At 47.1% G+C, this 89,057-nt stretch carries 87 protein-coding genes, 4 tRNA genes and 1 rRNA gene; 54 read left to right on the top strand and 38 right to left on the bottom strand.

What is annotated here, in order from left to right; all coding sequences use genetic code 11:
- A partial coding sequence (locus T488_RS19975; protein WP_028520041.1) for a hypothetical protein occupies positions 1 to 298 on the top strand: 298 nt, incomplete at its 5' end.
- Positions 299 to 555: 257 nt separating this feature from the next.
- Here the strand turns inward: T488_RS19975 and T488_RS0106165 are convergent.
- From T488_RS0106165 to T488_RS0106140, 6 genes are all read right to left on the bottom strand, one after another.
- A complete protein-coding gene (locus T488_RS0106165; protein ID WP_028520040.1) occupies positions 556 to 906 on the bottom strand; it encodes a thioredoxin family protein in 351 nt (116 codons plus the stop codon).
- A gap of 12 nt (positions 907 to 918) precedes the next feature.
- Positions 919 to 1,881, bottom strand: a complete 963-nt coding sequence (locus tag T488_RS0106160; RefSeq protein WP_051536368.1) for a permease — start codon at positions 1,879 to 1,881, stop codon at positions 919 to 921.
- Between the two features lie 32 nt (positions 1,882 to 1,913).
- Entirely contained in the window at positions 1,914 to 2,360 is a 447-nt protein-coding gene (locus T488_RS0106155) for a C-GCAxxG-C-C family protein (protein ID WP_028520038.1), read from the bottom strand.
- A 74-nt stretch (positions 2,361 to 2,434) separates the two neighbouring features.
- Entirely contained in the window at positions 2,435 to 2,743 is a 309-nt protein-coding gene (locus T488_RS0106150; protein ID WP_028520037.1) for an ArsR/SmtB family transcription factor, read from the bottom strand.
- A gap of 77 nt (positions 2,744 to 2,820) precedes the next feature.
- Positions 2,821 to 3,387, bottom strand: coding sequence for a chromate transporter (locus T488_RS0106145; RefSeq protein ID WP_028520036.1), 567 nt, complete (start codon positions 3,385 to 3,387; stop codon positions 2,821 to 2,823).
- Complete coding sequence (locus tag T488_RS0106140; RefSeq protein WP_037297269.1) at positions 3,374 to 3,937, bottom strand: chromate transporter; 564 nt, start codon at positions 3,935 to 3,937, stop codon at positions 3,374 to 3,376. Before T488_RS0106140 ends, T488_RS0106145 begins: the two co-directional genes overlap by 14 nt.
- A 129-nt stretch (positions 3,938 to 4,066) precedes the next feature.
- Here T488_RS0106140 and T488_RS0106135 point away from each other — a divergent pair, with 129 nt between their 5' ends.
- Both T488_RS0106135 and T488_RS0106130 read left to right on the top strand, forming a co-directional pair.
- Complete coding sequence (locus T488_RS0106135) at positions 4,067 to 4,798, top strand: DUF134 domain-containing protein (protein ID WP_028520034.1); 732 nt, start codon at positions 4,067 to 4,069, stop codon at positions 4,796 to 4,798.
- The gene (locus T488_RS0106130; protein ID WP_028520033.1) at positions 4,798 to 5,607 is read left to right on the top strand and encodes an MBL fold metallo-hydrolase; all 810 of its coding nucleotides are present in this window, start codon (positions 4,798 to 4,800) and stop codon (positions 5,605 to 5,607) included. Before T488_RS0106135 ends, T488_RS0106130 begins: the two co-directional genes overlap by 1 nt.
- A 195-nt stretch (positions 5,608 to 5,802) precedes the next feature.
- On the opposite strand, the gene T488_RS17120 is transcribed toward T488_RS0106130, so the two are convergent.
- The 3 genes from T488_RS17120 to T488_RS0106115 form a co-directional block, all read right to left on the bottom strand.
- Positions 5,803 to 7,611, bottom strand: coding sequence for a recombinase family protein (locus T488_RS17120; RefSeq protein WP_051536366.1), 1,809 nt, complete (start codon positions 7,609 to 7,611; stop codon positions 5,803 to 5,805).
- Positions 7,611 to 7,760 (bottom strand): hypothetical protein, encoded by a 150-nt coding sequence (locus T488_RS19550; RefSeq protein ID WP_155267021.1) that lies wholly within the window; start codon positions 7,758 to 7,760, stop codon positions 7,611 to 7,613. Before T488_RS19550 ends, T488_RS17120 begins: the two co-directional genes overlap by 1 nt.
- 707 nt (positions 7,761 to 8,467) lie before the next feature.
- Positions 8,468 to 8,833, bottom strand: a complete 366-nt coding sequence (locus T488_RS0106115) for a hypothetical protein (protein WP_028520032.1) — start codon at positions 8,831 to 8,833, stop codon at positions 8,468 to 8,470.
- 263 nt (positions 8,834 to 9,096) lie between these two features.
- On the opposite strand from T488_RS0106115, the gene T488_RS0106110 reads away from it, so the two are divergent.
- The 4 genes from T488_RS0106110 to T488_RS19815 all read left to right on the top strand — a co-directional run bounded on the left by T488_RS0106110 (position 9,097) and on the right by T488_RS19815 (position 13,159).
- Positions 9,097 to 10,266, top strand: coding sequence for a DUF6076 domain-containing protein (locus T488_RS0106110; RefSeq protein ID WP_028520031.1), 1,170 nt, complete (start codon positions 9,097 to 9,099; stop codon positions 10,264 to 10,266).
- Between the two features lie 70 nt (positions 10,267 to 10,336).
- Complete coding sequence (locus T488_RS0106105; RefSeq protein ID WP_028520030.1) at positions 10,337 to 11,470, top strand: protein kinase; 1,134 nt, start codon at positions 10,337 to 10,339, stop codon at positions 11,468 to 11,470.
- A gap of 209 nt (positions 11,471 to 11,679) precedes the next feature.
- Positions 11,680 to 13,008, top strand: a complete 1,329-nt coding sequence (locus tag T488_RS0106100; RefSeq protein WP_028520029.1) for a helix-turn-helix domain-containing protein — start codon at positions 11,680 to 11,682, stop codon at positions 13,006 to 13,008.
- Positions 12,989 to 13,159: a hypothetical protein gene (locus T488_RS19815; RefSeq protein ID WP_196243276.1), complete on the top strand. Its 171-nt coding sequence runs from the start codon at positions 12,989 to 12,991 to the stop codon at positions 13,157 to 13,159. The genes T488_RS0106100 and T488_RS19815 overlap by 20 nt, the downstream gene beginning before the upstream one ends.
- Positions 13,160 to 13,282: 123 nt before the next feature.
- Here T488_RS19815 and T488_RS0106090 read toward each other — a convergent pair whose 3' ends face one another.
- The 8 genes from T488_RS0106090 to T488_RS0106055 form a co-directional block, all read right to left on the bottom strand.
- On the bottom strand, positions 13,283 to 13,741 hold the full coding sequence (locus tag T488_RS0106090; RefSeq protein ID WP_028520028.1) for a hypothetical protein: 459 nt from the start codon (positions 13,739 to 13,741) through the stop codon (positions 13,283 to 13,285).
- Positions 13,738 to 14,193: a DUF3990 domain-containing protein gene (locus T488_RS0106085; RefSeq protein WP_028520027.1), complete on the bottom strand. Its 456-nt coding sequence runs from the start codon at positions 14,191 to 14,193 to the stop codon at positions 13,738 to 13,740. The genes T488_RS0106090 and T488_RS0106085 overlap by 4 nt, the downstream gene beginning before the upstream one ends.
- Before the next feature lie 58 nt (positions 14,194 to 14,251).
- Positions 14,252 to 15,256 (bottom strand): serine hydrolase domain-containing protein, encoded by a 1,005-nt coding sequence (locus T488_RS0106080; protein ID WP_028520026.1) that lies wholly within the window; start codon positions 15,254 to 15,256, stop codon positions 14,252 to 14,254.
- A gap of 126 nt (positions 15,257 to 15,382) precedes the next feature.
- Positions 15,383 to 16,084 carry an SDR family oxidoreductase gene (locus tag T488_RS0106075; RefSeq protein WP_028520025.1) on the bottom strand — a complete coding sequence of 234 codons (702 nt, stop codon included), beginning with the start codon at positions 16,082 to 16,084 and terminating at the stop codon, positions 15,383 to 15,385.
- Positions 16,085 to 16,097: 13 nt separating this feature from the next.
- Positions 16,098 to 16,502: a hypothetical protein gene (locus T488_RS0106070; RefSeq protein WP_028520024.1), complete on the bottom strand. Its 405-nt coding sequence runs from the start codon at positions 16,500 to 16,502 to the stop codon at positions 16,098 to 16,100.
- Positions 16,503 to 16,584: 82 nt separating this feature from the next.
- Positions 16,585 to 17,040 carry a rhodanese-like domain-containing protein gene (locus T488_RS0106065; RefSeq protein WP_028520023.1) on the bottom strand — a complete coding sequence of 152 codons (456 nt, stop codon included), beginning with the start codon at positions 17,038 to 17,040 and terminating at the stop codon, positions 16,585 to 16,587.
- A gap of 17 nt (positions 17,041 to 17,057) precedes the next feature.
- Complete coding sequence (locus T488_RS0106060) at positions 17,058 to 17,747, bottom strand: M24 family metallopeptidase (protein ID WP_028520022.1); 690 nt, start codon at positions 17,745 to 17,747, stop codon at positions 17,058 to 17,060.
- A 161-nt stretch (positions 17,748 to 17,908) separates the two neighbouring features.
- Positions 17,909 to 18,154, bottom strand: coding sequence for a helix-turn-helix domain-containing protein (locus tag T488_RS0106055; RefSeq protein WP_037297264.1), 246 nt, complete (start codon positions 18,152 to 18,154; stop codon positions 17,909 to 17,911).
- 122 nt (positions 18,155 to 18,276) lie between these two features.
- On the opposite strand from T488_RS0106055, the gene T488_RS0106050 reads away from it, so the two are divergent.
- Positions 18,277 to 18,762, top strand: a complete 486-nt coding sequence (locus T488_RS0106050) for an SLOG family protein (RefSeq protein ID WP_028520020.1) — start codon at positions 18,277 to 18,279, stop codon at positions 18,760 to 18,762.
- 461 nt (positions 18,763 to 19,223) lie between these two features.
- Positions 19,224 to 20,555, top strand: coding sequence for an ATP-binding protein (locus T488_RS0106045; RefSeq protein ID WP_028520019.1), 1,332 nt, complete (start codon positions 19,224 to 19,226; stop codon positions 20,553 to 20,555).
- A 64-nt stretch (positions 20,556 to 20,619) separates the two neighbouring features.
- On the opposite strand, the gene T488_RS17115 is transcribed toward T488_RS0106045, so the two are convergent.
- The 9 genes from T488_RS17115 to ppdK form a co-directional block, all read right to left on the bottom strand.
- Complete coding sequence (locus tag T488_RS17115; RefSeq protein ID WP_051536352.1) at positions 20,620 to 21,348, bottom strand: M48 family metallopeptidase; 729 nt, start codon at positions 21,346 to 21,348, stop codon at positions 20,620 to 20,622.
- Positions 21,348 to 24,443, bottom strand: a complete 3,096-nt coding sequence (locus T488_RS0106035; RefSeq protein WP_037297260.1) for a type I restriction endonuclease subunit R — start codon at positions 24,441 to 24,443, stop codon at positions 21,348 to 21,350. Before T488_RS0106035 ends, T488_RS17115 begins: the two co-directional genes overlap by 1 nt.
- 20 nt (positions 24,444 to 24,463) lie before the next feature.
- Positions 24,464 to 25,588: a hypothetical protein gene (locus T488_RS0106030; RefSeq protein ID WP_028520017.1), complete on the bottom strand. Its 1,125-nt coding sequence runs from the start codon at positions 25,586 to 25,588 to the stop codon at positions 24,464 to 24,466.
- Positions 25,585 to 26,898, bottom strand: a complete 1,314-nt coding sequence (locus T488_RS19255; RefSeq protein ID WP_082320446.1) for a restriction endonuclease subunit S — start codon at positions 26,896 to 26,898, stop codon at positions 25,585 to 25,587. The genes T488_RS0106030 and T488_RS19255 overlap by 4 nt, the downstream gene beginning before the upstream one ends.
- Positions 26,895 to 27,491, bottom strand: coding sequence for a DUF4145 domain-containing protein (locus T488_RS18645; protein WP_051536350.1), 597 nt, complete (start codon positions 27,489 to 27,491; stop codon positions 26,895 to 26,897). The genes T488_RS19255 and T488_RS18645 overlap by 4 nt, the downstream gene beginning before the upstream one ends.
- A complete protein-coding gene (locus T488_RS0106015; RefSeq protein WP_028520016.1) occupies positions 27,488 to 29,017 on the bottom strand; it encodes a type I restriction-modification system subunit M in 1,530 nt (509 codons plus the stop codon). Before T488_RS0106015 ends, T488_RS18645 begins: the two co-directional genes overlap by 4 nt.
- A gap of 74 nt (positions 29,018 to 29,091) precedes the next feature.
- Positions 29,092 to 30,009, bottom strand: a complete 918-nt coding sequence (locus tag T488_RS0106010) for a dCTP deaminase domain-containing protein (RefSeq protein ID WP_028520015.1) — start codon at positions 30,007 to 30,009, stop codon at positions 29,092 to 29,094.
- Positions 30,010 to 30,032: 23 nt separating this feature from the next.
- Complete coding sequence (locus tag T488_RS0106005) at positions 30,033 to 30,602, bottom strand: restriction endonuclease subunit S (RefSeq protein ID WP_028520014.1); 570 nt, start codon at positions 30,600 to 30,602, stop codon at positions 30,033 to 30,035.
- A gap of 321 nt (positions 30,603 to 30,923) precedes the next feature.
- Positions 30,924 to 33,551 (bottom strand): pyruvate, phosphate dikinase, encoded by a 2,628-nt coding sequence (gene ppdK, locus T488_RS0106000; protein ID WP_028520013.1) that lies wholly within the window; start codon positions 33,549 to 33,551, stop codon positions 30,924 to 30,926.
- Positions 33,552 to 33,819: 268 nt separating this feature from the next.
- Here ppdK and T488_RS0105995 point away from each other — a divergent pair, with 268 nt between their 5' ends.
- The 4 genes from T488_RS0105995 to glmU are packed head-to-tail and all read left to right on the top strand — an operon-like array spanning position 33,820 to position 38,169.
- Positions 33,820 to 34,383, top strand: a complete 564-nt coding sequence (locus T488_RS0105995) for a hypothetical protein (RefSeq protein WP_028520012.1) — start codon at positions 33,820 to 33,822, stop codon at positions 34,381 to 34,383.
- 57 nt (positions 34,384 to 34,440) lie between these two features.
- A complete protein-coding gene (locus tag T488_RS18640) occupies positions 34,441 to 35,580 on the top strand; it encodes an alpha/beta hydrolase (RefSeq protein WP_051536347.1) in 1,140 nt (379 codons plus the stop codon).
- 24 nt (positions 35,581 to 35,604) lie between these two features.
- Positions 35,605 to 36,774 carry an alpha/beta hydrolase gene (locus T488_RS17095; protein ID WP_051536345.1) on the top strand — a complete coding sequence of 390 codons (1,170 nt, stop codon included), beginning with the start codon at positions 35,605 to 35,607 and terminating at the stop codon, positions 36,772 to 36,774.
- A gap of 18 nt (positions 36,775 to 36,792) precedes the next feature.
- Complete coding sequence (gene glmU, locus T488_RS0105980) at positions 36,793 to 38,169, top strand: bifunctional UDP-N-acetylglucosamine diphosphorylase/glucosamine-1-phosphate N-acetyltransferase GlmU (RefSeq protein WP_028520011.1); 1,377 nt, start codon at positions 36,793 to 36,795, stop codon at positions 38,167 to 38,169.
- Positions 38,170 to 39,069: 900 nt separating this feature from the next.
- On the opposite strand, the gene T488_RS0105975 is transcribed toward glmU, so the two are convergent.
- Positions 39,070 to 39,771, bottom strand: a complete 702-nt coding sequence (locus T488_RS0105975; RefSeq protein ID WP_028520010.1) for a hypothetical protein — start codon at positions 39,769 to 39,771, stop codon at positions 39,070 to 39,072.
- Between the two features lie 313 nt (positions 39,772 to 40,084).
- Here T488_RS0105975 and T488_RS0105970 point away from each other — a divergent pair, with 313 nt between their 5' ends.
- From T488_RS0105970 to T488_RS0105940, 7 genes are all read left to right on the top strand, one after another.
- Entirely contained in the window at positions 40,085 to 40,753 is a 669-nt protein-coding gene (locus T488_RS0105970; protein WP_028520009.1) for a response regulator transcription factor, read from the top strand.
- 14 nt (positions 40,754 to 40,767) lie between these two features.
- On the top strand, positions 40,768 to 42,855 hold the full coding sequence (locus tag T488_RS18635; protein WP_051536343.1) for a sensor histidine kinase: 2,088 nt from the start codon (positions 40,768 to 40,770) through the stop codon (positions 42,853 to 42,855).
- A 294-nt stretch (positions 42,856 to 43,149) separates the two neighbouring features.
- Positions 43,150 to 43,827: a 2-C-methyl-D-erythritol 4-phosphate cytidylyltransferase gene (gene ispD, locus T488_RS0105960; RefSeq protein WP_028520008.1), complete on the top strand. Its 678-nt coding sequence runs from the start codon at positions 43,150 to 43,152 to the stop codon at positions 43,825 to 43,827.
- A 24-nt stretch (positions 43,828 to 43,851) separates the two neighbouring features.
- A complete protein-coding gene (locus T488_RS0105955; protein ID WP_028520007.1) occupies positions 43,852 to 44,634 on the top strand; it encodes a histidinol-phosphatase in 783 nt (260 codons plus the stop codon).
- Between the two features lie 27 nt (positions 44,635 to 44,661).
- On the top strand, positions 44,662 to 45,288 hold the full coding sequence (pth, locus tag T488_RS0105950) for an aminoacyl-tRNA hydrolase (protein WP_028520006.1): 627 nt from the start codon (positions 44,662 to 44,664) through the stop codon (positions 45,286 to 45,288).
- 15 nt (positions 45,289 to 45,303) lie between these two features.
- Positions 45,304 to 48,765 (top strand): transcription-repair coupling factor, encoded by a 3,462-nt coding sequence (gene mfd, locus T488_RS0105945; RefSeq protein ID WP_028520005.1) that lies wholly within the window; start codon positions 45,304 to 45,306, stop codon positions 48,763 to 48,765.
- 174 nt (positions 48,766 to 48,939) lie between these two features.
- Positions 48,940 to 50,025 (top strand): hypothetical protein, encoded by a 1,086-nt coding sequence (locus T488_RS0105940; RefSeq protein WP_028520004.1) that lies wholly within the window; start codon positions 48,940 to 48,942, stop codon positions 50,023 to 50,025.
- A gap of 180 nt (positions 50,026 to 50,205) precedes the next feature.
- Here T488_RS0105940 and T488_RS0105935 read toward each other — a convergent pair whose 3' ends face one another.
- The 5 genes from T488_RS0105935 to T488_RS0105915 form a co-directional block, all read right to left on the bottom strand.
- Positions 50,206 to 50,415, bottom strand: coding sequence for a helix-turn-helix transcriptional regulator (locus tag T488_RS0105935; protein WP_028514108.1), 210 nt, complete (start codon positions 50,413 to 50,415; stop codon positions 50,206 to 50,208).
- A gap of 15 nt (positions 50,416 to 50,430) precedes the next feature.
- Positions 50,431 to 50,760 (bottom strand): DUF6442 family protein, encoded by a 330-nt coding sequence (locus T488_RS0105930; RefSeq protein ID WP_028520003.1) that lies wholly within the window; start codon positions 50,758 to 50,760, stop codon positions 50,431 to 50,433.
- A 14-nt stretch (positions 50,761 to 50,774) separates the two neighbouring features.
- A complete protein-coding gene (locus T488_RS0105925; protein ID WP_028520002.1) occupies positions 50,775 to 51,098 on the bottom strand; it encodes a DUF6442 family protein in 324 nt (107 codons plus the stop codon).
- 7 nt (positions 51,099 to 51,105) lie between these two features.
- Positions 51,106 to 51,444 (bottom strand): DUF6442 family protein, encoded by a 339-nt coding sequence (locus T488_RS0105920; protein ID WP_028520001.1) that lies wholly within the window; start codon positions 51,442 to 51,444, stop codon positions 51,106 to 51,108.
- Positions 51,445 to 51,669: 225 nt separating this feature from the next.
- Positions 51,670 to 54,087, bottom strand: a complete 2,418-nt coding sequence (locus T488_RS0105915; RefSeq protein WP_028520000.1) for a GH36-type glycosyl hydrolase domain-containing protein — start codon at positions 54,085 to 54,087, stop codon at positions 51,670 to 51,672.
- A 603-nt stretch (positions 54,088 to 54,690) separates the two neighbouring features.
- Here T488_RS0105915 and T488_RS0105910 point away from each other — a divergent pair.
- The 3 genes from T488_RS0105910 (at position 54,691) to T488_RS0105900 (ending at position 58,056) form a co-directional block, all read left to right on the top strand.
- Entirely contained in the window at positions 54,691 to 55,062 is a 372-nt protein-coding gene (locus T488_RS0105910) for a hypothetical protein (RefSeq protein WP_028519999.1), read from the top strand.
- A 29-nt stretch (positions 55,063 to 55,091) separates the two neighbouring features.
- Complete coding sequence (locus T488_RS0105905) at positions 55,092 to 55,526, top strand: hypothetical protein (RefSeq protein ID WP_028519998.1); 435 nt, start codon at positions 55,092 to 55,094, stop codon at positions 55,524 to 55,526.
- Between the two features lie 223 nt (positions 55,527 to 55,749).
- Complete coding sequence (locus tag T488_RS0105900; protein WP_028519997.1) at positions 55,750 to 58,056, top strand: AMP-binding protein; 2,307 nt, start codon at positions 55,750 to 55,752, stop codon at positions 58,054 to 58,056.
- 112 nt (positions 58,057 to 58,168) lie between these two features.
- Here the strand turns inward: T488_RS0105900 and T488_RS0105895 are convergent, their stop codons facing one another.
- Entirely contained in the window at positions 58,169 to 59,239 is a 1,071-nt protein-coding gene (locus T488_RS0105895; protein WP_028519996.1) for a linear amide C-N hydrolase, read from the bottom strand.
- Positions 59,240 to 59,570: 331 nt separating this feature from the next.
- Between T488_RS0105895 and rimP the strand changes: the two genes are divergently transcribed.
- The 15 genes from rimP to T488_RS0105820 all read left to right on the top strand — a co-directional run bounded on the left by rimP (position 59,571) and on the right by T488_RS0105820 (position 73,847).
- Positions 59,571 to 60,044: a ribosome maturation factor RimP gene (gene rimP, locus T488_RS0105890; protein ID WP_028519995.1), complete on the top strand. Its 474-nt coding sequence runs from the start codon at positions 59,571 to 59,573 to the stop codon at positions 60,042 to 60,044.
- A 50-nt stretch (positions 60,045 to 60,094) separates the two neighbouring features.
- Positions 60,095 to 61,333 carry a transcription termination factor NusA gene (gene nusA, locus T488_RS0105885; protein ID WP_242838304.1) on the top strand — a complete coding sequence of 413 codons (1,239 nt, stop codon included), beginning with the start codon at positions 60,095 to 60,097 and terminating at the stop codon, positions 61,331 to 61,333.
- 2 nt (positions 61,334 to 61,335) lie between these two features.
- A complete protein-coding gene (gene rnpM / locus T488_RS0105880) occupies positions 61,336 to 61,614 on the top strand; it encodes an RNase P modulator RnpM (protein WP_028519993.1) in 279 nt (92 codons plus the stop codon).
- Positions 61,583 to 61,906 (top strand): L7Ae/L30e/S12e/Gadd45 family ribosomal protein, encoded by a 324-nt coding sequence (locus T488_RS0105875; protein WP_028519992.1) that lies wholly within the window; start codon positions 61,583 to 61,585, stop codon positions 61,904 to 61,906. Before rnpM ends, T488_RS0105875 begins: the two co-directional genes overlap by 32 nt.
- A gap of 84 nt (positions 61,907 to 61,990) precedes the next feature.
- Positions 61,991 to 64,726: a translation initiation factor IF-2 gene (gene infB, locus T488_RS19250; protein ID WP_028519991.1), complete on the top strand. Its 2,736-nt coding sequence runs from the start codon at positions 61,991 to 61,993 to the stop codon at positions 64,724 to 64,726.
- A 41-nt stretch (positions 64,727 to 64,767) separates the two neighbouring features.
- The gene (locus tag T488_RS0105865) at positions 64,768 to 65,313 is read left to right on the top strand and encodes a hypothetical protein (protein WP_028519990.1); all 546 of its coding nucleotides are present in this window, start codon (positions 64,768 to 64,770) and stop codon (positions 65,311 to 65,313) included.
- Positions 65,314 to 65,330: 17 nt separating this feature from the next.
- A complete protein-coding gene (rbfA, locus tag T488_RS0105860; protein WP_028519989.1) occupies positions 65,331 to 65,669 on the top strand; it encodes a 30S ribosome-binding factor RbfA in 339 nt (112 codons plus the stop codon).
- Positions 65,670 to 65,681: 12 nt separating this feature from the next.
- Positions 65,682 to 66,632: a DHH family phosphoesterase gene (locus T488_RS0105855; protein WP_028519988.1), complete on the top strand. Its 951-nt coding sequence runs from the start codon at positions 65,682 to 65,684 to the stop codon at positions 66,630 to 66,632.
- Positions 66,632 to 67,525 (top strand): tRNA pseudouridine(55) synthase TruB, encoded by an 894-nt coding sequence (gene truB / locus T488_RS0105850; protein ID WP_028519987.1) that lies wholly within the window; start codon positions 66,632 to 66,634, stop codon positions 67,523 to 67,525. The genes T488_RS0105855 and truB overlap by 1 nt, the downstream gene beginning before the upstream one ends.
- 4 nt (positions 67,526 to 67,529) lie before the next feature.
- Positions 67,530 to 68,408, top strand: coding sequence for a riboflavin biosynthesis protein RibF (gene ribF / locus T488_RS0105845; protein ID WP_028519986.1), 879 nt, complete (start codon positions 67,530 to 67,532; stop codon positions 68,406 to 68,408).
- A gap of 110 nt (positions 68,409 to 68,518) precedes the next feature.
- On the top strand, positions 68,519 to 69,646 hold the full coding sequence (locus T488_RS0105840; protein WP_028519985.1) for an ABC transporter ATP-binding protein: 1,128 nt from the start codon (positions 68,519 to 68,521) through the stop codon (positions 69,644 to 69,646).
- Complete coding sequence (locus T488_RS0105835; RefSeq protein ID WP_028519984.1) at positions 69,646 to 70,365, top strand: ABC transporter permease subunit; 720 nt, start codon at positions 69,646 to 69,648, stop codon at positions 70,363 to 70,365. The genes T488_RS0105840 and T488_RS0105835 overlap by 1 nt, the downstream gene beginning before the upstream one ends.
- A 29-nt stretch (positions 70,366 to 70,394) precedes the next feature.
- Positions 70,395 to 72,035, top strand: coding sequence for a GldG family protein (locus tag T488_RS0105830; protein WP_028519983.1), 1,641 nt, complete (start codon positions 70,395 to 70,397; stop codon positions 72,033 to 72,035).
- Positions 72,032 to 73,546: a DUF4340 domain-containing protein gene (locus T488_RS0105825; protein ID WP_028519982.1), complete on the top strand. Its 1,515-nt coding sequence runs from the start codon at positions 72,032 to 72,034 to the stop codon at positions 73,544 to 73,546. Before T488_RS0105830 ends, T488_RS0105825 begins: the two co-directional genes overlap by 4 nt.
- A 19-nt stretch (positions 73,547 to 73,565) precedes the next feature.
- Complete coding sequence (locus T488_RS0105820; RefSeq protein WP_028519981.1) at positions 73,566 to 73,847, top strand: hypothetical protein; 282 nt, start codon at positions 73,566 to 73,568, stop codon at positions 73,845 to 73,847.
- Positions 73,848 to 74,051: 204 nt separating this feature from the next.
- Here the strand turns inward: T488_RS0105820 and T488_RS0105815 are convergent, their stop codons facing one another.
- Both T488_RS0105815 and T488_RS0105810 read right to left on the bottom strand, forming a co-directional pair.
- Positions 74,052 to 75,707, bottom strand: coding sequence for a DAK2 domain-containing protein (locus T488_RS0105815; protein WP_028519980.1), 1,656 nt, complete (start codon positions 75,705 to 75,707; stop codon positions 74,052 to 74,054).
- A 34-nt stretch (positions 75,708 to 75,741) separates the two neighbouring features.
- On the bottom strand, positions 75,742 to 76,101 hold the full coding sequence (locus T488_RS0105810) for an Asp23/Gls24 family envelope stress response protein (RefSeq protein WP_028519979.1): 360 nt from the start codon (positions 76,099 to 76,101) through the stop codon (positions 75,742 to 75,744).
- Positions 76,102 to 76,454: 353 nt separating this feature from the next.
- On the opposite strand from T488_RS0105810, the gene T488_RS0105805 reads away from it, so the two are divergent.
- The 4 genes from T488_RS0105805 to recG all read left to right on the top strand — a co-directional run bounded on the left by T488_RS0105805 (position 76,455) and on the right by recG (position 79,959).
- Complete coding sequence (locus tag T488_RS0105805) at positions 76,455 to 76,673, top strand: DUF4236 domain-containing protein (RefSeq protein ID WP_028519978.1); 219 nt, start codon at positions 76,455 to 76,457, stop codon at positions 76,671 to 76,673.
- Positions 76,674 to 76,682: 9 nt separating this feature from the next.
- On the top strand, positions 76,683 to 77,453 hold the full coding sequence (locus T488_RS0105800) for a TIGR00282 family metallophosphoesterase (protein WP_028519977.1): 771 nt from the start codon (positions 76,683 to 76,685) through the stop codon (positions 77,451 to 77,453).
- A 122-nt stretch (positions 77,454 to 77,575) separates the two neighbouring features.
- Positions 77,576 to 77,836 (top strand): stage V sporulation protein S, encoded by a 261-nt coding sequence (locus T488_RS0105795; RefSeq protein WP_028519976.1) that lies wholly within the window; start codon positions 77,576 to 77,578, stop codon positions 77,834 to 77,836.
- 86 nt (positions 77,837 to 77,922) lie between these two features.
- Positions 77,923 to 79,959 (top strand): ATP-dependent DNA helicase RecG, encoded by a 2,037-nt coding sequence (recG, locus tag T488_RS0105790; protein ID WP_028519975.1) that lies wholly within the window; start codon positions 77,923 to 77,925, stop codon positions 79,957 to 79,959.
- 242 nt (positions 79,960 to 80,201) lie between these two features.
- Here recG and T488_RS0105785 read toward each other — a convergent pair whose 3' ends face one another.
- The 3 genes from T488_RS0105785 to rsmD are packed head-to-tail and all read right to left on the bottom strand — an operon-like array spanning position 80,202 to position 81,738.
- Positions 80,202 to 80,687: a hypothetical protein gene (locus T488_RS0105785; protein WP_028519974.1), complete on the bottom strand. Its 486-nt coding sequence runs from the start codon at positions 80,685 to 80,687 to the stop codon at positions 80,202 to 80,204.
- Positions 80,688 to 80,692: 5 nt separating this feature from the next.
- Positions 80,693 to 81,184 carry a pantetheine-phosphate adenylyltransferase gene (gene coaD / locus T488_RS0105780; protein WP_028519973.1) on the bottom strand — a complete coding sequence of 164 codons (492 nt, stop codon included), beginning with the start codon at positions 81,182 to 81,184 and terminating at the stop codon, positions 80,693 to 80,695.
- On the bottom strand, positions 81,181 to 81,738 hold the full coding sequence (gene rsmD, locus T488_RS0105775) for a 16S rRNA (guanine(966)-N(2))-methyltransferase RsmD (protein ID WP_028519972.1): 558 nt from the start codon (positions 81,736 to 81,738) through the stop codon (positions 81,181 to 81,183). The genes coaD and rsmD overlap by 4 nt, the downstream gene beginning before the upstream one ends.
- Before the next feature lie 356 nt (positions 81,739 to 82,094).
- Between rsmD and T488_RS0105770 the strand changes: the two genes are divergently transcribed.
- The 12 genes from T488_RS0105770 to T488_RS0105710 form a co-directional block, all read left to right on the top strand.
- Positions 82,095 to 82,478: a GntR family transcriptional regulator gene (locus T488_RS0105770; RefSeq protein ID WP_028519971.1), complete on the top strand. Its 384-nt coding sequence runs from the start codon at positions 82,095 to 82,097 to the stop codon at positions 82,476 to 82,478.
- Positions 82,471 to 83,349 carry an ABC transporter ATP-binding protein gene (locus tag T488_RS0105765; protein WP_028519970.1) on the top strand — a complete coding sequence of 293 codons (879 nt, stop codon included), beginning with the start codon at positions 82,471 to 82,473 and terminating at the stop codon, positions 83,347 to 83,349. The genes T488_RS0105770 and T488_RS0105765 overlap by 8 nt, the downstream gene beginning before the upstream one ends.
- Entirely contained in the window at positions 83,350 to 84,120 is a 771-nt protein-coding gene (locus T488_RS0105760) for an ABC transporter permease (RefSeq protein ID WP_028519969.1), read from the top strand.
- Positions 84,120 to 84,854: an ABC-2 transporter permease gene (locus tag T488_RS0105755; RefSeq protein WP_028519968.1), complete on the top strand. Its 735-nt coding sequence runs from the start codon at positions 84,120 to 84,122 to the stop codon at positions 84,852 to 84,854. The genes T488_RS0105760 and T488_RS0105755 overlap by 1 nt, the downstream gene beginning before the upstream one ends.
- Positions 84,844 to 85,704 (top strand): CPBP family intramembrane glutamic endopeptidase, encoded by an 861-nt coding sequence (locus T488_RS17085; RefSeq protein ID WP_051536341.1) that lies wholly within the window; start codon positions 84,844 to 84,846, stop codon positions 85,702 to 85,704. Before T488_RS0105755 ends, T488_RS17085 begins: the two co-directional genes overlap by 11 nt.
- Positions 85,705 to 85,891: 187 nt before the next feature.
- Positions 85,892 to 85,967: transfer RNA gene (locus T488_RS0105745), tRNA-Val, on the top strand.
- 3 nt (positions 85,968 to 85,970) lie between these two features.
- Positions 85,971 to 86,047: transfer RNA gene (locus tag T488_RS0105740), tRNA-Asp, on the top strand.
- Positions 86,048 to 86,051: 4 nt separating this feature from the next.
- A tRNA-Phe gene (locus tag T488_RS0105735) sits at positions 86,052 to 86,127 on the top strand.
- 30 nt (positions 86,128 to 86,157) lie between these two features.
- A tRNA-Gly gene (locus T488_RS0105730) sits at positions 86,158 to 86,233 on the top strand.
- Between the two features lie 231 nt (positions 86,234 to 86,464).
- Positions 86,465 to 87,376, top strand: coding sequence for an NYN domain-containing protein (locus T488_RS0105725; RefSeq protein ID WP_028519967.1), 912 nt, complete (start codon positions 86,465 to 86,467; stop codon positions 87,374 to 87,376).
- Between the two features lie 91 nt (positions 87,377 to 87,467).
- The gene (locus T488_RS0105720) at positions 87,468 to 88,487 is read left to right on the top strand and encodes a transglutaminase domain-containing protein (RefSeq protein ID WP_028519966.1); all 1,020 of its coding nucleotides are present in this window, start codon (positions 87,468 to 87,470) and stop codon (positions 88,485 to 88,487) included.
- Positions 88,488 to 88,918: 431 nt separating this feature from the next.
- Positions 88,919 to 89,057 (top strand): 16S ribosomal RNA (locus T488_RS0105710); the annotation flags it as partial.

Raw genomic sequence — 89,057 nt, 5'->3', positions numbered from 1 at the left:
AATCCCCCTGAACCATAAGGGCGACACTCGTACAGAAGTTTTACGGGTGATATTGAGGGAAACCCTTTTGAAAAAGGGTTCTCCCTCAAACTCCCTTCCTAAAACTTTTAGCATTAAATTTAGCCCCAGAAGGGCGCTCCTGGTAATATTACCGATTATCACATTTATATGGAACGCCCTTCTGGGGCTAAATTCAGTTATAAAGTCTTTGGAAAAGGGGTTCGGGGAAAGAACCTTTCCTCAGAAAGGTTTGTCCCCGATAATTACCTATAAACTTCTATATAAGCACCGCCCTTAAGGTTCAGGGGGATCGTTATTAACATCAGTTATCCGTATACACGGGTGAAAATGCTAATCGTATGTGCAGATCAACTCTGATGAGTTATAATTACTTCTTGTCAGCGATAGCAGTCTGACAGGAAATAAATACACCTATCTGGTATAAAAGCGCGTAATATGAGCGCGTGTCCTCTCTGGACTGGCAGTGCTTTTACATACTGCCGTTAGCGCAGGAATATACAAGAAAAACAGGCTTAACGGCTATCTTAAATATTGTCATTTGCCTATAATCTTTAATATCTCAGCAGGATCCAGAGTTTTACCAGAGGAAACGAGCTTCTCATTAACCACAAGCGCAGGCATTGACATTGCTCCGTACTCCATTATCTTCTGCAAGTCTGTGACATACTCGACCTCGATGCCCATTCCCTCAACTGCCTTGACTGTGTTATCGTAGAGCTGATGACAGGCTTTACAGCCAGAACCGAGCACTTTGATACAGCAGATACCGTCAACAGGTTCACCGCAGCAAGTAGATGCTGTTTTGCTTATAGTCTGCTCTCCACCGCAGCAGCAACAGGAAGCCCCCTCTTTCTTCTCTTCCTTTTTCTTACCAAATAATGCCATAATATGTTCCTCCTAAATAATGTAATCCTGAATGAGATTAAAGAAATATCCGACGAGGATAATCCCGACCGTACAGATAGCGATAAAAATGCCGAGCAGCTTTGGCTTGATAGCTTTTTTCAGCATTATCATTGACGGCAGTGACAGCGTGATAACGCCCATCAAAAAAGCGATAACTACGCCGAGATTTGCTCCTTTTGCGACAAGCGCTTCTGCAATGGGGATACAGCCGAAAATGTCAGCATACATCGGTATACCGCAGATAGTAGCTATGATAACTCCGAACGGGTTGCCGGTTCCGAGAACTTTGACTACCCATTCCTCCGGTATCCAGTTGTGAATAATGGCTCCGATTCCAACTCCAACTATGATATAGGGCAAAACTTTCTTTGCCGTTTCAGCTACTTGCTTCCAGGCGTATTTCATTCTATCACGCTTTGTCAGCTCGTTCTGCGGAGTATCAATGCTCCTGCCGTTTCGGATAAACTCCTCCACCTGATCTTCAAGGTGCAATTTTTCGATAAGCGTACCGCCTGCGACTGCAATTACAAGTCCCGCTATCACATATATAACAGCGACCTTCCAGCCGAATATACTCATCAGCAGAACGAGCGAGCCTAAGTCAACCATTGGCGATGAAATAAGGAATGAAAACGTCACTCCCAGAGGAAGCCCTGCACTTGTAAAGCCCATAAACAGTGGTATGGACGAGCATGAGCAGAAAGGCGTGACAGTTCCGAGCAGAGCGGCAATGCAGTTGGCACCAATACCGTGAAACCTGCCGAGTATCTTCTTCGTTTTTTCAGGCGGGAAATAACTCTGTATATAGGTTATCACGAAAATCAGAAAACCAAGCAGCACCATGATTTTTATCGTATCATAGATGAAGAATTGCAGACTACCGCCCAGCTTGCTTTCAGTATCAAGCCCGCAGGCGTTCAGCAAAGAGCCGATAAGCCTGTTCAGCCATTTCATGCCGAATACTTCGTCCTGTATGAAGTCCCACACTATTCTTCATCACCTCCGAGTATTTCAGTCAGTATCTCTGCTGCCGTCCTTACCATTTCGGGGCAGTACTTGCTGTACAGACCGTTTGACCGTGCGTAGTTTCTGCCTTCATCGGTAGAAATATCGCATCCGAGTATCTCACGGCATATATATGAACCTTTGCGATTTTTGAACTTATCAAGGAACTCAGATGCTTTTGCACTCTGAGCAGCACGGCTTTCAAGATCGTTTTCATCAAACTGACCGTATTTCATACCGAGCACCATAAGTGCACCCGTACACGCACCGCATACCTCAGCCTTTCTCATACCACCACCGAAACAAGCACCTATTTGAAGTGCCTGCTTTTCCGTTATACCGAACTGTTCTGCAAACGACGCAAATACTGCCTGTGAACACATAAACCCTTTCTCAAAATACTGTACCGCTTTTGAAACATGATCCATTTTTATTTCCTCCAATAGTCATATTTAGATATATCTATTTGTTGATATTGTTTTAAGCCGTATGGTCATACGGCTTATTTATTGCAGCATTCACAATCATTTTCAGTTACTGCTGTTATCTCTTTCAGGCAGTCCATAGCTATCTTAGCACCTTTCTGCGAAATAGAGTAGTGCATCCACTTGCCCTCTTTTCTACCGACCACAAGACCGCTGTCGCAGAGTACCTTCATATGGTGAGAGAGTGTCGGTTGACTCAGGTGAAGCTCCTCAAGGAGATGACAGGCGCATAGTTCGCCGTTTTGCAGAAGTCTGAATATCTGCACTCTGTTTTCATCGCACAGGGCTTTGAATATCACAGTGATCTGCTTGTTTGATAATTCCACGTTCTCACCTCACATTGAAGATTTTCTATATTATATCATACATATAGAAAAATGTCAATATGTTTTTCTAAATTCTATTATAATCCAAGTCCATATCCTACGCCTATTCCTATCACCGCAGACAGAATAATGATCTTGATCGGGTGTACCTTTTTGAACGCAAGCACGGTGGTAACGGCGAATAATCCGAGGAATATCCAAAAGCCCGCTGAAGAAAAAGCAGATATACTGATACCAGACGGAAAGAACACTGTCCTCGTAACAGATATAAAGGCTGTACCTATCATTCCGACAACAGCAGGTTTCAAGCCCGACATGATACCGCCTACAGCTTTGCTTTTCTCATACTTCTCAAAACACTTTGCGATGATAAGTATAATGATAAAGGAAGGCAGAATAATACCAAGTGTTGCGATGATAGCTCCGAGAACACCGCCAGTTCTCATTCCTGCAAATGTAGCCATATTTACTGCAAGAGGTCCCGGCGTGCTCTCACTCAGAGCGACGAAATCCACAAGCTCTTCCTGTGTCAGCCAGCCCTGACTTTCAGCTTCCGCCTGTATCATAGCGATCATTGCATATCCGCCGCCGAAGGTGAACGCACCTATTTTCAGAAAGGCAAGAAACAATTTAATCAGTGCCATTGCTTTGCTCCTTTCTGTTAAAAATCGACCAGATCAAACCAAACAAGCCGCAGCCGATGATGACAAAGACAGCATCAATTTTCAGAAAAGCAGTCAGCACAAGTGAAAGTCCCATGATCACATAGGAAAAGGGTTTCTTTTTCTTCTTCACCGATTTGAACATCATCCACAGTGCTTTTAATATTAGTGCAAGGACGGCTGCTCTTATACCCATAAAAGCATAACGGACTGCTCTGATGCTCTGAAACTGCGTCAATATCATGGAGATAAGCGAAATTATAAGGAAAGACGGCAGAACAACTCCCAGCGTAGCCATACACGCTCCGAGAAATCCCGATGTCTTATATCCTACAAACGTTGCGGCATTGATTGCGATCGGGCCCGGTGTTGATTCTGAAATTGCAACAATATCAGATATTTCTTTTTCATTCAGCCATTTTTTGTTTTCGCATACTTCCTTCTGGATCAGCGGTATCATCGCATAACCGCCGCCAAATGTAAATGCTCCGATCTTCATAAAGGTCAGGAACAATTCAAGATTCTTATTCACAATATCACTCCTACAGAAGAATTATACCAAATGAATTAATATCCGTCAATATCCGGAAATGCAGAATTATACTTGACATAAGTCAATAAATGTGTTATAATCGACATAAGTCAGAAATGAGATGCTGATATGCCAAGATCTCAGAAATCACGCCGTATATGTTGTTACCCCGATTACTGGAGCTTTGCGCCCGATCAGGATACAGCAAACGATACGGTCGTTATGTCGCTTGACGAGTTTGAAACGATACGTCTGATAGATTATCAGTCAAAGACGCAGGAACAGTGTGCTCAGGAGATGAACGTGGCGAGAACGACTGTCACGGCAATATATGATACTGCAAGAAAAAAGCTCGCTCAGGCACTGGTGGAGGGCAGACGCATCATCATTTCAGGCGGAAATTATACTCTTGACAACACGATCCCGGAGGGGATAACTCAGAAAGGAAGCACTATTATGAGAATCGCAGTAACCTATGAAAACGGACAGATCTTTCAGCATTTCGGCAGAACAGAGCAGTTCAAGCTGTACGATGTTGCCGACGGCAAGATCATCAACGAGCAGGTAGTTGGAACAATGGGTGCAGGACATGGCGCTCTTGCAGGGTTCCTGAAAAACGCACAGACTGACGTTCTTATCTGCGGAGGTATCGGCGGCGGAGCTCAGATGGCTATGCAGGAGGCAGGTATCGCTCTTTACGGCGGAAATATAGGCAGCGCCGATGAAGCTGTGGCAGCTTTCCTTGCACAGACGCTTGTACAGAACTCTAATCCCACCTGCGACCACCATGCTCACGAGCACGGTGAGGAACATTCTTGCGGAGATCACGGTTGTGGCAGTCACAGCTGCGGTAACCACTGATGAAAATCGTCACACTTGTAGAAAACTCCTGCGGTACTGAAAACTGTATCGCAGAGCATGGGCTTTCGTTATATATTGAGACTGAAAAGCACAAACTGCTGCTTGATACAGGGCAGACCGACGCAGTTGTAAAAAATGCTGAAACTCTCGGCATAGACCTGTCCACAGTAGATACTGTGATACTCAGTCACGGACACTATGACCACTCGGGAGGTATTCTGCCATTCTCGCAGATAAACCATACCACACAGATAATCATGCAGAAGTCGGCTGCCGAGCCCCACTTCAACGGCAATCGCTACATCGGCATTGATACAGATATCCTTAAACTGCCGAATATTCAGCTCATAGACGGCGATATGGAACTTGATGACGAGCTGTTTCTGTTCAGCGGCATCACAGGTAGGAGATGCTATCCGCAGGGAAACAAAAAACTGTCCTGCATAAAAAACGGCGAAAAGGTCTGTGACGATTTCTGCCACGAGCAATGTCTTGTTATCATTCAAAATGGAAAACGCTGGCTTCTGTCCGGCTGTTCCCATAACGGCATACTCAATATCCTTGACCGATACAAGGAACTGTTTGACAGCTATCCCGACTATGTTATCACAGGATTCCACATGATGAAGCGTGAGGGCGAGCACACCGAGGAAGAAAAAGCAGTCATCATTCAGACATCGCAGGAGCTTTCACAGCTTGATACCGTATTTTACAGCGGACATTGCACGGGCATTCCTGAATTCGAGATGATGAAAGATATAATGGGCGACAAGCTCATAGCTCTGCACAGCGGAGAAGAAATACTATAATAAAAAAGCCCTTACAGTTCAAAAATGTAAGGGCTTTTTGTTGATGTACAGGTTACATTTCTCTGTACTGATTACACCTATACTGCTATCAGACCAGTGATCCGGCCAATTCCAGACACAAAAAATCCCCCTGAACCGAAATGATTCAGGGGGATCGTTATTAACATCAGTTATCCGTATACACGGGCGCAAATGTTAATCGTATGTGCAGATCAACTCTGATGAGTTATAATTACTTCTTGTCAGCGATAGCAGCCTGTATGGCTGATCATCCGGGCAGGCATTTCTCCTTTTACGCGAAGCGGACTCCCCGTCAGGGGAGTCCGTTATCTCGTCGATATTTACGACAGCTCTGTTTCGTCTGCCGCTTGCAGTGCACATCATTGCACCTGTATAGTTCTCATTATATCTGATGTTGAAGATATAGCTGTTGGAGTTGACCACCTGTACGCTGCTGATGAGCTTGTCCATAAAGGCTGCGGAAGCTCCGCCCTTGAAGTCAGACATTGCGTGAAGTGTCTGTTCAATATTGCGTATGCTTGCCTTGAAGCTTTCTGCATTATCCTTCGGCACTTCCTCAGTTGAAACATTGAGCAGTCTCTTCTTTTCATCTATCTCCGCTTGAATTTTGCTGTGCTTTTTGGTGAATGCCTCCTTTGTAAGCACTCCTTCAGCTCTCATATCTATGAGGTTGTCGATCTTGCTTTCGAGTGCTTTTATCTCTGCAAGTATCTCACTGTCGCTCTTGTGTGTCTCGGGTGATGTATCGTCAGGGCGATAATATTTCTTAACAAGCTCAAGTACTTTTGCGAATACTTCTCGCTTGTTTACGAATGTATCCTCGAAGATATGCTCAGCAATGAGATCAAGCCGCCACTGCGGAAGCATTTTCATTTCGCAGAAGTCAGTGGTGTCAAGTCCTGCTTCTCTGCGCACCTTTGCACTGCCGTGATTGAGCTTGTTGTAGCAGCGGTATCCCCAGCTCGGAACTCCTGCCTTGTTCTTGCCCCACAGGTCACGTCTGAAACCCGAACCGCAGGAGCATATCAGCTTGTTGGTCCACATATTTGTTGAGGGATTACACCTCGACCTCAGCACTGTTCCGCCGACTACCAGCGTCGGCTTTTTCTTTGATCTGCGCATTGCATTTGCCTTGTACCATTTGTCCTCATCGATGATAGCTTCAAACTTTTTCTCACCGATGATGTATGTGTCCTCGTCCTGATTTACTATACGCCGCTGGTCGAGATAATTATTGTTGTGGGACTTATTGTATACCACTCGTCCCATATAGGTCGCATTGCGGATGATGCGCAGGATATTTCCGGAGTCCCACTTCACAGCTCCAGAAGCGTTTTTGTAATGGAGCCGTGTCAACTCATCGCCTATCTTCTTGCCGCCAAGCCCTTGCAGGTACAGGTCGAATATCATTCGGACCGTCTCTGCCTGTTCGGGATCAACGACATAGGTCTCGCCAACTTTATTGTAGCCGAGAATATTTCCGTTGCCGTACAGTATTCCTTTTTCACGGCTTACCATCTGACCTGCACGAACTCTCTCCGAGACCTTGCGGCTCTCGTCCTGCGCCAGCGTAGCCATAAGCGAGAGCCGGAGCTCTCCGTCGCCGTCCATCGTCCAGATGTTGTCCTCGACGAAGAATACTTCAACTCCTATGTTTCGGAGCTCTCTTGTGAAGGAGAGAGTGTCCACCGTGTTTCTTGCAAATCGGCATACCTCACGGGTAACTATCAGGTCGAACTTTCCGTTCTTAGCGTCCGCTATCATTCTCAGAAACGATGGACGCTTCTTCGCCTGCGTACCTGTGATGCCTTCGTCTATGTAGCGGTCAACTACGTTCCAGTTCGGATGATATTTTTTCTGATCCTCATACCACTGGATCTGGTTTTCGAGTGCAGACAACTGCGCCTCGTGATCTGTTGATACTCTTCCATAGAAAACCACCTTTCTCGGACGATTTCTATCGAGCATTATGTTATTGTACATCAAGCCACCATTCCTTTCGTATCATTTTCAGCCTTGTTCTTGAATTCATTTTTGATGATGTTGAAGTATGTGGCGCTGTTAATAACTCCTTTCTCGAACAGCGCTTCGATGAGACATTTTACTGCAAAGTCCGTATCGATTTTTGTCATACTCTGCCCTCCGTACGCAACATTGTACCACTATTCAATTCAAAATGTAATCACCAATACCACCAGATTTTTTCTCACGTCTGTGTGCAGTATTGACATCTGTTGCAGTCACTCAGGAGACTGCATTTTTTACCATAAAACAGCCCTTTTACGGCTTTCACTATGAAGATATGAGACCTGTTTTCATGGATGTTTGCTTTTATGCGACTATCTGTCACTGCTTTGGTTTCCCGAATTCTCGGCGGGCACTGCCCGTCCGAGATGAATATTCGGTCGCTCATGCGACCGAAATTTAACCTGCGACTCGAAAGGGGCACGGGTTCTCCCGTTTCAGCGGCAAACGGAACGCCGTTTGCTATGCTTGCCGGTCTTGCGGACCGACTTCCGCACCGCAGGTTTGTCCGTTTTTTCTCCCTCTGATATATCCCCCAACTCGCTCCACGTTGCGCGACAACCGCGTTCAACGGGAGCGGTGTGGTAACTATACCATTTTGGTTTTGAAGGCGGTAAACTCGGGGCTTTTTGCGCGTGTTTCGGACAATCACTCCTTACACGTTTCCTGTCATAGTTATTATTGCAAAGAAAAGAAGACACATAGTTTATATAACTATCAAGTAATATATATCTTCCTTCTCTGTATTAAGTATATATTCTCTTGTATACTTAATATATAAGCCTATGACATCATGACACAGCCCCTATGACAATCAGCTTTTAAATTTCAATGCCAACTCTGCGTCGCGGAGCTTGTCCTCGTCCATGTCGTAATTCAGGAATGCGACTTCGTATGAGTTCTCGACCTGACGACCGTTGTCAGCATAGTTGTTGTGGATACGAATGATGTCCTTCTGCGCAAGAGTTTTCAGTGCGCGCTCAACATTGCTCACCGACATCGCAGTATCTCTTGCGATACCTGTGCGGCTTATGGTCGAGGTTTTCTTTTCGCTGTCGTAGTAGCAGAGTAGATCCATCACCACCTTGAACTCGGCAGGCGTAGTGATGTTGAGATACTCAAGCGGAGAGTTGACGCCATTAGAATAGCTTGTGCAGTTAGTCACGTTCATGTTTTTCATCTACATCTTCCTTTCGCGTTTCGAGTTTTTACTTGTGATGTCAAGAGTTGTCCGGACGTCTTAACTGTGTTCAGTATACACCAGACCTTGACAGAAGTCAATAGATGTTGTATAATAACTCTATCAGTTTCGATTTATTATCTATTATTTGTAAACTTTTTGTGAACAATCAAATTTAAAAGCGTTATGCAGATGATTATTGATCGCAAGTGTTCTGATAGTTGTATCAACTACTGCGAACACAAATTCTGAAAGGAGAAGCTATGTTTGAGATAGAAGTGCATTACCACGACCGCAAGATATATTTATCAGACGGGAGAGAGTACCCGCTCGGAGAAATACTTCTTCGCTATTTTTCAGCAAATATAAAGGATCTGGAATATGTTTATGATGTTTGTAAACGTGCAAAATCGCAGCTGAACATCAGTTCTGAGTATCAACCGTATGCAATCGGTGAGCGAGCACAAAAGGTTGAAGACGCTTATGAGCGTATCTTTGATATCGCAAAGAAGCTTCCGCCGTATGACAAACAGCACTTCCGCAGAGGTGTTCTGCAAAACTTGTTTGCTTATTATGATGACTTGTTTGTGAATTATTATAGAGGACAGAAAAACAATGAAGAGGATGACGATTATTATTTTATAGACAGGTCAGAAGGAGTAGACAACGGATATATCAGCGAAAACCTCAACGAGCTCAAACGGCTTCCTGACTATCATCTTGATGATGAAAAAGCGTTGAATGATTCCGAGAAAAAACAGTACGCGATAGAATTCATTTCACATATCAGAAGGATAGCTGATGAGTTTGAAACATTTGTTGCAGACCTGCTGCGATTAAAAAATGTTTTTATGCCATTTGCAGACGAACTCTGTGACCACAATAACTATCCGGCAAGCGAAAAGGTCATCGAAGTATTTCAGAAGTTTACCGCAACACATAATCTCAGCAATTCGTATATGAATCTGGAGTCCAGCGGCAGTATGTGCATGGGACATACAATAATTGAAACGAAAAAAGGTCCCATACTTTGTAAGACCTATCGTTTCACATCGCTGGGAGCCTTTCTGTATTTTGAATTGTTCAAGTGCATCGAGGAGAAGTTCATGCCTGTCAAGTGCCGCAACTGTGGTCGGTGGTTCATCATGAAGCATACCACCTTCTCCCACTACTGCAAGCGACTCATAAGCAGCAATCCGCCCAAGTCCTGCCGTGACATCTCAATGCGTCACACCTTCAAGGACAAGCTCAAGAATGATCCTGTGTGGGAGATATACAACCGCGCCTACAAGCAGCACTACGCTCGTTTTATGAAAAAGAAGATGAGCAAGTCTGAGTTTGCTGAGTGGGGTGAGTACGCTATTGAGCTGCGGCAGAAGGCTGCCAATGGTGAGCTTGAGATTGAGGAGTATCAGAGGCTAATGAGAATATAGCATAAATGTCACTTGATTAAATCGCTCTGTTGTGGTATAATAACTACATTAAACGAAAGGAGGCGGTAACATGGCATATGAACTGCGGCACTTTGATACTCCGCTAATGAGGTTCACAGCGACAGAGGATACAAGCACGCCCGAGATAGAAATACTCTGGGTGAACGAAGAAAAGAAGGCGTTACTGCCTCTTGATATGGATATTGACGGCGACAGCGTTTCGCGTTGGCTGAGGCACAGGACTATTCCGAAGAATCGAGCATACGTCCACAGCTTCCTCAGCAAGTGCGGACTCAATCTCAACCGTCCTATGAGTATACTAAGCGTATCAAAGGGACTGTCGCTGAACGACTGCTACTGGGTGGTTGAGGAAGGTTTTGAGGGTGGCTTCTCGCAGTACAATCTGTACGAAAACAGGTTCAGCAGAGTGCTGGGACTTATCGCTTTCACAGGCTACGGCAGCTCTGTGAGAACTTCTCTGGCGTCCTGTCCTGAGTTCACAACGAATGGTATGCTGCCAAAGTGCTGGCGCAGAGAGAACGGAGTTATCAGACTTTACAAAGGCGGAACAAGCGGAGCTTCAAATACAGGCAATGAGCCATATTCGGAATTTTACGCTGCTCAGATAGCAGACGCTCTGGGTATCAACGCTATCTCCTATGGGCTGTCAAAATGGCAGGGTGAACTGTGCTCCACCTGCGAACTGTTCACAAGCAAGGACTACTCCTTTATGCCGATAGGCAGACTTGTCAGCAAGGGCGGTATGAAAGCTGTCCGTGAGTATTACAAGTTGCTGGGCGAGGAGTTCATAAATGCGCTTGATGATATGCTTGTGCTTGATGCAATAATCTGCAACGTAGACAGACATTTCGGGAACTTCGGATTTCTGGTGGATAACCGTACAAACAAGATAGCTGCTCCTGCACCGCTGTTCGACCACGGCAACTCCCTGTTCAATCTTGCAGGCAGGGACGATCTTGTCTCCGATAAGGCACTCAGCGATTATGCGGATACACTCGTACCGTGCGTGTATGATGACTTCATCGATACTGCTAAAAAGGTACTCAGCAACAGGCACAGAGAAGGACTTCGCAGGCTGCTCGACTTCCGCTTCAAGCGCCATTCAAGGTATAATCTCGATAGTAAGCGACTGAAGCTCATCGAGGAGCAGATACACAAACGAGCACAGGAATTGCTGAAATAAACAAGCTGTTCAAATTACGCAATATGCAAAAAAGCCGCAGGGATCACCCTGCGGCTTAGTTATTATCAAATATTCAAGAATTATCATACCTTGTACACTGAAAGTGTACAAGCTTGTTACTGTACATTTTTAGTGTACACATTTTTGTGATTGCAATTTCCGAGTCAGCGTTGTATAATGATGTTAGAAATTCACAGGAGGTTGAAACTATGTTTTTATTGGAAAGCAAAGAAAATATAGGCAAATATCTGAAAAAACTGATAAAAGAAAGAGGATTTGAAAAAGATGCTGATTTCAGCAGAGCTTACCTAAAAGAAAAATACAGAAATATTGATTATACAGGAGATGATTTGAATGAAGATTTAAAAACGACAAAAAGCACTTTTTCACAAATATTCAGCGGAAATAAAGGTATCACAATAGAGCATCTGGCAATAATATCAAAGCTTCTCTGCGTTTCCTGTGAGGAGATACTTTCGGCTGGTAAGCAATATGCTTCTACAAGAAATCACGTCACGAATTATGAAATTGCTCAGTCACACGACAGAAAAGTCTGGGACGAATATATGAAGCGTGAAGACACCATTTTCCTCAATTGTGATGAATACTGTAAAACTGTTATTGACTACGCTCTCGAATTCAAGAACTATGCTTTTATGAAGTATCTTCTTGATGAAGGTTTTATCTGGTTTGTTGACCCAAATACAGACGATTGTGATATGTATGGTTATAGAGCAGGAACATCTATAAAACCTAAAGAGCTTGCCAAGAACTATCCAGAGAACCGCCTCCCTACAGAAATACGATTTCAAGACAGACTCAGAACTCAAACTATTGCACTGGCAATAGAAAACGAAGATTACGATATTTTAGAATCACTGCGGGCAAGAGAAATACCCGAAATGCATCAACTGACATGGAATGGAATTAATCCTGCTTTTATTTACAAAAATGAAGATTTGATCGAAGCGATTGCAAATTCCGAAAACGAAAAAGTCATTGATTATTTCTCAGATGAATTTACTATCGGAATTTACAATAATAAAAATATCACTGTTGTTTTTCCATTCCTTAGTAATGTGATTGAAAAAATGCTTGAAATAGGAAATGAAAAAGCAGCTGCTGTTGCTTTAAAGAAAGCTATAACTCATAATAAAGATACATTCAATAAAATCGATGATATGATAAAAATGGCTTGTAAACTGCATCATGATTCTCAGACTGAACAAATGGAGAGGCTCATAAAAGTATGCAATGAAACAGGCTGCAGCGTTAATGATGCAAATATGATAAAGCGTTTTAAAGAAAATGCCGATAATTATGCGTATATATATTCAACGTTCAATGTTGACGAATGCAATTATGTATCCTTTCATTATCGTAATAATGGACAGTATCACGATATCATCACCAATATCTGCAAAGTAACAAGTAAAAAAGGCTCAGCTGAAATTAAATCACTTGTAAAAGAACTCAACGAGTGGTATAACAAGATCATTTCACTGGGAGGTGAAAAGTATGCCAAAATACTGCTATAATTACGATTCAGGCGAATACGAATACATAGACGAAAACGGCTACAGTTGGGACAGAGGCGAATACGTTTACAACTGGGACGACAGCGAATACCGCCGTGAAGAAGAGGAAGAAGAACGCCGCCGCTGGGATGATAATGAAGATGATTGGTAAAACATAAGCCGCAGGGATTACCCTGCGGCTTATTTCATAGTGTAGCTCATTTATCATCAAATTGAAAAATGTGATAAAACAAGAATTATTCGCTATGTTTTGGTGCAAATCGGTTTGAAGTGATCATTCGGGTATGCAGTTATTCTGATAAGTTGCAAAAATCGTTCCGGGATTATCATAGTAAAAGCTACTGTTATAATCCTCGATAAGATCCACGATCTTCGAGCTGTAAGCATTCATAAGCGAAGAAATTATGTCATCACCGCTGTTCTCCGAAACAGCAAGTATCAGCCTTTTGTAGACCTTGCCTATATCCCAGTGAGTAGGTATTGAGTATTCACATTCAGCAACGTTATCAAAGCTTCCGTTAGTAATGTTATGATCGGTTATAAGATCATCGGCAACTCTGTCGATATTGTCGCTATGATAAACATCTGCAAGCTCATATATTTTGGAAATGGCTTCTTTCCCGAGCAAGCTTACGATGTACGATGGCTTGTTACTGGTTTTTCCTGCAATATAGCCTATCAGACTACAAGTATAAAACAGGTCGTTGCTCTTTTTATCTTCTCTTCCGCTCATTTTTTGACCGCCTCCGATCTCTGAAATGCAAGACATTCAAGAGCCTTATCGGAACAAAACACAATTTGATGTGTCGGATACTTGAATTTGGCAAGAGCCCAGAATTGTTCACGGGTTATGATACCATCAATGTAATCTGAAACGAAATTATAAATCTGATCATTTGCCGTTGCTCCTATCACAATATCGTGATTATGAGGCTTACCGCTTCGGCAGTCGATTATGAAATCCAGCCATTCGTCTGTCATTTCCTTGAATTCGAGAATATCCAGTTTTTCATTGATAAGCAGTGAATACACATTTATAACAGGCGTATCGAACCTTCTCGCCCATCTTTCAGCTTGCTCCTTTATAACGGTACAATAAAAGCCGACACCAAAGTCCTTGGTATTTCTCGCTGTTCTGATCTCAGGCTTCTGAACTTCTTCATAACTGCTGTGGTATACAAGCATTTCCCCATTAGGCTATCCTTTCTGCTTGGTCAAACTGTTTTATTTCAGCTCCCAGCCATTATCGCCGTGGTATATCACACACAAATGGTTCGATGTATTTTCTTATGAAATCAGACCTGTCCATTACAGTGGGCTTGAAATAGGACGCTACAGCTATAACGATATTCTTTTCAAGGTTAACGTAAATGACATTGCCGCTGTTTCCGAGAGCGGCGTATATATTCTTTTCACGGTCAAGTATCCACCACAGATAGCCGTATTCCATGCCCTGCCAGTTCTGATTTTCAATAGCTCTGGGACAAGTCATTTCTTCTATCCAACTTGCTGAGATTATTTGCTTTCCGTTATAAACGCCTTTGTTCAGGCAAAGCTGCCCTATCTTAGCCATATCCTCAGCCGACATACAAAGTCCGTATCCCGGAGTTCCCAGGTCTTCTGTATCGCAGAACCATACATTGCCTTTGGGAGTTTTCTCTATGGTAAACTGCTTGTGTTCCTCTGCTGTTTTTGCTATGTAGATCGAGTACGGTCTTATACCCAGCGGTCCGAAAAGATATTTGTTTGCATAGTCCACAGTTTTCATATTTGTTGCCTTGTACAGTATTCCCGTCAGAATATGCAGACATACCGTCTTATAGTTGAATTCGTCTGTCAGACCGTTCCTGCCTCCAAGAAAATCAAGGGAAGCGTATGTCCAGTTATCGCTTGAACACACCTTTGACCAGGGATCGCCCTTGCCTTTATAAGGCGCTCTCATTGTCAGCAGATGCTTGATAGTAACATCGTATATGGTCTTTTCGCCGCGTTTGACTTTATAATCAGGAAAATAGTCAAGAACTTTATCGTCGATACTGCCTATCTGCCCTTTATCAAGAGCAATACCGATAAGCAGCGACATAACGCTTTTTGTAGCGGACATTATATGTACGCAGTCATCTTTCTTGTAATCATGCCATGTGTCACTGTATACCATTTTACCGTCTTTGTAAGCACATATCTGACAAATGTTACTTTCATTGCCCTTGCTTTCCTCAATATACCTATGAAGTTCTTCTTTGGTCATAATATACCTCCGCATAATTAGAGTCTGTACATTCGATCGAAGTTTCATACAGTATCTTTATTGTAGCAATATCATTTTTAATTGTCAATACTTTTTTCAAAAACTTTATAACGCATGTAATAGTGTTTATTTCAGCTCCCAGCCATTGTCGCCGTGATATATCATCAGCTTTGTCATACCGCCGTCAATGCAGATATTCTCGCCTGTGATGAAGCCTGCCTTGTCGGAGCAGAGAAACAGAACCATATTGGCAATATCCATGGGGTTCCCCACACGACCGCAGGGCTGCTGATAAGCGTCAGAACCTTCGTAGACCTTGTAGGACGTATCTATCCAGCCTGGAGAAATAGAGTTCACACGCACCTTCCCTGCAAGGCTCACCGCAAGTGCGTGAGTGAGGGCAGCTATACCGCCCTTTGCCGCTGCATAGCTCTCGGTCTGCGGCTGACTCATACGGTCACGGGAGGACGAAATATTGATGATACTGCCGCCATTGCCAAAGTGCGGTGCGAACAGCTTCGACAGGTAAAACGGCGCAGTCACTCCCACTGACAGTGCGTACTGGAACTCCTCATAGCTGCACTCGTCAATGCCTTTCATCAGCGGCAGAGCGTTGTTGACGAGGAAGTCGATGTGTCCGTGCTTTGCAATGACTTCCGCCGCAAACCTTTCAAGCACGGACTTGTCGGAAATATCGCCGATGAAGTGGTCTCCCTCCGCCTTGTCGATAACGCACACAGCCGCACCATTCTTGCAGAATTCATCGGCTATACACTTACCGATACCATTTGCACCGCCTGTTACTACTGCTACTTTGTTTTTGAACATATTATCGCCTCATTTAATAATCTATAGCTATACTTTTCGGTATCAGCGAATTATCCTGATATATACTAAATATCTTCCATATCAATTTCAGTGCCATTATATCAAACCCAGAAATAGTTTTCCAACAGTAAGTACTATTCTTGACCGTTATTTGTCCAGTATCAAAAAGAGTTTCATAATCAACTTCTCTTTTAACTCTTTTAATTATGAGTTCCTTTTTCCCGTTAGGAAATCGTTTGATTTTTTCGTGTATCTCGGGTTCAACAAAAGCATTTTTCTTGATTGTAATCAGACCACAGAATGATTCTTTAGCAAGCTCGTAATCATCGTTATTAAGATTATAACAAGCATATTCATACACAACTTCAGCTTCATTTTCGTTTTTGATTCTACACCGTGCCGCATAACCCATACTCATTTCAAAATCACTCTTTCCTATAAGTTCAGTAACTCCATCTGCTCCAATTAAATGGCTTTATATAAAACAATAATACTCTTTTTTATTGATCTGTGACTACATCTCCGGTCCAGTCGATAATTCCGCCGAACTCGTAAATGTTGGTATATCCCATATCAGCCAGCTTCTGCGAAGCTTCCTTGCTGCGTCGACCGCTTCGGCAGTATATGAGAATTACCTGGTCGAGGTCGGGCAATTCCTTTGGCTGTTCCGTACCGATAGACTCGTTCGGAATAAGAATCGCACCGGGGATATGACCGCTGTCATACTCGTCCTGATGCCGCACATCGACGATAATGTGTCCGTCGTCAGCCTGCATCATTTCCTTAGCCTTTTCCTGTGTTATCTGCTGATAGGCCGCCGCTGCAGAAGCCGTTGTTGTCCTGACTTCCGACTGAGTACCTTCCGCTGAACTTGCCCCATTGCCGCAGGCTGTCAGCAGCATACATAATACGACAAAAACAGCAAGAACTGCTCCCCGTGATTTTGAGTTTCCCATAACAGGTGCCTTCTTTCTTATAGTTCTTTAAGCTTCCCGTCCACAAAATAATAAATATTCTCTTTCTTATACCCATATTTTGAGCCCTTGACGCTGATATGCGGCTCAAAAGTGAAATAATCCACTGACGAAAGCAGTGCAGTGTTGCCATTTTCGATGTAAATACGGTCGTTTTTGTCCTTTACGATCGAGTGACCGAGATTGCCGAGAAAGTCAAGGTTGATAAATCCGCGATTAGTTATTAGCTGATTAATATGGAAATACAGTTCCTCAAATGTGGTCTGCGGAGTCGCAAAGCTGAGCATTTCAGCGTGAAGTTCCTCCTCCATAAGCAGACCGTTCCGCCATTCATCGCTGCGGATACTGCTTATATCATCAACTACTTTGCCGTCCTCGAGAATTATCGTTCTTGCGTAGTCGCCCCATATATTGTCGTTCTGCGGACTGAGGTCAATAGTTATGATGTCATCAGCAGCGATAAGTCGGTCGGAGGTCACATACTCCCTGCCGGAGGCTGATACTGTGGTCTCGTCACCTGAGAAAACAAATGCACCAATGTCCCAGTACCAGAACGAATCTGCTCCCAACGCAAGCATTTTATCCTCGCAGAGGCGACGTACCTCGGTCAGCTTCATACCTGTATGTATCTCATTTTTTATGTATTCTATCGTGTCTTTCGCTATTTTCTGCACTTCGGAGTATTTCATATGATTGCCCTCTTTCTGTTCCAGATAATCCCTGATAATTACATTCTATCATTTTATCTGCAATAAAGCAATGGTAAGTGCAGAAATAATTGCTGATTCGGTGTTATAAATGAAAGGGCCCTGTAATCAGGTACAAAATCGCTCTGGTCACAGGGATATTGTTATTTTATTTCCTGTTCAAGGTCATCAAACTCGGGCGAACTAAAAAACTCGCCTAAAGTCATATCTAATCCGTCACATAGAATTTTTATCGTAGTTATAGAAGCATTTTTACGTTCAGGATTAAGGAGACTGTAAACCGTTGACGGTGTCACACCTGAGAGATTTGCCAGTTCATTAGCAGCTATCCCTCTGTCTTTACATATGCTCTTTAGTCTCTGTACAACAGCTTCCTTTACAACTGACATATTCCTCACCACCATCTATTATTTCTTTTATTATACAAATTAATACGCTTCTGCGTGTACGCACTTGCGTATATAATAAGATAATGGTATAATAAGAAAAATAGAATTGGAAGGTGAATAAATTGACTTGTACGATCATATCAACAGGCGAGGAACTGAAACTCGTCTGCAAAAATGAAAATGAACCTCCATATCCCGAGATAAAAGCAAAGCTCTGTGAGAAGATATGGGAGCTTTACTGCAAGGGATATGACAGGTTCTGGATAAACTGTGAGTATGGAGTGCCGCTGTGGTGCGGAGAGATAATAACAGCACTGGCTATGTACAACGACATCGAGCTGAACATCGCCATGCCATATGAGGAGCAATCTACAAACTGGGTTGAGGAGCACCGTGACCGTTTTTTCAGACTTCACGCCGATTCGGATAATGTTGCGATCGTTTCACATCACTACACCAATAAATGCTATGACCTCGCAGATGAGCATATGATAGATGATTCCGACCTGCTGCTTGTAGTCGGAACACACACTGATTGTTACGGAGCTTCCTACTCGAAAAAGAATGGCATAAAAGTCGAGCAGTTGTTATTTGCACTGCCATATTGAAAACCGCATATATCTGTGATATAATATATAGGCTAAGGACGCTCCTGAGAACAATGAATCTCCAACAGACACTATTGCCGCTGCCGTTATAACAACTGTCCCCAAACAGGAGTTTGTTACCGCACACTACGGCATACCTACTCCTGACAATAACCCTTAGAAGCCGTCTGTTTCTGCAAAAACTGAATCCGAATCTTTTGATGTTTCAAAATTTAAAGTCGGTATCAAGGTGACACATAAGATGTTCAGTGTCAGAACAGTTGTCAAATAGTATAAGTCCAATAAGTATGTTATAGTTCATGCACTGCTCTACCAACTGTAATACAAATATGTGTCGATACGGCAATTATTCACTATAATTTTGTGCAAATAGGTTTGTTAATGGCTATAAAAATGTGTGAAACCGCTTGACTTTTGGCTCTGTTTATTGTATCATAGAGAGGACAGGAGGTGCAGTGTATATGTATATGCCGCGTAAAATAGACAAGTTTCTCACTGATTGGAAATCCGAACAGGACAGAAAGCCACTTATAGTAAAAGGCTCACGTCAGGTCGGCAAGACGGAATCCATAAGGCACTTTGCCGCTGACAATTATGACAGCTTTATTGAAATAAATTTTGTTGAAGAACCAAAATACACGATGATCACTTCCGACGGATACAAAACTGACGATATTATAAAAAACATCTCGCTCATTGATCCGTCCAAGAAGTTCATTGACGGCAAAACACTTATATTTTTTGACGAAATACAGAGCTTTCCCGATATTGCCACAAGTCTCAAATTCTTCAAGCAGGATGGCCGTTTCGATGTGATATGCAGCGGCTCCATGCTCGGTATCAATTACCGAAAAATCGAGAGCAATAGCGTCGGCTATAAGAAAGACTTTACTATGCGTTCGCTTGATTTTGAGGAATTTCTCTGGGCGAAAGGTTATGACGATTCATTCCGTGAGAAACTGTTCAGCCACATGATAGAGCAGAAGCCGTTCAGTGAGCTGGAGCTCTCGGTTTGCCGCTCGCTATTCCTCGACTTCTGTGTGCTTGGCGGTATGCCTGCGGTGGTTTCGCAGTATATCGAAAACGGCACATTTGAAGGCTCCCTTGATACGCAAAGACAGCTTCTCGCGGACTACAAGGAGGATATTCGTAAATACGCAGAAGGCGTTGACCAGACTCGTATTCTTAACGTGTTCAATCGGATCGCTCCGCAGCTTGCAAAGGAGAACAAGAAGTTTCAGATCTCAAAGGTAGCCTCTGGAGCTCGTTTCCGCGATTACCGTGGCTGTATAGACTGGCTCGTTGATGCTGGCATCGTCAATCCCTGTTACTGTCTAAACTTTCCTGAGTTGCCACTAAAGGGTAACTATGATGAGGATAAGTTCAAGCTATATTTTGCAGACAGCGGTCTGCTAGTGGCAATGCTGGACGATGAAGCACAGGACGACCTCCGTGCAAACAAAAACCTTGGTGTATATAAAGGCGCTCTCTATGAAAACATCGTTGGAGAAGCTCTTGTTAAAAGCGGCTGCGACCTCTATTACTATCGTCGTGAGGACTCCACGCTTGAACAGGATTTCTTCATGCGTACTAAGGATTCGCTTGTGCCTGTTGAAGTCAAGGCTGAGAACGGCAGGGCGAAGTCCCTTAAAACGCTGATAAACTCCGATAAATACGCGGATATTAAATTCGGTGTTAAGCTGTTCAACGGTAATGTCGGTTATTCGGACAATGTGTATTCATTTCCGTATTTCTGTGCATTCCTGCTTAAAGAGTTCCTGCAAACTAAATAAAAGAAATGATCCCGAAAGCGGTCTTTAGCTGACTGCTTTCGGGATTGTTGTATTAGAGGTTTATTCATAAAACAATACTGTTCTCAAGAAAACGTTTACTCTCTCTCCAATCAGGCAGCATTACCTGTAAAAGAGAGTAGAACTGCTTTGAATGATTAGGATGAATAAAATGACAGAACTCATGATACACCACATATTCAATGCAGTTCTTAGGAGCCTCGATCAATCGTTTATTAAGTGTTATTATACCTTTATTCGGCAGACAGCTGCCCCAACGGGACATCATATTGCGAAGTTTCAACTGCGGATAATCAACTCCATACGGAATGAATTTCTGATGAACTTCGTGCATTATTTCATTGAAGATGATACCGCACTGTTCATTCAGCCAGTTGTTGAGAAGGTTCTTTTTTCTGTTATAATAGTCGGGACGTTTTACATGAATGTAAACATATATACCGTCGGTATTTACATATTCCTCTGCATCTTTGATAATGCTTATCCGCATATTCTTTCCGAGAAGTGTAACATTTTCTCCGCTGACATACTTCATTTCAGTTTTAGGTATCTCATTGCTTTCAAAAGTATCAACAGCATTTCTGATATACCTGCACTTGCTGATAACAAAAGAATCTGCTATACTCTCGGCAACATTCTCAGGCACTGAAACAAAAATACTTCCATTATGACGTATTCTGAGATTTATGTTTTTGATATTCTTGCGCTCAAAAATGTATTCAATATCTCCGCACTCGGTTTTTACTTTTCTTGTTTCTGTTGACAATATTTTCATTAAAACCTCCTGAGTGCAATGGTTTTAACGTTATCAATGATCTTATCCATAATCTCAAAGCTAAGATCCCAGTTATTATTGTCGCTGTAATCGTATAGAAGATCGTCTAGTGCATGAGATATTTTCTTGTGAATGTCAATGTTTGAGGTCCAGTCTACTTTGCTGTATTCCTTTATTATGTCTGTTATATCCGCCGACAGATCAGCTACTATATCTCTGTTTTCTGAAAGTGGTATTACTTCATCAAGTATCGCTGAAACAACTCCATAGAACGCCTGAGCATGAACATTGTCTTTAATTCTTTCAGGATATTTGAGTTCAGTTTTTCCGCTGCGGTATTCCTCCATGATCTTAGTCATCTTTTCAAGATACTCTGCTTCGCTTATTACCTGCTTTTTGTACAGTTCGAGAGCTTCTTTTATTTTCTTTGAGAAATTATCATAATAAGCAGGGTTTTCATCATATTTTTCGGATATGCTTTTAGTCATTCTTGAACGAATGGCATCTGCCTTTGATCTTGCAGAGCCAAGTTCGTTCAGTTCCTTTTCAAGTCCGTCTGAATCCAGAATATCAACGGGAGCCGTAACGATTTTCAAGCCTGTTACAGAAAGGTTCTGATCAAGTAAATTCTGCATTATAGGCTCATATTCCTTATTATCGATAGCATCAGCATAGCGGAGTTTTACAGACTTTCTGATCTTAGAGAACATGATGAATTCAGATTTGTACTTATTTATCTCATCACGTGGTACAGCTTCGTAAGCCTTCTCGGAATTGACTACAATAGCAAGAGCTTTTCCGAATTTACAGAGAAGATTGTAGAAGTCATTTCGTAAATCTTCATCTTCCAGCTTATCCTCATATTCATTTACATCATTTTTGTTTCTGATGCTTATGAAGAGTTCACAGAGCTGAGAATATGCTTCACGAAGTTCTCCTACAACTGTCATAACGTCAACGATAGCTCCTGAAAGATCAGTGCCTTCATAGTTTTCAAGACCTGCGCCGCTGTACATATTCATAGCAGTATCGAGTTTCTGAATAAGTCCTCGATAGTCAACAATGAGACCATAATCCTTGCCGTCATACAGTCTGTTTGTACGGGCAATAGCCTGAAGCAAGCCGTGTTCTTTCAGTTCTTTATCAATGTATAAAACCTGACACACCGGTGCATCAAAACCCGTAAGCAGCTTACTGCATACTATGAGGATATCGATGTCGCCGTCACAGAATTTATTCTTGATAGTTTCTTCGTATGTATCTGCATCGCCATACTGTTTCATCATCTTGTTCCAGAACGCTATGACTTTGTTATCTGTCTCGGACAGTATATCGTCTTCACCCTCACGCATATCGGGAGCTGATATAACAACAGCGCAGTTAAGACTTCCAAGCTGCTCAAATACTTCAAGATAACGTACAGCGTCACGCTTGAAATTGGTTGCAAGCATTGCTTTCATACCTGTATTCTTTACGCTGTCTGTAAAGTGCTCTTCAATGTCAAGAGCTATCCTGCGAATTCTCGCATCGGTAGAAGTCAGGCGCTTGATGCTGCTCCATTTCTGCTTCAGATCCTCACGCTCACGCTCGTTAAGACGGCGAGTAGTTTTCTCAAACCACAGGTCTATATTATCTTCATCAACTTTCTGATCCACAAAACGTCCCTCATAAATAAGCGGAACTATCGCTTTATCATCAACTGCATCCTTGATAGTATACTTGTGAATATAGTCACCGCCGCCGAACCGTCCGACAGTGGATTTCTCCTTTTTCATCAGCGGAGTACCTGTAAAGCCTATGTAGCATCCACAAGGGAAAACTATTCGCATTTTAGTCGCAAGTGTTCCATAGTTACTGCGGTGACTTTCATCTACAAGCACAAATATATTGCGGTCATTTATCTTAACTTTCTGATTTTCAGCAGTATTGAATTTATTGATTATCGTTGTTACAACATCAGCTTTATCGCTCTGTATCAGCTCGACAAGATGCTTTCCGGATGTGGCTTTTGCCGGTGAAAGTCTGGTGTGTGCAAATGTCTTGGCAATCTGGTTATCAAGGTCTTTACGGTCGGTAACTATGATAACTTTCGGGTGACAGCTTGTAAGTTCCATGAGGATATATTTTGCAAGCATTACCATTGTAAGGGACTTTCCGCTTCCCTGAGTGTGCCATATAACACCACTCTGACGATTGCCGTTCTCATCATCGGTGTTGATAGTCTTTATTATTTTTCGGATAGCAAAAAACTGCTGGTGTCGGCATATTTTCTTTATGTTCGCATCAAAGACAATGAAATACTTTGTAAGCTCCATAAGTCTATGCCTGTCAAAGAGCGACACGATATCCCTGTCCTGTTGAGTGATACTGCGGTCAGTGATATGCTGTGAAAGCAGTTCGTCAAGCCACTCGGTATCTTCTTCACGCCATACGTTCCAGAACTTCTTCGCAGTTCCTGTGGTCGCATATTTGAAGAAGTTTTTATTTGTTGCGGCGACTATCTGAGCAAACTTGAAAAGCTGCGGAGTGTATTCCTGTTTCTGATTGCGGATAGTCTGCTCAACCGCCTGTTCTACGGAGATTGTCGGTGCTTTGCACTCTATAACGGCAAAAGGGATTCCATTAACGAAAAGAACAATATCGGGGCGTGTGTCATGCTGGCGGTCTGCGCTGTGAACCGTGAACTCCTCAGTAACATGAAAGACGTTATTGGAAATATTGTCCCAATCTATGTATTTCAGATTAAAGTTAATGGCTCTGCCATCGGGGAGAGTTTCGGGATAGCTGCGACCAAGCATAATATCGTTGTAGACCTTCTCACTTGACACAACAAGGTTGTCAGCAAGAGGTTCATCTATCTCGTCAACTGCTCGCTCGATATTTTCGGCTGAAAACTTATATTCAGTATCACCGAAAGTATAGCTATTCAGACGGCTGAGCTGTGAACGCAGAACATCTTTGAGGATAACATTATAAAGCCCATCACGCTGAGCTTCGCACTCCTCGGGAGAGAGATAGGTATAGCCGAGCTTTTTCAGTAATTCAATGGCAGGGTATTTGCTTATGTTATCTTCGAGGTATGCGTCTTTTTCCATTAAATCACCACCTTTTAGATTTATGCTCTTGAAATACTATCAAAAGATCTGACAGTTATTTCAATATTGTCTTTAGGTACTATTATTTGCTCATTTACATAAACAATAGCATCTTTGTCGTTTATTTCGATTCTTTCAGCTATGAAACTGTCGGTATCATGTATTATAACAGAATAATTGTTATTATTAATTTTTGTAATTGAAATGCGATTTTTTAGATTTTCAGCATCTTGTCTGCCTTGATTATATTCCATAATAAAGAAACCAATAAAAATAATAATCATCATTGCGAACCCTCGAACAATATATCTATTCGATAGGAAGTATCTTATACCAAGTTTATCCAATTTTCTAATTGGAAACATTGGTAATTCATAATTACTTTCATCAGCTTTTTCCAATTCTTCTATACATTCTTTTTTGATTTTTTCTTTGTTTATGCTTGAAAAAAAGTAACCAGTAATTGCAATGAATAATCCTGAAATAAAAATTGCTGCTAAAAATAGTATTAACGATTTACTATGTATATTCCCTTGCTGTAAATATGCAATGTAAATAACTACTCCCCATATTATTTCCAATAATACAAAGTAACCGATAACTTGTCTCCAGGCATTAATATTTGCTTGCTTGCACCATTTCTTTAATTCTTCGTATTCATTCTTATTTAATTTGATATCAAGATTATCCATTAAATCTTTGTGCTTTTTGGTGATTGGCTTTTTTCCCTTTGTTGTTTTTTTAGATTTATTGAATCTAAAATCATTATTACTTAATATTTTTTTCGCGGTTTTTATATAAATCATATGCTTTCTAAATGTACTCATTGTTTCATTCATTAAGCTCATATAAATAATACCTGTTACTAATAAAGCAAAAGAAAGTGCTATGTCTTGCAACCAATATGTTTCCGGTGTAGAAACAAGTTTAGGATCAATATTCCAATAGTTCAAATATGCAATATGATAAAGGTAAGAGCCAAATTTCAAAATCATGGTAACAACTGCAATTAATGCTGAAACAACAGCTATCAAAATGGAAGTATTCTTTTTTAGGTATTCATATATAGAGTATCCATTTTCTTTAGGCTTTGATGTTTCTTTATCAGATTCTGTAATAATAGTATTATTGTTTTCGTCGCTCATATACACCTAACCTTTCCTGTAAGCAATAATTGCATAAGGGCTTTTTTCTTTTGTTTTTCCTGTTCTGACTTACGCTGATGAAGGGTAATAAGATTATCCAAAGCACTAAAGCATCTCGAAATTCTCTCTTGCTCATCAGTAGAATCTGGAGCTTTCAATGAGGTCCCTTGTAATGCTGATTTAGATACTGAAGTCACTTTTGTTCCTTGCATTAACGGAAGTAGTTGATCGTGATATGCCCCTGAGTTCATGTAGTATCCGAGGTATCCAGAGGCAAACTTGCATTGAGGTCTGCAAGGAATTGTATGTAGCCCTGAGACAATAGATTTGCCCTGAATCTCGCATATTTCCGTACATTTTCCAACAGTTTCGTCCTCGGCAGTATCAGCGATTATAATATCTCCGTCCTGCAAAAATGAAGCCTTGAATTTGGATAGTACGCTCTCCGAGGATATACAAGGTAATTGTTCTGATGTAGCGTTAAGAGTCTCTCCGTACTTAATAAGAACATCGCCATAATGGACTGTATATCCGCAGCCTGAATCGCTTAATTCAGCTCTCGATAGAGTATTATTTTGCAGTATTGTGAACACTTCAGAAAACTTATACTGTTCCCAAGGATCAGTAAATCCTTTAAATCTGAGTTCGGGGTATTTACTGCCTTTTTGCGGAAACATCTTTTGCAGATAGGCTTTTTTCAGTTCTTTCAACTGCTCTATCTTCTTTTCCTGCAATTCTATCAGCTTGTCCTGCGTGGAGAGTATCTCGGCTATCTTTTGCTGTTCGGGGAATGGGGGAATTGCGTAGATTAGATTTCCAAGTTTTTTCAGTGATAAAACTTGCTGAGCCGTTCCTTCCACAAAAGGCATAAAACGATGATATATAGAAAAATTGAGCAATTCCAACATAAATGTTGTATTAACTTTCTTTTTAAAAGAAAAGACAGGATAAAAGTAACTGATTATTCCTTTATCTATAATCGTATTCTTGTTAAACACAAATCTTCCGTCATCTGTTCGACTTCTAAACGTTAAATATCCGTAAGGAATAATATTGTAGCCTGTATTATTCTCTGTTGTTACTTGTCTATCTTTAAAATAATCTGTTTGTAGCATTAAACCTTTTCTTGAAGATGTTAAGACAGGATATTGATTGTTTTCTGTGCTTTTTTCTTTATATTCAACTAAATATTTGCCTATTTGCTCAACTTCCCACTCCACAGGCACAATACCGACTTTTGTTTTCTTGTAGCCTTCGGGGATGATACCTTTATTTATGTCGGCTATGCGTTCTTTTGTTTCTGAGGTCATGTTTTATCACCTTCGCTCATTTCATTAGGCAGCTCATAAATAAACAACAGCAACGATGACAGAAAGGTAATAACCTTTTCTGTTTCTTCCTTTTCTTTAATAACTATCTGATGATTGGCAACATTTCCTGATTTGCGAATGAAGTCTACCCATTTTTTACCGTTAGGCGGTATAAACCCATTGTTCTCAAGATAATCAATATACTTTGCAAATGTTTCTCCTTCTTTTGCGCCTTGCTCAACAGCAATATGCATAAGAAGTGTTCTTGCAATCATCTGAGATGATGTATAACACTTGTTAGAATAGTTAGTTCTGCATTCATCATAGAGCGTCTGAATATTTTCAGGAAGTCCTTTTATATCACGACCATACATAGATCCGGGAAATGATTCATCAGTATAACTGTTATATATTATTGGATTTGTACATAAGGGGCATTTATACACAAAAATATCTTCATATTGACTTTTTATGTAAAAACCTGTATTAGGAGCAATTGTATTTCCACAGTATGCACATTCTATAGAATGACTTGGCAATTCTACTTCCTTTATATAATCCAATTCACCATATGCCTTATATATTTTCTTCATAATCCCAACTCCTTCAAAAACTCGTCCATCTTCGCCTGCACCTCAGCGATTTCCTTTTCTGTTGCGGCAATGTCAGCCTTGACAACATCAATATCAATGGGGGCTTCCTCCTCGAAAGTATCGACATAACGGGGAATATTGAGGTTGTAGTCGTTCTCGATGATCTCGCTCTTTTCGGCAACATAGCTGTACTTGTCCACGGCTTCACGCTTGCGGTAAGTATCAATGATACGCTCTATATCGCTGTCACGGAGAATGTTCTGGTTCTTGCCTTTTTCAAAATTACCGTCACCGCTTGCATCAATGAACAGCACATCAGATTTACTGCGGTTCTTCTTGAAAACAAGAACGCAGGCAGGAATACCCGTACCGTAGAACAGGTTTGCAGGCAGACCGATAACAGCGTCAAGCAGGTTGAAGTCGATTATCTGCTGACGAATTTTGCCCTCGCTTGCACCTCTGAAAAGTACACCATGAGGAAGAACAACCGCCATGCGTCCGCCGTTTTCGTCAAGGCTGTGGAGCATATGCAGAACAAAGGCATAGTCGCCCTTTGAAGTCGGAGGAACTCCCCATGCAAAGCGTCCGAAGGGATCAAGTGAAGCGTTCATCTTCTCTTTTTTCTTGTCCTCGCCGCTGAGTCCCGAGAGGAAACCGCTGTCCCATTTATCAAGGGAGAAAGGCGGATTTGCCACAACGCACTGAAACTTCATCAGCTTGTCTTCCTTGATATTCTGAGGATTTGCAAGGGTATCGCCCTGCCAGATAACAGCATCATCAACACCGTGGAGGAACATATTCATCTTACACAGCGCCCATGTCTGGTTATTGACTTCCTGACCGTAAACGGCTGCTTTGTGGGACTGCACTTTATTGTACGCTTTAAGGAGCAAACCGCCGCTTCCGCAGGTAGGATCGTAAATTCTCTCATTTTCCTGCGGCGAAACAAGCTCAGCAACGAGCTTTGAGACCTGACTTGGGGTAAAGAATTCTCCGCCCTTTTTGCCTGCATCGGAAGCAAAGTTAGCTATCATGTACTCATAAGCGTCACCGATAATATCTGCGCTGTCCAATTGCGTAGGACGGAGGTCAAGCTCATGGAAATCCTCAAGCAGATTACGGAGGATAGCGTTCTTGTCCTTAGTCTCGCCGAAGTCAACAGTGGAGTTGAAGTCGATAGCACGGAACACGTTGCGGAGTTTCTCGCTGTTGTTATTTTCGATCTCGGCAAGGGCAACATTTATCTTCTGACCGATCTCGTTATCGGTGCGGTTGTCGTAGAGATAATCGAAAGTAGAAGTCTCGGTCAGTGTGAAACGCTCATTACGCATAGCACGTTCAACACGTCTTTCGTCGCCCTTGTATTCCTCGATATACTTAGCTTTTGTCTCGTTGTAAACGTCATTCAGATACTTGACGAAGAGCATGGCGAGTATGTAGTCCTTGTAACGGGAGCTGTCTATCTTGTTTCTGAAGCTGTCGCAGGCGCTCCAGAGTACCTTTTCTATATCGTTTTTAGTAGTCATTATTATTTACCTCACTATTCTATCGTACTTTTTTCTACTTTGAAAGTATGAGATTTCACATTTTTAAATACATGTTACTCATTGCTTCTTTTAAATAGCTTGTATAAGTTTAATAATATCGGAACAATTACTGCGGTAATAACAATTTCCCAATATCTTTCCGACCATACAGTTGTTCCATTTTTGTTATCATACCAATGAACTCCAAACCATGATAGAATAAATACTGAAATAATAAGAAGAATAATAATTATGTTTCTAATATTAAGATATCTCTTCAAGTATTCGATATTTTCTCTTGATTTGGTTTTTTTAAACTGAATATAAGCATCGCTGGTGAGCATTTTATTTCTAATACCAGTAAAACTGCTTTTCCAATCCTCAGTTAAATATTCTCTTGTTTTTTGACTAACATTAAATTTTAATTCGGAAAACTTATCCACGTGACCATTATAATTAGAATTGACATTTTCTTGAATCGGTGTTTCTAAGAGATAGAAGATTAACGAAACAAATGTTTCACCAACTTCTAAAGTAATAATATTATCTGTAATATTGTGTAACGATATTAATAAATGTCCACAATAGCAAGGTCCCAGCATTGTACCTATGTGTCCAACACCTTTAGCTGCTATTCCAACCTTTGAATGAAAAGTGCCACCAATATTTTGACTCACAGCTATTACTTCGCTAGTTTCAACACTTGTGGTTGTATGAGGAAGAAGAATCAAAAATTTCTTTTTACTATCCATGCTTGGAATAATTGCAGGATTGCCTCCAATTATGGATAATTCCTTTGAATTTTGTTCTTTTTTTAAGGAAAATGTATCATTTGGTAATTGATAGATTTTTTTGACTTTACAGTTTTTATCAATCCATGCATTTTGTCCTATAGTAAGATTTATAGAGTTTTCTTTAATATTCTTTATATGCAACGGATAGATACATATGTTTTTTCCTAACTCCTTAAAAATATCTCTTTTGCTTAACATTTTATAACTCCTTAACAACTTTTTTATATCCTATTGACTTTGTTTATCAGTGCCTTGTAAAAGGCTTCTTTCTGCCTTATCTGCCTTTCCAGTAGTTCGATTTCTCGTCTGGAAATATCATAAAGCTCAACCACCTGCCGCTGCCGTTCAAGCGTCGGCAGTTTTATCTCCGTCTCGCCGACCATAGTGGGCTTTATCTGTTTCAGCATACCCGTACAGCTCATGCGGAAAGCCTTTTTTATGCGGTCTTTGTTCAGATACCACGCGATATACTGCGGCAGAGCCTTCGTTATATCAACTCTCACCACAACAAAGTGCGAGGGTATTACAAGTCCCACGTATTCCTCCGTGATATATGCAGCCGTGTACGGCTCGGAAGTCTTGACGACTATGTCCCCAACCTGAGTGAGATAGTTCGGGGAGAGCTCCTCCGCGGCGTAAAACGTTATCGTTTCATCTATATTTATAGTGCCGTCTTCGTTGACAGCTTTCAGATTCAGCTGACGGTATTCCCAGCTTTTATCGGTAGTTTTGGCTTCTTTTCGTGACAGAACAAGACCTGTTTTCACGGCAGCCAGTTTGGTAAGTTTCATAAGTCCTCCTAAAATTTATCGTCATGAGCGTTATGTAACCTCTTGCGGATAGTATAGCATATGAGGAAAGAAATGTCAAGGGTTTTGAAGAAAATATTTTTGTTATGTGCAAAATGTTACTCGCTATGAGACTGAAAAAATCCCCCTGAACCGAAATGATTCAGGGGGACTGTTATTAACATCAGTTATCCGCATATGCGAACTTCAACATTGATATCTTCCCATATTTTGGATTTTATCGTCTGTCCGTTCGCGGCTCTGAAAGCCTTTGCTTCTTCCAATGTTATATCGAATTTGCACATTAACTCTAACGAGTCGAACTTACCTCTTATCTGCGATAGCAGCCTGAGCAGCAGCCAGACGAGCGATCGGAACACGGAAAGGTGAGCAAGATACATAGTCGAGGCCGATCTTGTGGCAGAACTCAACTGATGTAGGATCGCCGCCGTGCTCGCCGCAGATACCGCAGTGGAGCTTAGGATTCTGGGGCTTACCGAGCTTGATAGCCATTTCCATGAGCTTACCAACGCCTGCCTGATCGAGCTTAGCGAAAGGATCGTTCTCGAAGATCTTCTTGTCGTAGTAAGCGCCGAGGAACTTACCGGCGTCGTCTCTTGAGAAGCCGTATGTCATCTGAGTAAGGTCGTTTGTACCGAAGCAGAAGAAGTCAGCGTTCTTAGCGATCTCGTCAGCTGTAAGAGCAGCTCTGGGGATCTCGATCATTGTACCAACTTCGTACTCAAGGTTTGCGCCAGCCTCAGCGATAACAGCGTCAGCAGTCTCAACAACGACCTTCTTAACGAACTTGAGCTCCTTAACGTCGCCTACGAGAGGAATCATGATCTCGGGCTTAACGTTCCAGTCGGGGTGGTTCTTCTTAACATTGATAGCAGCCTTGATAACAGCCTTTGTCTGCATCTTAGCGATCTCAGGATATGTTACAGCAAGACGGCATCCTCTGTGACCCATCATGGGGTTGAACTCGTGGAGTGAAGCGATGATGTTCTTGATGTCCTGAACTGACTTGCCCTGTGCCTTAGCGAGAGCCTCGATGTCAGCTTCCTCTGTGGGAACGAACTCGTGGAGAGGAGGATCCAGGAATCTGATTGTTACAGGGTTGCCCTCGAGAGCCTCATAGAGAGCCTCGAAATCGCCCTGCTGCATAGGCTCGATCTTAGCGAGAGCAGCTTCTCTTCCTTCAACTGTATCTGAGCAGATCATCTCACGGAAAGCAGCGATTCTGTCAGCCTCGAAGAACATGTGCTCTGTACGGCAGAGACCGATACCCTCAGCGCCGAGCTCTCTTGCCTTCTTAGCGTCAGCAGGAGTATCAGCGTTTGTACGAACCTTGAGAGTTCTGTACTTGTCAGCCCAAGCCATGATCCTTCCGAACTCGCCTGCGATCTGAGCGTCTACTGTAGGAATGATACCGTCGTAGATGTTACCTGTTGTACCATCGATGGAGATGTAGTCTCCCTCGTTGAATGTCTTTCCGCCGAGCTCAAACTTCTTGTTAGCTTCATCCATCTTGATGTCGCCGCAGCCTGATACGCAGCACTCACCCATACCACGGGCAACAACAGCAGCGTGTGAAGTCATACCGCCGCGAACTGTCAGGATACCCTGAGCAGCCTTCATACCTGTGATGTCCTCAGGTGATGTCTCGAGACGAACGAGAACTACCTTCTCGCCCTTTGCAGCCCACTCAACAGCGTCGTCAGCTGTGAATACGATCTTACCGCAAGCAGCTCCGGGTGAAGCACCGAGACCCTTGCCGATAGGAGTAGCAGCCTTGAGAGCCTTTGTATCGAACTGGGGGTGGAGAAGTGTATCGAGGTTTCTGGGGTCGATCATTGCAACAGCTTCCTGCTCTGTCTTCATGCCCTCATCAACGAGGTCGCAAGCGATCTTGAGAGCAGCCTGTGCAGTTCTCTTACCGTTTCTTGTCTGGAGCATATAGAGCTTCTTGTTCTCAACAGTGAACTCCATATCCTGCATATCGTGATAGTGATTTTCGAGAGTCTGGCAAACTTCCTGGAACTGCTTGAAAGCCTCAGGGAATGTCTCAGCCATCTGCTGGATAGGCATAGGAGTACGAACGCCTGCAACAACGTCCTCGCCCTGAGCGTTTGTAAGGAACTCGCCCATGAGCTTCTTCTCACCTGTAGCAGGATCTCTTGTGAAGGCAACACCTGTACCGCAGTCGTCGCCCATGTTACCGAATGCCATTGACTGTACGTTAACAGCAGTACCCCATGAGAAAGGAATATCGTTATCACGTCTGTAAACGTTAGCTCTGGGGTTGTCCCATGAACGGAATACAGCCTTGATAGCTCCCATGAGCTGCTCCTTAGGATCGTCAGGGAAGTCTACACCGATCTTAGCCTTGTACTCAGCCTTGAACTGACCAGCGAGAGTCTTGAGGTCCTCAGCTGTAAGCTCAACGTCCTGTGTAACGCCCTTTTCTTCCTTCATCTTGTCGATAAGCTCTTCAAAGTACTTCTTACCAACTTCCATAACTACGTCAGAATACATCTGGATGAATCTTCTGTAGCAGTCCCAAGCCCATCTGGGGTTGTTGGACTTTTCAGCGATTGTGTTAACAACTGTCTCATTGAGACCGAGGTTAAGGATTGTATCCATCATACCGGGCATTGAAGCTCTTGCACCAGAACGTACAGAAACGAGGAGAGGATTCTCCTTGTCGCCGAACTTCTTGCCGGTGATTCCTTCCATCTTTGTGATGTACTCATTGATCTCAGCCTGGATCTCATCAGAGATACCGCCGTCCTCATAATACTGAGTACAAGCCTCTGTTGTGATCGTGAAGCCCTGGGGAACAGGGAGACCGATGTTTGTCATCTCAGCCAGGTTTGCGCCCTTACCGCCGAGAAGCTCTCTCATGTTGGCATTACCCTCTGAGAAAAGGTAACAATACTTATTTGCCATTGGTGTATACCTCCATTTTTAACATTACCGGACAAGAACCCTGAGGGCATTATCCGAGTTATACCTATTATAACACATCTGAGAAAAAATTACCATATATGTGATGACAAAAATTACCCCTTTATTTTATTGCAGTTTGTACAAAATTTAACAAACCACTTTGTTTTCTGCGAAAAAAGCTTGCATTTATTGTTAAAGTATGTAAAAATAAATACATGGCAGCTCTTATGAAAAGCTGCAAAATCGGTTGAATAACAAGGAGTTTATTATGAAAAGAATTATAGCGACTGTGCTTTCACTGGCACTTATGGGCTGTGCAGCAGTTTCATGCAGCAGCAAGAAGGACAGCGATAAGGCTGCAAGCAGGCTTCTGCCCGCAGCTGCCGATACCTGCGTAAGCGATTTCTCCGAAAACGTTTTCGGCGGCAAGAGCAATGAGATGCTCACCTGTATGTATCCCGATGAACTGGTTTCGGGACTCAAGGACAGCGGTCTCATGGATCAGCTTGAATCCGCTATGAAAACAGGCTCGACAGGCTCATACAAGAGCTGTACCACCTCGGGAGAGGTAAAGCTCAGCGACAAGGCTATACAGGGTGCAGGAGCTTATTTTGACACCTATGCACAGATGCTCAAAGTAAGCGCAGGTCCCTATAAGGTATCTGACGGATATAAGCTGAAAATGACGGTGGTTACAACGGAGAACGGCAAGGACGAGTCCTTTGACGAGGACATTATCGTCGTTAATGTTGACGGCGAGGGCTGGAAGCTGATCCCCATGGACGAGGCAACCCTTGAGGCTGCAGCTGATAATCAGGCGTCACAGGGCTGATAAGCGGAAATAACATAAAGAGACACAGAATACAATGCAATAAGGAGAAAAGGATAAATGAAGAACAAAGCACTGACACTTATGCTGTGCGGACTTGTGGCGGTTTCTGCTGTTTCCTGCACGGGAAAAGGCGAGACCTCGTCTGCTACGGTGGAAACTACAGCTGCCGCGACAACTGCGGAAGCTGCAACAGAGACGGAAACAGAGCCTGCAACGGAACCGACAACAAAAGTGACCGTTGAATACTACGACGGGCTTATCTGCTCGGATAATATGACCGAAAAGGAAAAGGAGAGATCAAGTTTCCGCGAATTTACGCTGCTTGATGTTGACAAATGCTTCGAGATAGGCGAAAACGGACGCAATTCCTACTATTTCTATCCCGCTGATATAACGAAGATAACCAAGATCAAGGATTATTTCCGCGAGCTGACCATATACGACGAACAGCTTGACCAGCAGTTCCTTGTGCACATAACACTTCCGCCGAATTATGACAAAGACAAGGAATACCCGGTGGTATTCATCACTGATTCGGCGTATCATCTGAAAAAAGTTCCCGATCTATGGAAGCTCATCGACGATGGCGAGGCTTCTCCCGTGATATTTGTAATACTCGGTTATGACTATGATACCCGTGAGGAAGAGGAGCGCTTCAATAAATTTGTTTTGCAGGAGAAAGAGTTCCTCGATTTCATAACCGATGACCTTATGAAAACCATTTCTCTCAATTACAAGGTGGACGCTTCACGTTCCGTATTTTTCGGGCATTCATTTGGCGGGGTGTTTTCACATTATGCCCTTTGCAATTCGGATAAGTATGATTATCAGCCCTTCGGGAGCTATATAATAGGAAGTCCCTCATTCTACGCATATTTCTATCCCGATATGGAGTATTTTGACAACAGTTCCATTAAGGATCCGTATGCTTTTCAGCGGGAGTTCGATTATTTTGACCGCAATGAGACTATGGACAAGAATGTGCTGATATGTGCAGGCGGCAGAGAGAATTACTATGATTTCAAGGCACCTGATGACCTCCCCACTATCCCCGAGGAGGCGAAAATGCTTCAGGAAAGGCTTGCCGCATACGATGTGCCCTCAGAACTGAAGATATATGAAGAATGCTATCATAACAATTATCTTGCAGATATGCTCAAGGATTACCTGAAACAGAATTTCCCGCCTGAGAACTGACACTATTACGCTATGGAGAATACAATGAAGAACAAAGCACTGACACTTATGTTGTGCGGACTTATGGCGGCTTCGGCTGCTTCCTGCGCGGGAAAAGGCGAGACCTCGTCTGCTACGGTGGAAACTACAGCTGCCGCGACAACTGCGACAACTGCGGAAGCTGCAACAGAGGCAGAAACAGAGCCTGCAACGGAACCGACAACAAAAGTGACCGTTGAATACTACGATGGGCTTATCTGCTCGGAGAATATGACCGACAAGGAAAAGGAAAGATCAAGCTTCCGTGAGTATACAATGCTTGATTCTGCCAAGTGTTTCAGCCTGAGCAAAAACGGTCGTAATTTCTACCCCCTGCCTGATTCTACGGAACTTAAAGTGAAGAAATTCACTGATGATATCCGAGAGATAAAAATATACGATGAACAGCTTGACACAGACTTTCTCGTCCATGTCATACTTCCACCTGACTATGATGAAAACAAGAAATATCCTGTATTTCTGATGACCGATCCTGCGTATTGGTTCAAATTAATACCCGATCTTCGCCAACTTATCAGCGACGGTGAAGCAGCTCCTCTGATATTCGTTACACTCGGCTATGATTATGACAGGAATGGCGGCGGTGATGAAGAGCGGCTTGATAAATTTATAATTCGCCAGAATAAATTCCTCGATTTTATTACTGACGACCTCATGCGGACTGTTGCTCTGAACTATAAGATCGACGAGTCACGCTCCGTATTTTTCGGACATTCCTGCGGAGGAACGTTCTCTCACTACGCTCTCTGCAATTCGGACAAATATGAATATCAGCCATTTGCAAGATACATAATGGGAAGCATGGCATTCTGGAATTATTATCATTCCTTTGATGAGAAGCTTTACGATCCGAGTGTTATTACAGATCCTTATGCGTATACACGTGAATTTGACTATTTTGATCGCAATGAGGCTATGGATAAGAACGTGTTCATATGTGCAGGCGGCAGAGAAAATCCTTCTTTCGAGGATAACTATAACGGCAATAAAAATATGACTGAGGAAGCAACGGCTCTCTATGAAAGACTTATTTCACATGGTACAGATGCAGAACTGAAAATATATGAAGATTGCTATCATAACAATTATGTGGAAGATATGCTGAAGGACTATCTGAAGCAGAATTTTCCGCCAGAGGATAAAACTCAAAATTGACATATAGGAGGAACGAATATGAATAAAGCAGTAATTCTTGCAGGCGGACAGGGCAAGCGCATGAAAGCGGAAATGCCCAAGCCTCTTTTCAAGGTGCTGGGCGAGCCTATGCTCCGCTGGGTAATATCAGCCTGTGAAGCGGCTGACCTTACGGATATATGCGTGGTCAAGGGCTTCAAGGGCGAGATGATAGACGAGTATCTGGGCGGTCAGTACAAGACAGTGCTCCAGGCAGAGAGACTTGGTACAGGCCATGCGGTGAAGCAGGCTGTGCCCTTCCTTGAGGAGGATACGGACGGCAATACCCTCGTTCTCTGCGGAGACGCTCCCTTCATCGACGCCGAGACCATAAAGGAGTCTCTGATCATACACAAGCAGCAGAAAAACGCTGTAACAGTCATCACTGCGGAGCTGGAAGATCCCTTCGGCTACGGCAGGATAATCCGCTCGGCAGGCGGTATCAGCGGTATAGTTGAGCAGAAGGACGCCACCGAGGAGCAGCGTCAGATAAAGGAAGTAAACTCAGGCACATACTGGTTCAGGACAGCTGACCTCATCGAGCTCCTGGGCAAGCTCAGCAATAATAATGTACAGAATGAGTATTACCTCACCGATACTATCGCTATCGCTCTCTCCGAGGGCAAGAACGCTGGCGCCTATAAGTCCGAGAACGCTGACATCATCAGAGGTGCCAACGACAGAAAGGACCTCCTTGAGCTGAATACCTATGCGAGAATGGCTGTTATCGAAAAGCACCTGGCAAACGGCGTTGAGTTCACCTGCACAGACGGCGTTGTCATCGAGCGCGGCGTTGAGATAGGCGTGGGTACGGAGATACTTCCCAATACTATAATAAGAAAAAATACCACCATCGGCAGGAACTGTAAGATAGGTCCCAATACCGTGGTGGAGAACTGTAAGATAGGCGACGATGTAAACCTCCACACCGTTCAGGCTTACGAGTCGGAGATAGAGGCAGGCGTAAAGATAGGTCCTTACGTTCATATCCGTCCCGACAGCGTTGTGAAGTCGGGAGCCAAGATAGGCGACTTCGTGGAGATAAAGAACTCCACCATCGGTGAAAAGACCGCAATCGCACATCTTGCCTACGTGGGCGACAGCGACATCGGAAAGCGCGTGAACATCGGCTGCGGAACAGTTACCGTAAACTATGACGGTATCGCCAAGAGCCGCTGTGTTATCGGCGATAATTGCTTCATCGGCTGCAACACCAATCTCATTGCTCCCGTAAAGCTGGGCAAGGCTGTTTACACTGCCGCAGGAACCACCGTAACAAGGGACGTTCCCGACTATGCGCTGGCTATCGACAGAGGCGTCATGAAGATAAACGAGGGCTACACTCTCAGAAAGCTGAAGAGCAAGCTCGGAAAGTGAAAATAAAAGTAAAAAAGGCTGTCCTGAGACAGCCTTTTTTATATAGGTATAGAACCGGAACTGGCAAAATAATAACGACCTTCATTGACACCCTCTCAAAAGCCAATCAAGGTCGCTATCGAGTTGGCGGCTGCGCACCCTCTATACGCAGATGCCGTACGGCAGGCACAAATTCCGTAGTGCCATATATCCTTTTGCTGTGTTATCACTACTGCTGTAACGTTTCAAGCGATCAAGAAACTGCCTTAGGCGATTAAACATATTATAGGCATTAATGTTTAATAACAGTTGTGAATAAGTAAGATGTCTTTTGGAACTGGTTGACGTGACATGGACACGGCGGAGTTAAAACCGTATCAAGCAAAAACAGGATATAATTGCCGATTTTGTTACAGGACACATAATATATCTTGATGTAATTATGTGGTGGATGGAGACCGATTTTTCGGTCTCTGTTCTTCCAACAATTGTATTATAGCCCATGAGAGAAGAAAGTTCAATTGATTATATTGCCCTAAATTAGCACTATATTGCTAAATAAAATTCAATTATTTATATTAAGTAATTATGAACAAAAACATAAATATTATCTGTTAATATATCGTTAATATATGCGCTTTTTGCTGTATCAGGAACTTTTCAGGGGCGTTGCACAGGCTCGGAAATCAACGCAGATACGTTGATTCGGGCGTTTATACAATTCGTGCTTTAAAAACCACGGTTTTTAACAATTTGTAATATCGGGAACGGATTATACAGCTCAAAGTTGTTGGTTAAATTATGTGAAAAATTCTCTTTTCAAAAAATTCATAATTCATACGGAAATTTTTCATATATTTTTTTGTTTTAACGATTTTTGTGCTACAAAAAAGCTCCGAAGTGTGTCTCCGGAGCCCTCTGTTATAATATTCCGTTGGCTGCCTCCTCGATACGTCTGCGGTAGTAGGAGCCCTGCCATGCAAAGTCGAACTGCTTGAACAGCCTGAGACAGCTCTCTGCGTTCTGAAGGGCGCCGTCAAGCCCCTCCTCGTCGCCTGCCTTTGCGAAAATGTAGACCACCGTGATGAAGATCTCAAGGAGAGTCAGATCCTTGCTGCCCTGGGGCTTATAGCCGAATTTCAGGAGCTTCAGTGCCTGCTGGTAGTTCTTTGAAGCACAGTCCGCCAGCGCAAGGGCGATGTAGAGCTTTGCCTCCTGCTGGGGAGTTGCCTTGGTGGTATACTTCTGTAAGAAGCTTATATTCTTAGTGCGGAAGTCCACAGCGTCACGCCAGTTGCCGATCTTGCTGATGGTCTTGAGCATTTCCGTGCAGAAGCCGAATTTCTCGTCGCCGCTGAGCTTTTTGTCTTCCAGCTTTTCAAGATAGAAATAAGAGGTCTTGTAATCGTGGATCCTGTCGTACAGCGATGCCAGCTGCACTATATCGAAAGGCGAGGGCTTCTTCGCATTGTCGATGAAGGCGTCTGCGTAGGCTTCGCACAGATCCTTGGTATAACCCTTTTCAATGTATAAAGCGTACACATCAACGTACTTTTTCATCTCTGTGCTGTGGGATGACAGCAGAGAAAAACCGATCTTTTTACGTTCTGCCGGTGATATCATATATCAGCCCCCCTGTCCTGCGGGTTTTAATAATGAGTAAAAACAGTAAATTATTCTCGCCTGTTTGCATATTCAATTCTAACACAAATTTAATACTTAGTCAACATTTGTTAGCAGCTAAAATATAAAACTGTTGATATGCACAAAAACGGTGCAGAAAATTTTCCTAATCAATATATTGAACTAATGTAAGTTTTAAGCTTATTTCAATAATTTGTGATATAATAATAGTAGAGTGGAATTGTCTGCTCTTATTTGCGACGATACAGGCTCACACCTTGCGGGCGGAGCTTTTTTCCAAGGGGGAATTTATATGAGACTTCTCGTGGTAGAGGACGAGATGCAGCTTGCGGATGCTCTTTCTGAGATCCTTAAAAGAAATATGTACAATGTGGATACCGCTTATGACGGCATAGACGGTCTGGATAACGCTATGACCGGCGTTTACGACTGCATTATCCTTGACATCATGCTTCCGGGCATGAACGGTCTGGAGGTGCTGAGAAAGCTGAGACAGGAGAAGATAAACACTCCCGTCCTGCTGCTCACCGCACGAAGCGAGATCGAGGACAAGATAAACGGTCTTGACGGCGGCGCCGATGACTATCTTACCAAGCCCTTCGTTACGGGTGAGCTTCTGGCAAGAGTCCGCGCTCTCACCAGAAGAAAGGGCGAGATAGTTGACGAGCACAGGCTGGATTACAACGGTCTTGAGCTCAACAAGAATACCTGCTCTGTAATGTGGCAGGGAAATGACGTAAAGCTCTCGCTGAAGGAGTATCAGATAATGGAGCTGCTTATCTCCAATCCCCACCAGATACTCCCAAAGGAGCGCATAATCGAGAAGATATGGGGCTATGAGAGCGATGTTGAGTACAACAACATCGAGGTATACATATCCTTCCTGAGGAAAAAGCTCTCAGTTATATCTGCTCCCGTTCAGATCAAAACTGCCCGAGGCATCGGATATTCGCTTGAATAAGGAGGAATGCTTCTATGTCAAAGAAAAATAACGATCAGATGTTCAGAAAAGCGCAGATGAAGCTGTTCACTATGATAGTGAGCATACTCCTTGCGGTGTTCATCGCGCTCATAAGCTCAATAAACGTTATCACCAAGGCGGTCATGAGAGGACAGTCAAAGGAGGTCCTCATGCAGATCGCCGCAGGTACGGAGTATAACGACAAGGAGCTGAAGTTCATGTTCACTCCGCCGGACAACGGCGAGCCCAGGAACGACAGACCTGCCGAGCCTCCCAAAAAGGAGACCGAGCCCGCCACCACCACTACGGAGACGGAGACCTCTGCGGTCCCCACTACGGTAACATCGACTACTGCGGAAAATACTACGGAAACAGGCACTACCACAGAGGCTGAGGAAAGGACGGAAGCTTCCGTGGAGGAGAACTATGATGAGCCCGAGTACGAGCAGCAGAGACCTCCCGAGGTACAGCAGCCCGAAACTCAGCCGAGACAGCCTGAGACTCAGCCAAGGCAGCCGGAAACTCAGCCCAGACAGCCAGAGACTCAGCAGTCTCAGGAGAACCACTCCGACTGGACAGCTCCCACAGTCCCCGATAACGGCGGCAATAACAACGGCGGCGGATGGACCGGCGGTTGGAGCGGCGGTGGCCAGAACGGCTGGGGCGGCGGTGACCAGAGCGGTCAGGGCGGCGACCAGAACGGTCAGGGCGGCTGGGGACAGGGTCAGTATGACCCGAACTGGAACCCATACTATGACCCATGGAATCCCTGGAATCCCTGGAGCCCTTTAAACCCCTGGAGCCCCTGGAACCAGCAGCAGTGGGGACAGGCTCCCAAGGCTTACAGCAACGAAAAGGAAAACGATGACTTCGACTACGAAAGCTACAAAAAGGAGCACGGCGGCGAGGTACAGGATAATGAGGAGGAAGAGTTCACCCTCATGCAGACGGTATACAGCGGCGAGGACGTGCTTGACGGCTTTACCGTTCTGTCAAACAAAGAAGACGGCGACGAGGTGAACTATGAGAGCAGGAAGGATAACAGGAAGTCCGCTCCCCAGGCAAGTCCCGTAAGTGCTTCAAAGGTGGAGCCCATACCCAAGAGCCTCGGCTCTATCGACTTCTTCGTGCTCATGTCCGACAAAAACGGCAATTACCTTGCAAAGCTCTATAATGAGGACCTGAAGGCAGATGCCGCTCAGGAGTGCATCACCGATATACTGGACAAAAACGCCGACACGGGTATGTATCACTCCTATCAGTACTATCAGGCTGACAAGTCAAACGGAAACCTCATAGTCCTTACCGACAAGAGCTATGAGATGGATATGCTCAGACAGCTCAAGCGCACTACTATCATCATCGGCTCGATCGCTATGATAATACTGTCGATTCTGGCGTATTTCCTCAGCAAGAAGAGCATACAGCCTATCAAGATAGCCTTCAACAAGCAGAAGCAGTTCGTATCGGACGCAAGCCATGAGCTGAAAACTCCCCTTACGGTAATATCTGCAAATTCCGATGTTCTTCAGGGCGAGATAGGCGAGAACAAGTGGCTCAATTACATAAAATCCCAGACAGACCGCATGAACGTGCTGGTAAATGACCTTCTGAACCTTACAAGGCTTGAGAACAACACCGTTGAGCTTGAGTACAAGTACTTCAATATGAGCAAGGCTATCATCAATACAGCCCTGCCCTTCGAGTGTCAGGCATTCGAGAGCAACAAGAAGTTCGAGGTGGACGTAGACGACAACATCATGCTCTGCGGAAGCGAAAAGCACGTTAAGCAGATGGCTGCCATATTCATCGACAATGCGCTGAAATACTCAAACGACGGCGGTACGGTAAGAGTTTCGCTGAAGAAGATAGGCGGCAAAAAGGTACTGTCCGTATTCAATACGGGTCAGGGTATCAAGATCGAGGATCAGGACAAGATCTTCGAGCGCTTCTTCCGCAGCGATGAGTCGAGAAACCGTGCAACAGGCGGCTACGGACTGGGTCTTGCCATTGCGAAGTCCATTATCGACAAGCACAAGTTCAAGCTGAATATCATCAATCAGCCCGGTGAGAGCGTATGCTTCGCCGTGACTATGCAGTGATGAGCATATAGCAGTTCTGCCCCTGAGTGCTGCAAAGCACCCGGGGGCATTTGTTTATCCAGGGAAATCATAATTTAGCGGAGCTAAATTATGATTTGAGTAAGTAGTAAGTAGAAAGTAGTGAGTAGAAGCCGATACACTGAATAATACTACTCTCTACTTACTACTCTCTACTCACTCATAATTTAACACCTGCGGTGTTAAATTATGATTTGACATCATCTTTAAGGTATATTATAATAATAAGGTACCGTTTATGCGGTAACGTACAGAAATCATAATGGAGATATTGCTATGAAAACTTCCGTTGTTATTGTATGCGCAGGAAATTCTACAAGAATGGGCGGCGTTAATAAGATACTCCTCCCCCTGGGAGAGAGAAAGGTCATCGGCGTTACCATGCAGGCTTTTCAGGCCTGCGAAAGCGTCAGCGAAATAGTGATCGTTGCCCGTGAGGACGATATTCCCGCCATTCAGGCTGAGGCAGAAGCCGCAGGCATCACAAAGCTTGCCGCCTGTACTACGGGAGGCGCTACCCGTCAGGAGAGCGTCATCAACGGCATTAAGAAAATATCAAAGGGCACCGACCTTGTGGCTGTCCACGACGGCGCCCGTCCCCTTGTAAAGCCCGAGCATATCGAGAAGGTCATCAAGGACGCCTCCGTTTTCGGCGGCGCGACTCTGGGAGTTCCCGTAAAGGACACCATCAAGAACGTGGACGGCGGTCTTATCATTGATACCCCTCCGAGAAGCTCACTGTATATCACCCAGACTCCCCAGATATTCAAGCGTGACCTCTACTTCGAGGGTATCGACTTCGCTCTGGAGCACGGTCTGGACTTCACAGACGACTGCCAGCTGGTAGAGGCCATCGGCGGCAAGGTCGCCATGACCGTGGGGGACTACACCAATATAAAGATAACCACTCCCGAGGATATAGAAATCGCGGAGGTGCTCCTCAGGCAGAGATGAGCCCGAGGGAAAGGAGAATAGACATTGTTTGCAAACTACCATACCCACACCGCCCGCTGCGGCCATGCCAGAGGTACGGACAGGGAGTTCGTGGAGAGCGCCATCGCTCACGGCATGAAGGTGCTGGGCTTTGCCGACCACTGCCCCTGGGTATTCGGGGACGGCTACAGGTCGGGCATCAGAATGACCGATAAAGAGGTGGAGGGCTATTTCAGGTCCCTCACCGACCTGAGAGATGAATACGCCGATGATATTACCATATATATAGGCTTTGAGGCGGAGTACATACCCCAGCTCATCGAAGCCCAGGACAGGCTCCTTGCGGACTATCCTCTGGACTATATGATAATGGGTCAGCACTTCAACGACCCGGAGTACTGTCAGGTCTATATGGGAGTCCCCACAGGTGACGAGGCGGTGCTCAATAAGTATGTTGACCGCATAATCGAGGGCATGGAGTCGGGAAGATACCGCTATCTGGCGCACCCCGACCTGCTGGACTTCACAGGCGGTCAGGAGATATACGAAAAGCACTTCACAAGGCTGTGCGAGTACCTGAAAACAAAGGATATACCAGTGGAGATAAACCTGCTTGGCATGACAGGCGGCAGGCACTACCCCTCGGACAGGTTCTTCCGCATTGCTCAGAGAGTGGGAAATACCGTCATTATCGGCTGCGATGCCCATGTGCCGGAGGCTCTCTGCGACAGCGAGGCTATGGAAAAGGGCAGGGCATTCGCAGAAAAGTACGGACTGACAGTCCTTGAGACCCTTCCGGGTCTGGGGGCAAAAAGTCAAGTTTTTTGAGTTGAAAGTTGAGATAGGAAGGATAATATGAGTATTTTTGATGTGTTCGACAGGATTTCCGCAAATTCTTCCTCGGCAAGAGGTAAAATAGAATATGTTATCGCAGGTCTGGGCAACCCCGGACTTGAATACGAAAACACACGCCACAATGCAGGCTTCATGGTCATGGACGAACTGGCAAAGCAGCTGGGGGAGGATATAAGCCGTCTGCGGTTCAAGGGCAAGACCGCTGAGGTCACTATCGAGGGCAAGCGCTGCCTGCTTCTCAAGCCCACCACATTCATGAACAACAGCGGTGAAGCTATCGTTCAGGCGCTGGAGTTCTACAAGATAGACGTTTCAAACCTCATCGTGGTCTGCGATGATATTTCCCTTGACTGCGGAAAGCTCCGCATACGCCGCAAGGGCAGCCACGGCGGCCATAACGGTCTCCGCAGCATATGCGAGCTCACAGGCAGGGACGACTTCCCACGCATAAAAATGGGCGTGGGCAAGAAGCCTCACCCCGACTATGACCTGGCTAAGTGGGTGCTGGGCAAGTTCGGCAAGGAGGACTCTGAGAAAATGGCAGAGTCGGTAAAGAACGCCTGCGAGTGCATAAAGCTCATGGTGCAGGACAAGACCGATGAAGCCATGAATAAGTATAATTCCTGATAACGGAGATGTACAATGGATCTGTTTAAAGAACTGTTCGGCGAGCTTGCAGGCTTCAAAAGCCTCAGGGAAGCCGTCGATAAGAATATCTCACCCGTCTCTGTGACGGGCCTTTCCCATATACACAGGGCGCAGCTCATACACGCCCTCAGCGGTCAGAAGATAAACCTGGTCATCACAGGCTCCGAGGCAGAGGCGAAAAAGCTCTGCGACGACATAAACATGATGGCAGGGACGGAGGAGGCTGTGCTTTTCCCCTCAAAGGAGCTGGTCTTCACTCCCGTTGACAGCACCAACCATGAATACGAGCATATGCGCATAGCCGCCCTCATAAAGGCGGCTAAAAGCCGCTGCTCCGTGATCTGCGCAAGCATAGAGGCTGTCATGCAGCCGGTTATCCCCGTGGGCGTCCTTATCGCCTCGGGTATCGAGCTCTCCCAGGGACAGGAGATAGACCTGAAGGAGATTGCGGTGACACTGGCAAAGTGCGGCTATCAGCGCTGCGAAAAGGTAGAGGGCGCGTCCCAGTTCTCCGTAAGGGGCTCTATCCTGGACATCTTCCCCGTACAGGCGGATAAGCCCGTCCGTATCGAGCTCTGGGGCGACGAGATAGACTCCATATCGGAGTTCGAGACCGACACTCAGCGCCGCACCGAGCCCCTTGAAAAAACAGAGATATACCCCTCGGGTGAGGTGCTCTACGATAACGAGGAGCTTGCCGATAAGATTGAGGAGCTGTGCAAAAAGGTCCGCGGAAAGCGCATGGAGCAGATACGCGAGCATCTGGGTGCGGACGTTCACAGGCTGAGAGCAGGGGAGATACTTGCCCACAGCGTCAAGTACTACCCTCTGGTCTACGGAGAGCCCTCCACCGTCTTCGACTATATTGACGGAGCGGTGCTTTTCAGCGATTATTCCGACATCATGGACACCGCCGCAGGTGTGCTCACAAGGCACAACGAGGACGTGAAGATACTTATGGAGGACGGTCAGCTCTGCAAGGGGCTGGACGGTTATGTCCTTGAGCTGGCGGAGATACAGCACAGGGCTGAGAAGCGTGTATGCCTCTATATCAGCAGCTTCATGCAGGGCGGAGAGCGTATAGACTATCGCAGACTGGTAAGCTTCGAGGCTATGCAGACAGCTCCCTGGAGCGGCGAGATGAAGCAGCTCATTGAGGACCTTGAGGACTATCATCGCCGCGGCTACCGCATGATACTTGCGGCAGGCAGCGACAAGACGCTTCCCATAATCCAGCAGGACCTCTGTGACAAGGGCATTCCCTGCGACCTGCTGTCACAGGGCATCGAGCCCGCAGCCGGCAGGGTGCTGCTCATGTCGGGCAGCTTCGGCGGCGGCTTTGAGTATCCCGAGAACAAGACAGTTCTCATCACTCAGGGACGCTCTATGGACGCGGTCCGCAGAAAGCGCCGCAAAAAGAAAAACAAGGCGGAGGAGATACGCTCACTTGCTGACATCACCGAGGGAGATCTTGTTGTACACTCGGGTCATGGTATCGGTAGGTTCATCGGCATAAGAAAGCTGGAAATGGACGGCGTTACCAAGGACTATATCACCATACAGTACGCAGGCACAGATAAGCTCTATATACCCGTAACTCAGCTGGATATGGTGTCGAAATACATCGGTCCCAGAGATGACAGCGGCGTAAAGCTCAACAAGCTCAGCTCAGGCGAGTGGCAGAAGACCAGAAGCAACGTAAAACGCGCAGTAAAGGATATGGCGCATGAGCTCATCGCACTCTATGCAAAGCGCGAAAAGAGCGTGGGCTTCGCATTCTATCCCGATGACGAGATACAGCATGATTTCGAGGAGCGCTTCCCCTATGTGGAGACCGATGACCAGCTCCAGTCCATCGCCGAGATAAAGGCGGATATGGAACGCGCCCGTCCTATGGAGAGACTGCTCTGCGGCGACGTGGGCTTCGGCAAGACCGAGGTGGCACTGAGAGCTGCCATGAAGTGTGTGCTCTCGGGCAAACAGTGCGCTATCCTTGCGCCTACGACAGTCCTTGCCTATCAGCACTACCAGACGGCACTCCGCAGATTTGAACACTTCCCCGTGAACATAGAGCTGCTCAGTCGCTATCGCTCTCCAAAGCAGCAGGAGGAGATAATAAAGAAGCTGAAACAGGGACGTATCGACCTCATCATCGGTACTCACAAGATAATCCAGAAGTCCGTGGTGTTCAAGGACCTGGGACTGGCTATCATAGACGAGGAGCAGCGTTTCGGCGTTGCCCACAAGGAGAAGTTCAAGGAGAGCTTTACGGGCGTGGACGTGCTGATGCTGTCCGCTACGCCTATTCCCCGTACACTGAATATGGCAATGAGCGGCATCAGGGATATGTCCGTCATCGAGGAGCCTCCTCAGGACAGATACCCCGTTCAGACCTATGTCATCGAGTACAACATGGGAACTGTCATTCAGGCTATCGTCAGGGAGCTCCGCCGCGGAGGACAGGTGTACTATATCCACAACCGCGTGGAGACTATCCGCGCCTGCGCTTCACGCTTGCAGGAGCTGCTTCCCGAGGCTCGTATCGCTGTTGCACACGGTCAGATGAGCGAGGACGAGATGTCAGATATATGGGAGCAGCTTGTGGAGCATGAGGTGGATATACTGGTCTGCACAACTATCATCGAGACAGGTGTGGACGTTCCCAATGTCAATACCCTTATTATCGAGGACTCCGACCGCTTCGGCCTCTCGCAGCTCTATCAGCTGCGCGGACGTGTGGGACGCTCCAACCGCAGAGGCTACGCCTACTTCACCTATCAGCGCGACAAGGTGCTGACGGAGATAGCTACAAAGCGTCTCAATGCCATGAGGGAGTTCACACAGTTCGGAAGCGGCTTCAGGATAGCCCTCCGAGACCTGGAGATAAGAGGCGCGGGAAGTATCCTGGGCGGCAGACAGCACGGTCACATGGAAGCTGTGGGATATGATATGTATTTGCAGCTCCTCTCCGAGGCTATCGCTGAGGAAAAGGGCATTCAGCCCGAGAAGGTGCCCGAGTGCCTTGTGGATATACAGATAGATGCCCATATCCCCGAGAAGTACATATCAAGCCTCAATCAGCGTATAGATATGTACCGAAAGATAATGCTGGTCAACGAGGACAGCGACAAGTCCGACCTCATAGACGAGCTCATAGACCGCTACGGCGACCCGCCGAAATCGGTGGTGGGACTCATAGACGTCTCCCTGCTGAGAAACAAGGCGGCACACATGGGTATCACCGAAATCTCCCAGAAGAACGGCGCTATGTACTTCTATACCGAGTACCTTGTGCCCGAGCAGATAGCCGCCCTCCAGCAGGCTTACAAGGGCAGGATAACCTTCAACGGCGTGGGCAAGTCCTACGTTTCCGTGAAAATATCCCCGAAAATACGTCCCTTCGACATGATGAGGGAGACCGTGGAGATATTCTATCAGAACAGAGAGAAGAAATAATACTTGTCGCAATATTTGGTCAAGTTATAACTGTGACCGCAATTTTTGTGTATAATGTATTAAAAAAAGTGTAGGGATTTGTATGATATGTTACTTTACACGCCTTTGTTTTTGTGCTACAATGAGGTTGTAAAACAGACCATTCATACCGTGACGCATAAAGGAGATACAGATATGGACTATAAAAAATTAATGGCTGGCGCTGCGGCTCTGACACTTGCTGTTTGTGCTGCGGGCTGCGCCAAGAAGGATTCGGGCGAGAAGTCCGAGGATACAACCACCACCGCTGCCGAGACTACCGCAGAGGTGACCACCGAGGAGGAGACCACAGAGGAGAAGCAGCCCCCTACGCCCGTAGAGGCTGACGACCCCAACGCCATCACCTTCGATGACGGAGTTTTCGACTTCGCCGAGGTCAAGACCGATGACAAGGACTGTGCTGTGGGCGAGCTTTCCGTTGAGGAGCTCATGGGCAACAAAATGCTGAAGTTCACCGATGACAACTCAGTTCCCCTCAAGGGCAAGGTGCAGAAGATAGACATACGTGTGCTGCCGCTGCTGGGCGCTGAGGGCGCTGCGAAGGTGCGCAGTATAGAGTTTGACCTGTACGCTCAGGCTACCAAGGACGGCCTCAAGACCAATGACGCCGAGAACGTAAGAGCTCCCGGCTGGATAGGCGGAGGCGGCGGTACTGTAACTGCTGCAAGTGACAAGTGGTACGATTTCCAGGAGTTCGACGGCGGCGAGTACGACTTCGAGACCTCGGGGCCCGTTCACGTCAAGTTCAAGTTCCTGCTGGCTGACAGCGGACAGTGCTGGAGCGAGGACATGGAGGACCCCAACTTCCTCATCATGCGCTGGGGCATCGCCAACGAGTCCGACCTCTATATCGACAACCTTGTATTCTTCGACGAGGACGGAAACTCTATACCCGTTCAGTCAGGCGGCTCCAAGATAGAGGAGAAGCTTGAAGAAGCAGGGGAGGAGATCAAGGACGAGGCTGCCAAGGCAAAGGAGGAGCTCCAGGCCGAATACGAAAAGGCTATGGAGGATATGAAGAACTCCGAGGACTATGAGGCGGCAAAGGCTAAGATCGACGAGATCAAAAAGAAGATCGAGGACCTGAAGTCAGACGAGAATATGGCTGAGCTTGAGGAGAAGATCGCTCAGGCTGAGGCAGAGATAAAGGAAAAGACCTCACAGGCTCAGGCTGCTATCGAGGAAGCCTCAAAAAAGATCGAAGAGGCAAGGAATAACTGAATAAAAAGCTTTGCCCCTGAACGTTTTTCAGCGCTCAGGGGCATTTTGTTTTATTCGGGTAAATTATGAGTGAGTAGAGAGTAGTAAGTAGAGAGTAGTATTATTCAGTGTATCGGCTTCTACTCACTACTTTCTACTTACTACTTACTCAAATCAGGACTCCAATGGGGCGTCCGATTTTTAGTCAAAGTAAAATATATCCTCAAACTTCTTGTCGAGAGCTATGCAAAGTATCAGCGCCAGCTTTGCTGTGGGGCTGAACTGCCCCGTCTCTATGGAGCTTATGGTGTTTCTCGACACGCCCACCATCTTTGCAAGCTCGTCCTGTGAGAGCCGCTGCTCCTTGCGTATCTCTTTCAGGCGGTTGCGGAGTATAAGTGAATCGTCTATCATACAGTCACCGCCTTATGGTTTTAAGCCGAAAAGCTCGCATATTCCGATGAAAGCGGGGATAAGAAAGGTTAAGCCCGAGACTGCCGCCAATAAAATATCCGAGGCTTTTTTGCTTTTTATTGCTCTGTAAAGCCACATGGAGAACGACATGCAGAATTCCGCAGCGATAACAGCGTAATTAACACGCTGCGTAGCGATTATGGACAGCATAGTCCATAATGCCGTGAAAGCCATACTGATTATCAGAGCGAATCTTGCAGCGCTTTTGAACTGGTCTATCTCCGCGATGTCGCGGTTTTTGTTTTCCTGTCTGCTTTTTTCGAGAATTTCTTCCTTATTCATATTTTTACACCACCTTATTTTTTAAACAGGTCCATTATTGCCACAAACGAGAACATGAGAAACGCTGCTCCAATAAGGACTGCACATACTATATGTTCGCTTTTTCTTGTTTTTATTGACTTGTACAGATAAACTGCAAACATAACGCAGGTCTCCATAGCTGCAATGCTGCTGTTAAAGGGCTTATGAGCTATCATAGTTAGCGTTGAGAATATCAGATAAAAGGCGAGACTGAATATTATGGCAAATCTTGAGGCGTCCTTTGTCTGAGATATTTCGGCAACATCGCGGTTTTTGTTTTCCTGTCTGCTTTTAGCAAGTATTTCTTCCTTATTCATGATACATTCACCTTCCTAACGGGTATATATCGAAAATATCCCGTATCGTATTAACAGTAAAAATAATAAGACAAAGTCCTGCGATTACCGCAAAGATTATATTTGCAGGATTCTTTGTTTTTATGGCTTTATAGAGAAACAACGGAAAAATCATACTGTATTCTGTTGCGATAATGCCGTGATTCATGTGCTTTCCGGCTATCCATGTCAATGTCATCAGGAACAGGATAAAAAACAGGCTGAAAATGAGTGATATCCTTGAAGCATTTTTGTTTATGTCCATTCCTGCAATGTCACGGTTTTTGTTTTCCTGTCTGCTTTTAGCCAGTATTTCTTCCCTGTTCATAATGATCTCCTCCTATATCATGCAAAGTTTTATTGTCAGTTTTTGACAAGTTTACTTGTCGTGTCTGTATTATAGCACTGCCAAGTGTACTTGTCAAGGTTTTGCAAAGAAAACTTGTCGGATTTGTATGACTGCACAATTCAGACGTGCCAACGCAGCTGACCTGTAGTTTGATATAAACAAAAAGGCGAACCATTCGGTTCGCCTTTAATTACGCATTGAATATCAGCCAAGTACTACCTTGATCTCGTTAACGTCGGCAAGCTTGTCAGCGGGAATGTAGCTGCCCTCAAGCTTTGTGCCGTTGAGGTAGAGCTCCTTTACGCCGCTCTGAACGTGTGCGGAGTTGTCGATGTCGATGTTCAGCTTCTTGCCGCGGAAGTTCTTGTGTATCTTGAAGCCGTCCCACTTTGCAGGGATAGAAGGTGCGATGGCAAGACCGTTAAGGTCGGGTCTCATTCCGCAGATACCCTCTACGCAGCCTACCATTACTGTGGAAGCTGTACCTGTGAGCCAGTGAACGTGTGAGCGTCCCTCATAGGGTGAAGCCTTTGACTCGGTGAACTGTCCGTGTACATAGGGCTCCATAACTCTTATCTCAGCCTTGTCGTTCATTGCGGCAGGCGAGCTCTCAAGGAAGTACTCGAATGCACGGTCGCCGTGTCCCAGAAGTGCCTCGGCAAGTATGAGCCAGCCCTGTGACTGTGAGAAGATGCCGCCGTTTTCCTTTGTGTCAAGGTTGAATACCTGCATGAGCGCACCCTCAAAGTGGTGGAACTTGTAGGGGGGATCAAGAAGCTTTGCGCCGTAGGGAGTGTTGAGTATATCGTGAACGCTGTTCATAGCCTTGTCAGCCTGCTCGCCCGAAGCGAAGCGTGAGATGACCGACCAGCTCTGGGGATTGAGCCACATATTTGCCTCGGGATCCTTCTTTGCGCCGACGATAACGCCGTCCTCGCGGATACCGCGGATAAATCTGTCCTCGTCCCAGCACTTTTCAAGTGCGGCTGCAAGCTTAGTTCTTGCGCCGTCGATATATGCTGAATACTCGCTGTCGTTCTTCATTTCAGCAAGCTCTTTCATTACGTTCATAGCGTAGTAGAGCTGGAATGCAACGAATGTTGACTCGCCCTGTGCTCCCAGACGGAGACAGTCGTTCCAGTCTGCGTGGAGACCTGCGGGCATATCGTGGCTTCCCAGACGCTCCATGGAGAAGCGGATAGCATTCTTCATGTGCTCGTAAACGGTAGCCTCTCCGCCGCCTTCCTCTGCATAGGTGATGACCTCGTCAAGGAAGCCCTTGTTGCCGCTCTCGCCAAGGTACTTGACAATAGTGGGGAAGAGCCAGAGTGCGTCATCGGCACGGTAGGAGGGGTGACCTGTCTCCTTTGCGTAAACGCTGTGCTCGTCGTTCTCGTCGGGGCAGGTCTCGTGGCCTGCGTTGTGGTCGAACTTTACAAGGGGAAGTCCGCCGCCGTTGCTGACCTGTGCGGACAGCATGAAGCGTATCTTCTCGGCAGCCATCTCGGGATCGAGGTGGATGATACCCTGGATGTCCTGTACCGTATCGCGGTAGCCGTAGCCGTTCCTCAGACCGCAGTATATGAATGAAGCCGCTCTTGACCAGATGAATGTGATGAAGCACTGGTAAGCGTTCCATACGTTTATCATATTGTTGAACTCATCAGAGGGAGTCTCTACGCTGAAGTTAGCCAGCTGGCTGTGCCAGTGGTCTTTGAGCTGCTTTATCTCGGCGTCTACCTTGCCTGCTTCCTTGTATTCCTCAAGGATAGCGGCAGCCTCTGAGTCGGTGCGCTGACCCAGTACGAAGATGAACTCCTTTGTCTCGCCTGCTGCAAGAGTAACATCGCTCTGGAGAGCGCCGCAGGAATTGGAGTTGAAGTTCATAACGTTGTTGCACTTGCCTGTCTCAACGGCAATGGGGTTCGAGAATGTCCTGTAGGGACCGATGAAGTCGCTGAGGCTTCCGTTGCAGGCTGTGACGGGCTGTCCCACCATGCCGAAGAAGCGCTCCTTGCCGTTGTAGCCGTTCTCATCGAAGCCTGTGTTCTCGTTCATGTGCTGGATTATCCTGTTTCCGCCCTCAAAGCTTGTACGAGTGATAAAGAGGGTGTACTGGAGGTTTACCTGATCCTGCTCATAGTTGGGCTCGTTGGTGAACTCTATAAGTCCGAATACGGACAGCTTTCTCTCCTTGCCGGAGTTGTTTGTGATCTTTGCGCGCCATACCTCGTATGTCTTGCCGAAGGGAACATAGTAAGATGTTTCTGACTTTATGCCCTCGTACTCGGCAGAGATGATAGTATAGGCTGTACCGTGGCGGCATTCGCTCTTGTACTTGTCAAGGGGCTTGCCAACGGGCTGCCATGAAGCAGACCAGTAATCAGCGGTATCGTTGTCTCTTATATAGATGTAGCGTCCCGGGAGCGCCATATCGGAATTGAAGCGGAAGCGTGAAAGTCTTCCGTTAGCTCCTGATTTAACGAAGCTGTATCCTGCGGCGTTATTTGAGATCATAGCGCCGTACTCGGGGTCTCCGAGATAGTTTGCCCAGGGTGCGGGAGTTGCGGGGTTAGTGATGACGTATTCTTTGTTTTCCAGATCAAAATGTCCGTACTGCATAATACCAATCTCCTTCATAGCTGCCGTTGGACAGTGCTCTCCGCGGGCAGAAAATATCATTCTAATTATAGCATTTAACAGGGGATTTGGCAAGGGGGTAAAGATGAACATATCGTAAACAACTGACCAGAAATTGCGATTTATCGATACTTATAGTAATATCGGACAAGGATTGTGCGGAGAGTTTATAATAAACTGCTGTCAGACCGCCTGTATTTTGCAGTTTTTGCGTCGGGCAAGCCGAGGAAAGAAGTACGTTGCAGCCGTGTGACATTGCTTCGCTCGTCACACTGTTTCTCAGGAAGGGCGCTGCCCTTCCCCGTACCCCTTCCTGCTCAAGGGAGAGCCTCCCTTGAGAATCCCGATGCTGAGGCTTCGCCCCTCATTTATTTTTATGGCTTATTTATGCGCTGTTTTAAGCCGCCTGTTCTGTTTGTGCAGATAGTGACAAATGTCACTGACAAAATGACAAAAATCATCTTCACATTTTTCCTTATCCGAGTATAATAAAAGCATAGGGTTGCGCAACACCTTGAACAAAGAAATGAACATATACACCGTACATCTGCATTACCATTATTTTATTTATAAGGAGAAATTATTATGAAGGTTAATTTTAAGAAGATCATTACAGCAATCGCAGCGACAGCTATGTGTGCAGTTCCCATGGCAGGTTCACTTTCCGCAAATGCAGCAAGCATTGACAGGATCGACCGCGGAAATATCCGCATTGAAAAAGCAGAGTTTGGCAGACTTGAATGTAAGCCCGTTGAACCTCCGGTAACAGGACCACGCTTTATCGAAAAAATAGACAAGTCCCAAATCGAATACAATGACAAAGTCCTGGATTATATCCGTGCTAAGAAAGCCGAGGAAGAAGCAAAGAAGCTCAGGGCAAAGGGTAATAGTAAGTGGTATTCTCTTACAGCTATATATTCATCTGATGATGACAGCACCGATGACGGCAACGAATAATTATAATTAATATATTAAGGAGTGGTTTTATGAAAAATTCAGTTAAGAAGATATTTGCAGCGATCGCAGCAACAGCCATGTGTGCTATCCCCATGACAGGTGCAATGTCAGCAAATGCGGCAGTTTTACCCGGAAGAATGGATGCCGGCAGACTTGAGACAGGCAGATTTGAGCCTGCATTAAGCGACTTCGGAACTAAGCTGATCCCGGGAAACCATAGTATTGATGACATCGAGTTCTTTGAGGTCAGATTAGGCGATGAGCTCCCTCAGGTTCAGGAAAAGAAGGCTAAGAAGGGGCTTCAGGAGGCATTGGAATCTATGAAGCAGCAAAAACGTCAGGAAACAGCTGAACGTCTTTCTCACTTTTCCGGTAATAGAGTAGCCGAAAGCTCATCTGACGCTCCTGTCTGTGCAGGAATACTTGCCCTTTTCGCTGATAAAGAAAACAGCGACAACAACTGATAAAACCGATATATAAGATCATTGTGGGATTTAATAATATATGAAAGCTCCTCTCAGAGCCGCCGCATGGCTGCTGAGGGGAGCTTTTCCGCGTTTCCGGCCCTCTTTTCCGTTACAGAAAATCATTGACAACGATGAGAGGCAGTGATATAATTACAATTATGAATACAGTGCGGAATATCTGACATTTCCGCTTTATGATACAGAAAGGAGCAGGCTTTAAATGAGCAGTATGTTTGATCCCGAATTAAAAATGAGAGAGGTCGCTGAGCGAATAAAGCTCACCCGTGAGTCGGTAGGTCTGTCTCCCAAGGAAATGGCTGACAAGATAGGTGTTTCTTCCTATGAGTACCTTGCCTATGAGGGCGGCGCAAAGGATTTCAGCTTCAGCTTTATATACAAGTTCGCAAATGCCTGCGGCGTTGAGATAGCCGACCTTATGGAGGGTGAGTCTCCCCATATCAGGAGCTTCGACATCACAAGAGCAGGCGAGGGACTTCCCATTGCCAGAAGAAAGGGTCTGAGCTATCTGAGACTGGCTCCCAAGTTCCGCAACAAGATAGCAGAGCCCTTCCTCGTTACCATTCCCTATGTTGACGAGGAGTTCAGAGTTCCTCACCCCCACACCCATGAGGGTCAGGAAATGGATATTGTCATCAGCGGTCAGCTCAAGGTGCAGGTAGGCGACAACGTTGAGATACTCAACGAGGGCGACTCCATCTACTATGACAGCTCCGAGCCCCATGACGAGTGGGCTGTTGGCGGCAAGGAGTGCAAGTTCTACGCTATCGTATGCGGCGAGAAGCAGCCTCAGCACGCTATCTCAAACCTTGACCCCGTTATCCTTCCCGGAGTTACCAACTTCGACCTTGCTCACATTCAGGACCCCGTTGCCGATAACTTCATAAAGCTTGAGACCGACACCATGGGCTCACTTACGGGCATAAGCTTCATCAACGAGGAGAAGTTCAACTTCGGCTTCGATGTGGTGGACGCTCTTGCGGCTAAATGTCCCGACAAGGAGGCTCTCATCTATGTGGGCAACGATATGTCAGAGAGAAGATTTACCTTCGCCGACATGAAGAAGTACTCCAACATGACCGCGAATTACTTCCTGTCAAAGGGCATAAAGAAGGGCGACAGAGTTATGCTGGTGCTCAAGAGGCACTATCAGTTCTGGTTCTCTATCCTTGCCCTTCACAAGATAGGTGCAATAGTTATCCCTGCTACAAATCAGCTGGTGCAGCATGACTTCACATACCGCTTCAAGGCAGCAGGCGTAAAGGCTATCGTATGTACGGGCGACGGTGACGTTGCTCATCAGGTGGACCTTGCCGAGGAGGAGCTGGGCATCAGTCTCATAAAGATGATGGCTCATGGCGAGCGCGAGGGCTGGGCTGATTTTGACAAGGAAATGTCGGAGTTCAGCGACGTTTTCGACCGTCCCACAGACCCCGAAAAGCTCTCCTGCGGAAGCGAGCCAAATCTCATGTTCTTCACATCGGGCACCACAGGCTACCCCAAGATAGCTACACACAGCCACAAGTACGCTCTCGGTCACTTCATCACCGCACGTTACTGGCATAACGTAGACCCCAATGGTCTGCACTTCACCATTTCCGATACGGGCTGGGGAAAGGCTCTCTGGGGCAAGCTCTACGGACAGTGGCTCAGCGAGACCTGCGTATTCGTATATGACTTCGACCGCTTTGACGCCCACAAGATACTTCCAATGTTCAGGAAGTACAATATAACCACATTCTGCGCACCTCCCACAATGTACCGTTTCTTCATCAAGGAGGACCTTTCAAAGTACGACCTGAGCTCTATCAAGTATGCGACTGTTGCAGGCGAGGCTCTCAATCCCGAGGTATACAATCAGTTCCTCAAGGCTACGGGAGTCAAGCTCATGGAGGGCTTCGGTCAGACCGAGACCACCCTTTCCATAGGCAACTTCGTGGGCATGACCTGCCGTCCCGGCTCTATGGGCAAGCCCAGCGTCCTCTACGATGTGGACATCGTTGACCCCGACGGAAATCCCGTCAAGACAGGTGAGACAGGCGAGATAGTTATCCGCACGGACAAGAACACTCCCTGCGGACTCTTCCTGGGATACTTCAATGACGATGAGAAGACAAAGGAAGTATGGCACGACGGCCTCTACCACACAGGCGATACTGCCTGGAAGGACGAGGACGGCTACTTCTGGTACGTGGGCAGAGTTGACGACGTTATCAAGTCATCGGGCTACCGCATCGGCCCCTTTGAGATCGAGAGCGTTATCATGGAGCTCCCATACGTTCTGGAGTGCGGCGTAAGTGCGGCTCCCGACCCCGTAAGAGGTCAGGTGGTAAAGGCTTCCATTGTGCTTGTCAAGGGCACAGAGGGCACGGACGAGCTGAAAAAGGAGATACAGGACTATGTTAAGAAGCACACCGCTCCTTACAAGTATCCCCGTATCGTTGAGTTCAGGGACGAGCTTCCCAAGACCATCAGCGGCAAGATAAGACGAGTTGAGCTCAAGGGCTGAGAATAAAGAAAAAAGACGTTTCTTCGGAAACGTCTTTTTTAGTGGTTAGTTATTAGTGATCAGTGCTTAGTTGCAGGGACACCCGACGGGCGTCCGCTGTATATGTTGGCGTTTATTTTTCACTGACGGTGAAGTCCCATGAAGCACTGCTGTCACGGCGGGGCCATATCCTGCCGCTCCTGTCGGTGAGGTCGTACACCACCGACCACTGGAGCCTGTCGGATTTGTCCCTGTTGTAGAGTCCCACAGAGTTGAGAAGCTCCTGACAGGTCTGCATATCAAGCCTGTTGCCGCTGTCTGTGATGACCTGCTCTACGGCTTCCTGCCTTGTGAGAGAGTCGGGGGACTCAAATATATTCTCGTTATTGTAGGCGATGTGGTTGGCGGCTATCTGGTAGTTCTCGGCGGAGGTAACAGCCTGCAATGCGCCGTCGTAGTACTCCGCGATAACGGAATTGCCCTCTGCGTCGCCTATGAGTATGTGGGACTTCAGATTGTTGCTGAAGTAGACGTTGTACTGTCCCAGCAGCTCCACCGCTTCGTCAACGCTGGCTGCCTTGTCCAGGATAAGCCTTATGGCGACGGTCTGGTTCATGGAGACCTTGTTCTCATCGTATACTGTGGATACTACGGGAACAACCAGCAGAGCCGCGGAAACGCCCTTTTCGTTCATTCCGTCGCAGGCAAAATAAGGAACTGCCAGCAGCGGAATGTTCTCCTTGGATAAGCCGTCTGTGGGAGAGTGACGCTTGTCGAAGCCAACGGCAAGCAGCGGCACGGTGGATACCGAGGCATAGCCGTCCTTTGGGTGGGTGTATACCTGCATGAAGGGGGAGGTGTCAAAGTCGAAATTTCTGCCGAATATCACGTTGCCTTTGTCATTGCGCGCCACAAAGGCAGTGCAGGCGGCGCTGGGAGTGTCCCCGTCTGGGGAAAGACCGTGCATCAGCTCCTTCTGAATGAATGAGTAGAGCTCCTCATCGTTCTCGGCGCCTGTTTTCAGGAACTTGTCCAGCTTGTAGTCGCTGTCGTAGTCCATGGTGTAGGCTCCGTTGCCCTCGTTTTTCAGGCTGCGGAGAGTCTTTATGTCCCTGCGGAGATACAGGAACAGCGCCAGCGCGGCGATGACCGCCAGGAGGAGTATCACAAGGACTATGCTGCGTATTATTTTCAGAGCTTTCATGGTTCGCACCTCGTTTATCTTAGAATAGTTACATAAACTATATCATACAGAGACGGGATTGTCAATAGACTCTGCGAAATATCGCCTGTAAAGGGACTTTTTTGCGGCGCTTGGGGACTGCTGCGGGCAGCTGTGCGATTACTGACAGTAAAAAATCGGGAATTTTTGAAAAAAATTCCGAAAAACACTTGATTTTTGCGAAAAACCGTGATATAATAGTTGATGATGATAGTAAACCCAAAGACCGGAGCCCTTCCGGTCTTTAGTATTTATATTGGGACTATTACTTTACAGGGAAAGGAGAAACCCGATATATCGGGAAAAACTGCCTATGAAATTCAAGAAATTCGGCGGTACCGAGCAGAAGGTCTATGACCTTATCAAGCCCATCACCGATGAGCTTGGCTACTACCTCTGGGACGTCTGCTACGAAAAGGAAGGCGCTATGTGGTATCTCCGCGTGTTCATCGACCAGGACGAGGGTATAACCATTGCGGACTGTGAACGCGCCAACGCTCCCATTAGCGACATACTTGACGAGAAGGACCCCATTCCTCAGAGCTATATGCTTGAGGTGGGCTCGGCTGGTCTGGAGCGGGAGCTGGTCAAGGAGGAACACTTCGAGGTCTGCTGCGGCGACAAGGTGAAGATACGCTTCATCAGGGCTGTGGACGGCGAGAAAGAAATAGTCGCACAGCTTGCAGGTGCTGACAAGGAGGGCGTTACCGTCGTCCTTGAAAGCGGAGATGAAAAGAAATTCCCGTTATCGGATATTGCTTTCGTAAAGCTCTATCTCGATTTCTGAAATGTAAAAAAACAAAATATAATATATTGGAGGAATTTACAGACATGAACATGAATAAGGACTTTTTCAAGGCGCTCGAGGCTCTTGGAGAGGAAAACAGCGTTGAGACCGAGCTTCTCATCGATAAGGTAAAGTCGGCTATGCTCAAGGCGGCAAGAAGAGCCTATCCTCACAGCGAGGAGAGGATCTCCGTCGAGATAGACCCCAAAACAAAGAAGTTCGAGATGTATATCCGTCAGGATATCATCGACGACGAGCCTATCGATGTCAACGAGGTGAATATCGACGTTGCCAAGACAATGGACCCCAATGCCGTTGTCGGCGGAACTATCCTCAAGGAGCTGGATATTTCCAAGCTGGGCAGAATGGCGGCTCTTTCCGCCAAGCAGTCCATCAAGGGCGACCTGAGAGAGATCAACCGCGAGCAGATGCTCAGCAAGTTCGAGCAGAAGGAGCATGAGTGCATCACTGCCAAGGTCTCTCAGGTAGAACCCGGCAGAGGTACAGTTACCGTTGTCTACGACGGAACAGAGCTCTATCTCTTCCGCAACGAGCAGATCCCCGGTGAGAACCTGGAGGAAGGAAAGTCCGTTAAGGTTTACATCACAGGCATCATCGGCAAGAACAAGAAGCCTGTCGTAAAGATCTCCCGTACACACAAGGACCTGGTAAAGAGACTCTTCGAGCAGGAGGTCCCCGAGATATATGACGGCACCGTTGAGGTGAAGTCCATATCCCGTGAGGCAGGCTCAAGAACAAAGATCGCTGTATGGTCCAAGGACGAGAACGTTGACGCTGTAGGCGCCTGCATAGGTCCCAAGCGTTCAAGAATAACCGCTGTTGTAAATGAACTCAGCGGCGAGAAGATAGACATTATCCCCTGGAGCGAGGTACCCGAGGAATTCATCGCAAGAGCTCTTGCTCCTGCCGAGGTGCTCAAGACAGTCATCACCTCCATGGAGGAGAAGGCCTGCACAGTCATCGTTCCCAACAATCAGCTCTCACTGGCTATCGGAAACAAGGGTCAGAACGCGAAGCTGGCTGCAAAGCTCACAGGCTTCAAGATCGACATCAAGCCCCAGTTCGATAACCTCACAGGAGAGGAGGCTCCCGAGATGAGCCCCGACTTCGTGGCTCCCGTATTCGAGACAGCTCCTGCTGAGGAAGAGGAGAGCACAGAGGCTCCCGCAGAGGAAACAGCCGATGCTGAGGCTGCTGCCGGGGAGACTGCTGAGGAGGCTAAGGCTGAGGAGACTGCTGAGGAAGCTGCTCCCGAGACTGAGGAATAATTATGAAGCCAAGAAAAATACCCATGAGAATGTGTCTCGGCTGCGGAGAGATGAAGCCCAAGATGGAGCTGATCCGCGTGGTAAAGTCCCCCGAGGGAGACATAAGCCTGGACTTCAGAGGCAAGGCGGCAGGCAGAGGTGCTTACATCTGCCGCAGCGCGGAATGTCTTGAGAAGGCGAGAAAGGCAAGACGCTTCGAGAAATCGTTCTCATGCAGGATAGAAGAAAGCGTTTACGAGGTGATGTTGAGTGAACTCAGTGAAGGCCCGCAGGACAGCTGATCTGCTGGGTATCTGCATTAAGGCAGGCAGAGCTGTCAAGGGCTTCGACAGCGCAGTGGAAACACTGAAAAACGGCACTGCACACTGCATACTTACAGCCGCCGACGCTTCGGAGAAGACCGTCAAGGAAGTGGACTTCCACTGCAATAAATACAGCGTGAGACACTTCGCAACAGAGCTGACAAAAGCCGATATAGGCAGGCTCTGGGGCAAGGAGACCGCCGTCATAGCAGTGACGGACAAGGGCTTCGCAGACGGCTTCGGAAAAATATTATCCGATGGATCGCAGTAATGCGTTGATATAGATGGTTATATGAGAACAATCTTACAATGATGCCGCTATGGCCGGCAGACAAAACTGGAGGTAATAAAGCCTATGGCAAAAAAGATAAAGTTAAGCGACGCTGCAAAGGATTTTGACGTATCCTCACAGGAGCTCATCGACTTCTTCGCGGAAAAGGGCGATAACAAGAAGAAAACAGGTTCTTCGCTCACCGAGGAGGAGATGAATTCCCTTCTGGAACACTATACCAAGGACCGCTATTCGGTAAGCTCACTGAATGACTACTTCAACTCAAAGAACGATCCCCGTCCTGTAAAGGAGGAGGCTCCCAAGGAGAAGAAGGCTCCCGCAGCTAAGAAGCCTGCCGAGAAGAAGGAGGAGAAGAAGGCTGCTCCCGTAAAGAAGGCAGAGCCCGAGAAGAAGCAGGAAGCCGCTCCCGAGAAGAAGGCAGAGCCCGTAAAGAAGCAGGAAACTGCTCACGAGAAGAAGGCAGAGCCCGAGAAGAAGAAGGAAGCCGCTCCCGTAAAGAAGGCAGAGCCCGAAAAGAAGCAGGAAGCCGCTCCCGTAAAGAAGGCTGAGCCTGAAAAGAAGCAGGAAGCCGCTCCCGAGAAGAAGGCAGAGCCCGAGAAGAAGCAGGAGGCTGCTCCCGAGAAGAAGGCAGAGCCCGAGAAAAAGCAGGAGGCTGCTCCCGTAAAGAAGACTGAGGAAAAGCCTGCCGAGGAGAAGGCACAGGAGCCTAAGAAGCAGGATAAGAAAAAGGACAAGAAGAAGGAGCAGGCAAAGGCTCAGGACAGAGGCGAGAGAACAAAGTTCAACGCCACTATCAGCTCTGAGACCGCTCAGACCTCAACTCAGCGCAGAACAGTCGACACAAGAGGAAGCTATGTTGACCTCGACAAGTACAACGAGAGATACGACCAGATGGCTACCTCAAACAAGCACAAGAACGACAACTATTCCTCAAAGAAGCAGAAGATCAATCAGAAGTCCGCTCAGAGAAGCAGACAGCAGTTCTCCAGAAAGGAATCCGAGGCTGAGAAGCTGAAGAGACTGGAGCTGGAGAGAGCAAGAAAGCAGCAGCTGAAGGTGCTCATCCCCGATACCATCACTGTGGGCGAGCTGGCTACACGTCTCAAGGCTGCCGCTACAGAGGTCATCAAGCAGCTGATGAAGCTGGGTGTAATGGCTTCCATCAATCAGGAGATCGACTTCGATACAGCTTCTCTCGTAGCTGAGGAAATGGGTGCAAAGGTAGAGAAGGAAGTTATCGTTACCATTGAGGAGCGTCTTATCGACGATACCGACGATGATGATACAAACCTCCAGCCCCGCTGCCCCGTTGTAGTCGTTATGGGTCACGTTGACCACGGTAAGACCTCTATCCTTGACCGTATCAGAAATGCTCATGTTGCCGCAGGCGAGGCAGGCGGTATCACACAGCATATCGGTGCTTATCAGGTAAACATCAACGGTCAGGACATCACATTCCTGGATACTCCCGGACATGAGGCATTCACCTCAATGCGTGCAAGAGGTGCCAATATCACAGATATAGCTATCCTCGTTGTTGCCGCAGACGACGGTATCATGCCCCAGACAGTTGAGTCCATCAACCACGCCAAGGCTGCCGGAGTTTCCATCATCGTTGCCATCAACAAGATGGATAAGGAGGGCGCTAACCCCGACCGTATCAAGGAAGAGCTCACAAAGTATGATCTCGTTTGCGAGGACTGGGGCGGCGATGTTATCTGCGTTCCCGTATCCGCAAAGACAGGAGAGGGCATAGATGACCTTCTGGAGAACGTTCTTCTCGTTGCCGAGGTCAAGGAGCTCAAGGCAAATCCCGACAGACTTGCAAAGGGTACTGTCATCGAGGCTCGTCTCGACAAGGGAAGAGGTCCTATCGCTACACTTCTCGTTCAGAACGGTACTCTCAGGCAGGGCGATGTCCTCATCGCAGGTACTGCTGTGGGAAGAGTCCGCGTAATGACCAACGACAAGGGCAGAACCGTAAAGTCCGCAGGTCCTTCCGTTCCTGTTGAGATCACAGGTCTTGCCGAGGTCCCCAGCGCAGGCGATACCTTCAACGCTGTTGAGGACGAGAGACTGGCAAGAGAGCTTGTTGAGCAGAGAAAGCACGAGCAGAAGCAGGAGCAGTTCAACGCTTACCGCAAGGTAACTCTTGACAACCTGTTCAGCCAGATCGCAGAGGGCGAGATCAAGGAGCTCCCCATCGTTGTCAAGGCTGACGTTCAGGGCTCTGTTGAGGCTGTAAAGCAGTCGCTGGAGAAGCTTTCCAACAACGAGGTAAGAGTAAGAGTCATCCACGGTGCTGTCGGTGCCGTTAAGGAGAGCGACGTTATGCTGGCAAGCGCTTCAAATGCTATCATCGTCGGCTTCAACGTAAGACCTGATCCCGTTGCGGCTGAGAATGCCGAGCGCGACGGCGTTGACATCAGACTCTATCGTATCATCTATGACGCTATCGAGGAGATCGGCACCGCTATGAAGGGTATGCTGGCTCCCAAGCTCCGCGAGGTCGAGCAGGGACGTGTTGAGGTACGTCAGGTATACAAGATCTCCAACGTTGGTATGGTAGCAGGAAGCTACGTTCTCAGCGGCAAGGTGACAAGAGGAAGCAAGGTACGTGTAGTAAGAGACGGAATAATAATCGCAGATGACGAGATCGCAGGTCTCAAGCGTTTCAAGGACGATGTCAAGGAGGTCGCAGACGGCTACGAGTGCGGTATCAGCCTTGAGAAGTTCAGCGACGTCAAGGAAGGCGATATCTTCGAGACCTACATCGTCGAGGAATACCGTGAAGATTAACTGACAACTAATTTCTATCAATGATAAAGGGGGAATTTCTTATGGATAACAGCAGAATGAGTACTGCGGATATGCTGCAGTACTGCAACGAGGCACTGGCATGGGACGACTTCGGACCTATCGACATATTCTTCTTTGAATCGGTAAAGAAGATACTTCTCGGTCAGTGCAGCGCAATGGAGGAGCCCGAGGAATACACAGACGACCTTATGGGCATCGAGCGCCCTGTCCGCGATGTGGAGCTGGAGCCTGAGTACGGCAACTATGCCGATATATACTACAGCGAAGAAGGCGACGAGGATATTCCCGACTACAGCAGAAGCGCCGAGGACGAGGCTTTCTCAGCCGAGATGTTCGGTGCAGGCTTCTTCGAGGAGGAGAATGCTGAGGAGCCCAAGCCCGAGGCTGTCGAGCCCAAGGCAGAGGAAGCCGCAGCAGAGCCCGCAAAGAAGGCTCCCGCCAAAAAGAGCGCAAAGAAGACTGCTTCAAAGAAGTCTGCTAAGAAGACTTCCGCGAAGAAGGAAAAAGCTGCCGAGTCCGATAAGCATGAAGAATCATCAGGGAGCGGCTTTACAGTAAATCTCTGACGACAGAAAGGAATATAATGCCTAATTTCAAGAACAGCCGCATGGCTGAAGATATAAAACGGGAAATGACCGCCATTCTCCGCGAGCTCAAGGACCCCAGGATAGACAAGATGCTCACTATCGTGAGAGCTGACCTGTCAGGGGATATGTCAAGCTGTAAGATATATGTCTCCAGCTTTGAGGGCATGGAGCGGTCAAAGGAGTCTGTTGAAGGGCTGAAAAGCGCAGCAGGCTTCATCAAGAGGGAACTTTTCCACCGCCTCAAAATGCGCAAGGCTCCCGAGCTCAGCTTCATCGCCGACAACTCCATAGAGAGAAGTGCGGAGATAAGCAAAAAGCTCCACGAGCTTCTGTAAGGAGGGCAGAGTATGTTCATCGGTTTCAGTGAGGCTGAGCTGTTCCTCAGAAACTGCGAGGACGCGGTGATAATCACTCACCGCAACCCCGACGGCGACTGCATAGGAGCAGGCTTCGGTCTGAAGGATATACTTGCTCAGATGGGTATAAGGAGCAGAGTGGTCTGCCACGACGGCTTCCCTGCACGTTACGGATTCCTCACAAGTGAGGGAGCAGGAGAGGACTTTGAGCCAAAGACCATAATCGCTGTTGACATCGCCGACGAGAACCTTATGGGCGACTATAAGGACATCTACGGCGGCAAGGTGCAGCTCTGCATCGACCATCACATTTCAAACAAGAACTACGCGGAGAAAACTCTCCTCCGCGGCGACGCCACTGCTGCCTGTGAGATAATCTATGACCTTGCACAGTACATGGGCGTGAAAATAACAAGGCACTGCGCTATGTGCCTTTATACGGGAATATCCACGGATTCGGGCTGCTTCAAGTACGACTGCACCACTCCCCGTGCTCACGAGATAGCGGCAGAGATGATGCGCAGCTACGATATAAACTTCGCAAGGATAAACCGCTATATGTTCGACGTCAAGTCTATGGGCAGACTGAAGCTTGAGGCTAAGGTCAACGAGCTCATGGAATACTGCCTGGGCGGAAAGCTGGCTATCGCTGCCATTACCCAGGATATGATGAAGGACATGGGAGTTTCTATGGAGGAGCTTGAGGGCTTTGCACCTCTGACCATACAGCTGGAAAACACAGAGGTGGGCATTCTCATGCGCGAGCGCGAGGACGGAGTGTTCAAATGCTCGTTCCGCTCCGCAAACGATGTGAACGTTTCGGCTATATGCCAGCTCATCGGCGGCGGCGGTCACGCAAAGGCAGCAGGCTGCACCATAGACGGTCCCCTTGAGGACGCGAAAAAACAGCTCATCGAAGCTGTTGAAAGGGCGCTGGGCTGATGAACGGTATCCTTTGCGTCAATAAACCGCAGGACTTCACCTCATTTGACGTTGTGGCGAAGCTCCGCGGCATACTACGGATAAAAAGACTGGGACACGGCGGCACTCTCGACCCTATGGCGACGGGAGTACTGCCTGTCTTTGTGGGAACTGCCACAAAGGCGTGTGACATCATGCCCGACAATACCAAGAGCTACCGTGCGGGCTTCCGCCTGGGAGCTGTCTCGGATACTCAGGACGTATGGGGGCAGGTGCAGAACACCTCGGATATGGCGGTCAGTCAGGCGGATATTGAGGCTGTTATCCCGGATTTTACGGGAAGGATAATGCAGCTCCCGCCTATGTATTCGGCTGTTCAGGTGAACGGCAAGCGGCTCTACGACCTGGCAAGACAGGGCGTTGAGGTGGAGCGTCAGCCCCGTGAGATAGAGGTATCATCTCTTGTGCTGGAGATCTATGACAGCAGCAACCGTGAAGGAGTGCTGTCCATTTCCTGCGGCAAGGGCACCTATATAAGAACTATTATCAGCGACATCGGCGACAGACTGGGCTGCGGAGGCATCATGACCTCTCTGGTCAGGACATCGTCGGGAGGCTTCACCCTTGATGACTGCCACACTCTTGAGGAGATACAGCAGGCAAGGGACGAGGACAGGCTTGAGGAGCTCATTCTCCCCATTGAGCGCGTCTTTGAGAAGCTGCCGAAGCTGAGACTGGGCGAGGCTCAGACAAGAATGTACAGAAACGGCGTAAAGCTGGATTTAGAAAGAGTCCGCGGCATAAGGGACGGCATCGGCGAATATGCGGTGTACGGCTCCGACGGGGGCTTTATCGGCACAGCCATTGCGGACCGTGAGAGCGGACTGCTGAGAGTGGGAAAGAATCTGGGGTGACGGCATGGAGAAGAAGTATTCCGCTGTTGCTCTGGGACTTTTCGACGGCGTCCACCTGGGACACAGAGCCGTGCTGAAGGCGGCTTCGGACTGCAAACAGCAGGGAATGACTGCCTGCGCATTTACCTTCCCGTCACGGAGTGCGGCGAAAAAGGGCACCGGCGGCTTCATCTACGGCGACGACGAAAAGGCTGCTATCCTCACCGGGGAGTGCGGCATCGAGCGTATATACTCACCGCCCTTTGCGGATATATGCGGCATGGACGGCGCCGAATTCGCGGAGAGGATACTCCGCGGAGAGCTGAATGCTGCATTCGTGTGCTGCGGCAACGACTTCCGCTTCGGCAAGGGAGCCTCCTGCGGCATTGCTGAGCTGAGAAGCTTCGGCGAAAGATACGGCTTCCGCGTTGAGACCGTTGAGGACGTCCTCTGCGGCGGCGAGAGAGTCTCATCTACCCTTATCCGCAGACTTCTGGCGGAGGGCAGTATCGAAAGGGCGAATACCCTTTTAGGCAGTCCATACACAATTATGAAAACTGTCAGCCGCGGCGCTCAGCTGGGACGCACTATCGGCTTCCCTACGGCAAACCAGCTCTTTGACGAGGGACAGCAGGTCCCGAGATACGGCGTTTACGCCTCAGTAACGCAAATAGACGGGAAGTCATTCCCCTCAATGACAGACATCGGCATGAAGCCCACCGTGAACTACGGGGGAGCTCCCCTTGCCGAGACCTATATACACGGATTTTCGGGAGACCTTTACGGAAGTCCGCTGAGAGTTTCGCTGAAACGGTTCATCCGCCCCGAGATGAAGTTCTCCTCTTTGGAGGAGCTCAGGGAGCAGATACACCGCGATATGGAAGCGGCTCTGAATATATTGTAAAAAATTCGCACTGCTTTCACTTTGTTATCACATACAGGTATTACCATAGTAAAAGCTGTGAATATAAGCGGCTCATGCCGCAACATACGCAATAAGGAGGGTAAAACCCAATGATAGAGGTCAGGAACCTTACTAAGATGTACGGCGACAAGCTTGCCGTAAACAATATCAGCTTCAAGGTCGAAAAAGGCGAGATACTCGGCTTCCTCGGACCTAACGGCGCGGGAAAATCCACCACCATGAATATGCTGACGGGATATATCTCGTCAAGCTCCGGCGCAGTCCTCATAGACGGCACCGATATTCTTGAGGACCCCAAGAAGGCAAAGGCAAATATAGGCTATCTCCCCGAGATACCTCCCCTTTATGTGGATATGACCGTTGATGCCTATCTCAACTTCATGTACGACCTTAAAAAGTGCAAGCTGCCCAGAAAGGCTCACCTCAAGGACGTCTGCAATCTCTGCAAGATACAGGACGTAAGAGGAAGACTTATCAAGAACCTTTCAAAAGGTTACAGACAGAGAGTCGGCATGGCACAGGCTCTTATCAACAATCCCCCTGTGCTCATTCTCGATGAGCCCACAGTTGGTCTCGACCCAAGCCAGATAATCGAGATAAGAAGCCTTATCAAGAAGCTGGGCAAGAGACATACAGTTATCCTTTCATCTCATATCCTTCCCGAGATACAGGCTGTCTGCGACAGGATAATCATTATCAACAGGGGAGAGGTAGCTGCCGACGGTACTGCCGACGAGATAGCAAAGAAGATAACCAATGAGCATAAGATGACTCTTCGTATCGAGGGCCCCGAGCACTCCGCTGACGACAAGCGCGTCATCGCAGAGGCTATCAGGAGCATCAGCGGCGTAAAGTACGTCCGTGCTGACATGGAGCGCGAGAAGGGCATCTACGATTACGACGTTGAGACCGACGGCAAGACAGACGTCCGCCGCGACATCAATAAGCTCTGCGCAGAAAAAGGCTGGAATATCCTTATGCTCCAGCTCTCAGACCTCACCCTCGAGGACATCTTCCTCAAGATCACCATGGGCGAGACACTTGACAGCTCTGCCTCTGAAAAGGGCGGCAAGTCAAAGAAGCCCAGGATCGAGATAAAGCGTTCTGCAAACGGCAAGATCAAAGCCGTTCAGGAGGACGATGACAAGGAAGATGACGGAGACGGCGACAGCATCGTTTCCGATGACAGCGAAGACAATAACGGAGGTGAGGAATAATGCTGGCTATCTACAGGCGCGAAATGGGCGCATTCTTTACATCGGGCGTGGCATACGTATTTCTTGCTGTGTTCTGGCTCGTATCGGGTATATTCTTCTATAACGGAGTTGTGGGCAATGCCACCACTGATACCTCGGCACTTTTCAGCTCAATGTTCTATATCGTTCTGTTCCTTATACCCGTTCTCACAATGAAGCTCCTCAGCGAGGAGAAGAAGAACAGGACCGACCAGGGACTCCTCACAGCTCCCATAAGTCTGTGGGACATCGTTCTCGGCAAGTATTTCGCAGCTCTTACACTGTTCATCATTGCCGAGTCTGTAGTGTTCATCTACGCTTTCATTCTCAATTACCTGGGCGACGTGGTCTGGACGCCTCTCATAGGCAACTATGTTGCTATGATATTCCTCGGCGCCGCTTTCATCGCTGTGGGACTGTTCGTATCTTCACTGACCGAGAGCCAGATGGCTTCTGCGGTAGTGAGCCTTGTACTTCTTTTTGTCATCTACCTCTCGGAGGTCATGGTCTCCAACTTCCAGAACGGCGGCAAGTTTAAGAAGGCAATATACTTCGTGGTATCAAAGCTTGCGTTCTATTCAAGATACGTTGAGTTCACAAGGGGAGTATTCAGCCTTCCCAGCATCGTTTTCTTCATCAGTGCAGCCTTCCTCTTCAACTTCTTCACCGTCAAGGTGCTTGAGAAGAGACGCTGGAGCTGATCTAACAGGAAAGGAAGGTTTTGATACAGATGAGTAAAAAAGAGATCGACAGCAAAAAGGTCGAAGAGACCGTTAAAGAAAAAGTCGATGAAGTAACAGCTGTTGAGGCTGATCCCGTGAAGGATCCCGACAAGCACAGAAAGCTCAAGTACGGCACAATGTTCTATATAATCATTGCTCTTGTGATCGCTGTGGTCGTTATCCTCAACATCATGGTGAACATCTTCGCAAAGCGTTCACCCATCAAGATAGATATTACCCCCGACAACAGATATGAGCTCACCGATGAGTCCATAAATGCCGTAAAGGCTCTGGACAAGGACGTTGACATCGTTGTCACCAGCGAAAGAGATTATTTCGAGGCTCTGGGCAACTACAGAGAGAGCTTTTTTGCCGCTAACTACGGCGTACCCGCAGAGGTGCCCTATGAGCTGATCCCCGAGCTCCTGGACAAGTATTCCGTATACGCTCAGCAGGGCAAGGGCAGCATAAACGTAAAATACGTTGACCTTGACAAGGACCCCGATGCCATTGCAAAGTACAGTAAGAACTACAACGGCGATATTCTCCGCGGAAATATAGTTATTGCTTCCGGCGACAGAGTAAGAGTCCTGGACGAGACTGATGTCATGAATATGCTCACACCCGACCAGGTAGCTATGCAGAGCCAGCAGCTCAAGTTCGTATTCACAGGCGAGAGCACTATCACCTCTGCTATCACAAGCGTTACAGATGCTCACCCCGTAAAGGTGGCATTCGTTAAGACCATGAACAACCTTGCTGTTTACGATGAGCAGGGCTACGGCGGCTATGCCGAGTCCTTCGAGAAGGAGCTCCTTACAAAGAACGGCTATGACTGCACCGATATTGACATCGCTCAGGACGAGATAAGCCCCGAGGATTACGATATGGTAGTTCTCCTTGCTCCCTCCGTTGACTTTACTGAGGATATAATCAAGAAGTTCAGCGACTTCCTCTACAACGGCGGAAAGTATGACAGGAGCATGATCTACGCTCCCGATGTCTCAAAGACCAATCTCCCCAATATCGACGAGTTCCTCGCCGACTGGAGCATCAAGGTTGAGAATAACATCATTCTCGATGAGACAAATGCTGTTGGCAACAGCCCCTCAAACATCATCGTTTCCGTAAGCGACAGCGAGGCTGTGGGAGAGCTCCCCAATGACAGACTTCCCATCATCTCTCAGTATACAAGAGAGCTCACACCTATAACCAAGAACAATGAGGCTATCGTAAAGGAAGTGCTCAAGTCATCAGCTGAGTCATATTCAGCAGACATCACATCTGATGAGCCCGAATACGGTGAAAAGGGTGAGAGAGTCGCTGCTATCCTTTCTCAGAAGCAGCATTCGGAGGACTTTGCGGTGTATACCAGCAGTATTCTCGTACTTGGTTCACCTGCAATGGCTAACTCCACTTTATTACAGCAGACAGCGTCGGTAAACAACGCAAGTGTACTCCTTGGCATCGTCAACAACATGACAGGCAAGGAGAAGGGCGTTGTCATCGCCGATAAAAATCTCCAGAGTTCATTTATAGCTCCCACTGCATCTCAGCTCAAGAAGATATATGTGACAGTAGTATGGATCATACCCTTCATCATTGCTGCTGTGGGCGTAATAGTACTGTTAAGGAGACGAAATAAATGAAAAAACAGGCTAAGGGCATTATCGCTCTCAGCGCCCTTCTCGCGGCGATGCTGGGCGGCGGATATGCCTATATGAAGCTTACTCCCGAGGAGGGAGGCGGAGAAGGCAGCAGCTCAACACTGCTGCTGGCTACCGAGGCTGAGGGACAGGGAACTGTCCTCGTCAGCGATAACGGTGAAAAGGGCGTCGTAAAGGAGGCTATCGTCAAAAATGCCGACGATGAGCTGAAGATAGTGATGAAGGACGCTCCCGATGAAAACGGCGTCGGCGCTACCTATACTCTCAAGGACTATAAGGACCTGGATGTGAATACCTCCGTTGTGGGTACTCTCATCAACAACGGCAACGGCATACAGGCTCAGAGCCTTATCGCCCGTGACTGCACAGACCTGGGAAAATACGGTCTTGCACAGCCCGCGACTGAGGTGGAATTCACCTACGAATCGGGCAATAAGGTAAAGTTCTATGTGGGCGATGTCACTCCCTCAAAGGATACGGTCTACTTCCGCGTGGAGGGCAGCAACGACGTCTATACGGTAAATCAGTCCACAGTTGCCAACTACTCAAAGACCAACAAGGAGCTCATAGAGAAAACTGTGCTGGCAAAGCCCTCTGACGAGGAATATCCCATAATCAACAGCCTCAGGATAGAGCGCAGCGACATGGACAGCGATATACTCCTTGAGTATGACAAGTCCGCCGAGGACGGCAAATCAGGCGGCACATCAGCTACACATATCATGGTCGAGCCTGTGGAGAGCTACCTCACCGTAGAGAAATCCACAGACATCACAAACGGTATGTTCGGCCTCAAGGCTTCGGACATATACGCTCTCCACTGCACAGAGGCGGACATCGCCGAGGCAGGTCTCAGCGACCCCTTCTGCAAGGTGACCATGGACTGCGATGACGGCAGCAGCTATGTGCTGCTCCTCAGCGAGATTTTCACCGACGAGAGCGGCAGCAAGTGCAGCTACGGTATGCTTGAGGGCGGAAAGGTAATATACATCATCTCCGCTGACAGTGCAAAGTGGCTGACAGTTCAGCCTATCGACATATGTTCGAGACTGCTGATAACCAACTATGTATGGAACATCACCGACCTGTCCGTTAGCGGCGGCGGAGTCAAGTATGACTTCAACATCTCAATGAAGGAGGACGCTGAGGACCCCGAGTCTCCCACAGCTTCCGACTTTGTGGTAAGAAAGAACGGCGATGTTTTCGATACAGAGCGCTACAGACTTTTCTATTCCTTCCTGGTAAGCACTAACGGTGAGGAGTTTGCTCTTGGCGTTCCTGTTCCCGAGGGAGAGCCTGCGGCTTCCATAAAGATAAAGGATTCCTATTCGGGAAAGACCACCACCTTCGATTTCTATGACGATTCGTTAATGCGTTCACTCATCGTTGTAAACGGCGAGAGCAAGTATTACTGCACTAAGTCTTATGTGAACACCCTCATAGATAATATAAAGAGAATAGACACAGGAGAGGACTATATCAAAACCTGGTAATATCCCAAGGAGGTAAATAATGAGCGAGAAATTCAACACATACAAGGGCTACCCTCTGGTAAGAAACGGCAACCAGATATATTACGGTTATATGTCAGATCCCTTTGTTATCTTCATTCAGATACTTGAGACAAAGGAGGAGAACGGCGAGCAGGTCACCTCAAAGGTGAGAGTTGTCCAGATGGACACCAACGAGCCGAATCCTCTGAAGGCTTTTGTCAAGAACGCCGAGAGAGAGTGCGGTCTCTATGAGGCACTTGATATTGCCAGCGTATGGCTGGAAAAGGCTCTCAAGAGCTAAAAATGAAAAAAGTCCCCCGGAACGTAGCAATATCGTTTCGGGGGATTTTTTAGTTGAGAGTTGAGAGTTGCGGTGTCGCCTTCGGCGACATTATTGAAATAAAGTGAGCGAAGCGAACACTTTAACTCTCAACTCTCAACTTTCCACTCTCAACTCTGATAAAAAATCCCCGAAGCATTTTTGAACTGCTTCGGGGAATGTTTTTTATTCTACCGAGATGATGTAGTAGTACACGGGCTGTCCGCCGTTTACCAGCATTACCTCTATCTTGTCGCTGAGCTTGGACTGTATGAACTTCCGGAGCTCCTCTGCGTTCTCCTCGGGCACATCTGCGCCGTGGATAAGAGTTACATAGCTCACATCGCCCTTTGCCAGCTTCTTGACCAGCTTGTATGTAGCCTTGTTGATGTCGCGCTCTGTGAACGAGAGCTTGCCGTTGTCAAGAGCGAGTATCTCGCCCTCCTTTATCTGGTGACCCTCAAACTCGGAGTCTCTTGCGGCAAAGGTGATAAGTCCCGTTGAGACCTTCTCGAATGCCTTTGTCATGTCGATGCGGTTCTCGTTGAGGCTGTGTGTATCGTCAAATGCCAGCATAGCAGCTATACCCTGGGGGATAGTCCTGGTCTGGAGCACGCATACCTTTCTGTCGGTAAGCTTTACAGCCTGCTCGGCTGCCATGATGATGTTCTTGTTATTGGGAAGCACGAATACTGTATTAGCGGGAGTTTTCAGTATTGCGCGGAGAATATCGTCGGTGGAGGGGTTCATGGTCTGACCGCCCTTTACCACAACATCTGCGCCCAGGTCTGTGAACATAGCCTCAAGACCGTGACCTGCGGCAACTGCCACAAATCCGAACTCCTTCTCGGGCTCTGCGGGAGTAAGTCCCTCCTCGGCAGCTCTTGCGTCCTTGACCTTGTTTTCGTGCTGGATACGCATATTCTCTATCTTGGGACGGGGATCGTTGATGAAGTGACCGAACTCAAGTCCCTTCTGGAGGGCATTTCCGGGGTTATCGGTGTGAACGTGTACCTTGATTATCTTCTCATCATCAACTACCACTACGCAGTCGCCGATGGTCTCAAGATAGGCGCGGAGCTTGGATACGTCGGGACAGTTATCGTCCTTTTCCAGCATGAACTCCGTACAGTAGGTGAAGGTGATGTCGTCGTCATACTCGCTTACAGCTGTTCTGAATGAGTCATTCTGGTTCTCCTGGGGAGCGGGAGCCTCATCGGGCTCGGCAATGGCACCGCCTGCGAAGACATCAGTCATAGCGCGGAAGATTATGCACAGACCCTTGCCGCCTGCGTCAACTACTCCTGCCTTTTTAAGCTGGGGGAGCATTTCCGTTGTTTTGGCGAGAACAGCCTCAGCCTCGGTGCATATCTCCTGCCAGAAGGTGACCTCGTCGTTGGTCTCAAGGGCGATCTCCCTTGCCTTCTGTGCAGCAGCCTTGACTACGGTGAGGATAGTTCCCTCAACAGGTTTCATGACAGCCTTGTATGCAGCCTCTACGCCGAACTGCAGCGCATCTGCGAAGTTCTCGCAGCCTGCCTCTGTGCAGCCTGAGAGTCCCTTTGAAAATCCTCTGAATATAAGGGAAAGAATAACGCCTGAGTTTCCTCTTGCGCCTCTCAGGAAAGCCGAAGCCGCCGTGGAAGCCACCTCGGATACGGGAGCCTTGTCGTCCAGTCTTTTCAGCTCGGCAACGGAATTGCCGATGGTCATGGACATATTCGTTCCTGTATCGCCGTCGGGAACGGGGTAAACATTGAGCTCGTCGACCTCACGTTTCCTGTTGGCTATGGTGATGGCAGCGGAGATAACAGCGTCTCTGAGCAATGAACCGTTTATCACAGTAAAGTCCTCCAATTCTATATACCTGTACGCCTTATGCGTTCATATCGTCAACGAAAACGTTGACCTTGTGTACATCTATTCCTGCAGCTTCCTCGACAGCGAAGCTGACCTTGTGGGTGATGCTGCTTACAGCGGCAGTGATGTTGGTGCCGTATGTGACCTTGATATGCAGGTCGATAACGAGACCGCCCTCCTTATCGGTGCGGATCATCACGCCCTTGTTCTTTCTGAAGGCTTTTCCCGCTGTGAGAGCGGAAACTGCTGAACGGAAGGTGCTTACGCTGCAAACATCGGCAACGCCGAAGCAGTCTGTGACAGCGTGTTTTACCAGCTCAGTGAGGTAATTCTCAGAGATAGTGATCTTTCCGATATGATTTTCAAAGCCTACCATAGGTCATCACTCCTTTTGTAAAATGGGCTGCGGTGCATAAAAATGACCGCTATCTTAATAATTATATCACAAATGATAGCGATTTACAATACCTATATTAAAGAATATTGTGAAAAAATGTTCATCAGCCGTGGAAAATCCCGTAATTGTATTGATTATCCCGGCGGTTTATGCTATAATGAATGAGAATAATTACAGTTGAGAGTTGAAAGTTGAAAGTGGAGAGTTGCGGAGTCGCCTGCGGCGACATTATGAAATAAAGTTAGCGAAGCGAACACATTAACTCTCAACTTTCAACTCAGAATTCTGAACTTCTCTGCTCCTTTGCAGAGCGCTAAAAAGGAGGTCTTACCATGGGATTCCATTTCAGAAAGAGCTTTAAGATAGGCAAGCTTTTCAAATTCAACAAGAACAAGAAGGGCGGCAGTATTTCCGTTGAAGGTCCCAAGATAGCAGGAAAAAAGGTGAAATTCACAGTAAATGACAAGAAAAAGGCTACAGTAAGCCTCCAGGGCACAGGCATCTCCTATGACACCGACCTGGGCGGCAAGAAGAAAACAGGCAAAAAATAACGGAGGAATATGAAAAAACTTCTTTTTATCGGCGATGTTGTGGGCAAGGCGGGCTGCGAGTTCCTCACAGCCAAGCTTGGCGGCATCAAGCGTCAGTACGGAATAGACATCACAATAGTAAACGGAGAAAATTCGGCTCAGGGCAACGGTATTACAGCTGCGTCTGCGGATATGCTTGTGAGAGCGGGAGCCGACATCATCACTACCGGAAATCACGCCTTCAGACGCAGGGAGTACCTTGACATATTCGAGGAGGACTATATCGTCCGCCCTGCAAATTACCCCGAGGGAGGCTGCGTGGGAAGCGGCATCAGGATACTGGACGCAGGTCCCTATTCTGTGGCGGTCGTAAATCTTATGGGCACCGTCTATATGGAACCTCTGGACAACCCCTTCACCAAGATAGAACAGCTCCTTGAGGATATAGATACTCCCAATATCTTTGTGGACTTCCACGCGGAGGCTACCTCCGAGAAAAAGGCTATGGGACACTTCCTCACGGGAAAGGTCACGGGTGTTTTCGGCACCCATACCCACGTCCAGACCGCAGATGAATGTATATTGGGCGGCCATACTGCATATATTACCGATGTGGGAATGGTGGGGCCCGAGCTTTCCTGCCTCGGAGTTGAGATAGGTCCCACGGTGGAAATGTTCCGCTATCGTATGCCTGTCCGCTTCAATACGGCAGAGGGCGATTGCTTCCTTTGTGGAACAATAGTTGAATTTAATGAAAAAGAGGGCAAATCGCACAAAATCGAGAGATTAATTATAAGATAGTCTACAAAGTTTGTATCAGGTACTTGCAATTTTTTAACTTATATTGTATAATACAATTGTACAATAGCCTAAGAGATTTGGCAGTCAACGTACAATTATTTCTAACAGGAGGGTTATTTGTCATGGAAATTCTGAAAGTATCATCACATTCATCACCGAATTCTGTTGCCGGAGCAATTGCCGGCGTGATCAGAGAGCAGAAGGCTGTTGAGGTACAGGCAGTCGGTGCAGGTGCAGCTAATCAGGCGATAAAAGCGATCGCCATAGCAAGGGGATATCTGGCACCTATTGGAATCGACCTTATCTGTATTCCTGCTTTCGCTAACATCACTATCGACGGTGAAGAGAGAACCGCTATCAAGCTTATCTGTGAGCAGAGATAATCGGTAAAAAACCATTGGGCGGACTGTTGTCCGCCCTTTTTTATGCTTTCGGAAATGAGCGGGAGCCGCTCATAAAGGAGAACTATATGCCAACTACACTTTTCAGCGATATAGAATACCTCAAGGGCGTGGGAAAGGCGCGGGGCGAAAAGTACCGCAAGCTTGGGATAAACTCGCCCTTTGAGCTGATATACCATATACCAAGAAGCTATCTGGATTTCCGCACCCATGTGCCTGTGGCGCAGGCTGTGCTCAATGAGTATAACGTGCTGAAGCTGACCGTGTTCCGCAAGATGCCGCCTCAGCGCATAAAGGGCGGACTTGTCATATGCAAGGCTGCCGCTACCGACGGCACCGATGATATACTCATCGTGGTGTACAACAACGTCTACTACTTCCAGGCGCTGAAGGAGGGCGAGACCTACTATATGTACGGCAAGGTCGCAGGAAACTTCCTGCGCAAGGAGATAAGCTCTCCCGTGTACATCAGGGCGGACGAGCAGGTGCTGATACAGCCCATCTATCCCCTGACACAGGGGCTTTCCGTGAATATGGTCCGAACCAATATGCGACAGGCTCTGGAGATAATGCGCCGTGAGCCCTTCGAGACCCTTTCTGCGGACATACTGAAAAAATACGACCTTGCTCCCCTTATGTGGGCGCTGGAGAATATACACTTCCCCGAGAGCGAGCTGGCTTCCGAGACCGCAAGGCGGAGACTTGCCTTTGACGAGCTGCTGAAGCTCCAGATAGGAATGTCCGTCATGAAGTCACGAAGCCGCAGGAATACTGCCTTTCGCATGGATCCCGCGGTAGATGTGGGAGAGTTCACAAGGGGGCTGCCCTTTGAGCTTACGGATGACCAGCAGAAGGCTGTGGAGGACATAGTCGGCGACCTTTGCCGCGATGTGCCTATGAACAGGCTTTTGCAGGGCGATGTGGGAAGCGGAAAGACCGCCGTTGCTGCCGCAGCCTGCTTCTTTGCGGCGAAAAACGGCATACAGTCCGCGCTCATGGCTCCCACGGAGATACTTGCCACCCAGCACTTCCGCACCCTCAGCGGCTTTCTTGAGCCCTTCGGCGTTAAGGTCTGCCTGCTGACAGGCTCCATGACCGCAAAGAAAAAAGCTGCCGTCCGCGATGAGATAGCAGCAGGAGAGATAGATGTGGTTGTGGGCACCCACGCCATTATCCAGAAGGACGTGGAGTACAAGGCGCTGGGACTGGTCATCACCGACGAGCAGCACCGCTTCGGCGTTGCACAGAGAGCAGCCCTTGCGGAAAAGGGGGACGCTCCCCACAAGCTGGTAATGTCGGCGACTCCCATACCGAGAACGCTGGCACTCATTATATACGGAGACCTTGATATATCGGCGATAACTCAGCTTCCCAAGGGCAGGAAGCCCATAAAGACCTACGCTGTAACGGGAAAGCTGCGCAGCAGAGCCTTCGGCTTCGTCAGGGAGCGCCTTGACGAGGGGCGTCAGGCTTATGTGGTCTGCCCCATGATAGAGGAGAGCGAGAGCGAGCTCTTTGCCGTCAAGACCTACGCGGAGAACGCTGCTAAGAACGACCTGAAGGGCTATACCACGGCGCTGCTCCACGGAAAAATGAGGGCTGCCGAAAAGGACAAGACCATGAAGCTTTTCCGCGACGGTGAGATACAGGTGCTTATCTGCACCACCGTTGTTGAGGTAGGCGTGGACGTACCAAATGCGGCTGTAATGGTCATAGAGAATGCGGAGCGCTTCGGACTTTCCCAGCTCCATCAGCTCCGCGGACGAGTGGGCAGAGGCAGCTTTGAGAGCAGCTGCATACTCATAACGGACAACACCACCGAGGACTGCGTGAAGCGAATGAAGATAATGTCCTCAACCTCTGACGGATTCAAGATCTCCGAGGAGGACCTGAAAATGCGCGGTCCCGGAGACTTCTTCGGCAGCGCACAGCACGGACTTCCGCCGCTTAAAATAGCGGATATTGCCTGCAATATGGAGCTGATGAACCGTGCACAGAGCTGCGCAAGGGAGCTCCTTGCCGACGATCCCCTTCTTGAAAAGCCGCAGAATAAAGCGCTGAAAATGGACGTTATGCGCCTGTTCAGCAAGGACATAATAGGATAAACGCGATTTGAGTGAATAGTGATTAGTGAATAGTGAATAGTTGAGGTGTCGCCTGCGGCGACAATATTTAAATATTGTGAGCGAAGCGAACACATTAACTAATCACTAACCACTATGCACTAATCACTTTTAGCGCTTGCGCAAAATTATGATTTACTTTATATAAACACAATGCCCCTGAGCGCTTAAAATGCTCAGGGGCAAAATTCTGCATGATATAACGGCTGTGATCGCCGTTTTTATTACATAATGTCGTTCTTCTTGTCGCTTGAAGCGTTTGAGATAGTGCTGCCGATCTTGCCCTTTACCACCTTGATGCTCTGGAGATTTCTTGAGTAGTAATTCTCGGTGTCATTGAGCATCTTTGCAACTGAAGCCGCAGCGTTCTGCTGGAGGTTCTTTGCTGCTGTCTGAGCCTTTGTGAGCATATCCAGAGCCTTCTTCTTAGCCTCTGTAACGATAGCCTCTCTTGAAACTATCTGAGCGGCACGCTCCTCAGCCTTGCGGATGATGGATTCTGCGTTGAGCTTAGCCTCGTTGAGGATACGCTGACAGTCAAATTCTATCTTCTTAGCCTCCTTGAGTTCGTGAGGCATATTCAGACGGACGTCGTTGATGAGCTCTCTCATTCTCTCGCCGTCGATGACCTTCTTATGGGATACAAAGGGAACTGAGGACGCCTTGTCAAGAAGTTCGTCCATTTCTTCTAAAATCTCATCAATGCTCATAGTAATTACCTCTCCTTAATAAGTCTTTGTTTTATATCATCAAGTATTTCATTGGGAACGAAATGAGTTATGTCGCCGCCGAAATAAGCTATCTGCTTTACCAGGCTGGAGCTGAGATACATATTCTCCGTTGCTGTGGTCAGAAAGACCGTTTCCGCTCCTGCATAAAGCTTCTTGTTTGCCAGAGCCATCTGGAATTCATACTCAAAGTCGCTGACAGCTCTCAGACCCTTTACAATGGCGACAGCCCCCACGTTCCTGACGTAGTCCGCAAGGAGCCCGTCAAGGATATCTATTACAACATTGTCAAGGTCACGGGTGACCTGTTCTATCATAAGCATACGTTCCGTAGCCGTGAAGCTTGGCTGTGCCTTGCCTGCGTTTCTGGATATGAGGACTATCACCTTGTCAAAGAGCTTTGAGGCTCGTGTGATGATGTCCAGATGTCCGAGGGTAACAGGGTCGAAGCTTCCGGGGCAAACGGCTATTCTTCTCATTCGTCAGCCACCTCCTCGGATGGTTTGCAGAAGATCGAGACATTTATCTTGCCGTAGCGGTAGGTCTTTCTCAGTCTCATACCCTCGGGAGCCGCAGGCTCATCCGCCTCTGTCTCATATTCGCATATGATGATACCGCCGTCCCTGAGCTTTTTAGCTGCGAAGGGGAGGATATTTGCGATATGGTTATATCGGTAGGGCGGGTCGAGGATAATGATGTCGAAGGTCTGGGAGGTGAGCTTTATATAGTCATAGCTGTCGCGGTTTATCACCTCTGACTGACGCTCAAAGCCTGTGTTCCTCAGATTTTCGTTGACACATCTTATGGAACGGAGCGAGCTGTCTATGAACACGGCGCGCTCTGCGCCTCTGCTCAGTGCTTCTATGCCCATCTGACCGCTTCCTGCGAAGAGGTCGAGGACTCTTGCCCCCTCCAGTTCAAACTGAACGGCTGAAAAGATGCCTTCCTTTACCTTGTCGGCAGTAGGTCTGACATCCAGACCCTCGGGCGCCACAAGTTTGCGGCCTCTTGCAATGCCTGTGATTACTCTCATGTTTTAGTGCTCCGAAGCCGCAGACGAAACTGCGGTTTCCGCATTTACGGCATACGGATGCCGAATTATATATACATCTTATTATATATTATTTTTCGGGACTTGTCTATATTATTTCTTAAAAATAGGCGATTTTGACTAAAAAACGTTGTTTTCTTTTGTCTATCATATACACAGTTGTTAGTGGTCAGTGCATAGTGCTTGGTATTTCGGGTTAAGCAGATAACTATGCACTAAGCACTAAAAACTAATAACTTAAAATTTCTTTTGCAATTTTTCAAAAAGGTCTTGACAAGTGTATATACAGATGTTATAATGTGTATAATGTATATATACAATCATGCATGAGGTGAAATATGGATATTATTATCAGCAACTCATCGGGTGAGCCTATCTATCAGCAGATATCCTCTCAGATAAAGGCTCTTATCCTGAACGGTACGCTGAAAGCGGGGGACGCCCTGCCTTCCATGCGTACTCTTGCTCAGCAGCTCCGCATAAGCGTCATTACTACAAAGCGCGCCTATGAGGACCTTGAAAGAGACGGCTTCATCGAGTCCTATACGGGCAAGGGAAGCTTCGTAAAGGGGCAGAATACCGAGCTTTTGCGCGAGGAGTACCTGCGCCAGACCGAAGCCCTCCTTACTCAGGTCTGCGACAAAGCCCGTCAGTGCGAGCTCAGCCTTGATGAACTCAAGGAGATGCTCGAACTAATTTACGGAGGGGCAGAAAATGAATGATTATGAAAATGCTGTCGAGATAAAGGGGCTTACCAAGCGGTATGACGGCTTTACTCTCGATAACGTCAGCTTTGACGTGCCCAAGGGCAGCATTATGGGCTTTATCGGTCAGAACGGTGCAGGAAAGACCACGACCATAAACGCCCTGCTCAATATAGTAAAGAAGGACGAGGGCGAGATAAAGCTCCTCGGACTGGACAGCGTAAAGGACGAGTTTGAGGTGAAATCGCAGATAGCTGCGGTATTCGACGAGCTCCCCTTTGACGACAGACTCAATGCAAACGACATAAACAAAATACTCCGCGAGGTGTTTGAACAGTGGAGCAGCGAGACCTTTTTCGGCTATCTTGACCGTTTTTCACTGCCGAGAAAGAAGAAGTTCGGCAAGTTCTCAAAGGGCATGAAGATGAAGCTCCAGATAGCTTCCGCACTGTCTCACAATGCAAAGCTCCTTATAATGGACGAGGCTACGACAGGTCTTGACCCCGTTGTCAGGAACGAGATACTGGATATCTTCCTTGAATATCTCCAGAATGAGGAGCACACTATCCTCATGTCCTCACATATCACCTCAGACCTTGACAAGGTGGCGGATAGCGTTACCTTTATCGACAAGGGAAAGCTGCTCATAAGCGGCTACAAGGACGATATACTGGACAGCCACGGCGTGCTAAAATGCACCAAGAGCGATTACAAGGAAATAGCCCCCGAGGACATAATCAGCGCCCGTCTTTCGGACTTCGGCGCCGAAGTCATGGTGGCTGACAGGGCTGAGTGCAGCCGCAAGTATTCGGGAGCCGTTATCGATCCCGCTACACTCGAGGAGATAATGATCTACTACGTCAACCGCAGCAAAAAGGAGTGGAGATGAATGAAAGGTCTTATCTATCGTGAGTTTTATCTCAGCCGCAAGCCTTTTATAATGATGCTCCTGGTGTATGTGATCTTTGTGGGTATGCTCTCACTGGTCTTCATAAGTACCTATGCGGGAAATCTCGCAGGGACAGAAGGCGTTGAAGAAATGCGGAGCTCCATGTATTCGCAGATGTACATTTATGCAGGACTTATCGCTATAGTAGGCACTGTATACGGTCATAACGACATCATAGAAAAGGACTATCAGTCTCACTGGCAGCTCTATTCATATACTATTCCAATAAGCGAAAAGAAAGTAGCTGCTTCAAAATTCATTGTACGCGGAACTTTTCTGATTCTGGGTATGGTGCTCGCCTTTCTTGCGGATATTATTTTTTCGGCAGCGGCAAAGCTGCCCATGAGCATGGGACATTTCAAGAATATCTTAATTGCAGGTATGCTCTACGGAGCTGTATGCTTTTTGGATATTCCGAGTATGCTCAGATTCAGGACACAGGCAAAAAATGCAGCCATAGGTCTGGCTATTGCGGCGCCTTTGTTTGCGGCTTTGGGTTACGGCACATTTAAGGTGATAAAGTTCGGCTATGCAGAGGCGAAAAGGCTCTATCCCGATCTGGAAGGCGATGCGGGAATGAGGAAGGTGCTCATGCCATATATTGTGAAGTACCGCGATATGGCTGTGTGGATAGCTCCCATAGTATTTGTTCTTACGGTCCTGCTTATGTATATATGGGCTGTGAAAGAGCTTAAAAGGAGGCGGTACTGATGACAGGTTTCCTTTACAGAGAGCTCAGACTTAGCTGGTACAAAATAATATTGTTCATGTTCGGCATGATGGTCTATCCTGTGTCTATAGCGCTGCTGATGCGGAATTCTCCCGATATGAAGGACATATCGGGCGGTGTCAGTGCCTTGGTTTCGGGAGTCGGCGCAGTTATGGCGTTTCTGATAGGCGGCACATTCGAGGTCACCATGTTCAAGGACGACGAGCGCCGCAAATGGGCGTATTATACAGCTTCTACACCCGACGGCATAAAGAGGCAGATCGGCGCAAAATATATTGTCACCCTGTTTTTTGCTATGGCGACAGTTACAATGCTCACCCTTGTGAACAGCTTTGCCTATGACGGAAATCATGATATAGCCATTGCAACATCACTGTATATGGTGCTGTTTTATGTTCAGCTCTTCATGCGCTCGCTGGAGTATCCTCTTATGGTGCGATTCGGCGGAAAGACAGGCAATGTTGTAAAGATGGTGCTTATTGTTGCCGTGGTCCTTGGCGGCGCTGTATACCTGCTGTTCGGCGATCTTTCGCCCTTTGCCGATATGAGCTCGTTCTGGGACAGACTGTTCGAGAGCCTTGATGATCCCGAAGCTGCCGGAAAAATAGCTCTTGGCACAGGTATAGCGGCTGTGGGGATAACGGTGCTGTACTACCTTTCATACAGACTTTCCGTAAAATGGTATCTGAAAGGAGTTGATCACTATGCAAAGTAAAAAGAAAACTCTGCTCAGAATAGCTCTGTACATCGTACTTGCGTATCTGCCGATGTATGTGCTGGGATTTGCCTTCTCGGACAAGGAGGGCGGTCTCACCAGCGCACTGGCAGGCAACAGCCTCATGCTCTTTCCTGCAATAGCGGTGATAATTACAAGGCTCATAACAAAAGAGGGCTTCAAAGACGCCCTTCTCGGCACAGGCAGAAGAAAAAGCGGCAAATACTACGCTGCTGCTGTGATATTTCCCGTGCTGCTGCCGCTTATAAGCGGACTAATACTCCACCTCTTTATAGTAAAGAGCGGAAGCATAGGGGACAGCGCCTTCTGCGACAATGGTATGCTCACGACCGCTGTGCTGCTGACCACTCCTGCCACGGGACTGGCTATGGCTGCCCACGGCTTTGGCGAGGAACTGGGCTGGCGGGGCTATCTCACTCCCAAGCTCGAGGAGCTCATGCCCACACCGCTGGCAATAGTGGTAACGGGTATTATCTGGGCGCTGTGGCACGGACCTCTCCTTGCATACGGCTATGACTTCGGCAGGGACTACGACTTCTTCCCCTACGGCGGCTTCATAGCAATGATAGTCATGTGCATAGCCCTTTCGGCTTTCCTCACCTGGCTCACCAAGCGCACAGACTCGGTATATCCTGCGGCGCTGTGCCATATGGTGCTTGACCTGACACTCACGTCAGAGCTTTCTCTGTTTGCCATGAAGGCTGACGGAACTCCCTTTGAGTACAGGGTGTCGGAATTCTGGGTGCTTATACTCAGTACCTTCCCCGTAATGATAGTGTGCGGCGCTGTTTGTATTATACTGCTGCGCCAAAAGAGGATAAGTGATTAGTGTAGGGACGCCCATCGGGCGTCCTTTTTTTGTCCGCCGAAAAAATTTTCTGCAAATTCTTACCGAAAAACAGCCGCATACTCCTCATTTGAAAAAAATCTCAAAAAAAATTTCAAAAAATGCTTGACAAACTCATTTTCCTGTGGTATAATTATTTTCGTCGCCAAGGATAAGGCGTCTGTAAAGTGGGGGTTTAGCTCAGCTGGGAGAGCATCTGCCTTACAAGCAGAGGGTCACAGGTTCGAGCCCTGTAGTCCCCACCACATGGCCTCGTAGTTCAGTTGGTTAGAACGCCTGCCTGTCACGCAGGAGGTCGACAGTTCGAATCTGTTCGGGGTCGCCAACACGCTTCTGTAGCTCAGTCGGTAGAGCAGGGGACTGAAAATCCCCGTGTCGTTGGTTCGATTCCGACCGGAAGCACCATATAGAACGCGGAAGCGTTCTATATATAATGCGGATTTAGCTCATCTGGTAGAGCGCCACCTTGCCAAGGTGGAGGTAGCGAGTTCGAGCCTCGTAATCCGCTCCATAGTACTGGGGTAATAACCTTGGTATTACACAAATCCCGAAGCAATAGTTTCGGGATTTTTTATATCCTTATGACTTTTCTGCTGTACCGCTTTTTTGCGGTAAAAAATAACGGTTGTTCTCTTAATTCCGCACAAAGACGGCTCTTTGTCTTTGTGCGGAATTACTATATACAAATTTAAGCATAAATGTTATAATAAAAATGTATCACTATACTACTATGAGGTGAACTATGGAAAAGGAAATGCGCTATGCCGTTCTTATCGATGCGGATAACGTTGCGGCAAAGTATACCAAGTATATCCTGGACGAGGTGTCCAACTACGGTATCGTTACCTATAAGAGAGTTTACGGCGACTGGACCCGCCCCAACCTGGCAGGCTGGAAGAATATGGCTCTGGACAACGCCATAACTCCCGTTCAGCAGTACAGCTACACCACGGGAAAGAACGCCACTGACTCGGCTATGATCATCGACGCCATGGACATTCTCTATTCTCATAATATAGACGGCTTCTGCATAGTGTCCAGCGACAGCGACTTCACCAGACTGGCTATACGCCTGCGTGAGTCGGGTATGCACGTCATCGGCATGGGTGAGCAGAAGACTCCCAAGCCCTTCAGTACAGCCTGCAACGCTTTCAAGTATCTTGAGATACTTGCCGATGAGGAGCTTCAGAATACGGGCGAGAGCGAGAAGGTGGAGCTGAAGGCTCTGGAAACGGCTATAGTCCGCATAATAACCGAGAATGCAAACCTCAGGGACGAGATAAATATCGGCGAGCTGGGAAGCAGACTTCTCAACCGCTACCCCGATTTCGATGTGAGAAACTACGGATATTCCAAGTTTTCACAGTTTCTCAAGGACTTTGACGGCCTCAGCTTCCGTCAGGAGGGGAGCAGCATACTCGTCTCCCAGAAGACCAGCATGACAGACCTGGAACGCATTGAAAAGACTCTTGCAGCCATAATCCGCACCAACGGCAACAAGGGCTATAATCTGGGCGAGCTGAAGAAGCAGCTCTGCGTCAAGATACCCGGCTTTGATGTAAAGACCTACGGCTATTCCAAGTTCAGCAAGTTCGTGGAAAATCTGCCGTCATTCAAAATAAACAACAACACAGTAATGATCTCGGAGAACTGAATTGGGAAAGAAAACAACTGCGCTCTTTCTTTTAGTATTATGTACGGCGTGCCTGATAATAGGAGGAAGGTATATAAAGGGCTCGGGAATTTTGAAAAAGTACCCCGACAAGAGCTATCTCTCAACGGTCGAGGCTGAATACAGACCTGTTTACAGGCAGCTCACCGACAGGGAGAAGACTGTCTATGCGGCACTTTACCGCGGTATCGCCGATCATAAGGAGAAGATACCGCTGCCCTGCGAACTGAACGGCGATGAGTATTCCAGGATATACTGTATACTTGAAAAACAGGAGAGCCGTTTTTTTTACCTTGATTCCGTGTACTATACTGCGGACAAGGTCAGGGACGCGAAGGTGGTCTACCGCAAGATCTACGACCTTGACCGAATGAAGAAAGAGCTTGACGACGCCGTTGATGAAGCTGTCAGAGGCGCCGCAGGACTTGCGGGCGATGAATACAAGGTCCGCTATATAAATGATTATATAGTAAAAAAGTGCAGCTACGTCACTGGCGGCGATGAGACCTTTGCATCCACTGCCTATGGCTGCCTTGTTGAGGGAAAAGCCAACTGTGAGGGCTATGCAAAGGCATTCAGCCTCCTTGCAAACGAGCTGGAGCTGGAGAGCGTGGTCATTACAGGCACCACCGACGAGGGCGAAAATCACGCCTGGAATCAGGTGAAGGTGGCGGCAGACTGGTACAATATCGATGTAACATGGGCTGATACCGATGTATCCGGCGAAATGAGACAGATGTACTATCTCTGCTCTGACAGCGGATTCATGAGGACGCATTTTGCCGATACCTCGCTTTTTACGCCCTATGAATGCAAAAAAGATGACCGCAATTACTATGTCAGCAGCGGTCTTTACGCAAGAACTATAGACGAAGCGGAGGATATAGTCCGCCGCGAGCTGAAAAACGGAAATGACACCATCGAGATACGCTTTGCTACCCCCTCGGTGTATGAGGAGTTCAGAAACGACTTCATTGATGAGGAAAATATCTTTACTCTGATCAATGAGACGGGCTACGAGTATGAGGGAGAAATAACCTTATCCCTTAAAGAAAACCGTCCCGAGCTGTGTATGACACTGGCGTTTTCGTAGGAATTGTGTTTTTTTGACACAATTCGATTTGAAATGAGAAGCAAGCTTGTTCAACATTCCGTGTTGACTTTATCGTCTTCTCGTGCTATAATAATTAAGTCGCCTCGGGGGGACGCAAACAGTAAGTCTGCTGGCGCAGCGTGGGAGCGTAGCCGAGAAGAGGGAGACGAAAAAATCACAGAAAAAATTTTCAAAAAGGTATTGACAAAGAAAAGGAACTGTGATATAATAGTTAAGCTGTCTCAAAGAGAGATAGCGAAGACAGCATCTTGAAAATTGAACAATGCGAATAAAAAAGTAACGACCCTTGAGATTCCTTTATGAGAATAAAGGGAAGTCAAGAAAAGACTTTAAAAAACACGAAGAGTAATAACGCAAGCGTTATGAATTAGGATCGATATCTAAATCTTGATGGATTTAAATATACAACTTTAATAAAGAGTTTGATCCTGGCTCAGGACGAACGCTGGCGGCACGCTTAACACATGCAAGTCGAACGGAGATAATTTGAGTTTACTTAGATTATCTTAGTGGCGGACGGGTGAGTAACACGTGAGCAACCTGCCTTTG

Source organism: Ruminococcus flavefaciens ND2009 (assembly GCF_000621785.1).
Classification (GTDB): domain Bacteria; phylum Bacillota; class Clostridia; order Oscillospirales; family Ruminococcaceae; genus Ruminococcus; species Ruminococcus flavefaciens_C.
This window is presented reverse-complemented; position numbering and strand designations above follow the sequence as displayed.

Excerpts from the sequence above, each read along its gene's own strand:
- infB (WP_028519991.1), top strand. The coding sequence starts at position 61,991 with ATGGCAAAAAAGATAAAGTTAAGCGACGCTGCAAAGGATTTTGACGTA.
- T488_RS0106075 (WP_028520025.1), bottom strand. The coding sequence starts at position 16,084 with ATGTTCAAAAACAAAGTAGCAGTAGTAACAGGCGGTGCAAATGGTATC.
- T488_RS0105930 (WP_028520003.1), bottom strand. The coding sequence starts at position 50,760 with ATGAATAAGGAAGAAATTCTCGAAAAAAGCAGACAGGAAAACAAAAAC.
- T488_RS0105785 (WP_028519974.1), bottom strand. The coding sequence starts at position 80,687 with ATGAGCATTGATGAGATTTTAGAAGAAATGGACGAACTTCTTGACAAG.
- T488_RS0106130 (WP_028520033.1), top strand. The coding sequence starts at position 4,798 with ATGAAAATCGTCACACTTGTAGAAAACTCCTGCGGTACTGAAAACTGT.
- truB (WP_028519987.1), top strand. The coding sequence starts at position 66,632 with ATGAACGGTATCCTTTGCGTCAATAAACCGCAGGACTTCACCTCATTT.
- T488_RS0106070 (WP_028520024.1), bottom strand. The coding sequence starts at position 16,502 with ATGAGTATGGGTTATGCGGCACGGTGTAGAATCAAAAACGAAAATGAA.
- T488_RS0106105 (WP_028520030.1), top strand. The coding sequence starts at position 10,337 with ATGGCATATGAACTGCGGCACTTTGATACTCCGCTAATGAGGTTCACA.
- T488_RS0105895 (WP_028519996.1), bottom strand. The coding sequence starts at position 59,239 with ATGAAAGCTCTGAAAATAATACGCAGCATAGTCCTTGTGATACTCCTC.
- recG (WP_028519975.1), top strand. The coding sequence starts at position 77,923 with ATGCCAACTACACTTTTCAGCGATATAGAATACCTCAAGGGCGTGGGA.
- T488_RS0105940 (WP_028520004.1), top strand. The coding sequence starts at position 48,940 with ATGGACTATAAAAAATTAATGGCTGGCGCTGCGGCTCTGACACTTGCT.
- T488_RS17115 (WP_051536352.1), bottom strand. The coding sequence starts at position 21,348 with ATGAAAATATTGTCAACAGAAACAAGAAAAGTAAAAACCGAGTGCGGA.
- T488_RS0106045 (WP_028520019.1), top strand. The coding sequence starts at position 19,224 with ATGTATATGCCGCGTAAAATAGACAAGTTTCTCACTGATTGGAAATCC.
- T488_RS0106080 (WP_028520026.1), bottom strand. The coding sequence starts at position 15,256 with ATGACCAAAGAAGAACTTCATAGGTATATTGAGGAAAGCAAGGGCAAT.
- T488_RS0105835 (WP_028519984.1), top strand. The coding sequence starts at position 69,646 with ATGCTGGCTATCTACAGGCGCGAAATGGGCGCATTCTTTACATCGGGC.
- T488_RS0106035 (WP_037297260.1), bottom strand. The coding sequence starts at position 24,443 with ATGGAAAAAGACGCATACCTCGAAGATAACATAAGCAAATACCCTGCC.
- T488_RS0106055 (WP_037297264.1), bottom strand. The coding sequence starts at position 18,154 with ATGTCAGTTGTAAAGGAAGCTGTTGTACAGAGACTAAAGAGCATATGT.
- T488_RS0106030 (WP_028520017.1), bottom strand. The coding sequence starts at position 25,588 with ATGAGCGACGAAAACAATAATACTATTATTACAGAATCTGATAAAGAA.
- T488_RS0106015 (WP_028520016.1), bottom strand. The coding sequence starts at position 29,017 with ATGACTACTAAAAACGATATAGAAAAGGTACTCTGGAGCGCCTGCGAC.
- T488_RS0105865 (WP_028519990.1), top strand. The coding sequence starts at position 64,768 with ATGGATAACAGCAGAATGAGTACTGCGGATATGCTGCAGTACTGCAAC.
- T488_RS17095 (WP_051536345.1), top strand. The coding sequence starts at position 35,605 with ATGAAGAACAAAGCACTGACACTTATGTTGTGCGGACTTATGGCGGCT.
- mfd (WP_028520005.1), top strand. The coding sequence starts at position 45,304 with ATGGATCTGTTTAAAGAACTGTTCGGCGAGCTTGCAGGCTTCAAAAGC.
- ppdK (WP_028520013.1), bottom strand. The coding sequence starts at position 33,551 with ATGGCAAATAAGTATTGTTACCTTTTCTCAGAGGGTAATGCCAACATG.
- T488_RS0106145 (WP_028520036.1), bottom strand. The coding sequence starts at position 3,387 with ATGGCACTGATTAAATTGTTTCTTGCCTTTCTGAAAATAGGTGCGTTC.
- rnpM (WP_028519993.1), top strand. The coding sequence starts at position 61,336 with ATGAAGCCAAGAAAAATACCCATGAGAATGTGTCTCGGCTGCGGAGAG.
- T488_RS17120 (WP_051536366.1), bottom strand. The coding sequence starts at position 7,611 with ATGTACAATAACATAATGCTCGATAGAAATCGTCCGAGAAAGGTGGTT.
- T488_RS0106085 (WP_028520027.1), bottom strand. The coding sequence starts at position 14,193 with ATGCTTGTATACCACAGCAGTTATGAAGAAGTTCAGAAGCCTGAGATC.
- T488_RS0106115 (WP_028520032.1), bottom strand. The coding sequence starts at position 8,833 with ATGAAAAACATGAACGTGACTAACTGCACAAGCTATTCTAATGGCGTC.
- T488_RS0106110 (WP_028520031.1), top strand. The coding sequence starts at position 9,097 with ATGTTTGAGATAGAAGTGCATTACCACGACCGCAAGATATATTTATCA.
- T488_RS19550 (WP_155267021.1), bottom strand. The coding sequence starts at position 7,760 with ATGACAAAAATCGATACGGACTTTGCAGTAAAATGTCTCATCGAAGCG.
- T488_RS0106065 (WP_028520023.1), bottom strand. The coding sequence starts at position 17,040 with ATGGGAAACTCAAAATCACGGGGAGCAGTTCTTGCTGTTTTTGTCGTA.
- rsmD (WP_028519972.1), bottom strand. The coding sequence starts at position 81,738 with ATGAGAGTAATCACAGGCATTGCAAGAGGCCGCAAACTTGTGGCGCCC.
- T488_RS18645 (WP_051536350.1), bottom strand. The coding sequence starts at position 27,491 with ATGAAGAAAATATATAAGGCATATGGTGAATTGGATTATATAAAGGAA.
- T488_RS0105765 (WP_028519970.1), top strand. The coding sequence starts at position 82,471 with ATGAATGATTATGAAAATGCTGTCGAGATAAAGGGGCTTACCAAGCGG.
- T488_RS0105755 (WP_028519968.1), top strand. The coding sequence starts at position 84,120 with ATGACAGGTTTCCTTTACAGAGAGCTCAGACTTAGCTGGTACAAAATA.
- T488_RS0105900 (WP_028519997.1), top strand. The coding sequence starts at position 55,750 with ATGAGCAGTATGTTTGATCCCGAATTAAAAATGAGAGAGGTCGCTGAG.
- glmU (WP_028520011.1), top strand. The coding sequence starts at position 36,793 with ATGAATAAAGCAGTAATTCTTGCAGGCGGACAGGGCAAGCGCATGAAA.
- T488_RS0106005 (WP_028520014.1), bottom strand. The coding sequence starts at position 30,602 with ATGAAACTTACCAAACTGGCTGCCGTGAAAACAGGTCTTGTTCTGTCA.
- T488_RS0106160 (WP_051536368.1), bottom strand. The coding sequence starts at position 1,881 with ATGAAATGGCTGAACAGGCTTATCGGCTCTTTGCTGAACGCCTGCGGG.
- ispD (WP_028520008.1), top strand. The coding sequence starts at position 43,150 with ATGAAAACTTCCGTTGTTATTGTATGCGCAGGAAATTCTACAAGAATG.
- T488_RS0105770 (WP_028519971.1), top strand. The coding sequence starts at position 82,095 with ATGGATATTATTATCAGCAACTCATCGGGTGAGCCTATCTATCAGCAG.
- T488_RS0106010 (WP_028520015.1), bottom strand. The coding sequence starts at position 30,009 with ATGTTAAGCAAAAGAGATATTTTTAAGGAGTTAGGAAAAAACATATGT.
- T488_RS0105970 (WP_028520009.1), top strand. The coding sequence starts at position 40,085 with ATGAGACTTCTCGTGGTAGAGGACGAGATGCAGCTTGCGGATGCTCTT.
- T488_RS0105795 (WP_028519976.1), top strand. The coding sequence starts at position 77,576 with ATGGAAATTCTGAAAGTATCATCACATTCATCACCGAATTCTGTTGCC.
- T488_RS19815 (WP_196243276.1), top strand. The coding sequence starts at position 12,989 with ATGCCAAAATACTGCTATAATTACGATTCAGGCGAATACGAATACATA.
- T488_RS0105725 (WP_028519967.1), top strand. The coding sequence starts at position 86,465 with ATGGAAAAGGAAATGCGCTATGCCGTTCTTATCGATGCGGATAACGTT.
- T488_RS0105915 (WP_028520000.1), bottom strand. The coding sequence starts at position 54,087 with ATGCAGTACGGACATTTTGATCTGGAAAACAAAGAATACGTCATCACT.
- T488_RS0105805 (WP_028519978.1), top strand. The coding sequence starts at position 76,455 with ATGGGATTCCATTTCAGAAAGAGCTTTAAGATAGGCAAGCTTTTCAAA.
- T488_RS0105830 (WP_028519983.1), top strand. The coding sequence starts at position 70,395 with ATGAGTAAAAAAGAGATCGACAGCAAAAAGGTCGAAGAGACCGTTAAA.
- T488_RS0106135 (WP_028520034.1), top strand. The coding sequence starts at position 4,067 with ATGCCAAGATCTCAGAAATCACGCCGTATATGTTGTTACCCCGATTAC.
- T488_RS0105840 (WP_028519985.1), top strand. The coding sequence starts at position 68,519 with ATGATAGAGGTCAGGAACCTTACTAAGATGTACGGCGACAAGCTTGCC.
- T488_RS0105820 (WP_028519981.1), top strand. The coding sequence starts at position 73,566 with ATGAGCGAGAAATTCAACACATACAAGGGCTACCCTCTGGTAAGAAAC.
- T488_RS0105760 (WP_028519969.1), top strand. The coding sequence starts at position 83,350 with ATGAAAGGTCTTATCTATCGTGAGTTTTATCTCAGCCGCAAGCCTTTT.
- T488_RS0105800 (WP_028519977.1), top strand. The coding sequence starts at position 76,683 with ATGAAAAAACTTCTTTTTATCGGCGATGTTGTGGGCAAGGCGGGCTGC.
- T488_RS19255 (WP_082320446.1), bottom strand. The coding sequence starts at position 26,898 with ATGACCTCAGAAACAAAAGAACGCATAGCCGACATAAATAAAGGTATC.
- T488_RS0105910 (WP_028519999.1), top strand. The coding sequence starts at position 54,691 with ATGAAGGTTAATTTTAAGAAGATCATTACAGCAATCGCAGCGACAGCT.
- T488_RS0106165 (WP_028520040.1), bottom strand. The coding sequence starts at position 906 with ATGGCATTATTTGGTAAGAAAAAGGAAGAGAAGAAAGAGGGGGCTTCC.
- T488_RS0105995 (WP_028520012.1), top strand. The coding sequence starts at position 33,820 with ATGAAAAGAATTATAGCGACTGTGCTTTCACTGGCACTTATGGGCTGT.
- T488_RS18640 (WP_051536347.1), top strand. The coding sequence starts at position 34,441 with ATGAAGAACAAAGCACTGACACTTATGCTGTGCGGACTTGTGGCGGTT.
- T488_RS17085 (WP_051536341.1), top strand. The coding sequence starts at position 84,844 with ATGCAAAGTAAAAAGAAAACTCTGCTCAGAATAGCTCTGTACATCGTA.
- rimP (WP_028519995.1), top strand. The coding sequence starts at position 59,571 with ATGAAATTCAAGAAATTCGGCGGTACCGAGCAGAAGGTCTATGACCTT.
- T488_RS0105810 (WP_028519979.1), bottom strand. The coding sequence starts at position 76,101 with ATGGTAGGCTTTGAAAATCATATCGGAAAGATCACTATCTCTGAGAAT.
- T488_RS18635 (WP_051536343.1), top strand. The coding sequence starts at position 40,768 with ATGTCAAAGAAAAATAACGATCAGATGTTCAGAAAAGCGCAGATGAAG.
- T488_RS0106090 (WP_028520028.1), bottom strand. The coding sequence starts at position 13,741 with ATGAGCGGAAGAGAAGATAAAAAGAGCAACGACCTGTTTTATACTTGT.
- T488_RS0105920 (WP_028520001.1), bottom strand. The coding sequence starts at position 51,444 with ATGAACAGGGAAGAAATACTGGCTAAAAGCAGACAGGAAAACAAAAAC.
- T488_RS0105905 (WP_028519998.1), top strand. The coding sequence starts at position 55,092 with ATGAAAAATTCAGTTAAGAAGATATTTGCAGCGATCGCAGCAACAGCC.
- T488_RS0105975 (WP_028520010.1), bottom strand. The coding sequence starts at position 39,771 with ATGATATCACCGGCAGAACGTAAAAAGATCGGTTTTTCTCTGCTGTCA.
- ribF (WP_028519986.1), top strand. The coding sequence starts at position 67,530 with ATGGAGAAGAAGTATTCCGCTGTTGCTCTGGGACTTTTCGACGGCGTC.
- T488_RS0106060 (WP_028520022.1), bottom strand. The coding sequence starts at position 17,747 with ATGAAATACTCCGAAGTGCAGAAAATAGCGAAAGACACGATAGAATAC.
- nusA (WP_242838304.1), top strand. The coding sequence starts at position 60,095 with ATGAATAAGGACTTTTTCAAGGCGCTCGAGGCTCTTGGAGAGGAAAAC.
- T488_RS0106100 (WP_028520029.1), top strand. The coding sequence starts at position 11,680 with ATGTTTTTATTGGAAAGCAAAGAAAATATAGGCAAATATCTGAAAAAA.
- coaD (WP_028519973.1), bottom strand. The coding sequence starts at position 81,184 with ATGAGAAGAATAGCCGTTTGCCCCGGAAGCTTCGACCCTGTTACCCTC.
- T488_RS0106155 (WP_028520038.1), bottom strand. The coding sequence starts at position 2,360 with ATGGATCATGTTTCAAAAGCGGTACAGTATTTTGAGAAAGGGTTTATG.
- T488_RS0105825 (WP_028519982.1), top strand. The coding sequence starts at position 72,032 with ATGAAAAAACAGGCTAAGGGCATTATCGCTCTCAGCGCCCTTCTCGCG.
- T488_RS0105925 (WP_028520002.1), bottom strand. The coding sequence starts at position 51,098 with ATGAATAAGGAAGAAATACTTGCTAAAAGCAGACAGGAAAACAAAAAC.
- T488_RS0105855 (WP_028519988.1), top strand. The coding sequence starts at position 65,682 with ATGTTCATCGGTTTCAGTGAGGCTGAGCTGTTCCTCAGAAACTGCGAG.
- rbfA (WP_028519989.1), top strand. The coding sequence starts at position 65,331 with ATGCCTAATTTCAAGAACAGCCGCATGGCTGAAGATATAAAACGGGAA.
- pth (WP_028520006.1), top strand. The coding sequence starts at position 44,662 with ATGAGTATTTTTGATGTGTTCGACAGGATTTCCGCAAATTCTTCCTCG.